We start from the raw sequence: 89,493 nt of genomic DNA, 5'->3' as shown, positions 1-89,493 counted from the left end.
ACCGCCCCCGCCGCGATTACACACCACCCACCGCGTGACACACCAAGCCCCACGTGAGGGGCGACGCGTCCCGCGGGCCGCTTCGCCACTCACGTATCAGGCGAGGTTCACCGTCGCGAAGATGTCGCCGGTCGGCTGGGTGGAACCGCCGGGCGGTTCCACACTGAATCCGAGTTCCGTGGACTGGTCGATGTCGTTCACGACCGCGGTGGTCGACGGTGACACGTCATCGGCTTCCATGATTCCGGCGGACACCGGCTCGTGCGACGGTCCGAGCAGCCACATCTGATACACCGAACCCGGTGCGGGCGGCGGGACGTCGTTCATCACCAGCACTCCGGCGTCGACGTCCTTGGAGTACACGACGGTGGCCGAACCGCCACCGGCGATCGGTGCCACCGCAGTGCGGACGTCGTCGGCCGCGAGGATCTGCGCGGGCACGGGTTGGCCGTCCTCGCTCTGCAACTGCTGAGCGACAGTGATGCCACCCACGGCGAGGACGACGACCGCGGCCGCCGCACTCAACGCCGCCACGAGACGCCTGCGCTTGCGCGCACGAACCTCGTCCAGCGCTATCGGTGCGGGCGCAGCGGCAGTGCCGGGCAACGCATCGAGGATTCGCCCGAGCAGGTGAGCGGGCGGCTCGACCGCGGTGGACGCCGACTGGGCGGCCATCGTCTCGTGCACACTGCGGACGGCGGTGTCGAATTCCAGGCGAACGTGGGGCGGTGCACTCTGGACCGCGGTGTCGATCTCGAGGCGCTGCTGATCGTCGACGGCGTCGAGGGCGTACACCTGAGCGAGGTCGAGGATGTCGTGCTGGGACTCATCCATCGAACTGCACCCCCAGACATTGCTTGAGCCTGATCAATCCGTCTCGAATTCGTGATTTCACCGTGGGAAGCGCCACGGACAGCCGTTCCGACACCTCTCGGTACGTCAGCCCTCCGTAATAGGCGAGTACCACCGTTCTCTGCTGGACTTCGGTGAGCGTGCCGAGGCAATCGACGACGTCGCTGGTGTCGCCGCGTCGGGTGACTTCCTCCGACACGGCGTCGAACGGTCCGTACCAACTCGAGGCGCCGTAGGCGGCTTCCCGTTCGGTGCCGGACTGCTCGGACCGCACCCGGTCGACGGCACGGCGATGGGCGAGGGTGATCAGCCACGACAGCGGCGACCCCTGCTTCGGATCGAATTTCTCCGCGTTGTTCCAGACCTGCAGGTACACCTCTTGGGTGGTTTCCTCGCTGTATCCGGGATCGCGCAGAACCCGCAGCACCATCCCGTACACCCGCGCGCTGGTGCGTTCGTAGAAGTCGCTGAAGGCATCCCGCTCGCCCTGTGCGATACGCGCCAGCAACGCCGTCAGCGTCACGTTCTCCGTGTCCCTGTCGACGCCGGTCATCGGCCCATTCCGTTCATCGATCCACAGCCTAATAGCAGGTTGCGGCCGGTGTGACCACGATGGGACTCGGGGGGATGCGAGCGATGCCGGCATGGCACTCACCGCTTCGGCGGCAAGGGAAGGAAATAGCTGGTGCGCTGCTGGTATTCGGGGTAGCCGGGTCGCTGCGACATCGACTTCTCGAGCAGCCTCGCGCCGGTCGCGAACACCAGGAAATACGTCATGACCACCGGAGACAGCACAGTGAGAGCTCCGGGCCACACGCTCGCCGCGATGAGCCACAGTCCCCACCACACACAGGAATCGCCGAAGTAGTTCGGGTGCCGCGTCCACGCCCACAGGCCGACGTCCATGATCTCGCCCTTGTTGGACGGGTCCGCCTTGAACGCCTTCAACTGGTGGTCGCCGACCGATTCGAACACGACACCCACCACCCACAGGAGGACGCCGAGCACTCCGACGACCGCGCCGAGCCCGGATGCGGGACCGAGGACGGCCGACACTTGCAGCGGCAGCGACACGAACCACTGCGCGAGGCCCTGGGTGAGAAAGATCTTCCTGACGACGACACCGGGCGAGTCGCCGCCCGCCCGGTCGAGCATCTCCACGTAGCGCGGGTCCTCGCCCTTGCCTGCGGACTTGGCGTACATGTGCCAGGTCAGTCGCAGGCCCCACACGGCGACGAGCACCACCACCAGCCAGCGGCGCAGTGTGTCGCCGTCGCCGATGACGGCGGCCACGAGCGCCACCAGGACGAAACCGAGGCCCCAGGACACGTCGACGACGTTGTAGCGTCCGATCCGCCGGCCGACGAGGAACGTCGCGGCCTGGAGGACGGCGAGCACGAGAACGCTCGCCGCGGTGACGGCGCCGAAGTCCGACCAGTCGAATCCGTTCATCGGAGCACGCCGGATCCCGCGGAGTCGACCCGCACGGCAGGCATGAGAGATCGACCCGCCGCGGTCGGCTTCACGGCCAGGATCTGATCGACGCCCATGCGGCCCTGCTCGAAGCTCATCCCGCCGCCGACGAGGTACAGCCGCCACACCCGGGCCATCTCGAGCCCGACCATCTCGACGACGTCGTCCCAGCGGGACTCGAACTTCTCCAGCCACGCCTCGACGGTCCAGACGTAATGCTCACGGAGACCATGCACGTCGCGTACCTCGAGCCCGGCTCGTTCGAGGTACGCGACGCTCTCGCCGACGGGACGCATAGTCATGTCGGGAGCTATGAACGACTCGATGAACGGGCCGCCGCCGGGATGGCGTCCGGTGCGGGACATCTGCTGGATCAGGACCCGCGCACCGGGCTTCGCGTTGTCGTAGAGGGCCTGCGCGTACCGGGCGTAGTTCTTCTCGCCCACGTGCTCGCCCATCTCGAGGGAGGCGACGGCATCGAACGGGCCGTCGGGGACCTCGCGGTAATCCTGCAGACGGATCTCGACGCGGTCCTGCAACCCGCGCTCGGCGATCCGCTTGTCGACGAACGCCTTCTGCTCACGGGAGATGGTGACACCGACGACGTGTGCACCGTACTCGGCTGCGGCGTGCAGGCTCAGCGATCCCCAGCCGCATCCGACGTCGAGCAGCCGCATGCCGGGTTCGAGTCCGATCTTGCGGCACACCAGGTCGAGCTTGTCCCGCTGGGCGTCCTCGAGTCCGTAGTCCGAATCCTGCGGTGTTCCCGGCGCATTCCGGGTGAAATAGGCGCACGAGTAGGCCATCTGCGGGTCCAGGATCAGGGCGTAGAAATCGTTGGAGAGATCGTAGTGGTGACTGATCGCGGCGCGGTCGCGCAGCAGACTGTGCAGCCGTCCGCGGATGTTCGCCTGTGTGGCGGGTGCGGGGAGCGGCCCGCCCACGACCCCCAGCTTCGCGGCGACGCGCAGCACCTTCGCGACCGTCGTCGGGCTCGGCCGGACTCCGTTGAGCCCCCGCTCGCGGGCCACCGCCCACACGTGTGCCAGCGCCTCGCCCAGGTCGCCCTCGATGTCGATCTCACCCGTCACGTAGGCCTGCGCGGCCCCGAGTTCGCCGGGGTTCCAGAGCAATCGGCGCAGGGCGTCGGGACTGCGCAGCACCACCCTCGGCGCCGAGACCGGGCCTGCGGTGCTGCCGTCCCACGCGGTCAGATGCACGGGCAGTTCGCCGCGGACGAGCGGACGCAACGCCTTGTCGAGTTCGGCGGCAACGGTCACGGTCATGCTCCCGTCTTGTCGAGGACGAGCTGCTGGACGTCGATGTAGCCGGAGCGGAACCCGGCCTCCGAGTAGCAGAGGTAGAAATGCCACATTCGCCGGAACGTCTCGTCGAATCCGAGTTCCTCCGCCTGCGAGCTGTGCGCGGCGAACCGCTCCTTCCACAGCCGGAGCGTCTCCGCGTAGTGCTGTCCCATGCTCAGGCGTTCCCGCACCCGCAACGCGGTGTGTTCGGCGGTGACGGATTCGATCGCCTCGGTCGACGGGAGGAATCCGCCCGGGAAGATGTACTTGTGCACCCAGGTGTAGGTGTTGCGGGTCTGCAGCATCCGATCGTGCGGCATGGTGATCGCCTGCAGCGCAACCTTTCCGCCCGGAGCCAGGAGTTTGTCGAGCACCCGGAAGTAGGTGGCCCAGTACTGATGTCCGACGGCCTCGATCATCTCGACCGACACGATGGCGTCGTACTCGCCGTCAACGTTGCGGTAGTCGAGCAGGTCGATCTGCACGGTCTCCGAGTGGCCGGCCTCGGCGACGCGCAGGCGGGCCAGGCTCTGCTGTTCGCTGGACAGCGTCACCGAGCGGACCACGGCGCCGCGTTCCGCCGCCCGGATGCACAGCTCTCCCCAGCCCGTCCCGACCTCGAGCAGCCTGGTTCCCACACCGACACCGGCCTCGTCGAGCAGCCGATCGATCTTGCGGCGCTGCGCGTCCGCGAAGTCCTCCCACTTCGGGGTGATCTGTGGGACGGGTGCCCGCAGGACCGTCACGTCCCGGACCTGCCCCACGCAGGTCGGGGTCGTCGAGAACAGTGCACTCGAGTACGTCAGCGTCTCGTCGAGGAATGTCTCGAACATCTCGTTGGACAGGTCATAGTGCCGGGAGATGTTGGAGCGGGTGTTCTGCTCGGTGTTGCGTTCCTGGGCGGGGTGTTTGGCGACATACAGTGCGCGCAACCGTTGCAGCGGGCGGGGAATGAGGGTCGCCATCCGTGAGGCGAACACGCTCAGCACCGCGGCGAGATCCGGCGACGTCCAATCACCGGCCATGTACGACTCGCCGAAACCGATGAGGCCGCTCGTCCCGACCCGCCGGGCGAACGCATCCGGGTTGCGGATGATCATGCGCGGCAGGATTTCCTGCTCCCGGCGAGCCCCCACCAGGGTGCCGTCGGGGTACTCGATGCGGACGTCGAGGTCGGCGGCCGCGCGGCGGAACAGGCGGTCGGCGACCTTCGCCGACATCGAGGCACGCGGACCGGTCGGCACGTCGGCCAGGCCAGGCCAGATCCGGTTGTCGATCCGCGGATCCTCCCCGGTGAACTCGAGGTCGGCGGTACTCACGGCAGGCGATGCGTCCATGCCGGTGTCCTTGTTCCTTCTCACTGAACTGTCTCCTTCTGCCGGCCGTCGGGCCGAGCCGTGACGGGGAGTCCACGGGCCCACAAAGTGATTCCCTGGATACGAATGCGAGCCGACACCACGAGAGGTGCCAGGGGAGTGCGTAGTTGAGTCCTCAGGACCGTCCGGCGGGTGGCGGGCTGCCGCGTTCCCCGCACCGTCGCGGTGAACGGGGCGTGCCCGTCCCGGTGGAGCACCACGTTCAGCGAGAGCCTGTCGCCCGGCTCGGGGAACCGCATCTCGTATCGGCCGCTCACGTCGTTGAACGGGGAGACGTAGAACTGCTTGTCCACCTCGGCGCGGTCGCTGCCGTCGGGCCGGATCAGGTAGCTGTGCCGCTGACCATAGGTGTTGTGCACCTCGGCGATCACGCAGCGGAGGCTGCCGTCGACGTCGTGGCACCAGTACACGCTGAGCGGGTTGAACACGTAGCCGAGCACCCGCGCGTTGAGGAGCGCCGTCACCGTCCCGCCGCGGAGGTCGACTCCGTGGGTGGCGAGGAACGCATCCACCCGGGCGCGCAGCGTGTCCGCGCCGGCACCGGAGCCGGGTTCGAAGTGGTCCTCGGCGCGGAAGCGGGCGAACGGACCGAGCCACCCGGGTAGGTGCGGAAGGTCGTCGACGTCCACGTACCAGCTGTAGCTCGAATACTCGAAACTGTTGCGGACGGGTTCGGTGCGTGCGTGCCGGATCGTCGTCGAGTAGATCGCCGGCGCGGTCACGACACCGTCTCCCGTTCGCGGTGTCGCCCGGCGTGCGCATCCCACGATCCGCCGATCCGTTCGGCGGCGCGCAGGCCCGAGAGCGCCCCGTCCTCGTGGAACCCCCAGCCGTGGTAGGCGCCCGCGAAGGCGAAGGTGCCGGAACCGAGTTCGTGTAACCGCGACTGCGCGGCCACGGAATCGGGGGTGTAGATGGGGTGCTCGTACGTCATCTCGGCGACGACCTTCGACGGGTCGACGAGGTGCTTGCCACCGAGTGTGACGAGGAACCGCCGGTCGCGCACCGTGTCCAGGCGCATGAGCCGGGTCATGTCGTAGGTGACGATGACGCCCGTGGCGTCCGTGCTGTCGGCGGGCGTCAGGTAGTTCCAGGAGGCCCGGGCGTTCTCCGCGCGGGGGAGCAGCGACTCGTCGGTGTGCAGCTGGGCGTGGTTCACCGAATACGGCATGTCGCCGAGGATCTCGGTCTCGAGGTTCGAGGCGTCGCCGAGCATGGCGAGCGCCTGACGGGGGTGAACGGCGACCACCACGGCGTCGAAGTACCGGACGTCGCCGCGGCCGTCGACGACGCACGCGCCGCCGTCCGGGGTGCGTTCCACCTTCTGCACGGGGGTGTCGAGAAGTATCTCGTCGAGGTGTGCCGCCACCTTCTCGACGTAGCGGGCGGAGCCACCCGTCACGGTGCGCCACGTGGGTGACCCGAAGACGGTGAGCATTCCGTGGTGCTCGAGGAACCTGAACAGGTAGCGAGCCGGATAATGCGCCGCCGTCGTGGGATCGCACGACCACACCGCCGCGACGAGCGGTGTCATGAAGTTCTCGACGAAGTACGGGCTGAAACCGTTGCGGCTCAGGAACTCGCGCAGCGGTTCCTGCGCACCAGCCTCGTCGGCCGGGGTGTCGAGCACGGCACGGGCGCAGCGGTGGAATCGAAGAACCTCGCCGAGCATCCGCCAGTACCGCGGCCGGGCCAGGGTGCGCGTGGTGGGGAACAGCCCGCGGATCCCCTTCGCGCCTGCGTATTCGAGCCCGCTCACATCGGATCGGATCGACATCGACATGTCCGAATCCTGGGTGGCCACGTCGAGTTCGGCGAACAGGCGCAGCAGGGTGGGGTAGGTGCGGTCGTTGTGCACGATGAAGCCCGTGTCGACGTCCACTTCTGCGCCCGAGTCGAGTGCCAGGTGGTGGGTGTGGGCGTGACCGCCGAGACGGGCGTCGGCCTCGTAGAGGGTGACGCGGTCGTGGCGGGACAGAACGTAGGCGGCGGTCAACCCTGCGACGCCGCTGCCGATCACCGCGACGTTCCTGCGTTCGAGCTTCTCCGAATCATGCATGGCGACCTGCTTTCCGGTCTGTCGGTGCGGCGACGACACCTTCCGCAGCGAAGGCGTCGAGAACGAAATCGGCGGTGATGCGATGCCACCAGCGAGGCCGGGTGAGCATGAAGTGTCCGGCTCCCGGCAGGGGAGTCCACGAGGCGTTCACCCCGCGAGCCAGCACCCGCTCGGTCTGGACCCGGGAAGAGGTGGGATCCGTCCAACGGTCGGCGGTTCCGTGCGCGACCATCAGGCTGCGGTCGGCAGGCACCAGTTCGCCGTCGGACTCGGGCCACCAGGGTGCGAGCGCGGCGATCGCCCGCACGTTGTCGAGCGCAGCGAGGTGAGCGGCGACGCGGCCGCCCATCGAATGTCCGACGACGGCGACGGGGACGTCCCCGAACCGCAGCCGGGCCCGCTCGACGGCAACCCGGGCGTCGTGCACCGGGCTGGTCTCGGGGGCGTTCCATCCGCGGACCCGGTACTGCAGCCGCTCCACGACGATTCCGTGCCGGCCGAGCGTGCACCTCAGAGACCAGGCCATCCAGGTCATGCGCAGATTCGACAAGTGCCAGAACCGCGAGGGTGCCTGACTGCGTGGTTTGCCGCCGGGCAGCACGAGTACGTACGCCGGGGCGGTGGGTGAGCCTTTCTCCATAACCGTTATTCGGAGCTGACTTTGTGTCGGATGGGCGGACCAGCACCCGCTCACGTGAGTGGCGAAGCGTGCCCGAGCACACCGTGGCACTCACGTAAGCGCACGCGAGAAACCCGGCGGCATCGGTGTGGGACCGATGCCGCCGGGCGCGGAGAACTGTGAGACGAGGGTGCTTACTGGGGCATCAGGACGGAGTCGATCAGGTACACCGTGGCGTTGGCGGTCTGGACGCCACCGCAGATGACGCCGGCGTCGTTGACCTTCAGGTCGTCGCCCGAACCGGTGACGGTGACCGTGCCACCCTCGACGGTCGTGTGCTGGCCGTCGATGTCACTCGGCGCGATCTGGCCGGGGACGACGTGGTAGGTCAGGACCTTGGTGAGCAGCGCCGCGTCGGTCTTGAGAGTCTCGATGGTGGCTGGGTCGACTTTCGCGAACGCGGCGTCCACCGGCGCGAACACCGTGAACTGCCCGCTGTTCAGCGTGTCGACCAGGTTGACCTGCGGGTTGAGCTGACCGGATATGGCGGCGGTGAGGGTGGTGAGCAGTGGGTTGTTGGACGCGGCCGTCGCGACCGGATCCTGCGCCATGCCACTGACCGAACCGGCACCGTCGGGCACCGTCTCGGCGTAGCCGGCGCAACCGGGGCCGACCAGGTTGGCAGCGGGATCGGCCATCGCGGACGAGGTCATCGAGCCGGACGACATCGATTCGGACGTCATGGCCTCCGAGCTGCTGCTCGACGAGTCGCTGTCGTCCGACGAACACGCTGCGCCCAGCAGGACCAGGGACGTGCTCGCTGCGACTGCCAGAACTCGTGTGGTGATGTTCATGGGTTATTGCCTCTCTCTCCGGTGTGGGTGCGGATGAGCACCATCGACAGGCATTCGGAGCGGTCTCCCGATCGGATGGGTCGAAGGTTTTCCCGGATCGACCCATCCGATCCGGGAGGGGCGTCGAATGCCCCGTGAGAGGGTGCTGGACAGGCCCTCTGTTCCGGCTGCCCGTTAATCGTGAAAGGACCCGAGATGTCACGTTCGAAGGTACGTGGATTCGCCGCAGGACTGCTGACCGCCGCTGCGGCCGTGGTGCTGGCGGCGAGCCCGGCACAGGCTCAGCCCGGTGCGCTCGCACCCGTCCCGTCTCTCGACGTCCAGAGGTACCTCGGTACGTGGTATCAGTTGGCCGCTGTGCCACAGCCGTTCAACCTGGACTGTGCGCGGGACACCAGGGCGACGTACGGGCTCGTCGACCCGTCGAACGTCAGCGTCGCCAACTCGTGCACCACCTGGGCGGGAGGGACGAACGGAATCAACGGCAACGCGCGCGTCACCGATCCGGTCACCAATGCGCAACTCCACGTGAGTTTCCCGGACGTGCCGTTCCAGAGTTCACCGGACGGGCCCACCAACTATGTGGTCACCTACATCGCCGACGACTACTCGTGGGCGCTCGTCGGTGACCCGGCACGGGCTTCGGGTTTCGTCCTCTCCCGCAACCCGGCGGTCGACGACGCGGGATGGAAGCAGATCCGGCAGGTGGTGGAATCGCGTGGCTACAACTCGTGCCTGTTGCTGACGTCCCCGACCACCGGTGGCCGAGAAGGAATTCAGCCGCTCTGCACGGTCTGACGGGCAGCCGAGCCGGTGATGTTCTCCATCATGCCTTTGAAGATGATTCCGTGGAACGGCATGATGGAGTACCAGTACAGCCGTCCGGCGAGGCCTTTCGGGAAGAAGATGGCTCGTTGATCGAGTCGGGACCGGTCGGAATCCACACTGTGGACTCGCCATTCGAGCCACGCCCCGCCCGGTGCCCGCATCTCGGCGCGCAGCCGTAGCAGAGACCCCCGGTCGATGTGTTCGACCCGCCAGAAATCCAAGGGGTCACCGGTGTTGAGCTGCTTCGGGTTCCGGCGTCCGCGGGTGAGTCCGACACCGCCGACCACGCGGTCGAGCCAGCCGCGCACCGACCACGCGAGTGGGAACGAGTACCACCCGTTCTCGCCGCCGATGCTCTCGACGACGCTCCACAGCGTTCCGGCGTCCGCTTCGCAGTCCCTGGTGCGTTCGTCGGTGTAGACGACCTCACCGGCCCAATCCGGGTCGGACGGCAACGGATCGGACGGGGCGCCGACCGGGGACGCACTGGCCCAGGTCGTCTCCACCTCGCCGTTGTCGATGCGCCGCAACGCCAATCGCACGGCGTCCCGGTACGTCGTCAGGCCCGCCTTCGGCGGTGGGATGACGTCGTCGATGTCGTGCTCGGTGGCGACGGCATCGTTGTGGAGTGATTCGATCAGTGCCCGCCCGAGTGAGCGGGGGATCGGGGTGACCAGACCGATCCACAGACCGGCGAGCTTCGGGGTCAGCACCGGGAGGACGAGGATGCGACGCTGACGCAGGCCCGCGACCTCGGCGTACGTCTGCATCATCTCGCCGTAGCGGATGACGTCGGGGCCACCGATGTCGAAGGTGCGGCTGCGCGGCAACGGCGCCTCGGCCGCGGCGACGAGGTAGTGCAGCACGTCGCGGACCGCGATCGGCTGGATCCGGTTGTTCACCCACCGCGGGGTGGTCATCACGGGGAGCCGGTTGGTGAGGTGGCGGATCATCTCGAACGACGCCGAACCGGAGCCGATGACAACCCCGGCCTGCAGAACCATTGTGGGAACACCGGAGTCGACGAGGATCTGCCCCACCTGTGTGCGGGAGCGCAGGTGCGGCGAGAGGTCCACCGAGTCGGGATGCAGTCCGCCGAGGTAGACGATCCGGCCGACACCGGACGTGCGGGCCGCGTCGGCCACGTTCTCCGCGCTGACGCGTTCGGCCTCCTCGAACTCCTCCGAACCGCCCATCGAATGCACGAGGTAGTAGACGACGTCGACGTCCGTGAAAGCGGCAGAAAGGGATTCGGGATCGCTCAGGTCGCCGCGGACGATCTCGACGTCGGACGCCCACGGAACGTCGGTCAGTTTCTCGGGTGAACGCACCAGCACCCGCACCCGGTAGCCGGCTTGCGAAAGCCTGGGGGCGAGGCGTCCGCCGATGTATCCGGTGGCACCGGTGACCAGTACACGTAACTGCGTCATTCCCACACGCTACCCGTCGTTGTCACCGCCTCGCCCGCTGTCGCGACTAAGGTCGGGTCATGGGCATCGTGCATTCGAGCGTGGTCGAGGCCTCGCGGGACGAGTTGTTCGCCTGGCACACGAGGGCCGGGGCTTTCACCCGGCTCTCACCGCCCTGGCAGCCACTGAGCCTCGTGAAGGAGTCCGAGTCTCTGGAATCGGGTCGTGCCGAACTGCGCATGCCCGGCGGCCTGACGTGGATCGCGCAGCACGACGCGAAGGCGTACGACCCCCCGTACCGGTTCGTCGACTATTCGGCCGCGCTGCCGCTGCGACTGCTGGTGCCGTGGCGGCACACGCATACGTTCGACGTCGTGTCCGAGGGCCGGACCCGGGTCACCGACCAGGTCGACACCATAGTGCCCGGCCACTTCCTCCGGTCGACGTTCGTCTACCGCCACCGCCAACTCGCCGACGACATGGACCGGCACCACTGGGCGTCCACCCTCCTGCCCGGTCCCCTCACCGTCGCGGTGACGGGGAGTTCCGGTCTGGTCGGCTCCGCTCTCACCGCGTTCCTGAGCACCGGCGGGCACCGGGTGATCCGTCTCGTGCGCCGCGCTCCCAGCACACCCGACGAACGGCGCTGGAACCCGGACGCTCCTGCCGCGGACCTGCTCGACGGAGTCGACGCGGTGATCCACCTCGCCGGCGCGTCCATCGCGGGACGGTTCACCGACGGTCATCGCCGGGCGATCAGGGACAGTCGTATCGCGCCCACCCGTCGGCTGGCGGAAGTGGCGGCAGCGTCCGGGCAGGGACCGATGATCTTCGTCAGTGCGTCGGCGATCGGGTATTACGGCCCCGACCGGGGCGACGAGGTGCTGCACGAGCAGGACCCGCGGGGCGACGGCTTCCTCGCCGACGTCGTGGCGCACTGGGAGGACGCGGCGACGCCGGCCGCCGACGCCGGACTGCGGGTGGTCCACGTCCGCACCGGGATCGTCCAATCGCCGAGCGGCGGCGTGCTGCGCCTGCAACGGCCGCTGTTCGAGGTCGGACTCGGAGGTCGTCTCGGTGCCGGAACGCAGTGGCTGTCGTGGATCGACATCGACGATCTGATCGACGTCTACCATCGCGCCGTCGTCGATTCGGGGTTGAGCGGTCCGGTCAACGCGGTGGCGCCGAATCCGGTTCGCAACGAGGAGTACACCGCGGTCCTGGCGTCGGTACTGCACCGCCCGGCCTTCCTTCCGGTACCCGATTTCGGGCCGAAGCTCCTGCTCGGCGAGCAGGGCGCACGCGAACTCGCCCTCGCCGATCAGCGCGTCGCCCCGGGCAAACTAATCGAACGCGGTCACCGGTTCCGCCGCCCCGACCTCGACACGGCGCTGCGCCACCAGCTCGGGCGGTTCAAGACCGACGAGGGGTAGCGCGCCCCGCGTCGTACGCCGCCACGACCCGCTTCGGGGCGGTGAGACGCCACGCCTCCTCGACGAGTTCGGCCAGTTCTTCGGCGTCGACGCGGTCGAGGACGACGTTGATCCAGCCCCACCGCCCGAAGAACGGTGCGACCAGGAAGACGTCGGGATCCTCCTGCAGCAGAGCCGCCTGCGTTTCCTTCGTCGCTTTGAGGCAGACGGTGGGGGCGCCGTAACCGACGAGACCGAACATCTTCTTGCGCACGCGGAACGTCGGCTGGTCGCCCCAGTTGGCGATCACCACCTCGTGCGTCTCCGGCAAGGCCAGCATCATCGCGCGCACGTCGTGTTCGGTGGGCATCACAGCTCCTGGGCAGCCGGTCGGTGGTCCGGGACCTTTATATCCCGGATCACCGACAGCGCGGACCGCGGCGGGTCAGACGAAGGCGAATTCGTCTCCGGCGTGGAACTTGGCGAGCGATTCGGAGACCGATCGCCGTGACGGCGGGTGGAAGGCGAATGCGTGGACGGCGGCGGTGAGGTAGCCGATGTCGGAGGATGTGATGAACGCGATCCCGCCGAGCGATTCGACGGCCGCCGCGGAGGCGCGGACGAGCGCGTCGCGAATCGCGATGCGCGAGAACAGCAGCCGCACCGAGATATCCTGTCCGCGTTCGTCTTCGTCGACGGCGCGGGCGATGTTCTCGATCGCGGCCATCGCGTTCTCCACGTCGGCGGCGGCGCGCACGTAACCCTCGTAGTCGTCCTTGCCTGCCGACAGTAGCCGCTCGAGCAGCGCGCTCGCCGCGCCCAGATAGTTCGCGGTGACGAGCATGCCGAACCAAGGTACCCGGTCATTTCGTGTTGCCCGTCGGGGTCGTCGGCGCCGTTGAGGAGAACGAGGTCGGCGGGGATCAGCGCGATCGCCCGCTGCACCCGCACGGCCCCAGCCCGCCGGATTCCTTGGAGATGGTCAGTGCGGTGCCGCCTGGGCCCCGAAGCGACCGATCGCTCCGCTGTCTCTGCCTTCGAGCGTGAGCAGGTGTGTCTCGTCCAGGTAGGTGGCAAGGCCGAGCAGAAAGGACGTCAGCGCTGCGTGTTCACGGGCCATCAATGCGGTCATGACAATCCTCGAATTGTTCTCGAAAAGCCGGATCTCCCGAAATATCCACAGGGGCACGAGCGATGGCCTATCCGACCTGCCTGGTCGGCGTCGGTCACCAAACCGGATCGGCGACGCTCCGAATCAACGGAGGAATCCCGATCGTGCACACCGCGGGGAGATTGGTATCGATGGCTATCAACGTATCCGGCCCTGAAGGGCCGGGTTTGCCAGTCGCGTCCCTGACTGGCTGTCAGGGACCCGCCGACTGTAGGCCGGTTGATTAGACGGCCCGATGACTTCGCGTCGTAGTCGTGTACTGCACATACCCGAGGTAGGCGATGTTCAACGCGGCATTGTGATCTGCCTGATCGACATGCCCACACATCCGGCACACGAACCGATCCTGTGTGGTCCGGTTCGCCTTGTCGACGTGTCCGCACGGATAGCACGTCCGCGAGGTGTTACGTGGATCGATCACCACCAGGGGAACGCCAACCGACACGGCTTTGTAGGTCACGAAGTCCCGCAACTGCGCGTACGCCCACGAGTGCAGTTGTTGCCGCTGAGTCTTGGCCAGCCGTACCCGCTCGCGGATCCCGGAAAGGTCTTCCAGGACAATCCCACGACCGGTGCGTTGCGCCTGGGCAACAATAGTCTTCGAAATCTGATGATTGATATCGGTGGCGTACCGATGCTCCTTCTCACGACGCCCTCGCAACTTCCGCTTCGCCGACTTCGACCCGACCTTTTGCAGGGCCCGCCGGGTCCGCGCGTAGTTGGTGCGGCGCGCCGTGACGGCCCCACCGGACCAGTCCGCCGACGCAGCCGTGTCATCGGAGGTCACCGCGAGGTTCACGATCCCCAGATCGACGCCGAGGAACTCCTGGACCACCACCGGTTCGGGTGTCGGGACGTCGACAGTCGCGTAGAGGAACCACATGTTGTCGCGGAACACGAGATCTGTTTCACCGCAACGGTGCTCCAGGAGTTCGCGCTGCCACGGCGCGCACACGTACCGCACTGCCTTGAGTCGACCTTCGCACGTCCAGATGCTGACCGTCGAATCCTGCTGTTGCCAGGACAGGCACCGATCGTCGAACGGTTGCGCCGCCAACGCCCGGAACCCGATCGCCGTGGCGGCGATATCCGTGGCGCGTTTGCCGCCACGCGGGCCATAATTCCCGGCCTCAAGGTTCGCGCCCCGCGTCGCGTAGGCGTCCGCGACCTTCTTGATCGTGCGGACCGCCGGTTGCGCCGACAGCCCCAGCGCCTTCAACTGGTGGTAGACGGCCTTCTGCAGGGCGAACGCGCGGCGATCCTCGACGGCCTGCGCGACCCGTGACACCACGTCGGCGGCGGTGTTACACAACACCAGCGTCTCGTGCAGGGCATGCGCCTGCGCGTCGGTGGGTGCGAGTTTGATCTTCACCACCCGTTTCACACCCGCACCCCCTTCACCGCGCGCCGGGTCGAATATTTTGTGGCCCAAAGAGTATCGGCGAGGCGCGTTCTGATCCGATGCTCATTCACTGTGAGGAGATCATGGCAGAGGGGTGTGACAAGTTCGGTGTGACGCTGACCGAGTGCAATGGCGACGCCGATCATGTACATCTGCTGATCCACCACCCGCCGGCCAGTCAACGGTGTCGAGGGGTGTCTCTGTGAATATTTACTCCGGCCAGTGGGTGACCGCGGGGGAGACCGTCGTCGATTCGACGCGCCTGACCGAGGCGACCGGCTGGGTGCCGACGCTGACGGCCCGGGAGTCGCTGGCCGTCATGATCCTGCTGCAGGGGAAACACCTGTTGCGCAGGGAAGATGCCCTGGAGCGCCGCATCGCCTGCGAGGCGGCGCTGGAGCCGGCATCCGAATTCGTCGGCGTAGACGGCCGCGGGATCGAGCACGTCCAGATTCCCGCGGCGACCGGGGCCGTGCACGCCGAAGTTCACGCGGCGCAGTCGGGCGGCTCAGCCACCGTGGAGTCGGGCGGCTCAGCCACCGTGGAGTCGGGCGGCTCAGCCACCGTGGTCCTGCCCGCGCCACCCGGACTCCACGCGCGGTATCTCACCCCGTTCGCCGCGGAATTGGCGGAGAACGGGTTCGACGTCGTCGTCGTGGACCTCCCCGGGCACGGGTTGAGCACGGGGAGGCGTGGTCGTGCGACGGTGGCCGGGGTGAACGACGCCCTGGCGGTTGCGCTCGGCTACGCCCGGATCCGGTTCGGTGTCACTCCGCTTGTGGTGAGGGTCGGCGACGCGACCGAGCGCGAGTCGCGCCCGGGACGATGGCGATCGAGGGTGGCCCGCTCGCGGACCCACGCGTCGGTCAACCCGGCCGACGGGCTGCTCCCGCGGAGGCTGCGGTACGAGGGTGGGCTCGGGCACATCCCGCACGCCCACTCCGTCCGAGACGTCGTCGCACTCACCCGCGCCGATCGCGTCGACTCGTAGAGTGACTCCCGAACACGTAGGCGCTGTGAACAGGAGTGAACTCATGACCAGTGAAGAACCCGGGAAGCGGAGTCCGGCCGTCGAGGCGGGTCTGACGGTACGGCGTGAGGTGATGGGCCCCGACTTCGTCGAGCGGGCACTCACTCGCACGGCGGGGACCGACAGCGAGCAGCTGCAGGAGTTCGTCACCGAGCACGTCTGGGACGCCGTGTGGAACCGGCCGGGGCTGGACCGGCGAAGCCGCAGCCTCCTCAACCTCGGCATGCTCATCGCGCTGCGTGCACACGGTGAGCTGAAGGGTCACGTGCGGGGTGCACTGCGAAACGGTCTGACCCGCACCGAGGTCGTCGAAGCGGTGATCCACGCGAGCGCCTACTGCGGCGCCCCCGCCGGGTTGTCGGCGATGGCCGTGGTGCAGGAGGCGCTCGACGCGGAACTGGGACCGCTGGAAACCGAAGGCTGACGCCACGGTATGCGAATCAGCCCGTGACGCCGGTGATCTCGTTCGGGATCTCCGGCAGGTCGGCCTGGCCGGATACGGTCCAGGTGTCGAGGTCGATCGTGTGGATCTTCTTCTTCGCGGGATCGGTCACATAGGCGGTGTGGTCCTGCACGTACAGCGCGGGCCGCGGCGACTGCCACTTGTCCGGCTCCGTCCACGGATCGAGGACGTCGACAGTGCGGCTCACCGCCTTGCTGTTCGGGTCGATCACGTGCACGGCGCCGTCGGTGCCGAGGACGAGTGCCTCACCGTGCGGGGCGCGCCCGAGCGAGCGGAACGTGTAGCTGGTGCCCAGGTCGACGAGGGTGAGTTGTCCGGTGGCGGTGTCGGTGAGCGAGACCCGTTCGGGGCGCTCGAGTTCGGCGTCGGGGTCGGTCTTGTAATCGCCCAGCAGTATCGGTGAATCCTCGTCGCCGGCCTGGTTGCCGATGCGCCCGTAGGGATCGGGGCTGGTGACCTTGGTGATGACGCCGTCCCGGTAGATCAGCAGGCCGTTCTGGCATCCCACCACCACCGTCTCGTCGGCGGCGACGGCCTCGCCGTGCACACCGGGGCAGTCCTCGTTGCGTGCGATCTCCTTGCGGTCGCGGTCGAGTACGACGATGCCGGTGCGCTCGTCCTCGTTGCCGACGGTGGTGAGCAGGCTGCCGTCCGAGAGTTCCACGGCCACTCCGTGATGCGCCTCGGGCGTCGTGTACTCGGTGGTGTCGGGTGTTCCTTCGGAGAGTCCGGCCGGATCGAACACGCGCACCAGTCCGGTGCCGTCGTCGAACAGCATCGTCTTGCCGTCGTGCCGGACCACGTGGCCGGGCGTCTTCGCCTCGAACGCGACGTCGGTGAGGGCAGGTTCGGCGGTGTCGAGGGCGGTGAAACTGTTTCCGGTGCTGACCAGCACGTGCCGGTCGTCGCCTGCGGGGTTGAGCCGGGTGAATCCGTCCACCTCGGCAGAACCGACCACGTCGAGGCTCTGCGCGTCGAGAACCAGCACGCCGCCGTCGTAGCTCAGTGCCAGCCGCGGTGCGGCCGAGTTGGTGGTGGTCGCTTCGGCCGCGCCGGAGTCGGTGGAGCAGGACGTGAGAAGTGTCGCCGAGAGTGCCACGGCGGCAACGGCGGTGGGGAGAGGTCTACGCATAAGGGTCACCCAGGAGAATTACTCTTAATGCAAACGGTTGTCAAAGTCGGAAGTGTGCATGTGTGAATGCATCGCTACGCCAGGCCCTCCGCGATCGCCAGGGAATTCGAATCCATCATCTCGATGTACGTGCCCGCGCCCGAGCCGTACTCGCCCAGTGACTCCGTGAACAGCGAGACGACGTCCACGGGAACACCGGCCTCCGAGGCCATTACCTGCGCGAGCCGATCGGGCTGGGAGGAGTCGACGAAGATCGCGGGAACCCTCGCCGCGGTGATCGTCGCGGCGAGGTCCGAGAGGTCCGACGCGCTGGGCGACGCCAGGGTGGTTCCGCTGGGAATCACCGCCCCCACGGTATCGAAGCCGAAACGTTCGGCCAGATAACCGAAGACATGATGATTGGTCACCAGCTTTCGCCGATCTGCGGGGACGGTCGCGAATCTGTCCGCCATCCGGGCAGTGAGTTCCTCGAGTTGCCGGGCGTAGCTGTCCGAGTTCGTGCGGACGGCTCCCGCATCGATCTCCGGCACGTGTTCGATCACCGCGTCGCGGATCAGTGCAACAGCCTCGCGTACCCGGTCCGGATCGGTCCAGATGTGCGGATCCATGGTGCCCGTGGACTTTCCGGAACGGTACTCGATCGGCCGCACGGCCTCACCGACCTGCAGGATCGGGACACCCTCGGAGCGTGCGGTGTCGACGGTCTTGCCGATTCCCTCCTCGAGTCCGAGACCGTTCGACACGAGGAGGTCGGCACGCTCCACGCGCGCGGCGTCCGATGCGGAGATCTCGAACGAATGGGGATCGGCGCCTCTCGGCATCAGCACCTTCACGTCGGCCTGGTCGCCGACGACGTTCTGCACCACGTCGCCCAGAATGTTCGTGGTCACGACCACCACGGGCCCGTCGGACGCGCCCGGGGTGCACCCGGTCACGGACAGTGCCGCGAGTGCGGTCAGGAGGGTCAGCGGCAGTAGGCGCCGCATTTTGCTCACAGCCCGACCACGCCGAGGGTGGACGCGGCGACTCCGACGTCGAGAGTCCGCGCCACCCGCGCGTTGTCCCGGAAGTCGATCTCGGTCACCGTCTTCGATGCGGGATCCGAGACGTACGCGCGGGTGCCGCCGACGACCACGGCAGGCGGGGTCGCGGACTCGTCGCTCCAGTCGTAGGGGGTGGCCAGCACGTGCGAGGAAGCGGTCTCCGCGCCGGTCGTCGTGTCGAACATGCGGAAGGTGCCGTCCGCGAGGACCGCGAACGCGGAGCGACCGTCGCCCGCCACTGCGACGCTCAGCGCGCGGTCCGGGGTCCGGACGTGCGTCCACCCGCGGGTGCGTGCATCGAAGACCAGCACCCCGAGGTTGGTGGCGGCGGGTCCGGCGGCGGCGACGTGGATCGGCAGGCCGTCGTGTCCGCGGAACGACGTGGGTCGGGTGGCGGCGTCGATGCCCGCCGGGTACGGAACCTTCTCCGACGTCCACGCCCCGGCCGCGGTGGTCGCGAGGAACAGTCCGTCGTCGCACGCGGCCAGTACGCCCGTGTCGGACACGGCCGTGCCTTGTATGTTCGGGCAGGCGGTGTCGAAGCTCTGCTCGACCTGCCCGTCCGCCGTGTGGGCCTCGAACGTGCCGGGGCGGGAACCGGTTCCGTTCGCGGTCGAGCGCGACACCACGAAACCGTCGGCGATCGGGAGGGCGACGCCGTGGTGCGGTGCGTCGGCGTCCACGACGGTCCCGACGTCGATGCTGTCCTTGCGGAGCGCGGCGAAGTCGATCACGCGGGCGAGTCCGTCGCCGTCGAAGAACGTCGCCACCTTGTCGTCGCCTTCGATCACGTGCGCCGGCTTGCCGCCCTCGAGGGCGCCGAGTTCGACCGGTGGCTTGGTGTACGAGTGGGTGTGGTCCCCGTGATCGATGGTCCAGGAACCGGCGTCCACCACATGCACGGCGCCGCCGGCGCCGTCCACGGCGAACGCGTAGCGGTCCTTCACCGTCGTCACCCGCGCCGGGTTGTAGAACTCGAACGAATGGAGAGTCTCTGCCGTCGCGAGGTCGAGCACGTCCACGCGGCCGGAGTCGGCGTCCGACACGACGAGCCGAGGTTCGGGCCCCTCGACCTCGGTGGATCCGGCCTCGGCGGCAAGGTCGCTACCCGGTTGGTTCCGGCCGTCGGGGGATGCGGCCTCCTCTTGTGGGGATGCGCAGGCGCCGAGCGTCAGCGCGGCGACCGCGGCAATTGCTGCGCGGGCGAGGGTCGTGTTCGGCATTCGTGGTCTCCATCTATCGAACGGGAATCGGAGTGGGCAAGAGGGCAGGCCGAAGTCGTCGCGCCGCCGACCGGGCCAGGGCCGCGACGAAGAACTGGAGCACGGCGATTCCGGCGATCGTCGCGCCCGCGGCGGTGTCGGCATTCCACGACACGATCAGCCCGGCGAAGGTGGCGGACCATCCGAGGAGCACGGCAATCGCCATCGTCGCGCCGATCGACCTGCCGAACAGTGCTGCGGTAGCGGATGGAGCGACGAGGAGGCCGAACACGAGCAGGGTGCCGACGATGCGGAACGAGGCGACCACCGCGAGGACCACCAGTGCGAGGAGCGCGAGGTGCGCCCACCGCGGCTGCAGACCCAGGGTGTGGGCCTTGCGTTCGTCGAAGACGAGGGCGACGAAGGGGCGGTATGCGATCACCGAGACGATCCCGGCGACGGCGGCCGCCGCCGCGAGCCAGATCAGATCTCCCCGTGTCGCCGACAGGACGTCACCGAACAGGAAGGCTGTGAGATCGACCGCGAACGACCGTGCGCGCGAGACGATCACGACACCCAGTGCGAGCATGCCGACGAACAGCAGGCCGATCCCGGTGTCTTCGGACAGTCGCGAATTCTTCGACACCCAGGCGACGCCGAGGATCATGACGACCGCACTCGCGGCCGCGCCGAGGAGGAGATTCGCGCCGGCGAGATAGGCGACGGCAACCCCGGGCAGCATGCCGTGTGAGATGGCCTCGCTCATGAAGGCCATGCCGCGCAACACGACCCACGTGCCCACCAGGCCGCAGAGGACGGACACCAGCATTCCCGCGAAGAGCGCGCGCCGGACGAAGGACACCATCAGGGGGTCGAGTAGCCACTGCACTCTGCTAATCTAACGATAATGATTGTCGTAAGCGAAATCGCGGTCCGGTACGGCCCGACCCCGGCGTTGAACGGTGTGAGCGTGCGGCTCACACCGGGTACCGTCACAGCCGTCGTGGGGCACAACGGTTCGGGGAAGTCGACGCTCCTGCAGTGTCTGGCGGGCATCGCGCGACCGACGACGGGACGGATCGACGGCACGAAGGGGTTGGGAACGGCATATGTGCCGCAACGCAATGCGGTGAGCGATCAGCTACCGCTGACCGTGCGCGAGGCGGCGTCCATGGGGGCCTGGCACCGACGTGGATTGTGGCGGCGGCTCACTCCCGGCGACCGTGACGCCGTCGACGAGGCGCTGAACAGGCTCGGTCTCGCGGATCTCGGCCGACGGCGGATCGGCACACTGTCGGGCGGGCAGCGTCAACGCGCCCTGCTCGCGCAGGCGCTCGTGCAACGCGGCGACCTGCTGCTCCTCGACGAGCCCACCACCGGTCTCGACGCGGAGGCCCGCGCGGTGATCGGCGACGTCGTCGGCGAAGAAGCGGCGCGGGGTGCGATCGTCGTCGTGGCCACGCACGAATCCCACGACGCGGAACGCGCCGACCAGGTGCTGACCCTGTCGTCGGGGGTGCAGCTCACCCCACTTCGACGATGACGAGTTTGTTTCCGTCCGGATCCCGGAAATAGAACATGGGCGGCACGTAGTCGCCCATCCGCAAGACCTCCGCGTCCACGTCTACGCCGTTCGCCGACAGGGTCGCATGATCGGCGTCGGCGTCCGAGGTGGTGAGGCGGATGCCCGTCTCGACGCCCGCGGGGACGCCGTCACGGGTCGGGACGAGCGCGATCGACGTCGCCGATCCCGGTGGCGCCACCTCCACCCACCGCTGTCCAGGACTGAACTCCGCATCCATGCGACGCTCGAAACCGAGTGTGCCCACATAGAATTCGAGCGCCCTATCCTGATCGGTGACGGGGACCGCCACCGTGTGCACACCGTTGATGTGGGTCTTGCCGTCCGCGCTCATACCGTCCACCCTCTCGTCGGCAGGCGTCACGCCTGCGCGAACGCCTTCTCGAGTTCGGCGACGTCGAGTTTGCGCATCTTCAGCATGGCCTGCATGGCGCGCTGTGCCTTCTCGGTGTCCGGGTCGCGCATGAGTTCGTACAACCGCTCGGGCACCACTTGCCAGGAGACGCCGAAACGGTCCTTGACCCAACCGCATTGGCTTTCCTCGCCGCCGTCGCCGGTGAGGGCGTCCCAGTACCGGTCCACTTCCTCCTGATCCTTGCACAGGATCTCGAAAGAGATGGCCTCGTCGAACGTGAACTGCGGCCCCCCGTTGAGCGCGATGAACGGCTGCCCGTTGATCTCGAAGGACACCGTCAACACCGCCCCCTCCGGACCGGGAGTGTTCGGACCGTAGTGGGTGACCTCCGTGATCCGCGAATTCGGAAACAGGGACGTGTAGAACTTCGCGGCCTCTTCGCCTTGGGTGTCGAACCAGAGGCAGGGGGTGATGGGTTTCATGGCGCAGTTCCTCTCGCAGGTCCTCGTCGATTCATCCTCGCCGATATAGACCGCGCCCACGCCCGAAACTCATCGGACGGCTGTCAGGAGTTCAGCGCACCGTCCGGGTGGACGAGATGGCGATCGCTCCGAACAGCCCTACCAGGGCGAATGCGTAGAAGCCCCACGGCACCGCGTAGCCGGCGCCCAGCAGAACGCCGCCGAGGATCGGACCGCAGATCGCGCCGACCCGGCCCACACCGGCCGACCAGCCGAGTGCGGTGGCGCGGATCTGCGGCGGGTGGTTGGCGCTCGTGAACGCGTAGACGAGAACCTGTGCGCTGAACACGAAGCAGCCGGCGAGGAACACCAGGGCGTAGATGCCGAACGACACCTTGACGCTGAGCAGGGCGAGGAACACCGCGGCGCCCGCGAACCAGATGATGGCCGCCGTGCGCGGGCCGATCTTGTTGGCGACGCCGCCCGCGATCAACAGTCCGACCACCGCGCCTGCGTTGAGGATCAGCAGGAACGTCAGCGACGCGCCGAGGTTGTAGCCCGCCTCACGCATGATCGTCGGCAGCCACGTGTTGAGGCCGTAGACGAGTAGCAGTCCCATGAACGAGGTGACCCAGATGGCGATACTGTTACGCAGGAACGGACGCGAGAACAGGGCGCGCACCGGGTTCGCCGAGGCCGCGACGGGAGCGTCGGCGGCGGGTGCCGCTTCCAGTTCCAGGCCGTACTGCTTCGCGACGGCCTCGGCCTCGGCGCGCTTGCCGTGCGCCAGCAGGTACGAGGGGGACTCGGGGAGGTACCGCAGCATCAGCGGAATCAGGACCACGGCGGGCAGGGCGCCGACGACGAACATCGAACGCCAGCCGAACGGTTCGATCAGCACGATCGCCAGCGCAGCGGTCGCGACAGCACCCACGTGATACCCGGTCATCAGCAGCGTCGACGCGGAGCCGCCGCCCTGCCTCTTCGAGAACTCGTTGACCAGGGCCAGCGCAGTCGGCAGTGCGCCGCCGAGTCCGACCCCAGCCAGGAAGCGGAACAGTCCGAAGAAGAACGGGTTTGGCGCGACCGCGCAGAGGAGCGTGAGAACGGAGAACGCCGCAACGGCATACAGGAGGGCCCGCCGGCGTCCGATGACGTCGGTGAGCGTACCGATGACCAGTGCGCCGATGGTCATGCCGACCAGGCCGAATGTCGAGATGAACGTGATCGTTCCGGTGGTCAGACCCCAGTCCTCGTAGTCGAGAAGTGAAGGGATGACGGCGCCGAGGACCACCAGGTCGAAGCCGTCGAGCAGCACGGCCACCCAGCAGAGGGGCGCGACCCAGAGGGCGGTGGAGGCGCGGGCCGCGCTTCGTTGGGAAGTGGTCATGATGTCCTCGACATTCGGCGGGTTCGCGATACGAACACCGGTTCTATGAGCGCACTCATTGTGTGGCGCGCCATAGTTGCCTGTCAAACATCGGCTACTCCACACCCCGGCGGTCCGCCGATCCTGGGCGCTCGCCCAATGTCACCCGGTGCCGTCCGACTGGACCGATGCGGCATTCGGCCCCGCTCGGGTTGGTCAAGAACTGGTAAACCCGGTGTGGATAATCGATCGGGTACCGAGTCGATGAGCCAGGACGGATTGTGAGACCCAACCCCCAGGTGGCTGCGAGCCGTCCGAGCCACGCCGCGGCGCCGCCGTCGGCCGCGGGCGGTTACCGGTACGACCTCGACGGTCTGCGCGGAATCGCGATCGCGCTGGTCGTGGTCTATCACGTGTGGTTCGGGCGGGTGTCCGGCGGCGTCGACATCTTCTTGATCCTCTCCGGGTTCTTCTTCACGGGCATGCTCGTGCGACGCGCCGGGGCGGACTCGGGTCCGTCGATACCCGCCGTCCTGCGGCGCACCGCCCGCCGGCTGCTGCCCGCGCTCGTGGTGGTGTCGGCCGCGACCGCGGTCGTGACCGTGATCCAGCGGCCGTTCACGCAGTGGTCAGGGATCGCGGACCAACTCCTCGCGTCACTGCTGTACGTGCAGAACTGGCAGCTGGCCCGGACGGCATCCGACTACGCCGCCGCCGACGCGTCGGTCAGTCCGCTCCAGCACCTGTGGTCGATGTCCGTGCAGGGTCAGTTCTATCTGCTCGCCCTCGCGGTGGTGGCCGGGATCGCGTGGACGTGCCGTCGTCGCGGCCGACCGGACCTCCTCCGGCCCGTGCTCGGCGGTGTCCTCGTTCTCGGGTTGGTGGCGTCGTTCGCCTACGCGGCCGTGCTGTCGCAGGACCGGCAGTCGTGGGCGTACTTCGACACGTTCGCGCGACTGTGGGAGCTGCTCGCGGGGGCGCTGCTCGCGCTCGTCGTGCACCGGGTCGCGCTGCCCCGGCGGTCGCGGACCGTCCTCGCGGTGTCGGGGTTCGCCGTGGTCCTCGGGTGCGGGTTCCTTGTCGACGGCGCCGCCCTGTTCCCCGGCCCGGCCGCCCTGATCCCGGTCGGCGCGGCGGTGGCGCTGATCCTCGCGGGCGCAGGCGAGTCCGAGCAGCCGGGGATCGTGACGATGATGGCGTCGCGGCCGTTCGTCGAACTCGGTGGCCTGGCGTATTCGCTGTACCTGTGGCACTGGCCGATCCTCATCTTCTACCTCACGTGGCGGGAGCGGCCCGCGGTCGGAGCGCTCGGCGGACTCGCGGTGATCCTCGTGTCGCTGATGCTGGCGTGGCTCACCCAGCGGCTGGTCGAAGCGCGGTTCAAGACCGGGTCGGCCAGTCCGAGGCGAGCGCTGACCGCGCTGGTCGTGATCCTCGGCGTCGCCGTGGTGGGGACCGCGTGCGGCTGGCACGTGTATCTGGTCCGCAACCCCGAGACGACCGCCCGGGTCGGTGAGCTGGACCCGTGGCTGTACCCGGGCGCGGCGTCGTTGACCGACGGCGCGTTCGCGCCGCGCACGGACATGCGACCCACCCTGCTCGAAGCGTCGGGAGATCTTCCGCAGCCGACCCTCGACGGCTGCATCTCCGATCTGAGCACCCGCGACGTCGTCACCTGTGTGTACGGCGACCTCACCGCCGACCGGACGATCGCCGTGGTGGGCAGTTCCCACGCCGAGCATTGGGTGCCCGCGCTCGATCGCATCGGGCAACAGCGCGGCATCCGGGTCGAGACGTACCTCAAGATGGGGTGCCCGCTGACCGTCGCGGACGTTCCGCTGCTCGCCGGCGAGCCGTATCCCGACTGCGGCGACTGGTCCCGCGACGTCCTCGACCGTCTCCGTGATCACCGACCGGACTGGGTGTTCTCGACGTCCTCGCGTCCCAACGAGGAGGGCGCCGGCGACGTCACCCCCGACGACTACGTGGGCCTCTGGGCACGGCTCGCGGATCTCGGGCTCCCGTTCCTCGGCATCCGCGACACGCCGTGGCTGCACAACGACGGCGTCCCGTATTCGGTCGTCGACTGCCTCGCCGACGGCGGCGACGCCGACAGTTGCGGAATGCCCCGGGACGACGTGCTGGCCCCGGACAACCCGACGCTCGAGGCGGCCCGCGACCTGCCGTCGGTGCATCCGCTCGACCTCACGGACGCCGTGTGTGACGTGGCGATCTGCCGTGCGGTGCAGGGCAACATCCTCGTGTACCACGATTCACATCACCTCTCGGCGACGTACGTCCGGAGCCTCGTCCCCGAACTCGACCGTCAGATCGGCATGGCCACCCGCTGGTGGTGACCGGGATACTGGCGGCATGTCCGAAGACGACCGCAGCATGCTGGGACGCGCCTTCCTGGTGCTGGGTTCGTTCACCTCGGAGCGCCCTCGCCTGTCGCAGTCGGAGCTGAGCCGGCGCACCGGACTGCCGCTGCCGACGGTGCACCGGCTGTGCCGCCAACTGGTCGGCAACGGCGCCCTCGAACGCGTCGACGACGGGCACTACGAGATCGGGGTGCGGCTGTGGGAGTTGGGTGCGCTCGCGCCCCGCGCCCACGGATTGCGGCAGGTGGCGTTGCCGTACCTCGAGGACCTGTACGAGGCGACGCGGGAGAACGTCCAGCTCGTGGTCCGGGAAGATCTCGAGGCGCTCTACATCGAACGGCTGTCGGCGCGCGGCGCCGTGACCGTCGTCGGGAGAGCCGGTGGCCGGTTGCCGCTGCACGCGTCGAGCGGCGGCCTCGTGCTGCTGGCATTCGGCGGCACGGACCTCCTCGACGAGGTCCTCGCTGCGGGGCTCGAACGCTTCACGCCGTCGACCATCACCACCGAACATCGCCTGCGCAGCACCCTCGACGACATCCGCAGGACCGGCTGGGTCACGTGCCGCGAACACCTCAACGTCGGAACGCTGGCCGTGGCCGCGCCGGTGTCGCGATCGACGGGTGAGGTGGTGGCAGCGGTGTCCGTCGTGGTTCCGGCGGAGAAGGATGCCGCGCCCCTGATCCCGGCGGTGCGGGCGGCGGCGCGCGGCATTTCCCGCGGCGTCGCGTAGCCCCTCTTTCACTCAGTGAAAGAGGGGGTGTTGCGATCACACGGCGGGCAGCACAGTGACTGGTGTCACGAACTACGCGAGGAGTCTGCTCATGAACACACAGGTCGGGATCGTCGGCGGGGGTCCCGCAGGACTGATGCTGTCCCATCTCCTGCACCTGAAGGGCATCGATTCCGTCGTGCTCGAAAGCCGCACCCGCGAGGAGGTGGAGGGAACGATCCGGGCCGGTGTGCTCGAACAGAACACCGTCGACCTGATGGTCGACACCGGACTCGGCGACCGCGTCAAGCGTGAAGGGCTCACCCACCACGGCATCGAACTGCGGTTCGGCGGCCGCGGCCACCGCATCGACTTCGACGAACTGACGAACGGCCGCGCCGTCACCGTCTACCCACAGCACGAGGTCCTCAAGGACCTCATCGCCCGGCGTCTCGAAGACGACGGCGACATCCGCTTCGGCGTCTCCGACGTGCAGGTTCATGACCACACGTCCGACAACCCGAAGATCACCTACCTCGACGCCGACGGCAACGAGCAGACGCTCACCTGCGCGCTCGTCGCCGGCTGCGACGGCTCGCGGACCTCGACTCGCGGTCTCATCCCCGGGACCACCGTGCGCACCGACCACTTCCGCCAGTACCCGTTCGCCTGGTTCGGCATCCTCGCCGAGGCCCCGCCGTCGTCCGAGGAACTGATTTACGCCAACCACCCCCGCGGCTTCGCGCTCATCAGCACCCGCACCCCGGAGGTCCAGCGGCACTACCTGCAGGTCGACCCGGACGACTCCGTCGACAACTGGTCCGACGACCGCATCTGGTCGGAACTGCACGCCCGCGTCGACGGCGAAGGCGCGGAGATCAAGGACGGCAAGATCTTCCAGAAGTCGATCCTGCAGTTCCGCAGCTTCGTGTGCGAACCCATGCAGCACGGCAACCTCTTCCTCGCCGGCGACGCCGCCCACACCGTGCCCCCCACCGGCGCCAAGGGCATGAACCTGGCGATCGCCGACGTGTACTTCCTCTCCAAGGCGATGGCCGAATACTTCGCCACCCGCAATCGGGCCGGGCTCGAGGGCTACACCGACAGCGTCCTCCCGCGCGTGTGGCGGACCCAGCACTTCTCCTGGTGGATGTCCTCGATGCTGCACCGACTCCCCGACGAGACCGGATTCGGACACAAGCGGCAGGTCGCCGAACTGGACATGGTCACCCGGTCCGTCGCCGGACGCACCCTCATCGCCGAGAACTATGTCGGCACTCCGCTGGGCTGACGCCCCCGTGAGTACTTGTTAACGTCGGGCGGTTAATAAGTACTCACGGGTGGCGGAGCCGCAACGAACGGGGCGAAGAGCCGGGCGGTGTTCGCCGACGCCGCCGCGGTGTCCTCGGGTGGGTTGGCGATGAAACTCAGGGCGAGCCGGACGATGGCGTGCGCGATGACGTCCGCGTCGTCCGGGGAGGAGTTCACCCACGACCGTTGCAGCGTCTGTGCGAGCCGTTCGGCCGCGGGTCGGATGATGATGTTGCTGTCCGTCGTGATCAGGCGCAGCAGATCTTCCGGTGCCTTCCCCTGGTGCAGAGACATCACCAGGGGATCGGCTCCGCTGAGTTCGAAGAACGTCGCATACCCGTGCCGCAGCGCAGTCGTCGCGTCGCCGGGGTTCTCGTACAGAGCGGATTCGATGACGGTGACGAGGTTGTCGGTCAGCCGTAGTGCGTACCCCTCCGCCAGGCCGCGCCGCGATCGGAACTCTTTGTAGATCGTCTGCCTGCTCAGGCCCGCGGCGACCGCGACGTCGGTCATCGTGATTGTCGGCCACGGACGTTCGAGCAGCAGCTCCCGAAGCGCATCGAGGGTGGTCTCCCGCATCAGCGACGTTGCGGCCAGCCGGTATCGACTCTGTCGCTCGGTGCGGTCGTCTGCGGACATGACCTCGATGCTAGCGGGCGGCCGCGACCCGACCTTCCCGCTCGTCGGCGAGCACGTCGGTCAGAGCAACCGACTCGTCCGCCAACGCGGCGCGGTCGACGGTGCCGCCCCGGGCGATCATCGTGCGCACGGTGCGGAGGTCCTTCGGGCGGCCCACGGCGATGACCCCGACCGGCGTGTCCTCACGCACCGCGACCGCTGTGAAATCGCGATCGTCGATCGAACCGCGGATCACGTAGTCGTCGTCGAAACGGGTCGCGCCGGCGAACTGCACGTTGTGGCCGTACTGCGTGGACCACCCCCACGGAACGTCGGTGAACGGCGCGGGCTTTCCAAGGATGGAGTGCGCGGCGGCAATCCCCTGGGCCTGAGCTCCGTTCCAATGTTCGGAACGGTAACGCTCCGAGTCACGTACACCGGGGATGTTGGCCGCGTCGCCGGCCGCGTAGACACCGTCGGCCGACGTGCGAAACTGCCCATCGACGGTGATGCCGTTGTGGACGCGCAGTCCCGCCGCGACCGCGAGCGTCACCTCGGGGACGGTGCCGACCGACACGAGGACGGTGCCGGCACTCCAGCTGCGACCGTCGTCCGCGGTGGCGCGGGCGGAGCCGTCGTCGCTCACGTCGAGCGACGACAGTGCGACATCCGTGCAGACGTCGACGTCGTTCTCGGAGTGCAGCGAAGCGATCATCGTCGAGATGTCCGGGGGCACAATTCGACTGAGGAGCGACCGGTCGCGTTCGAGGACGGTGACCTCCGCGCCGAGCGACCGCGCCGTGGCCGCGACCTCACATCCGATGAGACCCCCGCCGATCACGAGCAGGGACCCGGTGCGTCGAATCGACTCGCGAAGGGAATCGGCGTCGGCCATCGACCGCAGAGTGAAGAAGTGCGCACCGGAGACACCCTCGAGTTTTCGGGCCCGGCCGCCGGTCGCGAGCAGCAGAGCACTGAATGACAGGGTCTCTCCGGAGGAGAGCGTCACCAACTTCCGCCTGGTGTCGAGTTCGACTGCCGTTGCACCGGTGATCAATTCGATATCTCTTTCCTTCCAGAAAGAGCCCGGCTTCAGTGCGGTCTTCTCCGCCGCCGTGGCACCCGACAGGAAGTCCTTCGACACCGTCGGACGCCGATAGGGCGGTGCGGGTTCGTCTCCGATCAGGACGACGCGTCCGCTGAAGCCTTCCGACCGGAGCGTCTGCGCGGCGCTCGCCCCCGCGATACCGGACCCGACGATGACCACCGTCGACAGTTCCGTGGAGTGATTCGACATTGCGCTCACGCCCGGCTGACCTCGACCATGTCGAAGTCCGCCTTGGCGGCCCCGCAGTCGGGGCACGACCAGTCCTCGGGAATGTCGTCCCACCTGGTGCCGGGCTCGATGCCGTCCTCCGGCCAGCCCTCGGCCTCGTCGTACTCGAATCCGCATTGGACGCAGCGGTAAAGCTTGAAATCGGTGCTCATGTCACGCCACCCTCGGGTCGAAATCGATCTTCTCGCGGACCCCGCAGTCGGGGCAGCACCAGTCGTCGGGCACGTCGGCCCACGCGGTGCCGGCGGGGAATCCCTCACGCGGTGCGCCGGACGCCTCGTCGTAGACGTAGTCGCAGACCGGGCACTGGTAGGCGGCCATCACCGAACTCCGCCGCTGTACTTGGCCAGCACCTTCTCACGCTTGCCGGGTTGGATGTTCACACGGGTGATGTCACCGTCGTAGTGGTCGAGCACGCGGTGATCCATCACCTTGCGCCAGAGCGGCGGGAAGTACGCGAGCGTGATCATGCTGGCGTAGCCACTGGGCAGGTTGGGGGCGCCGTCCATGCTCCGGAGCGTCTGGTAGCGCCTGGTCGGGTTCGCGTGATGGTCGCTGTGGCGCTGCAGGTGGTACAGGAAGATGTTGGTGACGATGTGGTCGGAGTTCCAGCTGTGTGCGGGAGCGCAGCGCTCGTAGCGGCCGCTGGCGGTCTTCTGACGCATCAAGCCGTAGTGCTCGAGGTAGTTGACCGTCTCGAGGAGAGAGAATCCGTAGACGGCCTGAATGATCAGGAACGGGATGACGACCGGACCGAATATGGCGATGAGCGCACCGAACAGCACCACCGACATGAGCCAGGCATTGAGCACGTCGTTGTGAATGCTCCAGGTGCTCTTGCCGAGTCGCTGCATCCGCGTCTTCTCGAGCTCCCAGGACGACTTCAGGCTTCCCCAGACACTGCGGGGCAGGAACGTCCAGAAGCTTTCTCCGAACCGTGAACTCGCCGGGTCCTCCGGCGTGGCGACTCGGACGTGGTGGCCCCGGTTGTGCTCGATGTAGAAGTGGCCGTAGAAGGTCTGCGCGAGAGTGATCTTGGCCAGCCACCGTTCGAGTTCGGTCTTCTTGTGACCCATCTCGTGTGCGGTGTTGATGCCGATGCCGCCCATGACGGCGACGGTGAACGCGACGCCGACCTTCGACACCAGCCCGAGGCCGCCGTCGATGCCGAGCCAGGAGAGGTTGTCCGCCGACCAGAGGTAGCACGCGAACACCAGGCTCGCCATCTGGAACGGGATGAACACGTAGGTGCAGTACCGGTAGTACCTGTCGTTCTCGAGCTGTTCCATCATTTCCTCGGGAGGGTTCTGGCCGTCGGGCCCGAAGAACCTGTCGAGGAGTGGAAGCAGTCCGAACAACAGCAGGGCGCCGATCCACCACCACACCGGAGCCGCCGCCGACCATCCCAATTGGTTGAAAGCCCACACGAGCCCCGCAGCGAGGAACAGTGAGGTCGGGGGAATCAATCCCATCAGCCACAGGTAGCGCTTGCGGTCACGCCACGCTTCCGGTGGTGCCTCTCCTGCCATCCTGCTGATATTCGACGTCGTCACGATCCGAACCTCCTCGTCCAGTGGCCGTACCGGTATGAACCAGCTCACTCTCGTTTGGACAGTACACGGACTTAGATCCAGCGTCTAGACAAAAATAGAGATTTGTAAATCCTGCAAGATGCAGTGCTCTAACGCCGGGGTCTTCGCTGCCGATAGACAGGTTGACACCGTTGCACCGTGCTGAGGAGGCCCTCGATGTTCCGCGACCCCGGACTTCCCGACTGGCTCGAATTCGTCCTGGGCCTGCTCGGGTACCGCTGGTAGCTCCGCCTGTGAGTACTTATTAACCACGGGCGGTTAATAAGTACTCACGGGCGAAGCATGGCGGCAATGTGCCAGAGCCGGGGCTGGTCGATCGACCCCTCTACGCAGCGCGCGAACAGCCACAGGCGCAACCGCTCGCGGTCGAGTCCGAGCAGGCCGGCCATCCGGCTCGAGAATCCGACGGGGTCGGCGGCGAGGCGGTCGACATGGTCGAGCATGTGCTGCAGCACGTCGTACGTCGGATCGCCGACATACGGTTTGGGATCGATCACCAGCCACGGCTCGCGCGCGGCGGACAGCACGTTGTCGGGGTGAAGGTCCGTGCACAGCAGCCGCGACTGCGTTGCCGTCCTGGGTAGTTCGCGGAACAGCTCCATGCCGGTTCGCGCCAGGCCCGGATCCAGGCGCGGAGCGCGTGCGAGTTTCTCCTCGAACTCGTCGGCCCACACGTCGCACATGCTGGTGAGTGGGCGGAACGGGTTATCGGCGGGTGGTTCGATCCACAGCCTGCGCAGCAACCCGGCGATCACGACGTCCTGTTCCTCGGGCGGCCGGACGTCGGACAGCGGGGTGCCGGGCTCGCAGGCTTCGAGGAGTAGCGCCGTGGTGTGGTCGAGCACGCGGCGGGCGAGCAGTCGGACGGCGCCGTCACCGTTCCAGGCTGCGAGTCCGTCCGCCTCGTGCAGGGCCTCGTCGTGTCGCCAGCCGATCTTCAGCACCACGTGTTCGCCGGCGGCGGTGCGTGCGGGCGCCGTCCAGGACGTCACGCCGCCCGGCTGGAACGGGCGACCGATGTCCAGCGACCACTGCCGACTCACCGTTTCGACGACGGCGGGGAGGTCGGACAGCCACGTTCGGCGCGGCGCGTCGGGTGCGTCGTACGCGGCCATCTCTCGCACGAGGTTCGTCGGCAGTTCCAGATCCGGCACACCCGCGTTGTGCCTCGCGGATCGTCGGGTCACCGCCTTCCGCGGTCCCACACGCGCCGCGTCTGCTCGGCGATGTCAGGGTGGTGGGTCTGCTGGAAGTTGCGTCCACCGCGGGCGAAGGTGTGCACGGTCGCGGGCGGTACGTCGAGCTCGGCGACGGGTGCGTCGAGCCACTCGCAGTCTCGGAGGTGCACCAGATCCACAGCCGCGGCCTCCGGACTCGAGTCGTAGCGCCACGGACCGTCGATCCGGCCGAGGAGGTAGAGCCCGTCGGCGTCACGCGACCAGACGAACGATCCGTCCAGCACCTGCGTGAAGCGTTCGAGCCGGCGCGCGGCCGGATCACCGTAAGTGCGCTCGGTCGCGTCGAGCGCCTCACTCAGATCGACGGGAGGTGGGGCCAGCAACCCGCCGATTCCACACACGTCCATCGCGAGCGCGCGTTGCACCGCGAGCCCTGGGATCACGTCGTCGCGACGGGAACGCATCGGTGCGCGGTAGACGTCGGCGGGTGTCATACGTATGGATTCTCCCTGACGCCGAACCGCGACAGCACTCTTCGGCAATCGTCCACCCGGGTAAACTAGAACCTGTTACATTCGCGGGAGGGGTGCTACTTCTGGAACTCGGAGAGAACTCATGACATACCGCGTCGTCGAATGGTCCACCGGTACGGTCGGGCGTCACGCCATCGCAGGGATCGACGCCCGCGACGACCTCGAACTGGTCGGCGTGTGGGTGTCCAACCCGGAGAAGGTCGGGAAGGACGCCGGGGAGCTGGCGGGCCTCGGCCGAGAACTCGGCGTGGCGGCGACCGACGACAAGGCGGCACTTCTCGCTCTGAAGCCGGATTGCATCGTGCACACGGCGATGACGGACGACCGCATCTTCGACGCCATCGAGGACCTGATCTCGTTCCTCGAGGCCGGCATCAACGTCGTGTCCTCGGGACCCGTTCTGTTGCAGTATCCGATCGGTGTGGTCCCGGACGAACTCGTCGATCGCATCCGGCGCGCCGGCGAGCAGGGCGACGCGAGTCTCCACGTGAACGGTATCGACCCCGGGTTCGCGAACGACGTTCTGCCGCTGGCCATGACGAGCCTGTCGCAGCGGATCGACGAGGTGCGGTGCTCCGAGATCGCCGACTACTCCACCTATTACCAGCCGGTGGTGATGAGCGAGATCTTCGGTTTCGGCAAACCCGTCGAGGAGACGCCGATGCTGTTCCAGCCGGGCGTGCTGTCGCTGGCGTGGGGGAGCGTCGTGCGTCAGATCGCCGCGGGACTGGACCTCACGCTCGACGAGCCGCTGGTCGAGAAGTTCGAACGCATCCCCGCCGAGCAGGATCTGGACATTCTGTCGTGCCACATCGCGAAGGGAACGGTGGCGGCGGTGCGATTCGAAGTCGTCGGCACGGTCGCCGGGGTGCCGCGCGTGGTCCTCGAGCACGTCACCCGCACCCACCCCGAACAGAAACCGGACTGGCCGAAACCGACCCGCGGCGACGGGTGCTACCGCATCGACATCACGGGCGAGCCGATGATGACCGTCGAGTTCAACCACCACGGCGAAAACGGCGACCACAACGTGTCGGGGATGATCGTCACCGCGATGCGGCTGGTGAATTCGGTGCACGCGGTGGTCGAGGCGAAGCCCGGGCTGGTGACCGCACTCGATCTGCCTCTCGTCACCGGCCGCGGATTGTGCGCTTCGCGCTTGTGAGTACTTGTTAACCGCCCGTGGTTAATAAGTACTCACAGGCCGAAGGCATTGAGCGCATTTCGGAGACCGTCGGGGCGCTCCGCGAGGGGAACGGGTTCGACGAGTGCGAACGCGCAGCCCACCTTGCGTGCGGCGCCGTCGGCTTCCTCGCTGTCGCCGATCATGAGAGTGCGTTCGGGCTCGGAGCCGAGCGCGGTAAGGGCGTGCTCGAAGATCTTCGGGTCCGGTTTGATCGCACCCACCTCGAACGACAGCACGAACGCGTCGACGAGATGCTCGACTCCCAGATCCGCGAACGCGGGCCGGATGTCGAACGCGATGTTGCTCAGCACCGCGACCTTGACAGCACGGTCCTTCAGTGACGCAAGCACTTCCGCGGTGTCGGGATATGCGCTCCAGCATCCCGGGTCGATCACCCGCTCGTACAGCCCGACCGCCTGGTCCTCGTGCGCGACCCCGGACTTGCGCAAGACGTCGAGGTACGCCTGCCGGTGGAACCGAGGGTCGAGGTCGCGGTTGGTCCACGCGTGGTGCTCGGCCGCGTCCATCTCGACGGTCTGACCGACCGGCGCCGTCATGCGCCGCATCAACTCGGCCTGCTGGTGGAGGTCGAACGGTTCACCGTCGTGGTCGGTGAGGTCGGCCATCCAGCTGTCGTCCTCCTCCAGCCGGAACAGCGTGCCGGAGAAGTCGAAGATCACTGCGTCGAATTCGGTGAGATCGGAAGCCACGTTTTCCAGGCTAACGCGCGGTGCGCTCGACTTCAGGGTGAAGCCGGACGGGGTCAGTCGACTTCGAGTTCACCCATCAGCGACCACTCGGTGCCGTCGATCGTGGTGTTGATGATCCGCGGTGTCTGTGCGAGGGCGGGTTTCAACTCGCGCATGGCGTTTTGGAAATGCTCGCTCTGCACGTGGGCGACGGCGGCGTCGTCGTCACGGAACGCCTCGACGAGGACGTACAAGTTCGGATCCTCCACCGCCCGCGACCAGTAGAACCACAGGTTGCCCGGTTCGTTCCGGGTCGCGTCGGTGAACGGCTGCACCAGGTCGAGCCAGCCGTCCGCGTGGTCCGGTTTCACGGTGAAGTTGACGACGATGAAAATCACGGCTGCCTCACTTCTCGAGTCGACGATTCGAATCCTACGCGCGCGATGTCGTCGGATCCCCGACCGAGCGGCGTAGCCGGGTGAGGATGCGCGTGAAACTGTCGGGGTCGTCCAGGGCACGCGCGAGGACGAGCGCGCCCTGGATTCCCGCGACGACCTCCTCGGCGAGCGGCCGCGACTGCCTGCCGTGGCCGGCGTCGGCGAGAGCGCCGGCGAGCGAATCGACCCAGTCGGTGAAGTAGGCGCGCACCCGGTCCGCGAAGCGGTCACGTTCGAGGCCGAGCGCGAACGCCCCGAACAGGCAGATTCGGCGTCCCGACCGGAAGTACGTCTCGACCTCCTCGAACATCCGCTCCAGACGGGCAGTGGCGGGCTCGGACCCGCGCAGCGGCAGGTGCACGGCGGTCTGGAACCAGGCGTCGACCTCGTCGAGGACCGCCTCGGCCATCTCGTCCTTGCCGCGAGGGAAGAAGTTGTACAGGCTGCCTTTGCCGAGTCCGGTGTGCTCGGTGATGACGGCCAGGCTCGCGCCGTCGAACCCGTGGGATCGGAACACCTCCGCCAGCACGGGGACGACGTCGCCGCGCTCGGCTACTGCTCGGGGCATGACTACTCCTCGTGTGCCGGTCAGAGGCCGAGATCGCTCAGCCCGGGATGATCCGACGGTCGCACGCCGGACATGTCCCAGAAGAACTTGCGGTCGGATTCGTCGATCGGCACGTCGTTGATGCTGGCGTGACGCCACCGCATCAGACCGTTGTCGTCGAACTGCCAGTTCTCGTTGCCGTACGCGCGGAACCACTGCCCGTCGGTGTTGTGAAACTCGTACGCGAACCGGACCGCGATCCGGTTCCCGTCGTGCGCCCACAGTTCCTTGATCAGACGGTATTCCAGTTCGCGGTCCCACTTCCCGGCGAGGAAGTCGACGATCTCGCGGCGCCCCTGCAGAAAGGTGGACCGATTGCGCCACCAACTGTCCTCGGTGTAAGCCTGCGCGACCTTCTCGGGATCACGGGAATTCCAGCCGTCCTCGGCGGCGCGGACCTTCGCGATCGCGGTGTCGAGTGTGAACGGGGGTACGGGTGGGCGAACGGACATGGTGAGCGCTCCTCCGGGAGGTGTTGTACCTATCGGTACAGACTGTACCAATTGGTACAGTGCGCTGTCCAGGGTTGCGGCGGACACACGGCACGGGCGATGCCCCCGCCGTCACGGCGAGGGCATCGGCCGAGCGTGAAACCTAGTGCGTTTCGGCGAGTTCCGCGCCGATACCGGTCTCGGCGCGCACCAGCATCTCGGCGAACTTCTCGTCTCGATCCGCCGAACGTCCGTGAAGGCGTTCGGCGGCGAGGGAGCCGATCACGGCGGCGGCCAGCCCGAGCGGCATCGTGATGATCACCGGCAACTGAATGGTCAGCGGCGCCGGACCACTACCCAGCCAGAGCGCCTCCGTGAACATCAGGCTGACCACGGTGGATGCCAATCCCACCGAGATGCCCCACACGGCGCCTGTGCTGTTGAACCGCCGCCAGTTGAGACTGAGCAACAGGCTGGGCAGGTGCGCACTGCCTGCGACCATGAAGGCCATACCCATGAAGTAGGTGATGTTGGTGGTGTCGCCGATCGCCATCGTCAGTCCGATCGCGACGACGCTGAACGCGACCGCCGCGTACCGGGCGACCTTCGCCTCGCGGGCATCCGCCGTCTCCGTGCCGGCATCGGCGGACTTCCGGCGGGTGAGGGTGGGCCACACGTCGTGGGCGAACGTTCCCGCAGCCGAGATCACGACGCCCGCGACGACGGCGACGATGCTCGCGAACGCGACGGCTGCCACCATGGCCAGCGCGATCGAACCACCGATGGTGCCGACGCCTCCGCCGAGTTCCGTGACCAGCGTGGGTGCCGCGAGATTGCCGCCGGCGCCGACCCGATCCGCCCCGTCGGGACCGAGAAGCGCGGCGGTGCCGAAGCCCATCACGATGACGATCAGATAGAAGATGCTGCACAGCGCGACGGTCCAGCCGAGCGACTTTCGTGCCGTCGCAGCCTCGGGGACGGTGAAGAAGCGAATCAGGATGTGGGCCATGCCGGCCGTGCCGAGCGCGAACGCCAGGGAGTACGAGATCAGGTTGATCGCACCGGTCTGCCCGAAGATCAGGCCCGGCGAGAGGATGGCATCTCCGGCCGCGGCGTTCGAGGTTGCCGCCCCGAGCATGCCGGGGACGCTGAAGCCGAACTTCGCGAGGATCCCGAGGCACACCACGATCGCCAGGATCGACAGGATGGACGACTTGATCACTTGAACCCACGTGGTCGCCAGCATTCCGCCGACGAAGACGTAGATGCCCATGAGTGATCCGGCGACCACGACGGACAGGCCGAACGGGATCCCCGAGACGGACTCGAGCAGTACGCCGGCCGCCACGAGTTGGGCGAGCAGCACGAACGTGCCGGTGACGATGGTGCTGAGTGCAACCACCACCCGGACGCGACGTGCGCCGGTCCGGAACACCAGAACATCGGCGAGCGTGAACTTTCCGACGTTCCGCATCTTCTCGGCGAGGAGGAAGAGGACGGGGAGGAAGGAGACCACCGACGTGCACAGAATGACGGCGCCGTCGACGCCCTTGTAGAAGATCAAGCCCGTGGTGCCCAGGAAACTGCCCGCGGAGATGAATTCGCCGGCGATCGCGAAACCGTTCTGCCAGCCGGTGATCGAGCGTCCCGCAGCGAAGAATCCGGTGGCGCTACGGCTTCGGCGCGATGCGGCGAACGTCACCCACAGCGTGAGCGAGATGACGGCGGCACAGATGCCGATGGCGAGGAAATCGGCGTCGCCGGTCATGAGGCACGCTCCTGATCACGTTGCGCGATGGCCCGGACGGCGGCATCGGCGGCGGGTTGGATGAAGGTACGGGAGAGGCGGAAGTACGCGTACACGAGCACCCAGGTGCCGGCGAACTGGGAGAACACCACCCACAGAGACAGTGGAATGCCGAATGCCGTGTTGTCGCCGAGGGATTCGGGGAAGAAGGCGAATCCGACGAGAAACCCCGAGAACAGTGCGATCGCGATCAGGCCGAGTCCGGTGGTGACGGCCCGGCGTCGTCGCCGCAGTTCGACGAACTCCGGCAATGCGAGGATCGGTGACCAGACGGCTGCGCTCGCCGCGGTGGCGGGGGACTCGGTGGTCACGCGTTCACCGCCGCACGTCGCGCCGAGTCGAGCGCGAACTGGTTCTCGTCCCAGCCCTCCGTGAGCGGACCGAAGTAGTGGAAGCGCACCTGCTTGACGCGGTACAGCCAGCGGCCGTCGACTTTGACGGCCTCGTCCGTGTAGCGGCCGGCGGCGATCGAGGCGTTGCCGTCGGACACGCAGGGCTGCCACAGGAACGAGCGGACGGTGGCGCGATCGCCGTCGAGGTCGATCTCCAGGTTGGTGATGAAGTGCCAGAACGCGGTGAGCCCGCCGGGTGCGAGGCCGGCGAAGAACGCCCGCATCTCGCTCTTGCCCTTCGGGTTGGACAGCCCGTCGAATTCGCCGTCGTCGGTGAACAGATCCATCAGGGCGTCCCAGTTGCCGTCGTCGAGATGGCGGCAGTACTGCGCGTCGAGGTACCGGATGGCCTCCAGGTCTTCGAGGCGGCGGATTCGTTCTTCGAGGGTGCTCAAGGTGGCATACCTCCACGGTGTGAGGAGCGGAATGCGCGAACCGGTAATTAACAATCGTTCACGTGATCTGGACCATAACGGACGCGCTACCGTCGGTCAACACCGTGCGCCGCTCGCCCTGTCCGCCGTGCGTGATGCGTGGTGAGCTGCATTTTCTTCAGGTTGTATTGCCCGCGCCTCGCGTGGCACCTACCCTCCGAGGGATGAACACTCGGTCAAGCGGTGCAGTGATTCCCTCCGTCCGGCAGCGGATCCTGGACGCGGCGCTGGAGGAGTTCTATACCGCCGGCTTTCACGCGGCGACCATGCGCACCATCGCCAAACGTGCTGGCTGCAGCGCCGCCAACGTGTACAACCACTTCGAGAACAAGGACGAGCTCCTGGTCGAGATTCTGCGGTCGGCCAGTGACGAGCAGTTCACCGCCACCCGGACCGCACTGCGGAGGGCAGGGTCCGCACCGGCGGAGCAGTGGACGGCTGCGGTGGTCGCGCATTCGCTGTACACCGCCCGCAACCAGCAAGCCTGCCTGGTGGCGAACACCGAACTGCGGTACCTCGACGAGGTGGACCGCAAACGGGTCGTGGGCTCGCGCGACGCGCAGGAGCATTTGTTCGTCACCATCGCGGAGGCGGGGGTGGCCGGCGGCGACTTCGACGTCCCCCATGTTCACCAGGCGGTGACCGCGGTGCTCACCATGTGCGCGGGAATCGCGCTCTGGTACCGCCCGGACGGACCGTTGTCCGCGCAGGCGGTCGCGGACTCGTACGGCGTCTATGCGCTCAACCTGGTCGGATACCGTCCCGCCTGAATCGGGGAGATTCGGCATTGACGGTGCGTTCCCGTCCGTGCTGTACTGGGTGAACAAGCGTTAATGTGATCCGAGTGTGGAACCGCGAGTTCTCCCGAGTCACGCGCCCCGTAGTTCGAGTGGATGAGGAGTGTCCATGACTCACCGGCCGTCACAGCCGCGTACCGACTCACCGCGGTATCTGACCGAGGACCGAGTGGCGATCCGCGACCTGGCACGCGATTTCGCGATGAAGCAGGTGCTCCCGGTCGCGAACGAACTCGACCCGGTGCAGGGCACCATCCCCGACACGTTGAAGAAGGCGATGGCCGAGGTCGGGTTCTTCGGGATCATGATCCCCGAGGAACACGGCGGCCTCGGTCTCGGAGTGTTCGAGTACTGCCTGGTCGCGGAGGAGTTGTCCCGCGCGTGGATGAGCGTGTCGGGGCTGCTGGCCCGCGGTAACGGGATGGGCGGTGGATTCACCCCGGAGCAGGAGGCGGCGCTGCTGCCGAAGGTCGCCCGCGGTGAGTACCTCGGCGCGTACGCCCTGTCGGAGGCCGAGGCCGGATCAGATGTGGCGAACATTTCGTGCCGCGCGACCCGCGACGGCCACGATTGGGTGATCAGCGGCACCAAGATGTGGTGCACGTACGCCGACGAGGCCGACTACCTGGTGCTGTTCGCGCGCACCGATCCGAACAAAGATCCGGCGAAACCGCACCGCGGGATCAGCGCGTTCCTGATCGAGAAGCAGCGCGGCGGGTTCCCCGAAGGGATCAGCGGGACGAAGATCCGCAAGATCGGATATTTCGGGTGGAGCACGTGGGAGCTCTCGTTCGACAATTTCCGGGTGCCCGCCACGTCCATGCTCGGTGAGGAGGGCAAGGGCTTCTACTTGGCGGTGTCCGGTCTCGAGGTGGGGCGGGCGCATACCGCGGCCCGCGCGATCGGTCTGGCGCGGGGCGCGTTGGAGGATTCGATCGCGTATCTGCACACCCGCAGGCAGTTCGGGCACGAGTTGGCCGATTTTCAGCATCTGCGGTTCAAGGTCGCGACGATGGCCGCCGACATCGAGGCCGCCCGGCAATTGATGTACTCGGTGGCCACCGATATCGACACCGGCCGGCGGTGTTCGCTGGAGGCGTCGATGTGCAAGTTGGTGGCGACGGAGATGGCCGAGCGGGTCACGAGTGAGGCGGTGCAGATTCACGGCGGCGCCGGGTACACCACCGACTTCCAGGTCGAACGGCATTGGCGCGATGCGCGGTTGACGAAGATCTTCGAGGGCACCAGCGAGATCCAGATGCGGATCATCTCCGACGAACTCCTGGGAAGGGCGGGCGAATGAGCACACTCACCACGAGCATCGCCGTCGGCGATCGCACTGTGAGCGACGCCCGGCGAGTCTCCGAACTCGGACTGTCATGGCCGGAGGCGTCGTTGACGGGAATCGTCGTGGCGGGAGTACTCGCTCCGGCGACGACGTCCGGTGCCACACGCACCGGACTGCAATGGAATTCGCAGTACGCGGTGGCGGGCGACGACGTCGTCTACGTCGAGTCCGTCGTCACGCGCGTCGAACAGTCCGAGACCGGAGCCGAGTTCGATCGCCACGTGCGGCTCGTCGACGAGGCCGGGTCGATTCGCGAGGAGGGAATCGAGACGTGGCGTTCGCCCGAACCGTCCGAGGTGCGATTCGATCCCGGTGTCGACTTCTGCACACCGGCCTGGGGAGAGCGTCTCCGCGAATCTCTCTCCACCGATACAGCCTTCGCGTCCTCACTGTCGACGTGGGATGGCACCGTGGGTCTGCGTTGCACCGACTCCTCGGGCCGGGCCCGCGAACTGCAGCTGCGGATCTACCGCGGAACGATCATCGACGTCGCCCGCCGCGTCCCGGGTGGGGCCACGTTCACGCTCATCGCCCCGGCTGTCACCTGGGTCGACCTCGTGTTCGCCGAACGGAACGATTTCATGCGCCGCGCCATCAGTGGTGAATTCTCCTCCAGCGGTGACGGGTACGAGTACCTGCGCCTGACCAAACCACTCGACATCATCATCGCCCATGCCCGCAGCGCCGCACGTGAGTGGCAAAGCGTGTCGGGGCACTCTTTGCCACTCACGTGCGGAAGGGAGGCCCGGCCATGATCGAGGCCCGATACCTGGAGATCGACGGAGCGCTCGGCTTCGTCGAGATCATCACCCCCGACAATCAGCCGGACACCGAGGCGCCCACAGTTCTGTGCCTGCACACCGCAGGCCAGAGCGGAGTCCAGTGGCGGCGCGTCGCGTCCGAACTGGCAAGCCGGGGCTACCGGGTGATCGTCCCCGACCTTCCGGGGCACGGACGTTCCGAGCCCGCGGTCGACGGTCCCGTCACCAGCATCGTCACGTTCGGAGACTGGCTCGGGAAGGTCCTCGACGCACTCGCCGTCGAACGGCCCTTCGTCGTCGGGTGTTCCATCGGTGGCAAGCTGACACTCGAGCTCGCCACGCGGTCGTCGAGGCCGCTGGCCGGAGCGATTGCGATGGCAGCGGAGGCCGGTCCCGGCCGCGTCAACGTGGGTGGGCTGCGCCGCGAACTCGAGGATGTCGCCGGGCCCAGCCGCGCCGACCGCACCTACCTGGGCACGCTCGCCTCCGTCGGACATACCGTGCCCGAGGCGAAGGCGCACCTGATCGCCACGATGCACAAGCGTGAGGACCCGGAGATCTCGTCCTCCGACCTGATCGGCTGGGGCACGCACGACGTGCGCGACCGGATCGCCGAGATCACCTGTCCTCTCAGACTCGTCGCCGGAGCGCAGGATCCGTGGATCGACGCCGGACGCGTCGAGCAAACCGTGTCGGCACTCGACGCCGCCCGTCCCGGACTTGCGTCGTTCACTCTGCTCGAGGGCATCGGCCACTACCCCATGGAGGAGATCGACGATTTCGCCTCGATGGCGGACGAGTGGTTGACCGATCTGCGTGCGGCGGTGGTGCTCTCGTGACGGCGCACGACACGGCGACGCGTCGTGACACACTCGCCTCGCTGCTCGACGAACTCGTGACCGCCGACCCGGGTGCCGCTGCCGCCCTCGACGTCGTCGACGGCGAGCCGATCGTCACCAGCCGCAGCGAACTCCGAGCCCGCGTCGACGGCCTGAAGTCGGAACTCCTGCGCGTCGGCGTCCGGCGCGGCCAGTGTGTGGCCGTCCTGCTGCCGAACTGGTCGGACGCGATCGTCTGGCAACTCGCCGCGTCCGCCGTGGGTGCACACGTCATCGGCGTCAACACCCGGTACAACACCCACGAGATCGCACACATCCTCACCTCGGCGCGCCCCGCGGTGGTCGCCGTGGCCGATCACTTCCACGGTCTCGACCTGTTCGGACGACTCGGAGAGGCACAGCACTCCCTCGACCTCCCGGCGCCGGCAGTCGCCGTCGTGCGCGGTCCCGGAACGACGGGCGACGCCCCCGACCCGGCGCGATTCGACCTCGGCGGTGGCGCCTGGACAGCGGGCAGCGCGGACACCGGCACCGTCCAGGTGCCGGTGACACCCGACATGGCGACCATCACCGCTGCGGGTGAGCGGGCTGCCCCGGACGACGTGCTCGCGGTCGCGTTCACGACATCCGGATCCACCGGTGTTCCCAAACTCGCAGCCCATCGCGAATCGGCGGTGGTCCGGCACGCGCGAGCCGACGCCGTCGTCCTTGCCGTCGAACCGGGAGACGTCACCCTGTGCGTGCTGCCGGTGTCGGGGGTGTTCGGATACAGCACCGCCCTGGCCACTCTCGCAGGCGGCGGCACGCTGCTGATGGAGCCCGTCTTCGACGCCGCGGTCACGCTGGCCCGGATGGAGTCGCTGAAGGTCACGCACGTCGTCGGCGGCGACGATCTCTTCACCCGGCTCCACGACACGTGGCACGCGGGTAACCGTGCCGACCTGTCGTCGTTGAAGCGCCTCGGCATCGCCGACTTCCTCGGCCGCTCGCACGAGGTGGCCGCGTGGGTGCGTGACGAGTTCGGTGCCGTCACCACGGGCGTCTTCGGGTCGTCCGAGGTGTTCGCCCTGATGCTGCTGTGGGATGCCGCGGACCCCGAATCCCTGCGCTGGAACGGCGGTGGGCGCCCGGTCGAATCCGGCATCGAGGTTCGCATCGTCGACCCGCTCGACGACTCGGTCCTTCCGGACGGTGAGCAGGGTGAGCTTCAGGTGCGCGGACCGAACGTCGTCGACGCCTACCTCGGCAATCCGGATGCGGCCGCACGGGCGTTCACGAGGGACGGGTGGTTCCGCAGCGGCGACCTCGCCGTCGCGACCGGCGACGGAGGCTATACGTATGTATGCCGAATGGGGGACGTGCTCCGGCTACGCGGGTTCCTGGTGGACCCCGCCGAGATCGAGCACCGGCTGGCGGAACACGACGCCGTCCACCTGACGAAGGTCGTGGGCATCACCGGCACCGGCGGATACACCGAGGCCGTGGCGTTCGTCGTTCCCACCGAAGACACGTCGGCCGGCGCCGCCGAGCTCAGGGCCTGGTGCGCAGAGTCGCTGGCGGCGTTCAAGGTTCCCGCCGCGGTGCACGTGATCGAGGAAATGCCGACCACCGTGGGCGGCAACGGAGCCAAGATCCGAGCGGTCGAACTGCGTGAATGGGCGCAGCGCTGGACCGATCACGAAAGGGATTTCCGCAGTGCCTGAAAGTACGAATGCCCAGGCGGACGACGTCGTCGTCTGCGAGCCCCTGCGCACCCCCGTCGGCCGATACGGCGGGCAGTTCAAGGACGCGCCCGCCGCCGACCTCGGCGCTCGGGTGGTGTCCGAACTGCTCACGCGGACGAAGGTGGATCCGGGCCGCGTCGACGACGTGATCTTCGGTCAGTGCTACCCGAACGGTGAGGCGCCTGCCATCGGCCGCGTCGTGGCCCTGGACGCGGGAATGCCGGTGACGGTTCCCGGTCAGCAACTCGACCGTCGTTGCGGATCCGGTCTGCAGGCCGTGCTCGACGCGGCGATGCGGGTGCAGACGGGGATCGCCGAGCTGGTGATCGCCGGCGGCGTGGAATCGATGAGCCGCGCCGAGTACTACACGGAGTCGATGCGCTGGGGAGCCAAAGGTGCGCCGGCAGCGCTCCTCGACAGGCTCGCCCGCGGTCGTGTCACCGCAGGCGGACGCAACTATCCGGTGCCGGGCGGCATGCTCGAGACGGCGGAGAACCTGCGCCGCAAGTACGACATCAGCCGCCTCGAGCAGGACGAGCTCGCGGTGAGTTCCCACCGGCGGGCGGTCGCCGCGATCGACTCGGGAAAGTTTGCCGAGGAGATCGTGCCGGTGGAAGTTCCCGTCCGGAAGGGCGATCCGCAGGTCGTCGATCGGGACGAGCACCCCCGTGCCGACACGACAATCGAGTCGCTCGCTCGGTTGCGGCCCATCATGGGCGCCACCGACCCCGACGCGACCGTCACCGCCGGCAACGCCAGCGGGCAGAACGACGGTGCGGCAGCATGCCTCGTCACCACCCGGGCGGAGGCGGAGCGTCTGGGGCTCCGGCCCCTCGCACGCCTGGTCACCTGGGCGGTCGCGGGGGTGGAGCCGTCCGAGATGGGCATCGGACCGGTGCCGTCCACCGAACGGGCCCTGAAACGCGCCGGGCTGACCCTCGCCGACATCGACCTCATCGAACTGAACGAGGCCTTTGCCGCACAGGCGCTGGCTGTCACGCGCGAATGGAACTTCGGTGCACAGGATTTCGACCGCACCAATGTCAACGGCTCGGGAATCTCGCTCGGGCACCCCGTCGGCGCGACGGGAGTGCGGATCCTCACCACACTGCTGCGCGAGATGGACCGTCGCGGAGTCCGTTACGGCCTGGAGACTATGTGCATCGGCGGTGGCCAGGGGCTGACCGCCATCTTCGAAAGGGTCTGACAGCTCAGCTGTCGAGAGCCCGAATCCAGTCGGTGAGCGCCCGCACAACCTGTGCGGGCGCTTCCGGCATCAGCGCATGGCTCGCGTTCGGCACGACGGTCACGGTAACCAATTCGCCGAACCGATCCCGCAATTCGTTCTCCGTCTCACGCGGGCGGAACGGATCGAGAGCGGACTGCAGATCCAGGATCGGCTGGTGCGCGACATCCCACCACTCCTCCTTGGGTGTGGCGGACGAGGCGGCGAGCTGCCGCTTCGACACCTCCGGATACCAACCGGTGAGCCACTCCCTCGGATCGTTGCCGGGGGCGAAGAATCCGATCTGCAGGTAGCCGATCCGCTCTTCGTCGGGCAGTGAGGAATCGGAGCATTTGACCGCCAGCGCCGTCAGTGCGGCCGGGTAGTTGCGGGCGCCCGCCGCAGCCACGACGACGCCGCGCACCAGGTCGGGCCGGTCGGCGGCGAGCATCCGGGCGACGTAGTGCCCGAAGGCATGACCGAGAACGACGGCCGCACCGTTGTCCTGGTCCTCGATCACCGCTCCGATGTCGGCGGCCAGGTCGTGCAACGTGATGTTCTCCAATGGTCCCGTGCTCCGGCCGATGCCACGCGGCTGGGGTCGGGAGACCCGGAAGCCGTTCTGCGCGAGTCCACTCGCGACGTCGTCGTAGTCGTACGACTCGCGCCCGAGCGAAGGCAGCAGGATCACCGACGGACCGCTGCCCTCGACGACGACCTCGATCACGGCCGTCGCGGTGTGCACGAATTCCGTTGTCCGCGCCGGTGATGTGCTCGGCATGATGATTCCTCCACAAACGTCGATCCCCCGGGCGACACGATCTTTCGCGTCGCCCGGGGGAGGGTGGGTGTCTCAGTCCGCGGCGGGATCGAGCGCGAAGTCGTAGCTGACAACCTTACGCCCGGCGTCGTCGAGTTGCGGATCGAGGAGGAGTTCGGGTTTCGTTGCGGTGGCGACGTCGTCGTCGATCCAGTCGCCGCCGGCGAAGTACAGTTGGGTGATGATCGGCTGCTTGCCCGGGGACGTCACCCGCAGGTGCAGGTGCGCGGGACGCCACGGGTGCCAGCCGGCCCCCTCGATGAACTGACCGGTCGGGCCGTCGGTCGGGATCTGGTACGGGGCAGGCTCGATGGTGGTGATCTCGTACCGCCCCTCCGGGTCGGTGACGATGGTGCCGCGCAGGTTCCATTCCGGTAGGTGCGGCGCGAACTGCGAGTAGTAGCCCTCGTCGTCGGCGTGCCACAACTCGATGGTGGCGCCGCCGAGGCCGGCCCCGTCGAGGTCGGTCACCCGGCCGCGGAGGACAAGCGCGGGGTGGGCCCGGTCCTCGTCGCGCATCGGCAGGGTGCACCGCGCGGGCAGTTCCGGTGCCCCGGGCACGTAGTACGGTCCCTCGATGCTGCCCTTGGTGCCCCGGAACCTGGTGGAGTTCACCTCCTCGATGTCGTGCTCGACGAACACGTCGAGCAGCAGCGGCCACTCGCCGCCCTCACCGACATCGATGAGCCACTGCTTGAGGACCCGGTACTCCGGGTAGGTGACGGCGTGCTTGTGGATCAGGGCGCTCAGCCCGGCGAGCGCCTCGGTGGCGATCGCGGACAGGCGTTCCGGGGACGTGTCGGCGGTGAACCTTGCGCCCTTGAACTTGTCGGTGGCGGCGTTGCCGGAGCCGACCGCGGTAGGGCTGTCGATGGTGGTCATGTTTCTCCTGGTCTGCGCGATTAGCTGCGGCCGAAGTAGGACACGTCGTCGTTGCCGATCAGGTCGGGCACGGTCCACCCGTCGAGGTCGTACTCGGCCAGGCACTGCTCGGCCAGACCCTTCATCGAGCTGACCGTGCCCCGGTTCTCGGCGAACATCAGCAGTTCCGCCTTCACGCCCTCGTGGTTGCCGGCGTAGTTCCGTTCGTACAACTCGTGGCGGCCACCGAACTCGCTGCCGATCGAATCCCACAGCGCCTTCATGATCTTGACGCGTTCGACCGCGGTCATCCCCTCCGAACCGCGGACGTACTTGTCCAGGTACGGTCGGACGTCGGGGCTCTTGAAGTCGGCGGACGAGGACGGCAGGTAGATCAGCCCGGACGCGACGTCCTGTTCGATGATCTCCTTGATCCGCGGGTAGCCCTGCTGCATGAACATCCGGTACGTCAGCCCGTACTCGAGCTTCGGGATGACGGTGTCGCCCACCCACGGTTCCGGGTCGCGGACCATCGATTCGGTCAACGACCAGAACAGGTTCCGCCAGCCGATGACCTCACCGACGCGGGTCTGCACCCCACGGAACCCGCCGGCTCCGGTGGCGTCGAGGGCCTTCATCAACATGCCGGCGATGAAGTCCAGCTTCACGGCCAGGCGGGTGCAGCCCTGCAGGGTGAAACGCGGCAGGAATCCGGATTGCGGGAAGAACGCGTTGATCTTGTCCACGTCGCCGTACATGAACACGTTTTCCCACGGCACCAGCACCTTGTCGAAGACGAAGATTGTGTCGTTCTCGTCCATCCGCGACGACAGGGGGTAGTCGAACGGGGAGCCCATCACCGCGGCCTGCTGGGTGTAGGAGGTGCGGCAGATCAGCTTCACACCCGGCGCGTCCATCGGGACGGTGCAGATCAGCGCGAATTGCTTCTTCTTGATCGGCAGACCGTAGTGGGCGATGAAGTTGTAGTTGGTGATCGCCGAGCCGGTGGCCACGACCTTGGCGCCGGAGACGATCAGGCCGGCGTCGGTTTCCTTCTCCACCTTCATGAACACATCCCCGACCTCGTCGGGCGGGAGCTGCCGGTCCACCGGCGGGTTGATGATCGCGTGGTTCCAGTACAGGACCTTTTCCTGCGATTCCTTGTACCAGCGCTCGGCGTTGTCCTGGAACGGCGAGTACAGCTCCTTGTTCGCGTGCAGGGTGCCGAGGAACGACGCCTTGTAATCGGGGCTACGGCCCATCCAGCCGTACGTCATCCGCGCCCAGGTGGCGATCGCGTCACGATCCTTCAGCAGATCGTCGGAGTTCTTCGGCGCCCGGAAGAACGGCATCGTCACACCCCCGCTGCCGGTGTCCGTCGGTGTGGTCAGAGTGTCGACGTGCTCGCCGGTATGCATCGCGTCGTAGAGGCGGGCGGTCATCCGGATCGGGTTACGGAACGCCGGATGCGTCGTGACATCCTTGACACGCTCGCCGTGCAGGTAGATCTCGCGGTCGTCGCGCAGCGACTCGATGTACTCGTCACCGGTCATCGGACGGGTGGCGAAGTTCGCGGTCCGGTTCGCTTCACAGTCGGCGCCGACATTGACCTTCGTGCGGTCGACGTCGGTATCGGGGGCAGCTTCGGTGGTGGTCATGGTGTTCCCTTTCGGTCAGGATTACGAGGCAGCCTGAGCGAGCTGCAGGTGGAGCGGAGTAAACGACGCGGCGGCATCGAACCATCCGCTGTGGGGGTCGTCGAGGCAGCCGTTCCACGCCGTGGTGCCCGAGGTGGCACCGAGGTCGTGGAAGGTGCTGCGGTAGAACAGCAGTGGGTCCTTGGTCGCGTCGACGGTCGCGTCGACGATCTCGCCGATGAAGATGATGTGGTCACCGCCGTCGTAGGAAGCCCAGGGTGAGCACGTGAGCGTGGCCGCGTTGCCGGACAGCGCGGGAGCGATGCCAGCGGAGTCCCACACCGGTTCCGTCCGTTGCGGTTTGCCCGCGAAGTGCATGGCCGTGTCGAGCTGATCGGCGGCCAGAATGTTCACCGCGAACGGCGCATCACCGAGGTAGCTGCATGCCTTCGACTTCCGGGTCAACGTCACCTGGCACAGCCGCGGCTCTATCGAGACGGCGGTGAAGGCGGTGACGGTCGCGCCGTGCGGCTCACCGGCGGCATTGGCGCACGTGATCACGGTGACGCCACTGGCGAACTGGCCGAAAATGTTACGCAGAGTGCGCTGGTCCATTTCTCCTGACCGCCTTTCTGCACGATTCGTGCGATTACCCCTGCGATTGGGGACCTGCACAACGTATGACGGGCGTCACAGTCCGTCGATCCGCATTGCGAAGGCGCGATCCGGAACGCGAAACGGGTTTGCCGGACGTGAGTCGCCGGCGCTTGCAGTGACGTGAGTCACAGGCGATGCTAGGGTCGGGAGTTGCCCATGCGCGGTCGTGGCGCGAGGTGAGAGGTCTGGACGTACGCATGCGAGGACGGTTGGAAGGTCCCGGTTTCACCGACTGGGACGAGGTTCACGAGGTGGTCGCGGACGCGTACTTCCCTCACGAGCTGCGTCCGCTGTCACGGGACACCGCTGCGCGGTCTTCCCTGGAGTCCTCGCAGATGGGCCCGTCCAGGCTCGCCCGGATCGGTTTCGGCGCGCCCGTGTCGATCGAGTCCGACCATCCCGGTGCGTACGGCATCAACATCCCCCTGGCCGGCCGCATCGTCTCCGTCACCGGCGGGACGGAAGTGACCTCGACGCCTGGGCTGGCCACCATCTGCCCGCCCGACACCCGCACCGTCATCACCAACTGGAGCAGTTCCTGCGAGATCATCGGATTCAAGGTGGACCGAGACTACCTGCAGCGCGAAATGGACCGCGTGCTCGCACGGCCCGGCCAGGAGTTGCCGCGGCAACTCGACCTGCGCACCGGCGCAGGCGCCGACTGGCTGAGGTTCGTCCGCTCCATCGCCGACCAGGCGTTGCGCGACAGCGTTCTCCTACACAGCGATCAGGTGTCGCAACAACTGTGCGGAGCGTTGACCACTGCGCTCGTGCTCACCGCGATGCCGGACGACGACGCAGGTGCCGCGGGAATCCGGCCGCGCATCGTCAAGCGAGTCATCGACGCGATCCAGCAGGACCCGGCCCGCCCGTGGAGCGCGGGGGAGATGGCTGAACTCGTCGGAGTGAGCGTCCGGCGCATGCAGCAGGGGTTCCGCGAATACGTGGGTATGACTCCGATGGAGTACCTCGTCGACGTGCGCCTCGAGCGTGTCCACGCCGACCTCACCGGAATCGGCTCCTGCGCTACCGTTTCCGAAGTCGCGACACGCTGGGGAATCATGCATACCGGAAGATTCGCCGCCGCCTACCGCCGCAAGTACGGCGTGACGCCGTCCGAGTCACTGCGCGATCGCGGGGTCTGATCGGTCCGGTGGGGAGGCTCGGTTTCGCCTCCGAAACGTGTCGGACCCTCGCGGTAGTATTCGCACATGAGTTCGACTGGAGGGTCGGCGGGTAGCCGGGTGGCGGAGCATATGTCGATGCTCGATGCCGCGGTGGACGGGTTGCTCGATGCCGGGCTGGCCGAGTTGTCGGACTCTGATCTCGTCGAGGTGATGCGCGGGGTGGAGCAGTGGCTTCGCCGCGCGGAGGCGGTCTCACACCGTTTGGTCGTGGAGAGCGTGGAACGTTCGGTCCCGGCAAGTCTGGGGTATTCGTCGCCGAAGAAGCTCCTGATCGACGTACTCCGGATCTCGGGCGCGGACGCGTCCGCCCGCCTCACCGCTGCCCGCGAGCTGGGCGTGTGGCACACCATGGCCGGCGAACCGATGCCACCCGTCTTGCCGGAAACCGCTGCGGCACAGAGCGACGGTGACATCGGCACGGATCATGTGCGGGCGATTGCGAAGGTGATGCGCAAGATTCCCCACGCCGTCGACAACGACGCGGTCGCCGACGCCGAGGCCGTGCTCGCGAACTTGGCGAGAAGCGGAACCCCGGAGGATGTGGAGCAGGCCGGGCACCGGTTGCTGGCATACCTGAATCCGGACGGGAACCTCGGCGACGACCGCGACCGGAAACGCCGACGGGGCATCTCGATCGGTCGGCAGGACACCGAGCTGATGTCGAGAATCTCCGGTGAGCTCGATCCCGTAGCGCGGGCGATGCTCGATCCGATCCTCGCCAAATGGGCGCGGCCCGGAATGAACAATCCGGACGATCCCGCCTCGCCGGCCGGCGACGGCGAAGACCCGTCGATCGATCGTGACCTGTTGGCGGCGGCGGCCGTCCGCGATACCCGCACCGCAGCGCAGCGCAATCACGATGCGTTCAGCACAGTGTTCCGGGCGCTGCTCGAGTCGGGGGTGCTCGGCCGGCACCGGGGCCTCCCTGCCACGGTGATCGTCACGATGACACTCGAGCAGCTGGAGCAGGCGGTCGGTGGTCTGGCCACGACCGCCACCGGTGGGTTGCTCCCGATCGCGGACGCATTAGCATTGGCCGAGGAGGCGCATCCGGTGCTCGCGCTATTCGACCATGCGGGTCGTCCACTGCACCTTGGTCGGCGACGTCGTCTGGCCAACGCCGACCAACGGCTCGCGCTGATCGCCGCAGATGGGGGTTGCACCCGGCCGGGGTGCTCGTCACCGGCGAGTCTGTGTGCGGTTCACCATGTCACGGACTGGCACAAGGGTGGGCACACCGACATCGAGGGTCTCGCCCTGGTTTGCGACGCCTGCCATGCTCAGGTCAACGACGGTCCGGCCGGATGGGCGACGAGGTCTGCGCCCCACCATTCCGCATACGCGGGCCGGACCGAATGGATCCCGCCAGCACACATCGACCCCACCCGAAGACCGCGAATCAATCACCGACATCACCCCGGTGAGTTGATCGGGGATGCGCGGCGGCAGCTCACCCACAGTCCACCAGCAGGTGCCGCGGGCCTCGCAGCACCGGGTTGGGCCGGTAGGGCGGCGGGTCCTCGACGAGGCGCGGATTGGGGAGGCGGCGGATGAGTTCGGCGAGCGCCATCTGCCCCTCGAGGCGGGCGAGGGGTGCGCCGAAGCAACTGTGGATGCCGCTGCCCAGACCCACGTGCTGGTTGTCCGCGCGGTCGGGGACGAACTTGTCGGCGTCGACGAATCGTTCGGGATCACGATTGGCCGATGCCAATGCCAGTACGAGCGGCGAACCCTTCGGGACCGTGACACCGTCGATTTCGATGTCCACGATCGGCGTTCGCTGACCCAGGAGATGCACGGGCGGTTCGAAGCGGAGCAGTTCCTCCACGGCCTGCGGCATCAACTGCGGTTCGGCGCGAAGACGTTCGAGAACGTCGGGATTGCGCAGCAAGGTCAGCATGCCGTTGGTGATGAGGTTGACGGTGGTTTCGTGCCCGGCGATGAACAGCAGGATGGAATTGGTGACCAACTCGACGGTGTTCAACTGACCGTCGGGCCCCGAATCGTTGGCCAGCCCCGACAGCATGTCGTCACCGGGATCGCGGCGACGGTCCTCGATGAGACCGGCCATGAACATGGCCATCTCCATCTGGGCCTTCTGCGCCACCTTCGCCTGCTCGTTGTCGGCGCTGGTGCGACGCGGGTCGATGGCTGCCACCAACGCGTCGGCCCAGGCGTGGAACCTGGGTTCCTCCTCGTGGGGTACTCCGAGCAGTCGGCAGATCACGGTGACGGGGAAGGGGTAGGCGAAGTCGTCGACGATGTCGATGCGCTCCTTACCGTCCAGCCCGTCGACCAGTTTCGTGACGAGTGTGGCGAGTTCGCCACGCATGGAGTCGATTCGGTCGGGGCTGTGCGGCGGGCCGAACTGTCGCGTCGTCAGTCTCCGTAACCGATCGTGCTCGGGCGGATCGAGTTTGAGGAACGACTCCGGCCCGTCGCCGGCACGATCCGATCCGGGAAGTCCCGGACCACGGTTGTGCAGGTCGGAGCTGATCCGCGGGTCGTGCAGGAGCGCCATGACGTCGTAGTACCGTCCGACGAGGTAGGAGCCGTTGTCCTGCGGCGCCACCCGGGTCTCACGAAGTTCCTCGTACAGCGGATACGGATTCGGCCGGCTCGCCTGGTCGGTGATCCGCTGGAACAGCTGCGCACGCGACATGGACACTCTCCCTGTTACTTCGGTAGCGAGACGAACTCGACCCGACGTTCGGTGGGCAGATGGCCGGTCACCGCGACGGTGGGTCCGTGGCTGAGAACGGCCGGGTCCGGCAACTCCGACGCACGCACCTCGAACGGCTCCGCCCGGTCCATGACGTCGAAGTCCGGGGGGAATGCGGCCGCCGACTCGATCAGGCCTCGGTAGAAGTCGAGCCACTTACCCTGGTTGAATGCCACAGCCGCCGTGACGCGTCCGCGGAAGCCGTACGCCGCCACGAATCGCCGGTCGGCGACGGAACCCTGCGTGATTACCACCTGATCGGAGTAGGTGGGGATACCCACGGACTTGATGTTGACGCCGAACTGGCTGGACCAGAACGCCGGAATCTCGAGGTGCGGCCGCCGGCGGAGACCGTCGTGGATCATGTTGTGCGCCGCCACCTCGGCCTGACCGATCGCGTTGCCCCAGTGCTCCAGTGCCAGCAACTGGTAGTCGTAGAGCGGATGTGGTTGCCGCGCAACGTCACCGGCGACGAACACGTTGTCGGTGACGATGCCGTTGATGTCGAATGCCCGGCAACCGGCGTCGCACGTGACCCCGCGGGGTCCCGCGGCGAGACCGGAGCCGAACAGCCAGTCGGTGTTGCGGATACTGCCCTGCGCGACGATCGCCACATCGACGTCGAGTGTGGTCCCGTCCGACAGATGCGCACGGCACAGCTGCCCGTTGCCGTCCCCGTCGAGCCCGGTCACCGTGACCCCGGTGCGCAGGTCGACGCCGTGGTCGCGTTGCATGTCGGCCGCGACCGCCGCCACCACTCCGCCGAGCGCGCCGACCAGCGGTGCCGGGCCGCGTTCGGTGACCGTCACGGACAGCCCGCGCTCCCGGCACACCGACGCGATCTCCGAGCCGGTGAACCCGGCCCCGATCACCAGGACATGACGAGGTCCGGCGAACAGTCGCTCGTTCAGCCGGCGTGAGTCGTCGCAGGTTCGGATGGTGAAGACGCCGTCGAGTGCGGCCTCGGACGAGTTCGACCACGGCCTGGCGCGGACGCCGGTCGAGATCAGCACCTTGTCGAACTCGACGGTGGCGCCGTCGCTGAGAACAACCCGGTTGTTCTCCAGATCGAGACGGGTGGCCCGCACACCGAGCCGCCACTGCGCGTCGAGGTCCGGGCGGAAGGGCAGCGCCGCGTGGTCGGGCGGCATGATTCCGAGGAGCACTGCCTTCGACAGCGGGGGCCTGTCGTACGGCTCGTAGGGTTCGTCGCCGATCAGGGTGAGGGAACCGTCGAAGCCCTGCCCCCGCAGTGCCTCCGCGGCGCGCAGGCCCGCGAGCGACGCGCCGACGATGACGATCCGCACGTCACTGCCCATCGTGTCGGGCGGGGATGTCCGTGGTGATGGCATGCACCGGGCACGCGGCGGCGGCTTGCGCCACATGGTCGCGTTCGTCGTCGGTGGGGCCCGCGTCGTAGAGAAGTGCCTCTTCTCCGTGCAGGGTGAAGACGCCGGGTGCGAGGAACACGCACTGCGCGTAACCCTGGCACCGATTGAGGTCGACGACGAGCTTCACGTCAATCATCCCGACTCTGAACAGTTCTGGTCACACGGGTCCACAGGGACTGCGCGGCGCACGGCCGTCCGATCGCGTCGGGCGGAGACCTCCACCCGGAAACCAGTATTCCGGAATGGCCGAACTGTTCGGTTTGGATCCGCTGTTCTGGAGCCATTCAGAAATGTGGCGCCGTCCGCCCCTACCGACGGGTAGTACCCTGAAGTAGTAACGAGAGTTACAAGTATCTTGCCGGCGTTCGTATCCTGCTGGCGAGAAACAACTTTCGGACACGGTCTCGATTCGGCAACACGGACGCCCCGATCGTGATGTGATGTGGTGACAAGAGACCGGCAACGCCCAGTGGCGACACCTCAGAGGCGGAAGATTGACGATCGAAGCTCACCGCGACACCCGCGCGACACGGCACCTGTCCGCTTTGGACGCTGCAGTACAGATCCTGACCACCGCGCGCGGTAGCTCGTACAGCGCGGACCAGGCCTTCGACGAACTACTCGATTCCTCCATGCGGCATCAGGTCGATGTCGGTGATCTGGCGGAAGCCCTCGCCGACCTCGCCGACGGCGTGCACCCCGCCGCAGACGACCATCGACGGGCACGGGACGTGGCCACCCGGGAATGGGGAGCCCTCCTGTCCGGTAACACCGGCTAACCGGCGCAGTCGATACACGTCTGCGCGGCAGGTAGCGCGTCGAGCCGGACGTCGGCGATCGGCAGGCCGCACCGCGTGCAGAGGCCGTACGTCCCGTCGTCGAGCCGCTGCTGCGCCGCCGCCAGATCCTCCAACTCGCGCCGCGCGTCGGCCAGTAGCGCCGACACCTGGGCCCGCTCGAACGCGATGGTCGAACCCTCGGGGTCGTGTTCGTCGTCGTCCGTGGTGAATTCCGAACCCTCCACGATCGCAGTGAAACGGCCGGTCAGCGATGCGATCCGGCGTTCTGTGTCGGCGCGTTCCTCGGCGATTCGGGTGTGGTGTTCCGGGACGGTCATGTCTGGGTCAACATCGCCGGCGGCCCGGTGCTTCCCCACGTAATCCGCTCGATCGACCCGGAATTTTCTGTCAGGCTTCCGGCATGGGACGCACATTCGAGGAACTGGTGGCCGAGGCGGAATCCGTGTCGGTGGACGGCTGGGATTTCTCCTGGCTGGACGGCCGGGCCACCGAACAGCGGCCGTCGTGGGGATACCAGCGCCTGATGGGTGAACGGCTCGCGCCCGCGAATGCCGCCCTGGACATCCAGACCGGGGGCGGGGAGGTCCTCGCCGGTACGGCGAAGATGCCTCCCGTGATGGTGGCGACGGAATCGTGGCCGCCCAATGTCGCGAAGGCCACGGCGCTGCTGCACCCGCTCGGTGCGGTGGTGGTGGCCGACGCGGACGAGCCGCCGCTGCCCTTCGCCGACGGCGCCTTCGACCTGGTGACGAGCAGGCACCCCGCCACGGTGTGGTGGGACGAGATCGCCCGCGTCCTGCAACCCGGAGGTACGTACTTCTCGCAGCACGTCGGGCATGCGAGTGTCTTCGAACTCGTCGAGTACTTCCTGGGGCCGCAACCGGAGAAGGTGCGGCGCGGCCGCCACTACGAGGACGAGAGTGCGGACGCGCAGGCCGCCGGTCTCGACGTCGTCGATCTCCGCTTCGAATCCCTGCGGATCGAGTTCTTCGACATCGGCGCCGTCATCTACTTCCTGCGCAAAGTGATCTGGATGGTGCCCGGCTTCACCGTCCAGCAGTACCTCGAGCGGCTGCGGGAGCTCCATGAGCTGATCGAGGCGGAGGGGCCGTTCGTGGCGCACTCGACCCGCTTCCTCATCGAGGCTCGCACCCGCGGCTGACTCAGCCCATCGACTTCGACCCGTCGAGAGCCTCCCGGATGATGTCGGCGTGCCCGGCGTGCTGGGCGGTCTCGCCGATGATGTGGAGCAGGACACGGCGGGCGGACCAGCGTGATCCCGGTTCGAACCACGGCGCTTTCGGCAGCGGATGCGAGATGTCGAGGTCGGGCAGCGAGGCCACGATCTCGTCGGTCCGGTGCGCCACCTTCGCGTACCGGTCGAGGACGTCGGCCAGCGTCTCGTCGTCGCGGAGTGTGAACTCCTTCTCGCGATTGTCGGTGCCGGTGCCGTCCGCGGGACCGCCCCGAACGGCGTCGGTGCCGCGCACGATGAAGTCGGCCCACACCCGTTCGACGTCCGACACGTGTTTGACGAGTCCGCCCAGGCACAGTTCGCTCGCCGTCGTGCGCTGGGCCGCCTGCTCGTCGGTGAGGTCCCGGACGGTGTAGCGGAGGAAGTAGCGGTGCTTCGCCAGCGACTCCAGCAAATCGGCACGCTCGCCGGTCGTCGACGTTTTCGCGGTAGAGGTCACGGTGATCACCTGCTCCAGCCGGTCCGATGATGCCCATTCGACCGTAGCGGTCAGCCGCCGTGCGCGGTGACATAACCGGTCGCGCGGCCGTGGGTGTCGAGTTCCCACCCCATCCGCTTCCGGGACCGGAGCGTGACCGACGAGTCGATGATCTCGAGGCTGGGGGCTCGGCTCTCCAGCCACTCCTGAACCCGCAACAGGTCGGGCAGCGAGGGCACCCACATGCTGACGAGGAAGTTCGCGGGTCCGGTGAGCGACATGCACAACCTCAGTTCGGGCCGGGTGTTGACGATCTCCACGACTTCCCGGTGTGCGCGCACGGGCAGGCGGCACCACCACGTGACGGTGATGGGCCACCGCGTCGCGTCCTGGGCCACGTCGCAGCGCAGCACCACCGCACGGGAGCGCAGCAACCCCGCGAGCTGCCTGCGAACCGATGATGCCGGCCGGTCGATGACCGAGGCGATCTCGCGCGCGGACGCCCGGCCGTTCCGGGTGAGTTCGCGGACGAGCGCGCGGGCGACCTCGTCCGTCAGGCTTTCCGGCCGAGCCGATCCGGACTGCGGAGGGGTGCTTTCCAGCGCGGCGATCGCGGCGGACTGTGCCGTGTCCAGGGAATCGAGGCGCCAGCGACTGCCCTCCGCGTGGAGTGCGGTGCACGTGTGGGTGCGGGTCGAATTGACGCTCGGATGGCCGGGCAGTTCCTCGAGCACCAGGTCCGACAACTCGTGCAGGGACCCCGTCTGCACGGTCAGAATGAGGTCCCGCCCGCGCGCGGCATGCTCGATGGACGCCACCCGTGGGTCGCGAGTGAGGGCCTCGACCAGCGCCTTCGTGCCGCTGAGATCGCACGTCACCTCGATCATGGCGGTGAATGCACCGGCGCCCGTCATCGGCGCGGGGTACGCGGTGATCCAGGCCAGTCCGCGCTCGGTGATCGACTCCCACCGCCTTGCCAGCGTCGCGGACGTCGTCCGCAGGATCGGGGCGAGCTCGGACCACGTCGCGCGTGGACGGATCTGCAGTGCATGAATGAGCGAAAGCTCCGATTCAGTCAGCAATTCGCTCATAAAACCTTCCCTGAATCGGCACAGATGATCGTTTTCGACGATCTCGACAGTCCGTCGCTGCGCGGATCACAGCATATGACCACCGACGCATTCGGTCGAGAAAGTGACCACCGACATAAGGGAGAGCAATGAATCTCGTGGACGACGCCCGCGCCCTCCAGGGTGACCTCGTGCAATTGCGTCGCGTACTGCACCGCGAACCGGAGGTCGGACTGGACCTGCCGCGCACGCAGGAACGTGTCCTCGAGGCGTTGGACGGCCTTCCGCTCGAGATCTCGACGGGAACGAACACGACGTCGGTGACCGCGGTGCTCCGCGGCGGCAGGCGCTCGATCGACGCCGCGCAGACGGTGCTGCTGCGCGCCGACATGGACGGACTCCCGGTCACCGAACAGACAGGACTCGACTTCGCTGCGCAGAACGGCGCCATGCACGGATGCGGACATGATCTGCACACCGCTGCGCTGGTCGGCGCGGCGCACCTGCTCAGCCGTCATCGCGACCACTTGGCGGGTGACGTCGTCCTGATGTTCCAGCCCGGCGAGGAGGGGTGGGACGGCGCCAAGGTCATGGTGGACGAGGGTGTGCTCGACGCCGCCGGGCGCCGCGCCGACACCGCCTACGGCATGCACGTCTTCTCCTGCCAGAAGCCGCAGGGGCGGTTCTTCTCCAAGGCGGGCACGCTGCTCGCGGCGTCGTACAAGCTGACCGTCACGGTGCGCGGGGCGGGCGGCCACGGATCGTCCCCGTCGACTGCCCGGGATCCGATCACCGCGATGGCCGAGATGATCACGTCGCTGCAGACGATGGTCACCCGGACGTTCGACGTGTTCGACCCCGTCGTGGTGACGGTCGCGAACGTGCAGGCCGGGTCGCGGCACAACATCATTCCCGACGATGCGCGGTTCGAGGCGACGGTGCGGTGCTATTCGCCCACCACGTACGAGAAGGTCCCGGCGGCGCTGCGCCGGGTGCTGGAGGGGGTGGCGTCCGCGCAACGCGTCGAGGTCGACGTCGCCGTGGCCCCCGAGTTCCCGATGACAATCAATGACGTGGACGAGGTCGCGTTCGGTGCCGAAGTGGTCAGCGACCTCATGGGAGAGGACCGATACGAGACGGTCACCCATCCGATGGCAGGGTCCGAGGACTTCTCCTACGTCCTGCAGGAAGTGCCCGGTGCGTTCATCGGACTGGGCGCGTGCATGCCCGGTGCCGATCCCGCGGCCGCTCCCATGAACCATTCGCCCCGAGCGCAATTCGACGACGCGGTGCTCGCCGACGCCGCCACCATCTACGCCGGACTGGCCGTTCGACGGCTGGACAAGGCCCGATCCGACAATGCTGCTGTGGCGGCGGGGAGCGACGCACGATGACCGAGATCGCCACCGAGAGCGGGACCGTGAACACCGTCCAGCAGAGATCCGAGCGCTGGGAGAAGGTGCGCGCGATCGTCGGCGTGGGCACGGGCAACGGGATCGAGTACTTCGACTGGACCGTCTACGCGACGTTCGCCGCGTTCTTCGCCCCTCAGTTCTTCCACACCGGCTCCGCGGTCTCCGACCTGCTCGCGTCGTTCGGAGTCTTCGCCGTCGGATTCGTCGCCAGGCCGTTCGGCGGTCTGCTTTTCGGCTGGCTGTCGGATCGGCGGGGACGCAAACTGTCGATGACGCTCGCCGTCGGACTGGCGGCCGTCGGCAGTCTCGTCATCGGTCTGACGCCGACCCATCAGACGATCGGCGTCGCGGCGGCGGTGGTCCTCGTCGTGGCGCGTCTCGCGCAGGGTGTCGCGCACGGCGGCGAGTTGCCGTCCGCGCAGACCTACATCGTCGAATTCGCGCCGACGGCCCGGCGCGGACTGTGGTCGAGTCTCATCTACATCTCCAACACCACCGGAGTCGTCGTCGGCACGCTTCTCGGCGCACTGCTCACGACGACGCTGAGTTCGGAGCAGATGGCCGACTGGGGTTGGCGGGTGCCGTTCCTGCTGGGCGGCGTGCTCGGGCTGTTCGTGTTGTGGATGCGGTCCCGGATGAAGGAGACCGAAGTCTACGAGGAGTCGGGTGACGAGACGGCGAAGCAGTCGATGTGGCAGCTGTTCCTGGCGCACCGGCGGCAGGTGTTCCAGATCCTGTTCTTCACCGTCGGCGGCACCGTCGTCTACTACGTGTGGGCCGTGTCGGCGCCGGCCTACGCGATCACCGTCCGGGGCATCGATCCGTCCGGCGCACTGTGGGCGGGGGTCGGCGCGAACCTCGTACTGATTGCGTCCCTGCCGTTCTGGGGTGCGTTGTCGGACCGGATCGGACGCAAGCCGGTGCTGTACATCGGCAACGTCGGTATCGCTGCCCTGCTGTTCCCGCTCAACGCCATGATCGGGCACAGCGCGGTCACGCTGTTCTTCGCGATGGCGATCGCCCTGTTCGTGATGGGCGCGATCCTGTCCGTCATGCCGGCGATGATGGCCGAACTGTTCCCGACCGGGTTGCGCGCTGCCGGTGTCGGGGTGCCGTATTCGATCGGTGTGGCGGCGTTCGGCGGGACCGCCGCGTATGTCCAGACGTTCTTCGCCGACCGCGGTACGCCGGACCTCTTCGAGTGGTATGCGCTCGCGCTGGTCGCGGTCTCGATCGCCGCACTGTTTACGATCCCCGAGACCCGGGGACGGGATCTCGCGTCCCAGACGTAGCGCACGTGAGTGGCAAAGCGTGCTCCTGCACGCTTTGCCACTCACGTGCGGGGACGCTCTATCTTGAAGCGGTGAAGACACACTCGGTACGGATGGCGCGAGCCGCGGCAAGCGTCGCGATCGCATCGCTGACGGTGGGCGGCACCTGCCTCGCCTCCCCGGCCGCGTTCGCGGACGAGGCCGAACGCGCGCCGGGGAGCGTCGTGGAGGTCGAGCCTCTGCCCGTCGACCTCTGGATCCCCGGCGCCGCCGACGCGCAGCGAATCACCTACTGGTCGATCGGGTCCGACGGGAGCCCCGCACTCAGCAGCGGCGCCCTGTACGTGCCGCCGGGGGAGGCGCCCGACGGGGGATGGCCGGTGGTCGCGTGGGCGCACGGCACGTCCGGTCTCGCGGACGACTGTGCGCCCTCGCTCGTCGGGCCCGCGCTCCCCGAGCGGGACTACCCGTACCTCGGACGCTGGCTCGACCAGGGATACGCCGTCGTCTCCACCGACTACGTCGGCCTCGGCACACCCGGTGTGATGCCGTACCTCGACGGAAAGGTCGAGGCGCACAGCGTCGTCGACTCGGTGAAGGCCGCCCGCGCCGTCGACGAGTCCCTGTCGAACAAGTGGGTCGTGGTCGGCCAGTCGCAGGGCGGCGGCGCCGCGATCACCACCGCCCGCTACGCCACCGAGTACGGCGGCGAGACGCTCGACTTCCGCGGGGCCGTGGGAACGGGTGTGCCCGCGAACATCGAGCTGACACTGCTGCCGCTCGGCCCGGGAGTGCCGCCCACGGCGATCCCCGCCGGCCTCACGTCGTACCTGTTCTACATCCTCGCGGGACTGCGGTCGGCGCACCCCGAGATCGACCTCGACTCGTATCTCACCCCGCTCGGCGCCCACTACGTGAACGCCGCGGAGCAGCTGTGCGTCAACGACCTCCACGACGCCGCGGAGGGTGTGGTGGTCGGCGACCTGTTCGGCAAGCCGCTGAACCAGATCCCGAACTTCCACGGACTGCTCGTGGACTACATGGGCGTCCCGACGAGCGGGTACGACCGTCCCCTGTTCATCGGGCAGGGGCTCACCGACATCGACGTGCCCGCGCCCTCGGCGTTCTCGCTGGTCGCGGCGCTGACCGCCAACGGTGAGCCGGTCACGTTCAAGACCTATCCCACCGACCACAGCGGCACGCTCGTCGATTCGCAGGCCGACACCATCCCGTTCGTGCGGGGGCTGTTCGACTGAGTTAACGCGGCACTGTCCAGATTCCGGACAGTTGCTCGCCGCGCCCGCAGGCACTATGGCGTGGGTCACACTGGGTGGGTACGTTCGGGTGTGAGTCGTGCACCGGTGCACGACCTGACCCGCGCGCGGCAAGGAGTCGAGGTTGGAGTTTGGCGGCATGACCGGGCACGCGGCGATGCGGCCGGAGATCGCGTTGTCCTGGAAGCGTTCGGCGCTCAGCGGCCTGGAACCGAGTTCGACGCCGACCGGTGACTCCTGCTCCGACCTGGACGAGTCCAGCCGGCTGTTGCAGGCGGCCCGGCCCGTCCTCGACGAGATGGAACAGCAGATCCAGGGCACCGGATTCTGTGTCCTGCTCGCCGACCGCGACTGCCGCATCGTCGCCCGGCTCTTCGACGGCCCCCGACTCGAGCGTCTGATCGACGGCGCCGGGGCGGTGCTGGGGTCGAGGTTCGGCGAGGACTGCGTCGGGACCACCGCGCTGGGGACTCCGATGGAGGTCCGGCGTGGAGTCGTGATCCACGGCGAGGAGCATTACCTCGAGCGGTTCAAGGACCTCAGCTGTTACGGACACCCGATCGTGCATCCGGTGACGCGCCGCGTCGAGGGCATCCTCGACATGACGGGCGTCGCGTCGCGTGCCAACCCGCTGTTCGCCCCGTTCCTGGCCCGCGCGGCGGGGGACATCGAACGACGGCTGCTCGAAGGGTCCAGGGTGTCTCAGCAGCGGCTCGTGGACGCGTTTCAGCGGGTCTCGCCGCAGAATCAGATGGCGGTCACCGCGATCGGCGAGGACATCCTGCTCAGCAATCGGGTGGCGCTCGACCTGCTCCAGGTGTCCGATCACGCGACGCTGCGGGGGCTTGCCGCGGACCTGCGTCCGGAGCAGTCGAAGACGGTGCGCATCCAACTGTCCTCGGGCGAACCGGCGTTGGTCCGCGCCGACCGCGTGGCAGGCACGGACGGCGGGGCCGTGTTCGTCGTCCGGCCGGACCGCCGGACCAGCAACCCCATCCGGCGCGGCAAGTCCCCGTCGAGTTCCGTCGTCGAACGCAGCAGGTCGGAGTTGTCGCGGCTGCGCGGGACCCGGGATCCGGTGGTGATCAGCGGCGAACCGGGAACCGGCAGGACGACGGCGGTCCGCGACCTGGCCGGCGACCGGTCGCTCGTATGTATGGACGCCACCGCCATCGCTCTCGACGGCGCCGAGGCCTGGATCGACCGACTTCTCTCGCTGGCGGCGGGACCCTCCGCGGTCCTGGTGATCGAGGAAGTGCAACTGTTGCCCGAGTCGATGCTGCCGCTGGTCGTGAAGATGCTGGCGGCCGACGCGGGGCCACGCATCGTGATGACGAGTTCTCCTCTGGGTGACCTGCCGCCGGGCGTGGCGGGTCTGGTGGGCCGCTGTCCCGGACAGGTGGTGCTTCCGCCGCTGCGGCAACGCAGCCGCGAATTCGCGGACATAGCGCAGGGGATCCTCGATTCGGTCCGTCCCGGTCTCCGGCTCACGGCGAGCGCGCTCGACGCTCTGATCGCCCGCGACTGGCCGGGCAACATCGCGGAACTGTCCGTCGTGCTGCAGGCCGCCGCGGGCAGACGCAGCAGCGCGAACATCGCTGTCGCGGATCTGCCCGACCAGTATCGGACGCCGACGCGGGTGTCCCGGCTGGCCGGCCGCGAGCGCGCCGAACGCCAGGCCATCGTCGACGCACTGCAGGAATGTGGCGGCAACAAGGTGCACGCCGCGGCCGCGCTCGGCATCAGCCGCAGCACGCTCTACGTCCGGATCCGAGCCCTCGATATCACCGTCTAGCTGCAGTTTCATCCACCGATCCGCGACCGTCCGGAGGTGTCCGAAGTCAGGACAGTTAGTGATATGGCAACCAGTGCACTATGAGCCACGTCACATTCACAACTTCGGAGGTTTTGATGACAGCGACGATCGAACCCAGCCAAGCGGAACTCTTGCCGTCGGTACGGAACTTTCTGTCCGGCACCAAGCGATTCCTCGTCGGAGGGCAGTGGGTGGAATCGGCGAGCGGCGAGACGTTCGAGACGATCGACCCGGCCACCGGGCAGGTGCTGACCACCGTCGCGCGCGGTGGCGCCGAAGACGTCGACCGCGCGGTCCGGGCCGCACGCACGGCATTCGACGAGGGCCCGTGGGCGACCATGAAGCCCAACGAGCGGGAACGGCTGATCTGGCGGGTCGGCGACATCCTCTCCGAGCGCGCCGAGGAATTCGGCCAGCTCGAGGCGCTGGACAACGGCAAGTCGGCGGGCATCGCCGCGGCTGTCGACGTCGCCTGGTCGGCCGACATCTTCCGCTACTTCGCGGGCTGGGCCACCAAGATCGAGGGCAGCACGGTCAACGTGAGCATGCCGTTCGTCCCCGGTGGCCAGTTCCATGCGTACACGCTGCGTGAACCCGTCGGCGTCTGCGGTCTGATCGTTCCCTGGAACTTCCCGTTGCTGATGGCCGCATTCAAGCTGGCCCCCGCGCTCGCCGCAGGCAACACGGTGATCCTCAAGCCCGCGGAGCAGACCCCGCTCACCGCGATCCTGCTCGGCGAGGTGTTCGAGGAGGCCGGCTTCCCGCCCGGCGTCGTCAACATCGTCACCGGCTACGGAGACGCGGGCGCGGCACTGTCGGCCCACGACGACGTCGACAAGATCGCGTTCACCGGCTCCACCGAGGTCGGGAAGAAGATCGTCGACGCCGCCAGGGGCAACCTGAAGAAGGTGTCGCTCGAACTCGGCGGCAAGAGCGCCAACGTCGTGTTCGCGGATGCGGACTTCGACGCCGCCGTCACCGGATCGCTCAACGCCTGGCTGTTCAACCACGGCCAGTGCTGCGTCGCCGGCACCCGGATGTTCGTCGAGGACAGCATCTTCGACGACTTCACCGCAGCGGTCGCCGAGGCCGCCGGCCAGGTCAAGATCGGCCCAGGACTCGACCCCACCACCCAACTCGGACCGCTGGTGTCGCAGGAACAGTTCGACAAGGTCACCGGCTACCTGGCCGCCGGACTCGCCGACGGCGCCCGCGCCCTCACCGGCGGAAAGCGCTGGGGCGACACCGGCTTCTACGTCGAGCCGACGGTGTTCGTGGACGTGAAGCCCGAGTTCAGCATCGTCGAGGAGGAGATCTTCGGCCCCGTCGTCGCAGCGCTCCCGTTCAACGCAGAGGAGGGAGTCGCAAAGGCGGCGAATAGCAGCATCTACGGCCTCGCCGCCGGAATCTGGACCAAGGACCTGTCCAAGGCCCACCTCACGGCCCGTCAGCTCAAGGCCGGTTCGGTGTGGATCAACCAGTACAACGGGTTCGACACCGCCATGCCGTTCGGCGGATACAAGCAGTCCGGGTGGGGACGTGAGCTCGGGGCCACCGCCATCGATCTCTACACCCAGACCAAAGCCGTCAACATCGCACTCTGACCGTCACTCAACGAGGAGAGAAGACATGAAGACCAAAGCAGCGGTTCTGTTCGAGACGCACAAGCCGTTCGAGATCATCGAACTCGATCTGGACGGCCCGGGTCCCGGCGAAGTGCTCATCAAGTACGTCGCGGCAGGCCTGTGCCACTCGGACCTGCACCTCACCGACGGCGATCTGCCGCCGCGTTTCCCCATCGTCGGCGGGCACGAGGGTTCCGGCATCATCGAGGAAGTCGGCCCCGGTGTCACCAAGGTGAAGCCCGGCGACCACGTGGTCTGCAGCTTCATCCCGAACTGCGGCACGTGTCGGTACTGTGCCACCGGCCGCCAGAACCTGTGTGACATGGGCGCCACGATCCTCGAGGGGTCGATGCCCGACGGATCGTTCCGGTTCCACTCGGGCAAGCAGGATTTCGGTGCCATGTGCATGCTCGGCACGTTCGCGGAGCGCGCCACCATCTCGCAGCACTCGGTGGTGAAGGTGGACGACTGGCTCCCGCTCGAGACCGCCGTCCTCGTCGGCTGCGGTGTGCCGTCCGGTTGGGGCACCGCGGTGTACGCCGGCGGAGTTCGCGCCGGTGACACCGTCGTCATCTACGGCATCGGCGGACTCGGTATCAACGCCGTGCAGGGCGCGGTCAGCGCCGGCGCCAAGTACGTCGTGGTGGTGGATCCGGTGGCCATGAAGCGGGAGGCCGCGCTGAAGTTCGGCGCCACCCACGCGTTCGCGGACGCCGCGACCGCGGCAGAGAAGGTCAACGAACTGACCTGGGGACAGGGCGCCGATCAGGCCCTCATCCTGGTGGGCACCGTCGACGAAGAGGTGGTGCAGAACGCGACCGCCGTCATCGGCAAGGGCGGCACCGTCGTCATCACCGGCCTCGCCGACCCTGCCAAGCTCACCGTGCACATCTCGGGAACCGACCTGACCCTGAACCAGAAGACGATCAAGGGTTCGCTGTTCGGCTCGGCCAACCCGCAGTACGACATCGTCCGACTGCTACGCCTGTACGACGCGGGTCAGCTCAAGCTCGACGAGCTGATCACCACCAAGTACACGCTCGAGCAGGTGAACGAGGGCTACCAGGATCTGCGGGACGGAAAGAACCTGCGTGGCGTGATCGTCCACCAGCAGTAGGCGGCTTCGCCGCCCGTGCGCCTTTCTGGTTGTGCTAGCTACCAGAAAGGCGCACGGGCGCTCCGCGCCACACGTCGGCGAGCAGGTCGTACGTCTTCAGCCAGGACTCGGTGTTCTCGGCATGGGAGGCGACGATCAGCTCGTCGGCCTGCGCGTGCTCGGCGAATTCGTCGAGGTACGTCTTGACCTCGGTGGGGGTGCCGACGGCCGAGTAGCGCACCATCTGCGCGACCTGCTGACCCGCCGGGGACGTCATGATGAGGTCGACCTCCTCGGGGGTGAACTTCTGCCCGCGACCGACCATCTGCACCACCCGCCGCCGCAGGGACGCTTCGAACTGCCGGTGCGCGTCCTCGGTGGTGTCCGCGGCGATGGCGTTGACGCCGGCGATGACGTACGGCTCGGACAGATCCTCGGACGGCTCGAACCGCTCCCGGTACAGCGTGACGGCGTCGACGAGCGAGTCGGGGGAAAAGTGGGACGCGTTGGCGTAGGGGAGTCCGAGCTTCGCGGCGAGCTGTGCGCCGAACGTCGAGGACCCGAGGATGTAGAGGGGAACGTTCGTACCCTTGCCGGGGATCGCGTCGACGCCGGGAACCCGTGACACACCGCGGAGGTATGCCTGGAGTTCCAGCACGTCCTGCGGGAAGCGGTCCGCGGACGCCGGGTCGCGGCGCAGCGCATACATCGTCTTCTGATCACTGCCCGGGGCGCGTCCGAGTCCGAGGTCGATGCGACCGGGGTGCAGTGTCTCGAGGGTGCCGAACTGCTCCGCAATCGTCAGCGGCGCGTGGTTGGGCAGCATGATGCCGCCGGCGCCGAGCCGGATGCTCTCGGTGTGCGCGGCAACGTGCGCGATGAGGACGCTCGTCGCGGATGAGCCGATCGACGGCATGTTGTGGTGCTCCGCGTACCAGATGCGGCGGTACCCGCGGGTCTCCGCGAGTTGCGCGAGCTTCACGCTCGCATCGAAACTGTCCCGCGCCGTGTCGCCCTCGCGGATGTAGGCCAGATCGAGAATCGACAGAACAGCGCTCACGGGATTCGTTACCTTTCGTCACCAAGAACAGGCGCGAGAGGTCAGCCTCGCGCACTACCTCTGGGTGCAACCGCAGAGGTAGTGCGCGTATTCCGGGCGGCCGGAACGGTCAGGCGTCGACGAGGGGACGCAACGTGCGCCCGGTGAGTTCGACGATGCCGGGTTCGTGCCCGTTGGCGACGAGATTGAGGACGATGCCGTCGATTCCCGCGTCGAGGACACGGGCCTTCAGCTGTTCGGCCACCTCGTCGGGGGCGCCGCAGAACTGCCGGTCGGTGGCGGCGGCGCGTTCCTCGTCCGACGCCTTCGACAGGTCGACACCCTGCGTGAGCAGGAAGTCGTGCTGGAGCTGCCGGGCGCGGTCGCCGTCCTCGTCGATGATGACGAAGGCGAGGTAGCTGGTCTCCAGCGTGGACCGGTCGCGACCGATCTCCGAGCACCGGGCATCGAGGGCCTCGAGCTTGCGCGGCAGTTCGCGGGCGTTGCAGATGATGTTCAGGTGGTCCGCGAACCGGGCGGCGAGACCGAACGTCTTCTTCTCACCGCCACCTCCGAGCATGATCGGCAGGTTGTCGCGGATCCGTGGCTCGTTGATCGCGTTCTCGACGTGATACCACTTGCCGTCGAACGTGGGACGTTCGCCGTGCAGCATCGGCGCGATGATCTGCAGTGCCTCGTCGAGCCGTTCGAATCGGTCGGTGAACGTGCCGAACTCGTAGCCGTACTGCTTGTGCTCGAGTTCGAACCAGCCGGCGCCGATTCCGAGGACGGCCCGTCCGCCGCTGGCGACGTCCAGGGTGGTCACCGCCTTGGCGAGCATGGGAGGGTTCCGGTAGGTGTTGCCGGTGACCAGCGCGGACAGCTGGATGTTGTCGGTGGCCGTGGCGAGGGCGCCGAGGGCGGTGTACGCCTCGAGCATCGGTTCGTCGGGCGCACCGATGCCCGGCAGTTGATAGAAGTGGTCCATCACGAATGCGGTGTCGAAGCCCGCGGATTCGGCCTCACGGGCCTGCGCGATAACGGTCGGGAACAGGTCCGCGACGGGGGTGGAGTAACTGAAATTCGGCATCTGATATCCAAGGCGAATAGTCACCCGTTCGACGCTACTCGGATGGCGGCTGCGGCACCTCCCCGAATTCGAGGGTAGGCGGGTGCGCACCCTGGGGTGCCTGGTGGAGGCGGTGCGTGTCGAGCAGGCTGACGGTTGGTGCCATAGCAGTCGCCGATCCGACATCCGCGACGACTCTGCGCAGTGGGGTGATGGAGTGCAGAGCGCAGCCTGAGGGGGAAAGATGAATTTCGATTTCGATTCGCAGCAGCAATCCGGCGGCACGGCGTGCGCCTGCCCGGAAAGGCCCGCGCCTGTCCGGCCCGACGTCGCCATCGTGGAGCGCCCGCTCGGGCGCCCGGCGCGAGCGGCCGTGGGCGCCTTCCCGCTGACCGCGGCGCAGCGATCCATCTGGTTCGCGCAACAGCTCATGCCGGAGATTCCGTACGTCATCGCCCACTACGTCGATCTGCGCGGTCCGGCCGAACTCGCCGTTCTGCGTGACGCCACCCGTCGCGCGAATCGCGAATTCGGCTGGGGAGCGGTGCGCCTGCTGGACATCGACGGGCAGCCGCATCAGGTCGTGGACCCGACCGTCGACGACCGGGTGCTCACCACGGACCTTCGCGGCGAGGACGATCCCGTGGACGCTGCCCATCGCTGGATGCGGAACGACCGGAGCGCTCGCACCGACATGTACGACGGACCGCTCCTCGTCTCGCACATTCTGCAGCTGGGCGACGATCACTACTACTGGTACTCCCGCGCTCACCACATCGTGTCGGACGGGTACGCCGCGATGATGCTGATGAGCCGCACGGCCGAACTGTATGTCGCCGCCATCGAGGGCAGGGAGCCGCCGGACAGCCGGATCGTGGGGCCGGAACGTCTCGTGCGGGAGGACGCGACCTACCGTGCCTCGACCCGGTTCGCCCGGGACCGCGACTACTGGCGCGACTCCGGCGGCGACCTGGCGTCGGTCCTCAGCCTCAGCGGCCGCACGGCGCGACCGGGCACCGACGCCCGGACGGCGACCGGGCACACGAGCCCGAGCGGGAACTCACGGAATTCGACGGCCGTGACGGTCGCCGCCTTCGCCGCCTACCTCGCCAGGATGACCGGCGTCGACGACGTCGTCCTCTCGTTGCCGGTGTCGGCGAGAACGACGGCCCGCCTCAGGTATTCGGGCGGTTCGGTGTCCAATGTGATTCCGTTGCGGCTGAAGGGAATCGGCTCTGCCACCGTAAGTCAGGCGGTCGGAACCGCCGAGACGGCGTTGACAGCGGCACTGCGGCATCAACGCTACCGCCGCGAGGACATCGGCCGGGACCTCGCCACGGGCGGTGTCGAACTCATGCATTTCGGTCCGGTGGTCAACGTCATGATGTTCACGAAGGAGATCACGCTCGGCTCCGTGAACGGGACGGTTCGCGTGCTCACCACCGGTCCCGTCGCCGACCTCGCCGTCAACATCTATCCGGGGGCCGAGGGCAGTGCCGCCCGCATCGACTTCGAGGGAAACCCGGCACTGTACGACCACGCCGAACTGACCGGACATCACGCGCGTTTCCTCGCCTACCTCGACAGGTTCACCACATCGGTCGAGTCGGAACGACCGGTCGCCGACCTCGACGTCTTCCTCGCCGGCGAGCGCGGAGATTTCGCTCCCGCGCAGGGACTTCCGGATGCCGACCCGATCACACTCGACCGCATCCTCGCGGGGACCGTCGCGGACGCCCCGGGGGCGATCGCGATCCGCGACCGCGGGCGGGAACTGTCCTACGGCGACCTGGACCGGCTCGCCGGCCGGCTCGCCCGCGTCCTGACCGGCCGGGGCATCGGGCCCGAGAGCATCGTCGCGGTCTCCATCCCGCGGTCGCTCGAGTCGGTGCTGGCGTTGTGGGCCGTCGCGAAGGCCGGCGCGGCCTACGTTCCGATCGACCCCTCGCACCCGAGCGCTCGCATCTCGTACACCCTGGACGATTGCGGCGCGACGGTCGGGCTGACCGTCCGCACGGAGCGCGCCCGACTGCCTGGCACCGTCGCATGGCTGACCATGGATATCGACGACCTCGAAAACCTCTGTGAAGAAACCCTCCCCGGTGCGGAACGGACCCGGCCGCTACTCGTGGACCATCCCGCGTATCTGATCTACACGTCCGGGTCGACGGGAGCGCCGAAGGGCGTCGTCGTCACCCATCGCGGCCTTGCCAACCTCGCCCAGGAGATTCGGGACAAGTACGCGGTGTCCGCGCGTTCTCGTGTCCTGCATTTCGCCTCACCGAGCTTCGACACCGCTCTCGTCGAAGTATTCGCGGCCTGTGTCGGCGGCGCGACGCTCGTCGTGACCCCGCCCGGGGTGTTCGGCGGTGAGGAACTGTCACGACTGTTGCGCGACGAACACGTCACTCACCTCCTGATGACGCCGTCCGCCCTGGCCGCCATCGATCCCTGCGCGATGGACGAACTGGAGTTGGTGCTGGTCGGAGGGGAGGTGTGTCCTCAGGCGCTGGCGCGGCGGTGGGCCGGCGGCCGGACCATGCGGAACGCGTACGGTCCGACGGAGACGACGTGCAGCGTCACTCTCACGGATCCGGTGTCACCGGACGAGCGGATGACGATCGGCGCTCTGATGCGCGGTGTGGACGCGGTGGTTCTGGATCACCGTCTACGTCCGCTTCCGCCGGGCGCTGTCGGTGAGCTGTACCTCGCCACCCCGGCACTCGCCCGCGGCTACCATCGGCGCCACGGGCTGACCGCTGCCCGGTTCGTCGCCGACCCGTTCGGCCGCAGCGGATCCCGGATGTTCCGCACCGGGGACGTGGTGCGGTGGACGGCGGCAGGGACGCTCGAGTTCCTGGACCGAGCGGACGACCAGATCAAGATCCGAGGGTTCCGTGTGGAGCTGGGCGAGATCAACGCCACGCTGAACACGCATCCGGGCGTCGCCTTCGCCGCGACGGTGGTGCAACGGAATCCGGCCGGCGACCCGAACCTGGTGTCCTACATCATGGCCGACGGGGACGCGTCGATCGATCGCGAAGCGTTGAAGGCGCACCTGGCACGGTTCCTGCCGGAATACATGGTTCCGAAATCGATCATGCTCGTGGACTCGATCCCGTTGACTCCGACGGGAAAGCTCGACCGGGCGGCGCTCCCGCTGCCGGAGTTCGGCTCGGATTCGGTGCTTCATCGTGACCCCGAGACCCCGGCCGAGCGCCGCGTCGCGCGGGTATTCGCCCAGGTGCTCGGCGTGGATTCGGTCGGCGCCGACGATTCCTTCTTCGATCTCAGCGGCGATTCACTGTCGGCCATCCGGGTGGTCGCGACGATCAACGCCGAGTTGGGCACCACGCTGGGCGTGCGCGAACTCTTCGACGCACCGACGGTCGCGGCACTCGCACGGACGATCGCGGAGGCCGGCGCACACCCGCAGAACGCGGGGCACCCCCGCGGGCCGACGTTGGGCGCCGCACCACTGCCGGACCTGGTGCCGCTGTCGCCATCGCAGTACTTCATCGACCGCACCGTCGTGCAACCCGCTCTCCACAACATCCCCTTCACGGTACGAGTGCGCGGCGGATTCGACGTCGACGCGCTGCGCTCGGCGATGGCGGATGTGCTGGGCCGGCATCGTTCGCTGCGGACGGTGTTTCCCGACTCGCCGTCGGGGCCGTACCAGCGTGTGCTCGACGTGGCCGATGCGTTGCCCGACCTGACTCCGGTGGAGACCGGCGCCGCGGACGTGGAAGCACAGACGTCGGAACTGCTGTCCGCGGGATTCGACGTGCGGCGTGAGCCTCCTCTGCGCGCCCGGCTGTTCCGGCTCGGCGACGGCGACCACCTTCTGGCCTGCGTCGTCCATCACATCGCGGCCGACGGCTGGTCGCTCGCACCCTTGGCACGAGATCTCGCCGACTCCTACCGTGCCCGGTCGACCGGCAGCGAGCCCGCGTCGGAGCCGCCGGTCGTGCACTACGCCGACTACACGGTGTGGCGTCGGGCCTTGCTCGGCGACGAGAACGACCCGGACAGCATCGCCTCCCAGCAGATCGCCCACTGGACGAAGGAACTGTCGGGACTTCGGGGGGAGCTCGCGCTGCCCACCGATCGCCCCAGGCCCCGCCGGTGGACCTATCGAGCGGGACGACTTCCGTTCTCGCTCGACGAGCATGCGCACCGAGGCCTGCTGGCCACCGCGCACGAGCACCACGCCAGCCTGTTCACGGCGCTCAGGTCGGCAGTGGCGGTCCTGCTCGCCCGCGTCAGCGGCGACCCCGACATCGCGATCGGAACTCCGATCGCGGGCCGGGGAGACCCGGCGCTCGACGACGTGGTGGGAATGTTCGTCAACACGCTCGTTCTGCGCACCCGGGTAGACCCGACGATGACGCTGTGCGACATCGTCGATCGGTCACGCGGCGTGGAGCTTCGCGCTCTGGCAAATGCCGACGTGCAGTTCGAGCGACTCGTCCAGGTGCTCGATCCGCCGAGGTCACCGTCCCTGCACCCGCTGTTCCAAGTCGCGCTGTCGCTGAACAACTTCGCTCCCGCAGCCCTGAACGTGTCCGGGCTCGACTTCGAGGTCACACCCCGTCCACTCGACATCGCCAAGTGCGATCTGCATTTCCACTTCACCGAACGTCACGACGTCGACGGGCGGCCCGACGGTATCGATGCCGAACTGGTGTATTCCGCCGACCTCTACGACGCATCCACCGCACAGGGTTTCGTCGACACGCTGCACACCATCGTCGACCCGGTCGGTAGGTGACCCCGCGGAATCGACGTGGTAGAGATAGCTCATGAGCGGCATCCGGAGATCTGGTCGGGCAGCGGCGCTCGTCGCGGTCGTCCTCGCACTGGCCGCCTGCTCCGACCAAGCCGGCACCGCAGTGAGCGAGCCGTCGACAACGACGACCGTGTCCGCCGCGGACACGTCCAGCGCCGAGGCGACCACACCCGCGAGCCTGCCGTACACGGAGACGGAGTTGCAGGTCACGGGTTCCACCGGCCGTGTCGGCTACGACGTCCTCATCCCGCAGATCGAGGGTGGAAATCCGGCGGTCACCGCCGAGTTCAACGAATCGATGCGGGCCGCACTCCAGGACCAGATCGACGGCTCGGGCACCGACGCCTTCACGTTGAGCAGCCAGGAGCACAGCGTCGCGCACATCGGCGAGCATGTGATCAGCGGTCTGCTGGTGACGTCGTGGAACGCCGATCCGCCAGGTGCGCATCCCACCCCGATCGTCGCGACGGTGGTGGTGAATGCCGATACGGCCGCGCCGATCACGCTCGCCGATCTCTTCCCCGACCTGCCGGCGGGACTGCAGGCGCTGTCGGACGAATCCGCGCGTCTGCTCCCCGCGACGGTCGCGGGACCGGATTTCGAGCGCAGCGGCATCGAACCGACCGAGGCGAACTTCGCCAACTGGCTGGCCACCCCGGCAGGCATGGAGATCCATTTCAACGATTATCAGGTGGGACCGCACGCCATCGGACTCGTCACCGTCACCGTGCCGTGGGACGCCCTGGCCGACGTGATCGACCCCGCTCTCGCTCCCGTCGTGTCCAGTTAGGCGCTGCCCGACCGCTCACCGGGAACGAACCTGTGGCTGCCCCGGTGCCGCGACCTACCGTCCCAGACAGGCCTTTGCTGCCGAATGTGTCTGTCGAATGGGAGAGGAGCGCGCCCGTGAGTGCACGCACCGAAGTTGATGCTCGTGCGAATCGGATCGGCGACGTGGACGCGGTTGTCGTCGGCGCGGGATTCGCGGGTCTGTACGCCGTCCACAAGTTGCGGAGCCTGGGTCTGACCGTCCAGGGTGTGGAGGCGGCGGGAGGCGTCGGCGGAACGTGGTTCTGGAACCGCTATCCCGGCGCCCGGTGCGACGTGGAAAGCGTCGACTACTCGTACTCGTTCTCGCGGGAACTCGAGCAGGAGTGGGATTGGAGCGAGAAGTACGCCACCCAGCCCGAGATCCTGGAATACATCAATCACGTCGCGGACCGGTTCGACCTGCGTGACCGTTTCCTGTTCGGGACCCGGGTGACCTCCGCGGAACTGGACGAGGAGACGCTCCGGTGGGAGGTGCGCACCGACCGCGGCGACGTCCTGTCCGCCCGGTACTGCATCTTCGCGACCGGTGCGCTGTCCACCGCGAACACGCCGAACATCCCGGGCCGCGAATCGTTCACCGGCGACACTCATCACACCGGTCAGTGGCCGCAGGAGGGTGTCGACTTCACCGGCAGACGGGTCGGGATCATCGGCACCGGTTCCTCGGGAATTCAGTCGATTCCCCTCATCGCCGAGCAGGCCGAGCACCTGTACGTGTTCCAGCGCAGCGCCAACTACAGCGTCCCGGCGGGCAACCAGACGTGGGACGACGAGATGCGGCGCGCGATCAAGGCGGGATACGACGAGCGCAGACGGCTGTCCCGGGAGAGCGGTGGCGGTTCGCCGTACAACGCGCATCCGAAGTCCGCGCTGGAGGTCTCCGACGAGGAACGTCGCGAGGCCTATGAGACGCGATGGAAGCTCGGCGGGGTGCTGTTCGCGAAAACCTTTCCGGACCAGACGAAGACCGAGGCCGCGAACGCGACGGCACGCCAGTTCGCCGAGGAGAAGATCCGCCTGCTCGTCGACGACCCCGCCGTCGCGGACAAGCTGATCCCGAACGATCACCCGATCGGGACCAAGCGGATCGTTACCGACACCCACTACTTCGAAACGTACAACCGGCCGAACGTCACCCTGGTGGATCTGAAGGCGGCGCCGATCGAATCGATCACCCCGTCGGGGATCACCACTGCCGACGCCGACTACGCCCTCGACACGCTGGTGTTCGCCACCGGATTCGACGCCATGACCGGCGCCCTCGACCGCATGCGGATCGTCGGGCGCGGCGGTGTGTCGCTTTCCGAGTACTGGAGTGAGGGACCGAAAACCTATCTCGGTCTGGGTGTTCCGGGGTTCCCGAACCTGTTCGTCGTGACGGGACCGGGCAGCCCGTCCGTGCTGGCGAACATGGTGCTCGGCGCCGAACAGCACGTCGACTGGATCGCGGACTGCATCGAGCACCTGTGGGAGAAGGGCCACGACGCGATCGAGGCGTCCGTCCCCGCCACCGAGCAGTGGGTGGAGCACTGCCGTGAGCTCGCAGCGCAGACCCTGTTCCCGTTGGCGAACTCCTGGTACATGGGCGCCAACATTCCGGGCAAGCCCCGCGTGTTCATGCCGTACCTCGGGGGCTTCGGCGCGTACGGGCGGATCTGCGCGGACGTCGCGGAGGAGGGGTTCCGCGGTTTCGAGTTCAGCCGATCCCGGACGAGGCTGGCCGACCCGGTGGGATAGTTTCCCGGACATTGGTCAGCCGCGCAGGCAATTGCCTGCGCGGCTGACCATTTCGTGGGAGAACGGGGCGAGTTCAGTCGGGGAGTGCGTACGTGGCCCACGCCTGCGCGAGCACGTCACCGTCCCGCGTGCACGTGACGGCGACGTCCGCCATGCGTGTGCCGTCCTGGACGTACGTCTGCTGAAGCGACGACGTGAAGTCCGCACCGGACGGCACGGCCCGCCGGATGCGGGTGCGGAACCTGCGGAGCGCACCGGGGAACTGCTCGGCGCAGTAGCGCTCCAGCAGGTCCACCGTCTGGTCGTCGGGCGTGACGGTCCCGGTGAAGCTGTTCGTCCAGAACTCGAAGACCAGCTGCTCGTCGCGGTTGCGGAAGCGGACGAGCAGGTCGTGGTCGCCCACCCTCCGGACCTGCGCGGACAGGGCGTCGTCCGACGTCCGGTGCGGTCGCAGCAGGAGGAAGTCCTGTTCGACGGCCGCCCCCGGCTCGGGTGCGACGACCACCCCGCTCGGGACGGCGTCGGCGCAGAGCCGGCGAACCTCCGCTGTGCACGGCTGCGAAGAGATGAGTGCGGCCATCGTTCCTCCCAATTCACGGGTATGTGATCCGCACGGTAGTCGTCGCGGCCGGTGAACGGGGGTGTGGTCCCTGTGATCGGGACGCCGACGTCCGCCGAAGTGGGTGGATGCGAAAGCCTCTCGCTGAGTGGGAGAGTCGGGTACCGCTGCGGACCCGTCGCGCCGACTATGAGCTACACCACACCCCGAGGGTGTTCTTGACGTACAGCGAGGCGGAGGTAGACATGGCGCGCAACAGTGCCGTTGACGGCGACGAAGTCCGGATGATCGAAGTGGGATCGGCACCAACGCGTTTCGCGCGGGGGTGGCATTGCCTGGGTCTGGCGAAGACCTTCAGGGACGGCGCCCCGCATCAGGTCGATGCGTTCGGCACGTCGCTGGTGGTGTTCGAGACGTCCGACGGGACCCTCAGTGTGCTCGACGCCTACTGCCGTCACATGGGTGGCAACCTGGCGCACGGCACCGTGAAGGGCGATTCCATCGCGTGCCCGTTCCACGACTGGCGCTGGGGCGGCAACGGCAAGTGCACGGGAATCCCGTACGCGCGACGTGTCCCGCCGCTGGCGCGGACCCGGGCCTGGACGACCATCGAGCGCAACGGGCAGCTCTACGTCTGGAACGACCCGCAGGGCAACCCGCCGCCCGCCGACGTGACGATTCCCGAGATCGAGGGATTCGGCTCCCCGGAATGGACCGACTGGACCTGGAATTCGCTGCTCGTCGAGGGCTCGCACTGCCGCGAGATCGTCGACAACGTGGTCGACATGGCGCACTTCTACTACGTCCACTTCTCGTTCCCGCGCTACTTCAAGAACGTCTTCGAAGGGCACGTGGCCACCCAGTACATGCAGTCGACGCCCCGCCACGACATCTCGGTGGGCACCAGCTACGACGACCCCAATTCGACGCTGCGTTCGGACGCGTCGTACTTCGGCCCCTCCTACATGATCGACAAGCTGTGGAGCGAAGCGAACGGCATGATGATCGAGACGGTGCTGATCAACTGCCACTACCCGGTCACCGCGAATTCGTTCGTCCTGCAGTGGGGCGCCATGGTGAAGAAGCCCGAGGGGCTGTCCGACGAGGTGGCGAACGGCATGGCAGCGCAGTTCGCCGAGGGCGTGGAACTCGGATTCAAGCAGGACGTCGACATCTGGCTGAACAAGTCGCGCATCGACAACCCGCTGCTGTCGGAGGAGGACGGGCCGGTGTACCAGCTGCGTCGCTGGTACCAGCAGTTCTACGTGGACGTCGAGGACATCACCGACGACATGACCAAGCGCTTCGAATTCGAGATCGACACCACCAGGGCGGTGCAGAGCTGGGAGGCGGAGGTTGCCGACAACCTCGCCAACGGCGTCGTCCCGCTCGACACCAACGCCTGAAGCTGGATCGGAAAAGAAGGACACGACAGATGACCCACGAGGTTCTCGACAACATCATGGCGATCGCGGATCAGCTCCGCGATCAGGCGCCCGAGGCCGAGCGGATCGGCCGGCTGCCCGACGACACGGCGAAGAAGCTCCGTGAGGCCGGGCCGATCAAGCTGCTCCAGCCCGGCAAGTACGGTGGCTACGAGGCTCATCCGCGCGAGTTCGCGGAGACGGTGATGGCCGCGGCGTCCCTCGACCCGGCCACGGGCTGGGTGTGCGGCATCGTCGGCGTGCACCCCTGGCAGCTGGCGTTCGCCGACCCGAAGGTGCAGGACGAGGTGTGGGCGGCCGACAACGACACCTGGATGGCCTCGCCGTACGCCCCGACCGGGATCGCGACGCCCGTCGACGGCGGCTACCTCTTCAGCGGTCGCTGGCAGTTCTCGTCGGGAACCGATCACTGCGACTGGATCTTCCTCGGCGCGATGCTCGGCGACAAGGACGGCGCGATGGCCCTGCCGCCGAAGATGCTGCACATGATCCTGCCGCGCAGCGATTACGAGATCGTCGAGGACTCGTGGAACGTCGTCGGTCTCAAGGGCACCGGGTCCAAGGACATCGTCGTCCGGAACGCCTTCGTCCCCGACTACCGGGTGATGGACGCCGACGAGGTCATGAACGGTACCGCGGTGCGGAAGTTCGGGCGCACCGAGACGCTGTACAACATGCCGTGGTCGACGATGTTCCCGCTCGGAATCTCCTCCGCCGTGGTGGGAATCGCCGAGGGCGCTCTGGCCGCTCACCTCGACTACCAGCGCGACCGCGTCGGCGCGCAGGGCACCGCGATCAAGGACGACCCCTACGTGCTGTTCGCGGTCGGCGAGGCCGCGGCCGACATCAACGCCGCCCGCCAGGAACTCCTCGCCAACGTCGACAGGATCTGGGACCTCGTCGAGTCGGGCAGGGAGGTCACGTTCGAGGACCGCGCGGCCGGGCGCCGGACGCAGGTGCGTGCCGCGTGGCGTGCGGTCACCGCCGTCGACCAGATCTTCGCCCGCTCCGGCGGCAACGCGCTGCGCATGGACAAGCCGCTGCAGCGGTACTGGCGGGACGCGCACGCCGGCCTGGCGCACGCCATCCACGTGCCGAGCACCGTCTACCACGCCTCCGCGCTCAGCTCGCTCGGCCTCGACCCGGCCGACAACCTCAAGTCGATGATCTGACCGCCGTCGGACCTCGAAAACAGCAGAAGGACAACACATGACAGACATCAAGGGGCTTGGCTACGTCAAGATCCAGACCAACGACCTGGAGCGGTGGCGCACGTTCGCTTTCGACGTGCTCGGATTCGCCCAGGGCACGGGCCCGGACGAGAACGCCCTGTACCTCCGGATGGACGAGCGCGCGGCCCGCATCGTGATCGTGCCGGGCGAGACGGACGAGGTCGTCACCATCGGGTGGGAGGTCCGCGACCATGCAGGTCTGGTCCGCGTCCAGGAGGCGGTCGAGGGCGCCGGGATCGCCGTCAAACCACTGTCGGTGGAAGAGGCCGACGCCCGCCGCGTCGAAGAGGTCGTCACGTTCCAGGATCCGACCGGTGCGACGATCGAGATCTTCCACGGCGCCGTCCTCGACCACAGTCCGGTGGTGACCCCGTTCGGCGCGAAGTTCGTCACGGGGGCGCAGGGTCTCGGCCACGTGGTGCTGCCGGTGATGGATTTCGGCGGCGCGTTCGACTTCTACACCGAGGTGCTCGGCTTCCTGCCCCGCGGCGCCTTCCGCATCCCGGCGCCGCCGGAGTTCGGTCCGATGCGGGTGCGCTTCCTGGGGGTCAACGAGCGGCACCACAGCCTGGCGCTGTGCCCGGCACCGCACGGCGGTGCACCGGGACTGGTGCACATCATGGTGGAGGTCGACACGCTCGACGCCGTCGGCCAGGCGCTCGACCGCGTCGTCAAGGACGGGTTCTCGGTCTCCTCGACCCTCGGCCGCCACACCAACGACAAGATGGTGTCGTTCTACGTGCGTGCCCCCGGCGGCTGGGACATCGAGTTCGGCACCGAGGGGATGAAGGTGGACGAGAAGTACTACTCCGCGGAGGAGATCACCGCCGACAGCTACTGGGGCCACGACTGGTCCGGAAGCGAGCCGCTGGCGGCCATGTGACGGGTGTCCGGGCCCGGTGCACGCATCCACTCGATGCATGTGCCGGGCCTTTGGGCTGTTCGGGGCCGTTCGCCCAGCACTATTGCAAATAGGTATATGCCTATTTATAGTAAGTGTCGCCAGTCACACACCGCGTCGCCGCACCGAGCAGCGCCGCTACGGAGGTCCCCATGACGACGACACTCAGCCCCACCCCCACCGCCGGCCTCGATCGCGCCGCCCTTCTCCTCGACGCGTTCGACGGCCCGGGCAGGCTCACGCTCGCGCAGATCGTGCGCCGCACGGGGCTTCCGCGCTCCTCCGCGCACCGGATGCTCGAACGTCTCGTCCAGCTGCGGTGGCTCCGCAGGGAAGGCCGGGACTACGAACTCGGGATGCGACTGTTCGAACTCGGGTCGCTGGCCGTGCACCAGGACCGTCTGCACCGGGCCGCCCTACCCTTCCTGCACGAACTCCACCGGCTCACCGGGCACGCCGTGCACCTCGCGGTACTCGAGGGGATCGACGTCGTCTACCTGGAGAAGATCGCCGGACGGTTCGGCGTCGGGTTGCCGTCCCGCGTCGGCGGCCGCCAGCCTGCGCACTGTACGAGTGTCGGCAAGGTGCTGCTGGCCCATTCGCCCGAGTCCGTGGTCGACCGCGTCGTCGAAGCGGGTCTGCCCCGCAGTACACGTTTCAGCATCGACTCACCCGCGGCGTTCCGCGCCGAGTTGCAGAAGACCCGCGAACGCGGAGCGGCCTACGACCGGGAAGAGGATCTCGTCGGCGTCAGCTGCGTCGCCGTGCCGGTGGGCAACGAGGACAACGTGGTCGCGGCCATCTCCGTGTGCGGTCCCAGCAGTCAGATCAAACTCGATCACCGTCTGACCGCGCCGATTCGCATGTCCGCCAAGGGCACCTGGCGCAAGTACATGTCGACCGCGACGCCAGCCGCCGGACGCGCCGACCGATACTCCGCCTGAGGCGGGGCGAAGGAGCACGAATGCCGTTCGACGAGCAGGCCGAGACCATCCTCCGGGGACTGAACGAGAACTTTCCCCGGGTGGAGACCATGACGGGCGCGCAGGCGCGGGCGGCGACGAAGGCGGGACGCAAGGCCGTCGCCGACCCCGAGCCGGTCGGCAGTGTGCGCGACCGGGAGATCCCCGGCGGGGCCGGACCGATCGCGGCACGCATCTATTCGCCCGCGGGGGACCCCGCGGAGTCCCTGCCCGTCGTCGTCTTCTTCCACGGCGGCGGGTTCGTGATCTGCGACCTCGACAGCCACGACGGCTTCTGCCGCGCGATGTGCAACGGGATCGGAGCCGTCGTCGTCTCCGTCGACTACCGACTCGCCCCGGAATCGCAGTGGCCCGCCGCAGCGGACGACGCCTACGCCGCGACGTGCTGGGTCGCGCAGAACGCCCGCGCGTTGGGCGGAGATCCGGACCGGCTCCTCGTCGCCGGCGACAGCAGCGGGGGCAACCTCGCGGCCGTCGCGGCGCTGATGGCCCGGGACCGGGAGGCCCCCGCGGTCGCCGGACAGCTATTGATGTACCCCGTCATCGAACCGGTCTTCGACACCGACTCCTACGAGGAATTCGCGGAGGATCACTTCCTCACCCGCTCTGCGATGCAATGGTATTGGGATCAGTACCTGCCGACGCACCGCGAGACCGTACCCGCCTATGCCGCCCCGGTCCGGGCGGAGAATCTCGGCGGGCTCCCACCCGCGATCGTGATCACCGCCGAACGCGATCCCCTCCGATCCGAGGGGGAGAAGTACGCCGCGGCGCTCGCCGACGCCGGTGTTCCCGTGCAGTGCCGGCGGGTGGAGGGAATGTTCCACGGATTCTTGACGATCGACGCGCTGGCCGCGGCGCAGACCGCGCGGCGGGAGCTGTGGCCTCGGCTCCGGAATCTGGTGGCCGAACCGGTGCGGACTCCGTCCGACTAGTCTTCGTGCTCCGCCTCGTCGTCCGCGTCCCGTGCCGCCTTCATCGCGGCCTGGTACTCCTGCTGCGCCGCGCGGGAGCGCCGGATCGAATGTGATGCGGTCGGTTTCGGCACACCGGGATGCTCCGGCGTCCCTGCGCCGTGCATCCGCTCGACGGCTTCGTCGATGTCGGCGAGCATCTGCTTCGCGAGCTCGCTCTCGGCCGCGTAGTAGCGCTCGGACCACTTGTTGACCATGTGCGCGAACGCCCACGTGGGTTCGACGTCGGAATCGCGGGCGTCGAGCGCGGCCTGCCTGCTCATCCCCTCCACGTACGAGATGTGCTCCTTCAGGGCATCTTTGAGCTGCTCCGGCTCGGTGAGGTGACCGAGCCACATGCGCAGCATCACACCGTGTTTGAGGACGGGTGGATCGATCGGCGCCTCCCGCGCCCAGCTGCGCATGACGGCCATGCCCGCGTCCGTGATCTTGTACAGGCGCTTGGGTTTCACCCGTGCCTCGTCGTCCACGACGGTCCGCGACGTCACATATCCCAGGTCCTCGAGCTTCTTCAGCTCCGAGTACACCTGGCTGAAGGACGGGCTCCAGTAGAAGAACCGCACACTGTACGACGCCCACTTCTTCAGGTCGTAGCCGGACAGCTCCTCGCCGAACGACAGGATGCCGAGTACCGGCCAGCTCGTGGATCGAAGGCCGGCGAACCCGGAACTCTGTGTGGGGTCGGACGATGGCATTTCCCGAGCCTATCAACCGTGCGCCGCCGGCCGGACAGCGCGAAACCCTGCCGCTGGGCGGGACGAGGCATTCCCCGCCGGAAGGCGCCGCGGCCAGGCTGAACGCAACCCGTCGATCCGAGGAGACACGATGACCCGAACCGAAGAACCCGTGCCGGTGGCACGACGCATCGACCCCGCCGAGCTCAAGTCGGTGCTCGGGCACTTCTGCACCGGAGTCACGGTGATCACCGCACACGACGGCGAGAGCCCACACGGCTTCACATGCCAGTCCTTCGTGTCGCTGTCGCTGGACCCGCCGTACGTGTCGTTCAGCCCCGCACGGACGTCGACCAGCTGGCCGCGGCTGCGGGCGAGCGAACACGTCTGCGTCAACGTTCTCGCTCACGACCAGCGCGACGTGTGCGGGACGTTCGCGACCAGCGGCGCCGACAAGTTCGCCGACGTCGGGTGGTCGCACGCCCGCAACGGTGCCCCGGCGCTGGACGGTGTGCTGGCCCAGGTGCAGGCCACCGTCGAATTCGAGCACGACGCCGGTGACCACACCATCGTCGTCGCGCGCGTCACCGGTCTGGACGTGCTCAGGGATGCGCCGCCGCTCCTGGTGTACCGCGGCGGGCTCGGCATCTTCACCGCGGCCACCTAGCCGCGCTGTCTCCCGCTCCGCGGGAAGGGCTGTGGGAAACAGCAATTGACACCGGCAGAGTGTGATCGAGACCACTTCGGAAGGTGTGCACGATGAGCGTAGACGAGCAGAACTGGGACCGGGAGGTAGATCTCCTGGTGATCGGCAGCGGTGCCGGTGGCATGACCGCCGCCCTCGCCGGGGCCGAGCGAGGGCTCGACACCCTCGTCGTCGAAAAGTCCGGGGTGTACGGCGGTTCGACGGCACTGTCGGGTGGCGCCCTGTGGATTCCCAACTCGCCGATCCTCGTCCGTGAAGGCCGCGCCGACGACCCCGACGACGTCCGGAAGTACCTGGAGTCGATCGTCGGCAACAGCGTGCCGGCCGAGCGCCTCGACGCGTACATCGAGCAGGGGCCGGCCATGATGCGGTTCTTCGAACAGAACTGCCCGCATCTCCGGTTCTCCTGGTGCGAGGACTATTCCGACTACCACCCCGAGAACGTGGGCGGACGGCCGAAAGGGCGGACGGTCGAACCGCTGCCGTTCGACATGAACCAGCTCGGCGCCGACGGCGACCTGCAGCGGCCGAACTCCCTCGCGATGCCGGGTGGGCTGTACATGACGTCCACCGAGTTCCGTCACCTCAACATGGTCTTCCGCACCTGGGCCGGACGCAGGACCGCGCTGGGTGTCGGCTGGCGTTCGGTCGTGGCGTTGCTGCGGCGCAGGCGGATGGAGACTCTGGGGCAGGCCCTCGTCGGGCGTCTGCGGCTCACGCTCCAGGAGGCCGAGGTTCCGCTGTGGCTGAATTCCCCGCTGAAGGGTCTGGTCACCGACGAATCCGGAGCCGTCACGGGCGCGGTGGTCGAGTCCGGGGGACGGGAACTGCGCGTGCGCGCCCGCCGCGGCGTCATGATGGCCACCGGCGGGTTCGAGCAGAGCGAGGAGATGCGCAAGCGGTTCCTCCGGGAAGGCGGCAAGGACAACTACAGCGCCGGCTCACCCGACAACACCGGAGACGGAATCGTCGCCGGCGAGCAGGTCGGCGCGGCCGTCGATCTGATGGACGACGCGTGGTGGATGCCGTCGTTCCGGCGGCCGGACGGCATCATGCACGTCCTGGTGTCGGAGCGGTCGATTCCGCCGTCGCTGATCGTCGACCAGAACGGCAAGAGGTTCACCAACGAGGCGTCCCCGTACGTGTCGTTCGTCCACGACCAGATCGCCGGTGGTCACGACCCGGTGTGGTTCGTGTTCGACTCGAAGGCCAAGAGCCGCTACCAGTTCGGTGGGGTGATGCCCGGGCAGAAGTTCCCCGCGGAATGGTTCGAGACGGGGCTGATGCAACGCGCCGCATCCGTCGGCGAGCTCGCGCAGAAGGTCGGCGTTCCCGCGGAGTCGCTGTCCGCGGAGATCGCCCGGTTCAACGGTTTCGCCCGTGCGGGGGTCGACGCCGACTTCGGCCGCGGCGACAGCGCCTACGACCGGTACTACGGCGACCCGCGACTGCCCAACCCGACCATGGACGAGGTGGACCGGGCTCCGTATTACGCGGTGCGGATGGAAGCCGGCGACCTCGGCACCAAGGGCGGGCTCGTGTGCAACGAGCACAGCCAGGTGTGCCGCAGCAGCGGCGAACCGATCCCCGGGCTCTACGCCACCGGCAACACGTCGGCGTCCGTGATGGGCAACGACTATGCCGGTGCGGGCGCGACGATCGGTCCCGCGATGGTGTTCGGCTGGGTGGGCGCTCGGCATGCAGCCGGGGCGGGGCCCCGCAATGTCACCGGGGCGGGGCCCCGCAATGTCACCGGGGCGGGGCCCCGCAATGTCACCTGGGCGGTGAGCTGAGTGCTTCCGGTCGAATGCCGGCGCTGCGGTAACGCGGTGCTCGTGGAGAAATACAGCGAGGCGCACACGAGTGTGCAGTGGCTGGGCGACGCCGAGCAGACCTGCCCGGAGTTCGCACTGCGTGCGCAGGAGGGGGAGCACTCGATGTTCGTCCCCACCTGCGGCGCGCTGCGCGGATCGATCGACGACGCGGTGGAGGACGGGCGGGTGGGGCTTTCCCTGCGCAGCTACCCGACTCCCGGCCGCCTGGACTAGAGAGGACAACCGATGTCACGGATGGCGGGCAAGGTCGCCTTCATCACCGGTGCCGGGAACGGCATGGGACGCAGTCACGCGGTCCGGCTCGCGGAGGAGGGCGCCGACGTCGTCGTCGTCGATCTGCCGTCGGCCGAAGCGGATCTCGCCGAAACTGGAAGGCTGGTCGGCGAACTCGGCCGGCGCGCGGTCGTCGCCCACGCCGATGTGCGTGACGCGTCGGCGTTGCGGGCGGCCGTCGACGCCGGAGTCGCGGAGTTGGGGCCCCTCGACGTCGTCGTCGCGAACGCGGGTGTCTGCGACAACCCCGGCCCGGCGTGGTCGATCGACGACGCGGTCTGGCACGGATCGCTCGACGTCAACCTCACCGGCGTCTGGAACACGGCGAAGGCCGCGGTCCCGGCGATGCGGGACGGCGGCGGTTCCGTCGTGATCGTCAGTTCGACCGCCGGCATCAAGGCGGTGGCCGGGGCCGCCCACTATTCGGCGTCCAAGACCGCCGTGGTCGGGTTGGCCCGGACCCTCGCCAACGAACTCGGATCGCAGTTCATCCGGGTGAATGTGCTGCACCCCGGTGCCGTCGGCACCCGCATGACCCTGAACCCGGAGACGATGGCGCGGTTGCGGCCGGACCTCGAGAATCCGACCCGGGACGACGTCGTCCCCGTCCTCGCGGCGAACCACATGCTGCCCGTTCCGTGGCTGGACTCGCGGGATGTCAGCAATGCGCTGCTGTTCCTGGCCTCGGACGAATCGCGATACATCACCGGCACACAACTCGTGGTCGACGCCGGACTGACCCAGAAGGTGTAGAGATGACAGGTCGAGTGGACGGAAGAGTCGTCCTGGTCACCGGTGCCGCACGCGGGATCGGCCGGGCGCAGGCGTTGCGGTTCGCACAGGAGGGCGCGGACGTCGTGGCCGTCGACCTGTGTGGCCCGGTCGGCACGGTGGTGACGCCACCGGCGAGCCCGGAGGATCTCGAGGAGACCGCGAAACTGGTCCGGGACACCGGCCGCCGGATCGTGACCGCGCAGGTGGACGTGCGCGACGGCACGGTGCTCGCCGAGGCGGTCACCGCGGCGGCCGGCGAACTGGGCGGGCTGGACTTCGTGTGCGCCACGGCAGGCATCACGTCCTCGGGTGCCGCGCTGGACCTCGACGCCGAGACATGGCAGACGATGCTCGACGTCAATCTGACGGGGGTGTGGCAGACGTGCAAGGCGGCGGCGCCGCACCTGATCGAGCGGGGCGGCGGGGCGATGATCCTGACGAGTTCCATCGCCGGGCTGCGCGGGCTCGTCGGCGTCGCCCACTACACCGCGGCCAAGCACGGGGTGGTGGGCCTGATGCGGTCGCTGGCCAAGGAGCTCGCGCCGCACCGGGTGCGGGTCAACAGCGTGCATCCCACGAACGTGGACACGGACATGATCCAGAACGACATGGTGCGGCGGGCGTTCCGGCCCGACCTCGAGCACCCCACCCGCGAAGAGTTCGCGGCGGCGGCCGTGACGATGAATATGCTGTCGATTCCGTGGATCGAGCCGGTCGACGTGGCCAATGCCGCGCTGTTCCTGGCCTCGGACGAGGCGCGGTACATCACGTCCGTCGCCCTGCCGGTCGACGCGGGCAGCGTCAGCCGATGACCGCCGCGGGCAGCACCGGCCGGAATCCCCGAGTCCGCCCCCACACCTGACGATCCGTGGTAGAACAGGTGTCAGTTTTGGGGGCGGACGAAGGGTGATTCCGTGGATCTCGAGGCCGTCGCCGCGATCAGCAGGCTCAAGTACGCGTATCTGCGGTCCCTGGACACGAAATGCTGGGACGAGTTCGCCGACACGCTCCTTCCCGACGCAACGGCGAACTACGGCGAGCATCTCGCGTTCGAGTCGCGGGACGCGCTCGTCGAATTCATGAAGTCGAATCTGGGGCCGCAGACCATCACCGAACACCACTGCGGTCACCCGGAGATCGACGTCGACGGCGACACGGCGACCGGACGCTGGTACCTCTCCGACATCGTGCTGATCCCGGAGCACGACATGGTGCTGCGCGGGGCGGCGTTCTACTCCGACCGCTACGTCCGCGGACCGGACGGCCGATGGCGGATCGCCCACACCGGATACGAGCGCACATACGAGGCGGTGATGTCGCTGGCCGACATTCCCAGCTTCCGGCTGACGTCCAACCGGTGGGCAGCCGACACGGAACCCGGCAAAGGAGACTCGTGATGGGGACACTGGACGGCAAGGTCGCACTGATCACCGGCGCCGGTCAGGGCGTGGGCGCCGGCATGGCGTTCGCGCTGGCCAAGGAAGGCGCCCGGATCGCGGTGGTCGGGCGAACAGAGTCGAAACTCGTCGACACGTGCGCCGCCATCGCCGACTTCGGCCGCGTCGCCGAGCCGATCGTCTGCGACGTCAGCAAACGCGATCAGCTGGGCCCGATGGTCGACCGAGTCGTGGACGCATTCGGTGGCATCGACATCCTCGTCAACAACGCCAACGCGAGCGCGCTCGGACCGCTCCTGGACATCACTCCGAAACTATTGGACCGTGCCATGGCCGTCGGTCCGGTGGCCACCCTGTTCCTCATGCAGCTGTGCTACCCGCACCTGAAGGCGCGCGGCGGCGGCTCGATCATCAACCTCGTCAGCTCCTCGGCGGTGCGGTGGGACACCAGCGGTTACGGCCTCTACGCGGCCACCAAGGAAGCGATGCGCTCGCTCACCCGGACCGCGGCCAGCGAATGGGGTCCCGACGGAATCCGCGTCAACGCGATTGCGCCGCACGCACTGTCACCGGGCCTGAAATGGTGGACGGAGAACAACCCCGAGGAGGCCGCCGAGTTCGTGAAGTCGATCCCGCTCGGCCGGATCGGTGACTGCGAGCAGGACATCGGACGTGCCGTCGTCTTCCTCGTGGGCCCGGACGCCGGCTACCTGTCGGGTGCCACCATCCCGCTCGACGGTGGTCAGGCGCGCTGGAGCTGATCGCCGCCGATTGCCCCGAGCTTGCTCATTTCCCTCCCATCCGGTAGGAATTGCGTCGTGCATACGACTCACCTGGTGCGACGCCTCACCGTCGACCTGTGCCGTACGTGCGCCAACATCTGTTGTTGCTGATGGTCCGGCGCGCGTACCGCGTGCTGTCCACTCCTCGGTAGCCTCCGGCATCCGGTCATTCCTCACGCATTCTCCGCGTTCGCAGGTCCGGGCCGGTGCGCCCGTACCCAGGCACCATCACCTTCGCGGAAAGACACCATGAGCACTGCATTCGAAACCAGAACTGCGTCGCTGACGCTCGACAAGTTCGGCCCCCACTTCGGGGCCGAGATCATCGGCCTGGACGTCGCGTACGCCACCGACGACGAGGTCGCCGCGATCCGTTCGGCGTTGACCGAGCACAAGGTGCTGGTCCTGCGGGGTCAGTCACTCGACGACACGAGTCACATCGAG

91 protein-coding genes (1 of these 91 cut by a window edge) are annotated in these 89,493 nt (G+C 67.7%); 42 read left to right on the top strand and 49 right to left on the bottom strand.

All coding sequences use genetic code 11. The features are described 5' to 3' along the window. Window positions 1-96: 96 nt before the first annotated feature. The 9 genes from QM806_RS21180 to QM806_RS21140 all read right to left on the bottom strand — a co-directional run bounded on the left by QM806_RS21180 (window position 97) and on the right by QM806_RS21140 (window position 8,537). On the bottom strand, window positions 97-834 hold the full coding sequence (locus tag QM806_RS21180; protein ID WP_005562263.1) for an anti-sigma factor: 738 nt from the start codon (window positions 832-834) through the stop codon (window positions 97-99). Then, window positions 827-1,405, bottom strand: a complete 579-nt coding sequence (locus QM806_RS21175) for a sigma-70 family RNA polymerase sigma factor (RefSeq protein ID WP_005259110.1) — start codon at window positions 1,403-1,405, stop codon at window positions 827-829. The genes QM806_RS21180 and QM806_RS21175 overlap by 8 nt, the downstream gene beginning before the upstream one ends. 98 nt (window positions 1,406-1,503) lie before the next feature. Next, on the bottom strand, window positions 1,504-2,304 hold the full coding sequence (locus QM806_RS21170; protein ID WP_005562262.1) for a DUF1295 domain-containing protein: 801 nt from the start codon (window positions 2,302-2,304) through the stop codon (window positions 1,504-1,506). Further along, window positions 2,301-3,611, bottom strand: coding sequence for a class I SAM-dependent methyltransferase (locus tag QM806_RS21165; protein ID WP_054246548.1), 1,311 nt, complete (start codon window positions 3,609-3,611; stop codon window positions 2,301-2,303). Before QM806_RS21165 ends, QM806_RS21170 begins: the two co-directional genes overlap by 4 nt. Beyond that, window positions 3,608-4,990: a class I SAM-dependent methyltransferase gene (locus QM806_RS21160; protein ID WP_210461378.1), complete on the bottom strand. Its 1,383-nt coding sequence runs from the start codon at window positions 4,988-4,990 to the stop codon at window positions 3,608-3,610. The genes QM806_RS21165 and QM806_RS21160 overlap by 4 nt, the downstream gene beginning before the upstream one ends. Further along, window positions 4,987-5,727, bottom strand: coding sequence for a DUF1365 domain-containing protein (locus QM806_RS21155; protein WP_043787624.1), 741 nt, complete (start codon window positions 5,725-5,727; stop codon window positions 4,987-4,989). Before QM806_RS21155 ends, QM806_RS21160 begins: the two co-directional genes overlap by 4 nt. Further along, complete coding sequence (locus tag QM806_RS21150; protein WP_054246550.1) at window positions 5,724-7,064, bottom strand: NAD(P)/FAD-dependent oxidoreductase; 1,341 nt, start codon at window positions 7,062-7,064, stop codon at window positions 5,724-5,726. The genes QM806_RS21155 and QM806_RS21150 overlap by 4 nt, the downstream gene beginning before the upstream one ends. Next, the gene (locus QM806_RS21145) at window positions 7,057-7,704 is read right to left on the bottom strand and encodes an alpha/beta hydrolase family protein (protein WP_005562253.1); all 648 of its coding nucleotides are present in this window, start codon (window positions 7,702-7,704) and stop codon (window positions 7,057-7,059) included. The genes QM806_RS21150 and QM806_RS21145 overlap by 8 nt, the downstream gene beginning before the upstream one ends. Window positions 7,705-7,877: 173 nt before the next feature. Then, window positions 7,878-8,537 (bottom strand): fasciclin domain-containing protein, encoded by a 660-nt coding sequence (locus QM806_RS21140; protein WP_005562251.1) that lies wholly within the window; start codon window positions 8,535-8,537, stop codon window positions 7,878-7,880. 195 nt (window positions 8,538-8,732) lie between these two features. On the opposite strand from QM806_RS21140, the gene QM806_RS21135 reads away from it, so the two are divergent. After that, a complete protein-coding gene (locus QM806_RS21135; RefSeq protein WP_054246551.1) occupies window positions 8,733-9,335 on the top strand; it encodes a lipocalin family protein in 603 nt (200 codons plus the stop codon). Here QM806_RS21135 and QM806_RS21130 read toward each other — a convergent pair. Then, the gene (locus tag QM806_RS21130) at window positions 9,314-10,795 is read right to left on the bottom strand and encodes an SDR family oxidoreductase (protein WP_167115716.1); all 1,482 of its coding nucleotides are present in this window, start codon (window positions 10,793-10,795) and stop codon (window positions 9,314-9,316) included. The genes QM806_RS21135 and QM806_RS21130 overlap by 22 nt on opposite strands. Window positions 10,796-10,854: 59 nt before the next feature. Here QM806_RS21130 and QM806_RS21125 point away from each other — a divergent pair, with 59 nt between their 5' ends. Continuing rightward, window positions 10,855-12,207, top strand: coding sequence for a TIGR01777 family oxidoreductase (locus QM806_RS21125; RefSeq protein ID WP_210461377.1), 1,353 nt, complete (start codon window positions 10,855-10,857; stop codon window positions 12,205-12,207). Here the strand turns inward: QM806_RS21125 and QM806_RS21120 are convergent. From QM806_RS21120 to QM806_RS21105, 4 genes are all read right to left on the bottom strand, one after another. Next, window positions 12,188-12,556, bottom strand: coding sequence for an MmcQ/YjbR family DNA-binding protein (locus QM806_RS21120; protein WP_283292714.1), 369 nt, complete (start codon window positions 12,554-12,556; stop codon window positions 12,188-12,190). The two genes, QM806_RS21125 and QM806_RS21120, sit on opposite strands and share 20 nt — an antisense overlap. Window positions 12,557-12,631: 75 nt before the next feature. Beyond that, window positions 12,632-13,030, bottom strand: coding sequence for a hypothetical protein (locus QM806_RS21115; protein ID WP_242322660.1), 399 nt, complete (start codon window positions 13,028-13,030; stop codon window positions 12,632-12,634). A gap of 138 nt (window positions 13,031-13,168) precedes the next feature. Continuing rightward, window positions 13,169-13,318 carry a hypothetical protein gene (locus tag QM806_RS21110; protein ID WP_005566332.1) on the bottom strand — a complete coding sequence of 50 codons (150 nt, stop codon included), beginning with the start codon at window positions 13,316-13,318 and terminating at the stop codon, window positions 13,169-13,171. A gap of 262 nt (window positions 13,319-13,580) precedes the next feature. After that, entirely contained in the window at window positions 13,581-14,741 is a 1,161-nt protein-coding gene (locus QM806_RS21105) for an RNA-guided endonuclease InsQ/TnpB family protein (RefSeq protein ID WP_210461376.1), read from the bottom strand. Window positions 14,742-14,818: 77 nt separating this feature from the next. Between QM806_RS21105 and QM806_RS41725 the strand changes: the two genes are divergently transcribed. The 3 genes from QM806_RS41725 to QM806_RS21095 are packed head-to-tail and all read left to right on the top strand — an operon-like array spanning window position 14,819 to window position 16,213. Further along, complete coding sequence (locus QM806_RS41725) at window positions 14,819-14,965, top strand: transposase (protein WP_080606173.1); 147 nt, start codon at window positions 14,819-14,821, stop codon at window positions 14,963-14,965. Continuing rightward, window positions 14,962-15,750, top strand: coding sequence for an alpha/beta hydrolase (locus QM806_RS21100; RefSeq protein ID WP_283292712.1), 789 nt, complete (start codon window positions 14,962-14,964; stop codon window positions 15,748-15,750). Before QM806_RS41725 ends, QM806_RS21100 begins: the two co-directional genes overlap by 4 nt. A 43-nt stretch (window positions 15,751-15,793) precedes the next feature. Next, window positions 15,794-16,213, top strand: a complete 420-nt coding sequence (locus QM806_RS21095; protein WP_167115705.1) for a carboxymuconolactone decarboxylase family protein — start codon at window positions 15,794-15,796, stop codon at window positions 16,211-16,213. 16 nt (window positions 16,214-16,229) lie between these two features. On the opposite strand, the gene aztD is transcribed toward QM806_RS21095, so the two are convergent. From aztD to aztB, 4 genes are all read right to left on the bottom strand, one after another. After that, the gene (gene aztD / locus QM806_RS21090; RefSeq protein WP_167115702.1) at window positions 16,230-17,384 is read right to left on the bottom strand and encodes a zinc metallochaperone AztD; all 1,155 of its coding nucleotides are present in this window, start codon (window positions 17,382-17,384) and stop codon (window positions 16,230-16,232) included. Window positions 17,385-17,458: 74 nt separating this feature from the next. Next, window positions 17,459-18,370 carry a zinc ABC transporter substrate-binding protein AztC gene (gene aztC / locus QM806_RS21085; RefSeq protein WP_005566325.1) on the bottom strand — a complete coding sequence of 304 codons (912 nt, stop codon included), beginning with the start codon at window positions 18,368-18,370 and terminating at the stop codon, window positions 17,459-17,461. Between the two features lie 5 nt (window positions 18,371-18,375). Further along, window positions 18,376-19,650: an ABC transporter gene (locus QM806_RS21080; RefSeq protein ID WP_283292710.1), complete on the bottom strand. Its 1,275-nt coding sequence runs from the start codon at window positions 19,648-19,650 to the stop codon at window positions 18,376-18,378. A gap of 13 nt (window positions 19,651-19,663) precedes the next feature. After that, the gene (aztB, locus tag QM806_RS21075) at window positions 19,664-20,518 is read right to left on the bottom strand and encodes a zinc ABC transporter permease AztB (RefSeq protein ID WP_037204472.1); all 855 of its coding nucleotides are present in this window, start codon (window positions 20,516-20,518) and stop codon (window positions 19,664-19,666) included. Window positions 20,519-20,536: 18 nt separating this feature from the next. Here aztB and aztA point away from each other — a divergent pair, with 18 nt between their 5' ends. Then, window positions 20,537-21,172 carry a zinc ABC transporter ATP-binding protein AztA gene (aztA, locus tag QM806_RS21070; RefSeq protein ID WP_005566322.1) on the top strand — a complete coding sequence of 212 codons (636 nt, stop codon included), beginning with the start codon at window positions 20,537-20,539 and terminating at the stop codon, window positions 21,170-21,172. On the opposite strand, the gene QM806_RS21065 is transcribed toward aztA, so the two are convergent. The 3 genes from QM806_RS21065 to QM806_RS21055 all read right to left on the bottom strand — a co-directional run bounded on the left by QM806_RS21065 (window position 21,153) and on the right by QM806_RS21055 (window position 23,417). Then, window positions 21,153-21,545, bottom strand: a complete 393-nt coding sequence (locus tag QM806_RS21065; RefSeq protein WP_120660385.1) for a VOC family protein — start codon at window positions 21,543-21,545, stop codon at window positions 21,153-21,155. The genes aztA and QM806_RS21065 overlap by 20 nt on opposite strands. A 26-nt stretch (window positions 21,546-21,571) precedes the next feature. Next, window positions 21,572-22,048, bottom strand: a complete 477-nt coding sequence (locus QM806_RS21060) for a VOC family protein (RefSeq protein WP_005566320.1) — start codon at window positions 22,046-22,048, stop codon at window positions 21,572-21,574. Window positions 22,049-22,139: 91 nt separating this feature from the next. Beyond that, window positions 22,140-23,417 carry an MFS transporter gene (locus QM806_RS21055; RefSeq protein WP_005566319.1) on the bottom strand — a complete coding sequence of 426 codons (1,278 nt, stop codon included), beginning with the start codon at window positions 23,415-23,417 and terminating at the stop codon, window positions 22,140-22,142. Between the two features lie 260 nt (window positions 23,418-23,677). On the opposite strand from QM806_RS21055, the gene QM806_RS21050 reads away from it, so the two are divergent. The 3 genes from QM806_RS21050 (at window position 23,678) to QM806_RS21040 (ending at window position 27,777) form a co-directional block, all read left to right on the top strand. Further along, a complete protein-coding gene (locus tag QM806_RS21050; protein ID WP_283292708.1) occupies window positions 23,678-25,753 on the top strand; it encodes an acyltransferase family protein in 2,076 nt (691 codons plus the stop codon). Between the two features lie 16 nt (window positions 25,754-25,769). Further along, on the top strand, window positions 25,770-26,507 hold the full coding sequence (locus tag QM806_RS21045; RefSeq protein WP_005259064.1) for an IclR family transcriptional regulator: 738 nt from the start codon (window positions 25,770-25,772) through the stop codon (window positions 26,505-26,507). A gap of 91 nt (window positions 26,508-26,598) precedes the next feature. Continuing rightward, window positions 26,599-27,777: a 4-hydroxybenzoate 3-monooxygenase gene (locus QM806_RS21040; protein ID WP_005566316.1), complete on the top strand. Its 1,179-nt coding sequence runs from the start codon at window positions 26,599-26,601 to the stop codon at window positions 27,775-27,777. Window positions 27,778-27,809: 32 nt separating this feature from the next. Here the strand turns inward: QM806_RS21040 and QM806_RS21035 are convergent, their stop codons facing one another. From QM806_RS21035 to QM806_RS21005, 7 genes are all read right to left on the bottom strand, one after another. Then, the gene (locus tag QM806_RS21035; RefSeq protein ID WP_005259060.1) at window positions 27,810-28,436 is read right to left on the bottom strand and encodes a TetR/AcrR family transcriptional regulator; all 627 of its coding nucleotides are present in this window, start codon (window positions 28,434-28,436) and stop codon (window positions 27,810-27,812) included. Between the two features lie 10 nt (window positions 28,437-28,446). Further along, entirely contained in the window at window positions 28,447-29,712 is a 1,266-nt protein-coding gene (locus tag QM806_RS21030) for an NAD(P)/FAD-dependent oxidoreductase (protein WP_005566315.1), read from the bottom strand. Window positions 29,713-29,717: 5 nt separating this feature from the next. After that, entirely contained in the window at window positions 29,718-29,903 is a 186-nt protein-coding gene (locus tag QM806_RS21025) for a rubredoxin (protein WP_005251084.1), read from the bottom strand. A gap of 1 nt (window position 29,904) precedes the next feature. Further along, entirely contained in the window at window positions 29,905-30,072 is a 168-nt protein-coding gene (locus QM806_RS21020; protein WP_005259056.1) for a rubredoxin, read from the bottom strand. Then, complete coding sequence (locus QM806_RS21015) at window positions 30,072-31,304, bottom strand: alkane 1-monooxygenase (RefSeq protein ID WP_054246569.1); 1,233 nt, start codon at window positions 31,302-31,304, stop codon at window positions 30,072-30,074. The genes QM806_RS21020 and QM806_RS21015 overlap by 1 nt, the downstream gene beginning before the upstream one ends. A 308-nt stretch (window positions 31,305-31,612) precedes the next feature. Further along, window positions 31,613-32,530, bottom strand: coding sequence for an aminoglycoside phosphotransferase family protein (locus QM806_RS21010; RefSeq protein ID WP_147437003.1), 918 nt, complete (start codon window positions 32,528-32,530; stop codon window positions 31,613-31,615). Next, window positions 32,527-33,015: a hypothetical protein gene (locus QM806_RS21005; RefSeq protein ID WP_054246564.1), complete on the bottom strand. Its 489-nt coding sequence runs from the start codon at window positions 33,013-33,015 to the stop codon at window positions 32,527-32,529. Before QM806_RS21005 ends, QM806_RS21010 begins: the two co-directional genes overlap by 4 nt. A 121-nt stretch (window positions 33,016-33,136) precedes the next feature. Here QM806_RS21005 and QM806_RS21000 point away from each other — a divergent pair, with 121 nt between their 5' ends. Beyond that, window positions 33,137-34,219 carry an NAD(P)H-dependent amine dehydrogenase family protein gene (locus tag QM806_RS21000; RefSeq protein WP_005566311.1) on the top strand — a complete coding sequence of 361 codons (1,083 nt, stop codon included), beginning with the start codon at window positions 33,137-33,139 and terminating at the stop codon, window positions 34,217-34,219. A gap of 32 nt (window positions 34,220-34,251) precedes the next feature. Here QM806_RS21000 and QM806_RS20995 read toward each other — a convergent pair whose 3' ends face one another. The 7 genes from QM806_RS20995 to QM806_RS20965 form a co-directional block, all read right to left on the bottom strand. After that, complete coding sequence (locus tag QM806_RS20995) at window positions 34,252-34,950, bottom strand: HAD family hydrolase (protein WP_005566309.1); 699 nt, start codon at window positions 34,948-34,950, stop codon at window positions 34,252-34,254. 53 nt (window positions 34,951-35,003) lie between these two features. Then, complete coding sequence (locus QM806_RS20990; protein WP_005259041.1) at window positions 35,004-35,327, bottom strand: putative quinol monooxygenase; 324 nt, start codon at window positions 35,325-35,327, stop codon at window positions 35,004-35,006. 34 nt (window positions 35,328-35,361) lie between these two features. Continuing rightward, window positions 35,362-35,934 carry an LmrA/YxaF family transcription factor gene (locus tag QM806_RS20985; protein WP_054246565.1) on the bottom strand — a complete coding sequence of 191 codons (573 nt, stop codon included), beginning with the start codon at window positions 35,932-35,934 and terminating at the stop codon, window positions 35,362-35,364. A 20-nt stretch (window positions 35,935-35,954) separates the two neighbouring features. Next, window positions 35,955-36,425 carry a nuclear transport factor 2 family protein gene (locus QM806_RS20980; protein WP_005566305.1) on the bottom strand — a complete coding sequence of 157 codons (471 nt, stop codon included), beginning with the start codon at window positions 36,423-36,425 and terminating at the stop codon, window positions 35,955-35,957. Between the two features lie 142 nt (window positions 36,426-36,567). Then, window positions 36,568-38,172, bottom strand: coding sequence for a solute symporter family protein (locus QM806_RS20975; RefSeq protein WP_054246566.1), 1,605 nt, complete (start codon window positions 38,170-38,172; stop codon window positions 36,568-36,570). Then, on the bottom strand, window positions 38,169-38,522 hold the full coding sequence (locus QM806_RS20970) for a DUF485 domain-containing protein (RefSeq protein WP_005566301.1): 354 nt from the start codon (window positions 38,520-38,522) through the stop codon (window positions 38,169-38,171). The genes QM806_RS20975 and QM806_RS20970 overlap by 4 nt, the downstream gene beginning before the upstream one ends. Then, complete coding sequence (locus QM806_RS20965) at window positions 38,519-38,998, bottom strand: nuclear transport factor 2 family protein (RefSeq protein ID WP_005259034.1); 480 nt, start codon at window positions 38,996-38,998, stop codon at window positions 38,519-38,521. The genes QM806_RS20970 and QM806_RS20965 overlap by 4 nt, the downstream gene beginning before the upstream one ends. A gap of 203 nt (window positions 38,999-39,201) precedes the next feature. Between QM806_RS20965 and QM806_RS20960 the strand changes: the two genes are divergently transcribed. The 6 genes from QM806_RS20960 to QM806_RS20935 all read left to right on the top strand — a co-directional run bounded on the left by QM806_RS20960 (window position 39,202) and on the right by QM806_RS20935 (window position 45,713). Further along, window positions 39,202-39,807: a TetR/AcrR family transcriptional regulator gene (locus QM806_RS20960; protein WP_050998621.1), complete on the top strand. Its 606-nt coding sequence runs from the start codon at window positions 39,202-39,204 to the stop codon at window positions 39,805-39,807. A 136-nt stretch (window positions 39,808-39,943) separates the two neighbouring features. Then, window positions 39,944-41,137, top strand: a complete 1,194-nt coding sequence (locus QM806_RS20955; protein WP_005566299.1) for an acyl-CoA dehydrogenase family protein — start codon at window positions 39,944-39,946, stop codon at window positions 41,135-41,137. Further along, the gene (locus QM806_RS20950) at window positions 41,134-41,937 is read left to right on the top strand and encodes a hypothetical protein (protein WP_054246567.1); all 804 of its coding nucleotides are present in this window, start codon (window positions 41,134-41,136) and stop codon (window positions 41,935-41,937) included. The genes QM806_RS20955 and QM806_RS20950 overlap by 4 nt, the downstream gene beginning before the upstream one ends. After that, window positions 41,934-42,782, top strand: a complete 849-nt coding sequence (locus tag QM806_RS20945) for an alpha/beta fold hydrolase (RefSeq protein ID WP_043789624.1) — start codon at window positions 41,934-41,936, stop codon at window positions 42,780-42,782. The genes QM806_RS20950 and QM806_RS20945 overlap by 4 nt, the downstream gene beginning before the upstream one ends. Next, on the top strand, window positions 42,779-44,485 hold the full coding sequence (locus QM806_RS20940; RefSeq protein ID WP_043789621.1) for an AMP-binding protein: 1,707 nt from the start codon (window positions 42,779-42,781) through the stop codon (window positions 44,483-44,485). Before QM806_RS20945 ends, QM806_RS20940 begins: the two co-directional genes overlap by 4 nt. Next, window positions 44,478-45,713, top strand: a complete 1,236-nt coding sequence (locus tag QM806_RS20935) for an acetyl-CoA C-acetyltransferase (protein WP_265146396.1) — start codon at window positions 44,478-44,480, stop codon at window positions 45,711-45,713. Before QM806_RS20940 ends, QM806_RS20935 begins: the two co-directional genes overlap by 8 nt. 4 nt (window positions 45,714-45,717) lie before the next feature. On the opposite strand, the gene QM806_RS20930 is transcribed toward QM806_RS20935, so the two are convergent. The 4 genes from QM806_RS20930 to QM806_RS20915 form a co-directional block, all read right to left on the bottom strand. Next, window positions 45,718-46,512: an alpha/beta fold hydrolase gene (locus QM806_RS20930; RefSeq protein ID WP_283292696.1), complete on the bottom strand. Its 795-nt coding sequence runs from the start codon at window positions 46,510-46,512 to the stop codon at window positions 45,718-45,720. A 72-nt stretch (window positions 46,513-46,584) separates the two neighbouring features. Beyond that, the gene (gene catA / locus QM806_RS20925) at window positions 46,585-47,433 is read right to left on the bottom strand and encodes a catechol 1,2-dioxygenase (protein WP_005251124.1); all 849 of its coding nucleotides are present in this window, start codon (window positions 47,431-47,433) and stop codon (window positions 46,585-46,587) included. A gap of 20 nt (window positions 47,434-47,453) precedes the next feature. Next, window positions 47,454-49,070: a 4-hydroxyphenylacetate 3-hydroxylase family protein gene (locus tag QM806_RS20920; protein ID WP_283292694.1), complete on the bottom strand. Its 1,617-nt coding sequence runs from the start codon at window positions 49,068-49,070 to the stop codon at window positions 47,454-47,456. A gap of 21 nt (window positions 49,071-49,091) precedes the next feature. Continuing rightward, window positions 49,092-49,664 (bottom strand): flavin reductase family protein, encoded by a 573-nt coding sequence (locus QM806_RS20915; protein WP_005566286.1) that lies wholly within the window; start codon window positions 49,662-49,664, stop codon window positions 49,092-49,094. 239 nt (window positions 49,665-49,903) lie between these two features. On the opposite strand from QM806_RS20915, the gene QM806_RS20910 reads away from it, so the two are divergent. Next, complete coding sequence (locus QM806_RS20910; RefSeq protein ID WP_120660393.1) at window positions 49,904-50,851, top strand: AraC family transcriptional regulator; 948 nt, start codon at window positions 49,904-49,906, stop codon at window positions 50,849-50,851. 66 nt (window positions 50,852-50,917) lie between these two features. Next, entirely contained in the window at window positions 50,918-52,447 is a 1,530-nt protein-coding gene (locus QM806_RS20905) for an HNH endonuclease signature motif containing protein (RefSeq protein WP_283292690.1), read from the top strand. Here the strand turns inward: QM806_RS20905 and QM806_RS20900 are convergent. The 3 genes from QM806_RS20900 to QM806_RS20890 are packed head-to-tail and all read right to left on the bottom strand — an operon-like array spanning window position 52,344 to window position 55,142. Next, a complete protein-coding gene (locus QM806_RS20900; protein ID WP_120660394.1) occupies window positions 52,344-53,555 on the bottom strand; it encodes a cytochrome P450 in 1,212 nt (403 codons plus the stop codon). The genes QM806_RS20905 and QM806_RS20900 overlap by 104 nt on opposite strands. A gap of 14 nt (window positions 53,556-53,569) precedes the next feature. Continuing rightward, window positions 53,570-54,934 (bottom strand): NAD(P)/FAD-dependent oxidoreductase, encoded by a 1,365-nt coding sequence (locus QM806_RS20895; RefSeq protein WP_349307605.1) that lies wholly within the window; start codon window positions 54,932-54,934, stop codon window positions 53,570-53,572. Then, complete coding sequence (locus tag QM806_RS20890) at window positions 54,924-55,142, bottom strand: ferredoxin (protein WP_005572322.1); 219 nt, start codon at window positions 55,140-55,142, stop codon at window positions 54,924-54,926. Before QM806_RS20890 ends, QM806_RS20895 begins: the two co-directional genes overlap by 11 nt. Before the next feature lie 358 nt (window positions 55,143-55,500). Here QM806_RS20890 and QM806_RS20885 point away from each other — a divergent pair, with 358 nt between their 5' ends. Further along, window positions 55,501-55,785 (top strand): ANTAR domain-containing protein, encoded by a 285-nt coding sequence (locus QM806_RS20885; protein WP_005259010.1) that lies wholly within the window; start codon window positions 55,501-55,503, stop codon window positions 55,783-55,785. Here QM806_RS20885 and QM806_RS20880 read toward each other — a convergent pair. Next, on the bottom strand, window positions 55,782-56,123 hold the full coding sequence (locus QM806_RS20880) for a TraR/DksA family transcriptional regulator (protein ID WP_005259009.1): 342 nt from the start codon (window positions 56,121-56,123) through the stop codon (window positions 55,782-55,784). The genes QM806_RS20885 and QM806_RS20880 overlap by 4 nt on opposite strands. An 83-nt stretch (window positions 56,124-56,206) precedes the next feature. Between QM806_RS20880 and QM806_RS20875 the strand changes: the two genes are divergently transcribed. Then, window positions 56,207-56,968: a class I SAM-dependent methyltransferase gene (locus QM806_RS20875; RefSeq protein ID WP_133985175.1), complete on the top strand. Its 762-nt coding sequence runs from the start codon at window positions 56,207-56,209 to the stop codon at window positions 56,966-56,968. A gap of 1 nt (window position 56,969) precedes the next feature. Here the strand turns inward: QM806_RS20875 and QM806_RS20870 are convergent, their stop codons facing one another. Continuing rightward, entirely contained in the window at window positions 56,970-57,509 is a 540-nt protein-coding gene (locus QM806_RS20870; protein ID WP_005259007.1) for a DinB family protein, read from the bottom strand. 41 nt (window positions 57,510-57,550) lie between these two features. Beyond that, a complete protein-coding gene (locus tag QM806_RS20865; RefSeq protein ID WP_005572320.1) occupies window positions 57,551-58,570 on the bottom strand; it encodes an Lrp/AsnC family transcriptional regulator in 1,020 nt (339 codons plus the stop codon). A 128-nt stretch (window positions 58,571-58,698) separates the two neighbouring features. On the opposite strand from QM806_RS20865, the gene QM806_RS20860 reads away from it, so the two are divergent. The 6 genes from QM806_RS20860 to QM806_RS20835 all read left to right on the top strand — a co-directional run bounded on the left by QM806_RS20860 (window position 58,699) and on the right by QM806_RS20835 (window position 67,067). Further along, window positions 58,699-59,943 carry a M20 metallopeptidase family protein gene (locus QM806_RS20860; RefSeq protein ID WP_133985173.1) on the top strand — a complete coding sequence of 415 codons (1,245 nt, stop codon included), beginning with the start codon at window positions 58,699-58,701 and terminating at the stop codon, window positions 59,941-59,943. Next, window positions 59,940-61,256: an MFS transporter gene (locus tag QM806_RS20855; protein ID WP_133985171.1), complete on the top strand. Its 1,317-nt coding sequence runs from the start codon at window positions 59,940-59,942 to the stop codon at window positions 61,254-61,256. The genes QM806_RS20860 and QM806_RS20855 overlap by 4 nt, the downstream gene beginning before the upstream one ends. Window positions 61,257-61,348: 92 nt before the next feature. Then, complete coding sequence (locus QM806_RS20850; RefSeq protein ID WP_005572317.1) at window positions 61,349-62,491, top strand: lipase family protein; 1,143 nt, start codon at window positions 61,349-61,351, stop codon at window positions 62,489-62,491. A gap of 157 nt (window positions 62,492-62,648) precedes the next feature. After that, window positions 62,649-64,304, top strand: a complete 1,656-nt coding sequence (locus tag QM806_RS20845) for a sigma-54-dependent Fis family transcriptional regulator (protein WP_054247608.1) — start codon at window positions 62,649-62,651, stop codon at window positions 64,302-64,304. A gap of 116 nt (window positions 64,305-64,420) precedes the next feature. Continuing rightward, window positions 64,421-65,929: an aldehyde dehydrogenase family protein gene (locus QM806_RS20840; RefSeq protein ID WP_005251153.1), complete on the top strand. Its 1,509-nt coding sequence runs from the start codon at window positions 64,421-64,423 to the stop codon at window positions 65,927-65,929. A gap of 25 nt (window positions 65,930-65,954) precedes the next feature. Beyond that, on the top strand, window positions 65,955-67,067 hold the full coding sequence (locus QM806_RS20835) for an NDMA-dependent alcohol dehydrogenase (protein WP_005258992.1): 1,113 nt from the start codon (window positions 65,955-65,957) through the stop codon (window positions 67,065-67,067). Between the two features lie 34 nt (window positions 67,068-67,101). Here the strand turns inward: QM806_RS20835 and QM806_RS20830 are convergent, their stop codons facing one another. Together QM806_RS20830 and QM806_RS20825 are read right to left on the bottom strand one after the other, a co-directional pair. Continuing rightward, complete coding sequence (locus QM806_RS20830) at window positions 67,102-68,106, bottom strand: LLM class flavin-dependent oxidoreductase (RefSeq protein ID WP_007297605.1); 1,005 nt, start codon at window positions 68,104-68,106, stop codon at window positions 67,102-67,104. A gap of 109 nt (window positions 68,107-68,215) precedes the next feature. Next, on the bottom strand, window positions 68,216-69,199 hold the full coding sequence (locus QM806_RS20825) for an LLM class F420-dependent oxidoreductase (RefSeq protein WP_005570385.1): 984 nt from the start codon (window positions 69,197-69,199) through the stop codon (window positions 68,216-68,218). Window positions 69,200-69,398: 199 nt separating this feature from the next. Here QM806_RS20825 and QM806_RS20820 point away from each other — a divergent pair, with 199 nt between their 5' ends. From QM806_RS20820 to QM806_RS20810, 3 genes are all read left to right on the top strand, one after another. Then, the gene (locus QM806_RS20820; protein ID WP_283292681.1) at window positions 69,399-73,928 is read left to right on the top strand and encodes a non-ribosomal peptide synthetase; all 4,530 of its coding nucleotides are present in this window, start codon (window positions 69,399-69,401) and stop codon (window positions 73,926-73,928) included. Window positions 73,929-73,959: 31 nt separating this feature from the next. Beyond that, window positions 73,960-74,736, top strand: a complete 777-nt coding sequence (locus QM806_RS20815) for an RsiV family protein (RefSeq protein WP_005258985.1) — start codon at window positions 73,960-73,962, stop codon at window positions 74,734-74,736. Between the two features lie 155 nt (window positions 74,737-74,891). After that, window positions 74,892-76,514: a flavin-containing monooxygenase gene (locus QM806_RS20810; RefSeq protein ID WP_043789044.1), complete on the top strand. Its 1,623-nt coding sequence runs from the start codon at window positions 74,892-74,894 to the stop codon at window positions 76,512-76,514. Window positions 76,515-76,587: 73 nt separating this feature from the next. On the opposite strand, the gene QM806_RS20805 is transcribed toward QM806_RS20810, so the two are convergent. Then, window positions 76,588-77,094 (bottom strand): hypothetical protein, encoded by a 507-nt coding sequence (locus tag QM806_RS20805; RefSeq protein ID WP_054247606.1) that lies wholly within the window; start codon window positions 77,092-77,094, stop codon window positions 76,588-76,590. Window positions 77,095-77,318: 224 nt separating this feature from the next. Between QM806_RS20805 and QM806_RS20800 the strand changes: the two genes are divergently transcribed. The 5 genes from QM806_RS20800 (at window position 77,319) to lipP1 (ending at window position 82,569) form a co-directional block, all read left to right on the top strand. Beyond that, window positions 77,319-78,479: a 3-ketosteroid-9-alpha-monooxygenase, oxygenase component gene (locus tag QM806_RS20800; protein WP_005258974.1), complete on the top strand. Its 1,161-nt coding sequence runs from the start codon at window positions 77,319-77,321 to the stop codon at window positions 78,477-78,479. A gap of 29 nt (window positions 78,480-78,508) precedes the next feature. Then, window positions 78,509-79,690 (top strand): acyl-CoA dehydrogenase family protein, encoded by a 1,182-nt coding sequence (locus QM806_RS20795; protein ID WP_283292677.1) that lies wholly within the window; start codon window positions 78,509-78,511, stop codon window positions 79,688-79,690. 37 nt (window positions 79,691-79,727) lie between these two features. After that, window positions 79,728-80,633, top strand: a complete 906-nt coding sequence (bphC, locus tag QM806_RS20790; RefSeq protein WP_065492253.1) for a biphenyl-2,3-diol 1,2-dioxygenase — start codon at window positions 79,728-79,730, stop codon at window positions 80,631-80,633. 170 nt (window positions 80,634-80,803) lie between these two features. After that, the gene (locus tag QM806_RS20785; RefSeq protein ID WP_005565317.1) at window positions 80,804-81,595 is read left to right on the top strand and encodes an IclR family transcriptional regulator; all 792 of its coding nucleotides are present in this window, start codon (window positions 80,804-80,806) and stop codon (window positions 81,593-81,595) included. 20 nt (window positions 81,596-81,615) lie between these two features. Then, window positions 81,616-82,569 carry a LipP1 family hormone-sensitive lipase gene (gene lipP1, locus QM806_RS20780; protein ID WP_283292675.1) on the top strand — a complete coding sequence of 318 codons (954 nt, stop codon included), beginning with the start codon at window positions 81,616-81,618 and terminating at the stop codon, window positions 82,567-82,569. Here lipP1 and QM806_RS20775 read toward each other — a convergent pair. After that, a complete protein-coding gene (locus QM806_RS20775; RefSeq protein WP_005258965.1) occupies window positions 82,566-83,303 on the bottom strand; it encodes a PadR family transcriptional regulator in 738 nt (245 codons plus the stop codon). The genes lipP1 and QM806_RS20775 overlap by 4 nt on opposite strands. A 130-nt stretch (window positions 83,304-83,433) precedes the next feature. Between QM806_RS20775 and QM806_RS20770 the strand changes: the two genes are divergently transcribed. The 8 genes from QM806_RS20770 to QM806_RS20735 form a co-directional block, all read left to right on the top strand. Beyond that, window positions 83,434-83,949 carry a flavin reductase family protein gene (locus QM806_RS20770; protein WP_005258963.1) on the top strand — a complete coding sequence of 172 codons (516 nt, stop codon included), beginning with the start codon at window positions 83,434-83,436 and terminating at the stop codon, window positions 83,947-83,949. 92 nt (window positions 83,950-84,041) lie between these two features. Beyond that, window positions 84,042-85,781 (top strand): FAD-binding protein, encoded by a 1,740-nt coding sequence (locus tag QM806_RS20765; RefSeq protein ID WP_283292672.1) that lies wholly within the window; start codon window positions 84,042-84,044, stop codon window positions 85,779-85,781. Continuing rightward, window positions 85,782-86,036: a hypothetical protein gene (locus QM806_RS20760; protein WP_005251194.1), complete on the top strand. Its 255-nt coding sequence runs from the start codon at window positions 85,782-85,784 to the stop codon at window positions 86,034-86,036. It abuts the gene before it with no gap. Window positions 86,037-86,048: 12 nt separating this feature from the next. After that, window positions 86,049-86,849 carry a mycofactocin-coupled SDR family oxidoreductase gene (locus tag QM806_RS20755; RefSeq protein WP_210461368.1) on the top strand — a complete coding sequence of 267 codons (801 nt, stop codon included), beginning with the start codon at window positions 86,049-86,051 and terminating at the stop codon, window positions 86,847-86,849. A gap of 2 nt (window positions 86,850-86,851) precedes the next feature. Continuing rightward, on the top strand, window positions 86,852-87,682 hold the full coding sequence (locus QM806_RS20750) for a mycofactocin-coupled SDR family oxidoreductase (RefSeq protein ID WP_037204455.1): 831 nt from the start codon (window positions 86,852-86,854) through the stop codon (window positions 87,680-87,682). A 102-nt stretch (window positions 87,683-87,784) separates the two neighbouring features. Next, window positions 87,785-88,267, top strand: coding sequence for a nuclear transport factor 2 family protein (locus tag QM806_RS20745; RefSeq protein WP_120660407.1), 483 nt, complete (start codon window positions 87,785-87,787; stop codon window positions 88,265-88,267). Further along, entirely contained in the window at window positions 88,267-89,028 is a 762-nt protein-coding gene (locus QM806_RS20740; protein WP_283292669.1) for an SDR family NAD(P)-dependent oxidoreductase, read from the top strand. Before QM806_RS20745 ends, QM806_RS20740 begins: the two co-directional genes overlap by 1 nt. A 270-nt stretch (window positions 89,029-89,298) precedes the next feature. Continuing rightward, a protein-coding gene (locus tag QM806_RS20735) for a TauD/TfdA dioxygenase family protein (protein WP_283292667.1) crosses the window boundary here: on the top strand, window positions 89,299-89,493 show its 5' end (the start). Its footprint extends 672 nt past the window's final position; only the first 195 of its 867 coding nucleotides appear in the window; it begins with the start codon at window positions 89,299-89,301; the stop codon falls past the right edge of the window.

The organism is Rhodococcus sp. IEGM 1351 (assembly GCF_030056875.1).
GTDB classification, from domain to species: Bacteria; Actinomycetota; Actinomycetes; order Mycobacteriales; family Mycobacteriaceae; genus Rhodococcus_F; species Rhodococcus_F opacus.
The sequence above is the reverse complement of the archived record's forward strand: the minus strand, read 5'-3'. Positions and strand labels throughout refer to the sequence as shown.

Bases quoted from the DNA above. Each gene is read 5' to 3' on its own strand.
- QM806_RS21175 (WP_005259110.1), bottom strand. From the start codon at position 1,405: ATGACCGGCGTCGACAGGGACACGGAGAACGTGACGCTGACGGCGTTG.
- QM806_RS20835 (WP_005258992.1), top strand. From the start codon at position 65,955: ATGAAGACCAAAGCAGCGGTTCTGTTCGAGACGCACAAGCCGTTCGAG.
- QM806_RS20855 (WP_133985171.1), top strand. From the start codon at position 59,940: ATGACCGAGATCGCCACCGAGAGCGGGACCGTGAACACCGTCCAGCAG.
- QM806_RS20895 (WP_349307605.1), bottom strand. From the start codon at position 54,934: ATGGGCAGTGACGTGCGGATCGTCATCGTCGGCGCGTCGCTCGCGGGC.
- QM806_RS21080 (WP_283292710.1), bottom strand. From the start codon at position 19,650: ATGCCGAACACGACCCTCGCCCGCGCAGCAATTGCCGCGGTCGCCGCG.
- QM806_RS20950 (WP_054246567.1), top strand. From the start codon at position 41,134: ATGAGCACACTCACCACGAGCATCGCCGTCGGCGATCGCACTGTGAGC.
- aztD (WP_167115702.1), bottom strand. From the start codon at position 17,384: ATGCGTAGACCTCTCCCCACCGCCGTTGCCGCCGTGGCACTCTCGGCG.
- QM806_RS20930 (WP_283292696.1), bottom strand. From the start codon at position 46,512: ATGCCGAGCACATCACCGGCGCGGACAACGGAATTCGTGCACACCGCG.
- QM806_RS20820 (WP_283292681.1), top strand. From the start codon at position 69,399: ATGAATTTCGATTTCGATTCGCAGCAGCAATCCGGCGGCACGGCGTGC.
- QM806_RS21180 (WP_005562263.1), bottom strand. From the start codon at position 834: ATGGATGAGTCCCAGCACGACATCCTCGACCTCGCTCAGGTGTACGCC.
- QM806_RS20845 (WP_054247608.1), top strand. From the start codon at position 62,649: ATGACCGGGCACGCGGCGATGCGGCCGGAGATCGCGTTGTCCTGGAAG.
- QM806_RS21025 (WP_005251084.1), bottom strand. From the start codon at position 29,903: ATGAGCACCGATTTCAAGCTTTACCGCTGCGTCCAATGCGGATTCGAG.
- QM806_RS21110 (WP_005566332.1), bottom strand. From the start codon at position 13,318: ATGACCGCATTGATGGCCCGTGAACACGCAGCGCTGACGTCCTTTCTG.
- QM806_RS21120 (WP_283292714.1), bottom strand. From the start codon at position 12,556: ATGCCCACCGAACACGACGTGCGCGCGATGATGCTGGCCTTGCCGGAG.
- QM806_RS21020 (WP_005259056.1), bottom strand. From the start codon at position 30,072: ATGGCCGCCTACCAGTGCCCGGTCTGCGACTACGTCTACGACGAGGCG.
- QM806_RS20755 (WP_210461368.1), top strand. From the start codon at position 86,049: ATGTCACGGATGGCGGGCAAGGTCGCCTTCATCACCGGTGCCGGGAAC.
- QM806_RS20805 (WP_054247606.1), bottom strand. From the start codon at position 77,094: ATGGCCGCACTCATCTCTTCGCAGCCGTGCACAGCGGAGGTTCGCCGG.
- QM806_RS20980 (WP_005566305.1), bottom strand. From the start codon at position 36,425: ATGTCCGTTCGCCCACCCGTACCCCCGTTCACACTCGACACCGCGATC.
- QM806_RS20945 (WP_043789624.1), top strand. From the start codon at position 41,934: ATGATCGAGGCCCGATACCTGGAGATCGACGGAGCGCTCGGCTTCGTC.
- QM806_RS20875 (WP_133985175.1), top strand. From the start codon at position 56,207: ATGGGACGCACATTCGAGGAACTGGTGGCCGAGGCGGAATCCGTGTCG.
- QM806_RS20975 (WP_054246566.1), bottom strand. From the start codon at position 38,172: ATGACCGGCGACGCCGATTTCCTCGCCATCGGCATCTGTGCCGCCGTC.
- QM806_RS21115 (WP_242322660.1), bottom strand. From the start codon at position 13,030: ATGCTCGTCACCGCGAACTATCTGGGCGCGGCGAGCGCGCTGCTCGAG.
- QM806_RS21040 (WP_005566316.1), top strand. From the start codon at position 26,599: ATGAACACACAGGTCGGGATCGTCGGCGGGGGTCCCGCAGGACTGATG.
- aztC (WP_005566325.1), bottom strand. From the start codon at position 18,370: ATGCGGCGCCTACTGCCGCTGACCCTCCTGACCGCACTCGCGGCACTG.
- QM806_RS21170 (WP_005562262.1), bottom strand. From the start codon at position 2,304: ATGAACGGATTCGACTGGTCGGACTTCGGCGCCGTCACCGCGGCGAGC.
- QM806_RS21065 (WP_120660385.1), bottom strand. From the start codon at position 21,545: ATGAGCGCGGACGGCAAGACCCACATCAACGGTGTGCACACGGTGGCG.
- QM806_RS20795 (WP_283292677.1), top strand. From the start codon at position 78,509: ATGACCCACGAGGTTCTCGACAACATCATGGCGATCGCGGATCAGCTC.
- catA (WP_005251124.1), bottom strand. From the start codon at position 47,433: ATGACCACCATCGACAGCCCTACCGCGGTCGGCTCCGGCAACGCCGCC.
- QM806_RS21030 (WP_005566315.1), bottom strand. From the start codon at position 29,712: ATGTCGAATCACTCCACGGAACTGTCGACGGTGGTCATCGTCGGGTCC.
- QM806_RS41725 (WP_080606173.1), top strand. From the start codon at position 14,819: ATGCTCATTCACTGTGAGGAGATCATGGCAGAGGGGTGTGACAAGTTC.
- QM806_RS20865 (WP_005572320.1), bottom strand. From the start codon at position 58,570: ATGAGCGAATTGCTGACTGAATCGGAGCTTTCGCTCATTCATGCACTG.
- QM806_RS21140 (WP_005562251.1), bottom strand. From the start codon at position 8,537: ATGAACATCACCACACGAGTTCTGGCAGTCGCAGCGAGCACGTCCCTG.
- QM806_RS20765 (WP_283292672.1), top strand. From the start codon at position 84,042: ATGAGCGTAGACGAGCAGAACTGGGACCGGGAGGTAGATCTCCTGGTG.
- QM806_RS21045 (WP_005259064.1), top strand. From the start codon at position 25,770: ATGTCCGAAGACGACCGCAGCATGCTGGGACGCGCCTTCCTGGTGCTG.
- QM806_RS20955 (WP_005566299.1), top strand. From the start codon at position 39,944: ATGACTCACCGGCCGTCACAGCCGCGTACCGACTCACCGCGGTATCTG.
- QM806_RS20815 (WP_005258985.1), top strand. From the start codon at position 73,960: ATGAGCGGCATCCGGAGATCTGGTCGGGCAGCGGCGCTCGTCGCGGTC.
- QM806_RS21035 (WP_005259060.1), bottom strand. From the start codon at position 28,436: ATGTCCGCAGACGACCGCACCGAGCGACAGAGTCGATACCGGCTGGCC.
- QM806_RS21125 (WP_210461377.1), top strand. From the start codon at position 10,855: ATGGGCATCGTGCATTCGAGCGTGGTCGAGGCCTCGCGGGACGAGTTG.
- QM806_RS20985 (WP_054246565.1), bottom strand. From the start codon at position 35,934: ATGCCCCGAGCAGTAGCCGAGCGCGGCGACGTCGTCCCCGTGCTGGCG.
- QM806_RS21150 (WP_054246550.1), bottom strand. From the start codon at position 7,064: ATGCATGATTCGGAGAAGCTCGAACGCAGGAACGTCGCGGTGATCGGC.
- QM806_RS20750 (WP_037204455.1), top strand. From the start codon at position 86,852: ATGACAGGTCGAGTGGACGGAAGAGTCGTCCTGGTCACCGGTGCCGCA.
- QM806_RS20770 (WP_005258963.1), top strand. From the start codon at position 83,434: ATGACCCGAACCGAAGAACCCGTGCCGGTGGCACGACGCATCGACCCC.
- QM806_RS21055 (WP_005566319.1), bottom strand. From the start codon at position 23,417: ATGACCACTTCCCAACGAAGCGCGGCCCGCGCCTCCACCGCCCTCTGG.
- QM806_RS21130 (WP_167115716.1), bottom strand. From the start codon at position 10,795: ATGACGCAGTTACGTGTACTGGTCACCGGTGCCACCGGATACATCGGC.
- QM806_RS20840 (WP_005251153.1), top strand. From the start codon at position 64,421: ATGACAGCGACGATCGAACCCAGCCAAGCGGAACTCTTGCCGTCGGTA.
- QM806_RS20800 (WP_005258974.1), top strand. From the start codon at position 77,319: ATGGCGCGCAACAGTGCCGTTGACGGCGACGAAGTCCGGATGATCGAA.
- QM806_RS20785 (WP_005565317.1), top strand. From the start codon at position 80,804: ATGACGACGACACTCAGCCCCACCCCCACCGCCGGCCTCGATCGCGCC.
- QM806_RS20920 (WP_283292694.1), bottom strand. From the start codon at position 49,070: ATGACCACCACCGAAGCTGCCCCCGATACCGACGTCGACCGCACGAAG.
- aztA (WP_005566322.1), top strand. From the start codon at position 20,537: ATGATTGTCGTAAGCGAAATCGCGGTCCGGTACGGCCCGACCCCGGCG.
- QM806_RS20860 (WP_133985173.1), top strand. From the start codon at position 58,699: ATGAATCTCGTGGACGACGCCCGCGCCCTCCAGGGTGACCTCGTGCAA.
- bphC (WP_065492253.1), top strand. From the start codon at position 79,728: ATGACAGACATCAAGGGGCTTGGCTACGTCAAGATCCAGACCAACGAC.
- QM806_RS20850 (WP_005572317.1), top strand. From the start codon at position 61,349: ATGGCGCGAGCCGCGGCAAGCGTCGCGATCGCATCGCTGACGGTGGGC.
- QM806_RS21135 (WP_054246551.1), top strand. From the start codon at position 8,733: ATGTCACGTTCGAAGGTACGTGGATTCGCCGCAGGACTGCTGACCGCC.
- QM806_RS20880 (WP_005259009.1), bottom strand. From the start codon at position 56,123: ATGACCGTCCCGGAACACCACACCCGAATCGCCGAGGAACGCGCCGAC.
- QM806_RS20960 (WP_050998621.1), top strand. From the start codon at position 39,202: ATGAACACTCGGTCAAGCGGTGCAGTGATTCCCTCCGTCCGGCAGCGG.
- lipP1 (WP_283292675.1), top strand. From the start codon at position 81,616: ATGCCGTTCGACGAGCAGGCCGAGACCATCCTCCGGGGACTGAACGAG.
- QM806_RS20890 (WP_005572322.1), bottom strand. From the start codon at position 55,142: ATGATTGACGTGAAGCTCGTCGTCGACCTCAATCGGTGCCAGGGTTAC.
- QM806_RS20905 (WP_283292690.1), top strand. From the start codon at position 50,918: ATGAGTTCGACTGGAGGGTCGGCGGGTAGCCGGGTGGCGGAGCATATG.
- QM806_RS20775 (WP_005258965.1), bottom strand. From the start codon at position 83,303: ATGCCATCGTCCGACCCCACACAGAGTTCCGGGTTCGCCGGCCTTCGA.
- QM806_RS20740 (WP_283292669.1), top strand. From the start codon at position 88,267: ATGGGGACACTGGACGGCAAGGTCGCACTGATCACCGGCGCCGGTCAG.
- QM806_RS20900 (WP_120660394.1), bottom strand. From the start codon at position 53,555: ATGTCGCGTGCGCAGCTGTTCCAGCGGATCACCGACCAGGCGAGCCGG.
- QM806_RS21000 (WP_005566311.1), top strand. From the start codon at position 33,137: ATGACATACCGCGTCGTCGAATGGTCCACCGGTACGGTCGGGCGTCAC.
- QM806_RS21145 (WP_005562253.1), bottom strand. From the start codon at position 7,704: ATGGAGAAAGGCTCACCCACCGCCCCGGCGTACGTACTCGTGCTGCCC.
- QM806_RS20915 (WP_005566286.1), bottom strand. From the start codon at position 49,664: ATGGACCAGCGCACTCTGCGTAACATTTTCGGCCAGTTCGCCAGTGGC.
- QM806_RS21165 (WP_054246548.1), bottom strand. From the start codon at position 3,611: ATGACCGTGACCGTTGCCGCCGAACTCGACAAGGCGTTGCGTCCGCTC.
- QM806_RS21005 (WP_054246564.1), bottom strand. From the start codon at position 33,015: ATGACACCCGCCGACGTCTACCGCGCACCGATGCGTTCCCGTCGCGAC.
- QM806_RS21095 (WP_167115705.1), top strand. From the start codon at position 15,794: ATGACCAGTGAAGAACCCGGGAAGCGGAGTCCGGCCGTCGAGGCGGGT.
- QM806_RS21060 (WP_005566320.1), bottom strand. From the start codon at position 22,048: ATGAAACCCATCACCCCCTGCCTCTGGTTCGACACCCAAGGCGAAGAG.
- QM806_RS20910 (WP_120660393.1), top strand. From the start codon at position 49,904: ATGCGAGGACGGTTGGAAGGTCCCGGTTTCACCGACTGGGACGAGGTT.